At 61.3% G+C, this 115,343-nt stretch carries 105 protein-coding genes and 1 pseudogene (1 of these 106 running past the window's edge); 58 read left to right on the top strand and 48 right to left on the bottom strand.

Going from position 1 to position 115,343, the window contains the following annotated elements; translation table 11 throughout:
• Positions 1-106: 106 nt before the first annotated feature.
• The 3 genes from AO692_RS00005 to AO692_RS00015 form a co-directional block, all read right to left on the bottom strand.
• Positions 107-1,120, bottom strand: a complete 1,014-nt coding sequence (locus tag AO692_RS00005) for an aldose epimerase family protein (protein ID WP_054307983.1) — start codon at positions 1,118-1,120, stop codon at positions 107-109.
• Positions 1,121-1,165: 45 nt separating this feature from the next.
• Positions 1,166-2,623 (bottom strand): NAD-dependent succinate-semialdehyde dehydrogenase, encoded by a 1,458-nt coding sequence (locus AO692_RS00010; protein WP_054307984.1) that lies wholly within the window; start codon positions 2,621-2,623, stop codon positions 1,166-1,168.
• Positions 2,624-2,783: 160 nt separating this feature from the next.
• Entirely contained in the window at positions 2,784-3,734 is a 951-nt protein-coding gene (locus tag AO692_RS00015; protein WP_054307985.1) for an AEC family transporter, read from the bottom strand.
• A 168-nt stretch (positions 3,735-3,902) separates the two neighbouring features.
• Between AO692_RS00015 and AO692_RS00020 the strand changes: the two genes are divergently transcribed.
• The 7 genes from AO692_RS00020 to AO692_RS33060 all read left to right on the top strand — a co-directional run bounded on the left by AO692_RS00020 (position 3,903) and on the right by AO692_RS33060 (position 10,082).
• Complete coding sequence (locus AO692_RS00020; protein ID WP_054308418.1) at positions 3,903-4,454, top strand: histidine phosphatase family protein; 552 nt, start codon at positions 3,903-3,905, stop codon at positions 4,452-4,454.
• A gap of 278 nt (positions 4,455-4,732) precedes the next feature.
• Positions 4,733-5,017 carry an acyl carrier protein gene (locus AO692_RS00025; protein WP_054307986.1) on the top strand — a complete coding sequence of 95 codons (285 nt, stop codon included), beginning with the start codon at positions 4,733-4,735 and terminating at the stop codon, positions 5,015-5,017.
• A 64-nt stretch (positions 5,018-5,081) separates the two neighbouring features.
• A complete protein-coding gene (locus tag AO692_RS00030; protein WP_054307987.1) occupies positions 5,082-6,269 on the top strand; it encodes a beta-ketoacyl-ACP synthase in 1,188 nt (395 codons plus the stop codon).
• A 170-nt stretch (positions 6,270-6,439) separates the two neighbouring features.
• A complete protein-coding gene (locus AO692_RS00035) occupies positions 6,440-7,711 on the top strand; it encodes a beta-ketoacyl-ACP synthase (protein ID WP_054307988.1) in 1,272 nt (423 codons plus the stop codon).
• 84 nt (positions 7,712-7,795) lie between these two features.
• Complete coding sequence (locus AO692_RS00040) at positions 7,796-8,824, top strand: zinc-binding dehydrogenase (RefSeq protein ID WP_054307989.1); 1,029 nt, start codon at positions 7,796-7,798, stop codon at positions 8,822-8,824.
• 20 nt (positions 8,825-8,844) lie between these two features.
• Positions 8,845-9,780, top strand: coding sequence for a lipid A biosynthesis lauroyl acyltransferase (locus tag AO692_RS00045; protein WP_082407177.1), 936 nt, complete (start codon positions 8,845-8,847; stop codon positions 9,778-9,780).
• 134 nt (positions 9,781-9,914) lie between these two features.
• Entirely contained in the window at positions 9,915-10,082 is a 168-nt protein-coding gene (locus tag AO692_RS33060; RefSeq protein WP_161808024.1) for a hypothetical protein, read from the top strand.
• Positions 10,083-10,137: 55 nt separating this feature from the next.
• Here AO692_RS33060 and AO692_RS00055 read toward each other — a convergent pair whose 3' ends face one another.
• The 3 genes from AO692_RS00055 to AO692_RS00065 are packed head-to-tail and all read right to left on the bottom strand — an operon-like array spanning position 10,138 to position 14,690.
• Positions 10,138-11,073, bottom strand: a complete 936-nt coding sequence (locus AO692_RS00055) for a DmsC/YnfH family molybdoenzyme membrane anchor subunit (RefSeq protein WP_054307992.1) — start codon at positions 11,071-11,073, stop codon at positions 10,138-10,140.
• Positions 11,074-11,076: 3 nt separating this feature from the next.
• Positions 11,077-11,844 (bottom strand): 4Fe-4S dicluster domain-containing protein, encoded by a 768-nt coding sequence (locus AO692_RS00060; RefSeq protein WP_054307993.1) that lies wholly within the window; start codon positions 11,842-11,844, stop codon positions 11,077-11,079.
• On the bottom strand, positions 11,841-14,690 hold the full coding sequence (locus AO692_RS00065; protein WP_054307994.1) for a molybdopterin oxidoreductase family protein: 2,850 nt from the start codon (positions 14,688-14,690) through the stop codon (positions 11,841-11,843). The genes AO692_RS00060 and AO692_RS00065 overlap by 4 nt, the downstream gene beginning before the upstream one ends.
• A gap of 385 nt (positions 14,691-15,075) precedes the next feature.
• Between AO692_RS00065 and AO692_RS00070 the strand changes: the two genes are divergently transcribed.
• From AO692_RS00070 to AO692_RS00080, 3 genes are all read left to right on the top strand, one after another.
• Positions 15,076-16,617 (top strand): flavin monoamine oxidase family protein, encoded by a 1,542-nt coding sequence (locus AO692_RS00070; protein ID WP_054308419.1) that lies wholly within the window; start codon positions 15,076-15,078, stop codon positions 16,615-16,617.
• A gap of 50 nt (positions 16,618-16,667) precedes the next feature.
• A complete protein-coding gene (locus AO692_RS00075; RefSeq protein WP_054307995.1) occupies positions 16,668-17,081 on the top strand; it encodes a cytochrome c in 414 nt (137 codons plus the stop codon).
• Between the two features lie 69 nt (positions 17,082-17,150).
• Positions 17,151-17,648, top strand: coding sequence for a RidA family protein (locus AO692_RS00080; RefSeq protein ID WP_054307996.1), 498 nt, complete (start codon positions 17,151-17,153; stop codon positions 17,646-17,648).
• A 105-nt stretch (positions 17,649-17,753) separates the two neighbouring features.
• Here the strand turns inward: AO692_RS00080 and AO692_RS00085 are convergent.
• Both AO692_RS00085 and AO692_RS00090 read right to left on the bottom strand, forming a co-directional pair.
• Positions 17,754-18,354: pseudogene (locus tag AO692_RS00085) on the bottom strand (demethoxyubiquinone hydroxylase family protein).
• Positions 18,355-18,512: 158 nt separating this feature from the next.
• Complete coding sequence (locus AO692_RS00090) at positions 18,513-18,944, bottom strand: L,D-transpeptidase (protein WP_054307997.1); 432 nt, start codon at positions 18,942-18,944, stop codon at positions 18,513-18,515.
• Between the two features lie 216 nt (positions 18,945-19,160).
• Between AO692_RS00090 and AO692_RS00095 the strand changes: the two genes are divergently transcribed.
• On the top strand, positions 19,161-20,438 hold the full coding sequence (locus AO692_RS00095; protein ID WP_054307998.1) for an acetylornithine deacetylase/succinyl-diaminopimelate desuccinylase family protein: 1,278 nt from the start codon (positions 19,161-19,163) through the stop codon (positions 20,436-20,438).
• On the opposite strand, the gene AO692_RS00100 is transcribed toward AO692_RS00095, so the two are convergent.
• Positions 20,435-20,944, bottom strand: coding sequence for an OsmC family protein (locus AO692_RS00100; RefSeq protein ID WP_054308420.1), 510 nt, complete (start codon positions 20,942-20,944; stop codon positions 20,435-20,437). The two genes, AO692_RS00095 and AO692_RS00100, sit on opposite strands and share 4 nt — an antisense overlap.
• Positions 20,945-21,124: 180 nt before the next feature.
• On the opposite strand from AO692_RS00100, the gene AO692_RS00105 reads away from it, so the two are divergent.
• Genes AO692_RS00105 through AO692_RS00120 form a run of 4 tightly spaced genes read left to right on the top strand, consistent with a single transcriptional unit; the run spans position 21,125 to position 26,125 of the window.
• Positions 21,125-22,606, top strand: coding sequence for an ABC transporter substrate-binding protein (locus AO692_RS00105; protein WP_054307999.1), 1,482 nt, complete (start codon positions 21,125-21,127; stop codon positions 22,604-22,606).
• Between the two features lie 26 nt (positions 22,607-22,632).
• A complete protein-coding gene (locus tag AO692_RS00110; protein ID WP_054308000.1) occupies positions 22,633-23,580 on the top strand; it encodes an ABC transporter permease in 948 nt (315 codons plus the stop codon).
• Positions 23,577-24,446 carry an ABC transporter permease gene (locus AO692_RS00115; RefSeq protein ID WP_054308001.1) on the top strand — a complete coding sequence of 290 codons (870 nt, stop codon included), beginning with the start codon at positions 23,577-23,579 and terminating at the stop codon, positions 24,444-24,446. The genes AO692_RS00110 and AO692_RS00115 overlap by 4 nt, the downstream gene beginning before the upstream one ends.
• Positions 24,443-26,125, top strand: coding sequence for a dipeptide ABC transporter ATP-binding protein (locus tag AO692_RS00120; protein WP_054308002.1), 1,683 nt, complete (start codon positions 24,443-24,445; stop codon positions 26,123-26,125). The genes AO692_RS00115 and AO692_RS00120 overlap by 4 nt, the downstream gene beginning before the upstream one ends.
• Positions 26,126-26,150: 25 nt before the next feature.
• On the opposite strand, the gene AO692_RS00125 is transcribed toward AO692_RS00120, so the two are convergent.
• Both AO692_RS00125 and AO692_RS00130 read right to left on the bottom strand, forming a co-directional pair.
• Positions 26,151-26,636: an NUDIX domain-containing protein gene (locus AO692_RS00125; RefSeq protein ID WP_161808025.1), complete on the bottom strand. Its 486-nt coding sequence runs from the start codon at positions 26,634-26,636 to the stop codon at positions 26,151-26,153.
• A gap of 34 nt (positions 26,637-26,670) precedes the next feature.
• The gene (locus tag AO692_RS00130; protein ID WP_054308004.1) at positions 26,671-27,096 is read right to left on the bottom strand and encodes a TerB family tellurite resistance protein; all 426 of its coding nucleotides are present in this window, start codon (positions 27,094-27,096) and stop codon (positions 26,671-26,673) included.
• A gap of 113 nt (positions 27,097-27,209) precedes the next feature.
• Between AO692_RS00130 and AO692_RS00135 the strand changes: the two genes are divergently transcribed.
• The 4 genes from AO692_RS00135 to AO692_RS00145 all read left to right on the top strand — a co-directional run bounded on the left by AO692_RS00135 (position 27,210) and on the right by AO692_RS00145 (position 29,827).
• Positions 27,210-27,995 (top strand): TSUP family transporter, encoded by a 786-nt coding sequence (locus AO692_RS00135; RefSeq protein ID WP_054308421.1) that lies wholly within the window; start codon positions 27,210-27,212, stop codon positions 27,993-27,995.
• 52 nt (positions 27,996-28,047) lie between these two features.
• Entirely contained in the window at positions 28,048-28,218 is a 171-nt protein-coding gene (locus AO692_RS33345; RefSeq protein WP_162839650.1) for a hypothetical protein, read from the top strand.
• Positions 28,219-28,388: 170 nt separating this feature from the next.
• Positions 28,389-29,210, top strand: a complete 822-nt coding sequence (locus AO692_RS00140) for an AraC family transcriptional regulator (RefSeq protein WP_054308422.1) — start codon at positions 28,389-28,391, stop codon at positions 29,208-29,210.
• Between the two features lie 203 nt (positions 29,211-29,413).
• The gene (locus tag AO692_RS00145; RefSeq protein WP_054308005.1) at positions 29,414-29,827 is read left to right on the top strand and encodes a VOC family protein; all 414 of its coding nucleotides are present in this window, start codon (positions 29,414-29,416) and stop codon (positions 29,825-29,827) included.
• 141 nt (positions 29,828-29,968) lie between these two features.
• On the opposite strand, the gene AO692_RS00150 is transcribed toward AO692_RS00145, so the two are convergent.
• Both AO692_RS00150 and AO692_RS00155 read right to left on the bottom strand, forming a co-directional pair.
• Positions 29,969-31,438: a cobyric acid synthase gene (locus AO692_RS00150; RefSeq protein WP_054308006.1), complete on the bottom strand. Its 1,470-nt coding sequence runs from the start codon at positions 31,436-31,438 to the stop codon at positions 29,969-29,971.
• 3 nt (positions 31,439-31,441) lie between these two features.
• The gene (locus AO692_RS00155; protein ID WP_054308007.1) at positions 31,442-32,044 is read right to left on the bottom strand and encodes a dimethylsulfonioproprionate lyase family protein; all 603 of its coding nucleotides are present in this window, start codon (positions 32,042-32,044) and stop codon (positions 31,442-31,444) included.
• A 145-nt stretch (positions 32,045-32,189) separates the two neighbouring features.
• Here AO692_RS00155 and AO692_RS00160 point away from each other — a divergent pair, with 145 nt between their 5' ends.
• Positions 32,190-33,368, top strand: a complete 1,179-nt coding sequence (locus tag AO692_RS00160) for an isobutyryl-CoA dehydrogenase (protein ID WP_054308008.1) — start codon at positions 32,190-32,192, stop codon at positions 33,366-33,368.
• A gap of 117 nt (positions 33,369-33,485) precedes the next feature.
• Positions 33,486-34,370: a 3-hydroxyisobutyrate dehydrogenase gene (mmsB, locus tag AO692_RS00165; RefSeq protein WP_054308009.1), complete on the top strand. Its 885-nt coding sequence runs from the start codon at positions 33,486-33,488 to the stop codon at positions 34,368-34,370.
• 297 nt (positions 34,371-34,667) lie between these two features.
• Here mmsB and AO692_RS00170 read toward each other — a convergent pair whose 3' ends face one another.
• The 5 genes from AO692_RS00170 to AO692_RS00185 form a co-directional block, all read right to left on the bottom strand.
• On the bottom strand, positions 34,668-35,027 hold the full coding sequence (locus AO692_RS00170) for a hypothetical protein (RefSeq protein WP_054308010.1): 360 nt from the start codon (positions 35,025-35,027) through the stop codon (positions 34,668-34,670).
• Between the two features lie 96 nt (positions 35,028-35,123).
• Positions 35,124-36,503: an aspartate aminotransferase family protein gene (locus tag AO692_RS00175; protein WP_054308011.1), complete on the bottom strand. Its 1,380-nt coding sequence runs from the start codon at positions 36,501-36,503 to the stop codon at positions 35,124-35,126.
• 51 nt (positions 36,504-36,554) lie between these two features.
• Entirely contained in the window at positions 36,555-36,680 is a 126-nt protein-coding gene (locus AO692_RS33480; protein ID WP_200911687.1) for a capsid protein, read from the bottom strand.
• Between the two features lie 9 nt (positions 36,681-36,689).
• Complete coding sequence (locus AO692_RS00180; RefSeq protein ID WP_054308012.1) at positions 36,690-37,877, bottom strand: MFS transporter; 1,188 nt, start codon at positions 37,875-37,877, stop codon at positions 36,690-36,692.
• Between the two features lie 139 nt (positions 37,878-38,016).
• The gene (locus AO692_RS00185; RefSeq protein WP_054308013.1) at positions 38,017-39,921 is read right to left on the bottom strand and encodes a phospholipase D-like domain-containing protein; all 1,905 of its coding nucleotides are present in this window, start codon (positions 39,919-39,921) and stop codon (positions 38,017-38,019) included.
• A 222-nt stretch (positions 39,922-40,143) separates the two neighbouring features.
• On the opposite strand from AO692_RS00185, the gene AO692_RS00190 reads away from it, so the two are divergent.
• The 4 genes from AO692_RS00190 (at position 40,144) to AO692_RS00205 (ending at position 46,905) form a co-directional block, all read left to right on the top strand.
• Positions 40,144-41,721, top strand: a complete 1,578-nt coding sequence (locus AO692_RS00190) for a trimethylamine methyltransferase family protein (RefSeq protein WP_054308014.1) — start codon at positions 40,144-40,146, stop codon at positions 41,719-41,721.
• Positions 41,722-41,802: 81 nt separating this feature from the next.
• Positions 41,803-44,388, top strand: a complete 2,586-nt coding sequence (locus tag AO692_RS00195) for an FAD-dependent oxidoreductase (protein ID WP_054308015.1) — start codon at positions 41,803-41,805, stop codon at positions 44,386-44,388.
• 3 nt (positions 44,389-44,391) lie between these two features.
• Positions 44,392-45,771, top strand: coding sequence for a Xaa-Pro peptidase family protein (locus AO692_RS00200; RefSeq protein ID WP_054308016.1), 1,380 nt, complete (start codon positions 44,392-44,394; stop codon positions 45,769-45,771).
• Positions 45,772-45,873: 102 nt separating this feature from the next.
• Positions 45,874-46,905, top strand: coding sequence for a purine nucleoside permease (locus AO692_RS00205; protein WP_054308017.1), 1,032 nt, complete (start codon positions 45,874-45,876; stop codon positions 46,903-46,905).
• Positions 46,906-46,956: 51 nt separating this feature from the next.
• Here the strand turns inward: AO692_RS00205 and AO692_RS00210 are convergent, their stop codons facing one another.
• Together AO692_RS00210 and AO692_RS00215 are read right to left on the bottom strand one after the other, a co-directional pair.
• Positions 46,957-47,769 carry a PhnD/SsuA/transferrin family substrate-binding protein gene (locus AO692_RS00210; RefSeq protein ID WP_054308018.1) on the bottom strand — a complete coding sequence of 271 codons (813 nt, stop codon included), beginning with the start codon at positions 47,767-47,769 and terminating at the stop codon, positions 46,957-46,959.
• 63 nt (positions 47,770-47,832) lie between these two features.
• Positions 47,833-48,843, bottom strand: coding sequence for a fatty acid desaturase (locus AO692_RS00215; protein ID WP_054308423.1), 1,011 nt, complete (start codon positions 48,841-48,843; stop codon positions 47,833-47,835).
• Positions 48,844-49,073: 230 nt separating this feature from the next.
• Between AO692_RS00215 and AO692_RS00220 the strand changes: the two genes are divergently transcribed.
• The 3 genes from AO692_RS00220 (at position 49,074) to bmt (ending at position 51,733) form a co-directional block, all read left to right on the top strand.
• Positions 49,074-49,931 carry a helix-turn-helix transcriptional regulator gene (locus tag AO692_RS00220; protein WP_054308019.1) on the top strand — a complete coding sequence of 286 codons (858 nt, stop codon included), beginning with the start codon at positions 49,074-49,076 and terminating at the stop codon, positions 49,929-49,931.
• Between the two features lie 38 nt (positions 49,932-49,969).
• Positions 49,970-50,566 (top strand): urea carboxylase-associated family protein, encoded by a 597-nt coding sequence (locus AO692_RS00225; RefSeq protein ID WP_244483213.1) that lies wholly within the window; start codon positions 49,970-49,972, stop codon positions 50,564-50,566.
• A gap of 144 nt (positions 50,567-50,710) precedes the next feature.
• On the top strand, positions 50,711-51,733 hold the full coding sequence (bmt, locus tag AO692_RS00230; RefSeq protein WP_054308020.1) for a betaine--homocysteine S-methyltransferase: 1,023 nt from the start codon (positions 50,711-50,713) through the stop codon (positions 51,731-51,733).
• 18 nt (positions 51,734-51,751) lie between these two features.
• On the opposite strand, the gene AO692_RS00235 is transcribed toward bmt, so the two are convergent.
• The 8 genes from AO692_RS00235 to AO692_RS00270 form a co-directional block, all read right to left on the bottom strand.
• Positions 51,752-51,943, bottom strand: a complete 192-nt coding sequence (locus AO692_RS00235; protein WP_054308021.1) for a hypothetical protein — start codon at positions 51,941-51,943, stop codon at positions 51,752-51,754.
• A gap of 258 nt (positions 51,944-52,201) precedes the next feature.
• Positions 52,202-54,259: a VWA domain-containing protein gene (locus tag AO692_RS00240; protein WP_054308022.1), complete on the bottom strand. Its 2,058-nt coding sequence runs from the start codon at positions 54,257-54,259 to the stop codon at positions 52,202-52,204.
• Positions 54,260-54,261: 2 nt separating this feature from the next.
• Positions 54,262-54,822 (bottom strand): RNA polymerase sigma factor, encoded by a 561-nt coding sequence (locus tag AO692_RS00245; protein ID WP_054308023.1) that lies wholly within the window; start codon positions 54,820-54,822, stop codon positions 54,262-54,264.
• Positions 54,823-54,928: 106 nt separating this feature from the next.
• Positions 54,929-55,669, bottom strand: a complete 741-nt coding sequence (locus AO692_RS00250; RefSeq protein ID WP_054308024.1) for a dienelactone hydrolase family protein — start codon at positions 55,667-55,669, stop codon at positions 54,929-54,931.
• Between the two features lie 68 nt (positions 55,670-55,737).
• Complete coding sequence (locus tag AO692_RS00255; RefSeq protein ID WP_082407154.1) at positions 55,738-57,051, bottom strand: MFS transporter; 1,314 nt, start codon at positions 57,049-57,051, stop codon at positions 55,738-55,740.
• Positions 57,048-57,725: a FadR/GntR family transcriptional regulator gene (locus AO692_RS00260; RefSeq protein ID WP_054308025.1), complete on the bottom strand. Its 678-nt coding sequence runs from the start codon at positions 57,723-57,725 to the stop codon at positions 57,048-57,050. Before AO692_RS00260 ends, AO692_RS00255 begins: the two co-directional genes overlap by 4 nt.
• A gap of 147 nt (positions 57,726-57,872) precedes the next feature.
• The gene (locus tag AO692_RS00265; RefSeq protein ID WP_244483214.1) at positions 57,873-58,574 is read right to left on the bottom strand and encodes a 4Fe-4S dicluster domain-containing protein; all 702 of its coding nucleotides are present in this window, start codon (positions 58,572-58,574) and stop codon (positions 57,873-57,875) included.
• A gap of 123 nt (positions 58,575-58,697) precedes the next feature.
• A complete protein-coding gene (locus AO692_RS00270) occupies positions 58,698-60,275 on the bottom strand; it encodes a trimethylamine methyltransferase family protein (protein ID WP_054308026.1) in 1,578 nt (525 codons plus the stop codon).
• Positions 60,276-60,534: 259 nt separating this feature from the next.
• Here AO692_RS00270 and AO692_RS00275 point away from each other — a divergent pair, with 259 nt between their 5' ends.
• The gene (locus AO692_RS00275) at positions 60,535-61,233 is read left to right on the top strand and encodes a B12-binding domain-containing protein (protein ID WP_054308027.1); all 699 of its coding nucleotides are present in this window, start codon (positions 60,535-60,537) and stop codon (positions 61,231-61,233) included.
• A 57-nt stretch (positions 61,234-61,290) separates the two neighbouring features.
• On the opposite strand, the gene AO692_RS32095 is transcribed toward AO692_RS00275, so the two are convergent.
• Positions 61,291-61,428, bottom strand: a complete 138-nt coding sequence (locus tag AO692_RS32095; RefSeq protein ID WP_082407155.1) for an entericidin A/B family lipoprotein — start codon at positions 61,426-61,428, stop codon at positions 61,291-61,293.
• Between the two features lie 154 nt (positions 61,429-61,582).
• Here AO692_RS32095 and AO692_RS00280 point away from each other — a divergent pair, with 154 nt between their 5' ends.
• The 8 genes from AO692_RS00280 (at position 61,583) to AO692_RS00315 (ending at position 68,037) form a co-directional block, all read left to right on the top strand.
• Positions 61,583-62,212, top strand: a complete 630-nt coding sequence (locus AO692_RS00280) for a DUF1638 domain-containing protein (protein ID WP_054308427.1) — start codon at positions 61,583-61,585, stop codon at positions 62,210-62,212.
• A gap of 119 nt (positions 62,213-62,331) precedes the next feature.
• A complete protein-coding gene (locus AO692_RS00285; RefSeq protein ID WP_054308028.1) occupies positions 62,332-62,907 on the top strand; it encodes a DUF4893 domain-containing protein in 576 nt (191 codons plus the stop codon).
• Between the two features lie 133 nt (positions 62,908-63,040).
• Positions 63,041-63,820 (top strand): formyl transferase, encoded by a 780-nt coding sequence (locus AO692_RS00290; protein ID WP_054308029.1) that lies wholly within the window; start codon positions 63,041-63,043, stop codon positions 63,818-63,820.
• 53 nt (positions 63,821-63,873) lie between these two features.
• Entirely contained in the window at positions 63,874-64,782 is a 909-nt protein-coding gene (locus AO692_RS00295) for a fatty acid desaturase (RefSeq protein ID WP_244483215.1), read from the top strand.
• A 162-nt stretch (positions 64,783-64,944) separates the two neighbouring features.
• Positions 64,945-65,247 (top strand): virulence factor, encoded by a 303-nt coding sequence (locus AO692_RS00300; RefSeq protein ID WP_054308030.1) that lies wholly within the window; start codon positions 64,945-64,947, stop codon positions 65,245-65,247.
• Positions 65,240-65,890, top strand: a complete 651-nt coding sequence (locus tag AO692_RS00305; protein WP_054308031.1) for a methylenetetrahydrofolate reductase C-terminal domain-containing protein — start codon at positions 65,240-65,242, stop codon at positions 65,888-65,890. The genes AO692_RS00300 and AO692_RS00305 overlap by 8 nt, the downstream gene beginning before the upstream one ends.
• Positions 65,887-66,987: a methylenetetrahydrofolate reductase gene (locus tag AO692_RS00310; RefSeq protein ID WP_054308032.1), complete on the top strand. Its 1,101-nt coding sequence runs from the start codon at positions 65,887-65,889 to the stop codon at positions 66,985-66,987. The genes AO692_RS00305 and AO692_RS00310 overlap by 4 nt, the downstream gene beginning before the upstream one ends.
• A gap of 78 nt (positions 66,988-67,065) precedes the next feature.
• Positions 67,066-68,037, top strand: coding sequence for a methyltetrahydrofolate cobalamin methyltransferase (locus AO692_RS00315; protein ID WP_054308033.1), 972 nt, complete (start codon positions 67,066-67,068; stop codon positions 68,035-68,037).
• Between the two features lie 33 nt (positions 68,038-68,070).
• On the opposite strand, the gene AO692_RS00320 is transcribed toward AO692_RS00315, so the two are convergent.
• The gene (locus tag AO692_RS00320; RefSeq protein WP_054308034.1) at positions 68,071-68,352 is read right to left on the bottom strand and encodes a hypothetical protein; all 282 of its coding nucleotides are present in this window, start codon (positions 68,350-68,352) and stop codon (positions 68,071-68,073) included.
• A 79-nt stretch (positions 68,353-68,431) separates the two neighbouring features.
• On the opposite strand from AO692_RS00320, the gene AO692_RS00325 reads away from it, so the two are divergent.
• From AO692_RS00325 to AO692_RS00340, 4 genes are all read left to right on the top strand, one after another.
• Complete coding sequence (locus tag AO692_RS00325; protein ID WP_054308035.1) at positions 68,432-70,510, top strand: ASKHA domain-containing protein; 2,079 nt, start codon at positions 68,432-68,434, stop codon at positions 70,508-70,510.
• Positions 70,511-70,519: 9 nt separating this feature from the next.
• On the top strand, positions 70,520-71,236 hold the full coding sequence (locus AO692_RS00330; protein ID WP_054308036.1) for a haloacid dehalogenase type II: 717 nt from the start codon (positions 70,520-70,522) through the stop codon (positions 71,234-71,236).
• Positions 71,237-71,498: 262 nt separating this feature from the next.
• Positions 71,499-72,179 (top strand): L,D-transpeptidase, encoded by a 681-nt coding sequence (locus AO692_RS00335; RefSeq protein WP_054308037.1) that lies wholly within the window; start codon positions 71,499-71,501, stop codon positions 72,177-72,179.
• Positions 72,180-72,340: 161 nt separating this feature from the next.
• Positions 72,341-73,264: an alpha/beta hydrolase gene (locus AO692_RS00340; RefSeq protein WP_054308038.1), complete on the top strand. Its 924-nt coding sequence runs from the start codon at positions 72,341-72,343 to the stop codon at positions 73,262-73,264.
• A gap of 11 nt (positions 73,265-73,275) precedes the next feature.
• On the opposite strand, the gene AO692_RS00345 is transcribed toward AO692_RS00340, so the two are convergent.
• Complete coding sequence (locus AO692_RS00345; protein WP_054308429.1) at positions 73,276-74,175, bottom strand: LysR substrate-binding domain-containing protein; 900 nt, start codon at positions 74,173-74,175, stop codon at positions 73,276-73,278.
• Positions 74,176-74,361: 186 nt separating this feature from the next.
• On the opposite strand from AO692_RS00345, the gene AO692_RS00350 reads away from it, so the two are divergent.
• Both AO692_RS00350 and AO692_RS33845 read left to right on the top strand, forming a co-directional pair.
• Positions 74,362-74,544, top strand: coding sequence for a hypothetical protein (locus AO692_RS00350; protein ID WP_054308039.1), 183 nt, complete (start codon positions 74,362-74,364; stop codon positions 74,542-74,544).
• 432 nt (positions 74,545-74,976) lie between these two features.
• Positions 74,977-75,111 carry a hypothetical protein gene (locus tag AO692_RS33845; protein WP_152979659.1) on the top strand — a complete coding sequence of 45 codons (135 nt, stop codon included), beginning with the start codon at positions 74,977-74,979 and terminating at the stop codon, positions 75,109-75,111.
• A 130-nt stretch (positions 75,112-75,241) separates the two neighbouring features.
• On the opposite strand, the gene AO692_RS00355 is transcribed toward AO692_RS33845, so the two are convergent.
• On the bottom strand, positions 75,242-76,174 hold the full coding sequence (locus AO692_RS00355) for a murein L,D-transpeptidase family protein (RefSeq protein ID WP_244483226.1): 933 nt from the start codon (positions 76,172-76,174) through the stop codon (positions 75,242-75,244).
• Positions 76,175-76,684: 510 nt separating this feature from the next.
• Here AO692_RS00355 and AO692_RS00360 point away from each other — a divergent pair.
• On the top strand, positions 76,685-77,623 hold the full coding sequence (locus AO692_RS00360; RefSeq protein ID WP_348271439.1) for a GlxA family transcriptional regulator: 939 nt from the start codon (positions 76,685-76,687) through the stop codon (positions 77,621-77,623).
• 35 nt (positions 77,624-77,658) lie between these two features.
• Here the strand turns inward: AO692_RS00360 and AO692_RS00365 are convergent, their stop codons facing one another.
• Both AO692_RS00365 and AO692_RS00370 read right to left on the bottom strand, forming a co-directional pair.
• Positions 77,659-78,501, bottom strand: a complete 843-nt coding sequence (locus AO692_RS00365) for a DUF1194 domain-containing protein (protein ID WP_054308042.1) — start codon at positions 78,499-78,501, stop codon at positions 77,659-77,661.
• A 106-nt stretch (positions 78,502-78,607) separates the two neighbouring features.
• A complete protein-coding gene (locus AO692_RS00370; RefSeq protein WP_054308043.1) occupies positions 78,608-81,169 on the bottom strand; it encodes an FAD-dependent oxidoreductase in 2,562 nt (853 codons plus the stop codon).
• A gap of 216 nt (positions 81,170-81,385) precedes the next feature.
• Here AO692_RS00370 and AO692_RS00375 point away from each other — a divergent pair, with 216 nt between their 5' ends.
• Positions 81,386-83,125 carry a hypothetical protein gene (locus tag AO692_RS00375; RefSeq protein WP_054308044.1) on the top strand — a complete coding sequence of 580 codons (1,740 nt, stop codon included), beginning with the start codon at positions 81,386-81,388 and terminating at the stop codon, positions 83,123-83,125.
• A 79-nt stretch (positions 83,126-83,204) separates the two neighbouring features.
• On the opposite strand, the gene AO692_RS00380 is transcribed toward AO692_RS00375, so the two are convergent.
• From AO692_RS00380 to AO692_RS00410, 7 genes are all read right to left on the bottom strand, one after another.
• On the bottom strand, positions 83,205-84,650 hold the full coding sequence (locus tag AO692_RS00380) for an aspartate aminotransferase family protein (protein WP_054308045.1): 1,446 nt from the start codon (positions 84,648-84,650) through the stop codon (positions 83,205-83,207).
• A 63-nt stretch (positions 84,651-84,713) separates the two neighbouring features.
• A complete protein-coding gene (locus AO692_RS00385; RefSeq protein ID WP_054308046.1) occupies positions 84,714-85,721 on the bottom strand; it encodes an NAD(P)-dependent oxidoreductase in 1,008 nt (335 codons plus the stop codon).
• Positions 85,718-86,167 (bottom strand): EamA family transporter, encoded by a 450-nt coding sequence (locus tag AO692_RS00390; RefSeq protein ID WP_054308047.1) that lies wholly within the window; start codon positions 86,165-86,167, stop codon positions 85,718-85,720. The genes AO692_RS00385 and AO692_RS00390 overlap by 4 nt, the downstream gene beginning before the upstream one ends.
• 119 nt (positions 86,168-86,286) lie before the next feature.
• Positions 86,287-87,642: an FAD-binding oxidoreductase gene (locus AO692_RS00395; RefSeq protein WP_054308430.1), complete on the bottom strand. Its 1,356-nt coding sequence runs from the start codon at positions 87,640-87,642 to the stop codon at positions 86,287-86,289.
• The gene (locus AO692_RS00400; RefSeq protein WP_054308048.1) at positions 87,639-89,078 is read right to left on the bottom strand and encodes a UbiA family prenyltransferase; all 1,440 of its coding nucleotides are present in this window, start codon (positions 89,076-89,078) and stop codon (positions 87,639-87,641) included. Before AO692_RS00400 ends, AO692_RS00395 begins: the two co-directional genes overlap by 4 nt.
• A 207-nt stretch (positions 89,079-89,285) precedes the next feature.
• A complete protein-coding gene (locus AO692_RS00405; RefSeq protein ID WP_054308049.1) occupies positions 89,286-89,549 on the bottom strand; it encodes a hypothetical protein in 264 nt (87 codons plus the stop codon).
• Between the two features lie 139 nt (positions 89,550-89,688).
• Positions 89,689-92,307 carry a mechanosensitive ion channel family protein gene (locus AO692_RS00410; RefSeq protein ID WP_244483216.1) on the bottom strand — a complete coding sequence of 873 codons (2,619 nt, stop codon included), beginning with the start codon at positions 92,305-92,307 and terminating at the stop codon, positions 89,689-89,691.
• Positions 92,308-92,521: 214 nt separating this feature from the next.
• On the opposite strand from AO692_RS00410, the gene AO692_RS00415 reads away from it, so the two are divergent.
• The 6 genes from AO692_RS00415 (at position 92,522) to AO692_RS00440 (ending at position 99,668) form a co-directional block, all read left to right on the top strand.
• On the top strand, positions 92,522-93,781 hold the full coding sequence (locus AO692_RS00415) for a sarcosine oxidase subunit beta family protein (protein ID WP_054308050.1): 1,260 nt from the start codon (positions 92,522-92,524) through the stop codon (positions 93,779-93,781).
• An 8-nt stretch (positions 93,782-93,789) separates the two neighbouring features.
• Entirely contained in the window at positions 93,790-94,092 is a 303-nt protein-coding gene (locus tag AO692_RS00420; RefSeq protein ID WP_054308051.1) for a sarcosine oxidase subunit delta family protein, read from the top strand.
• The gene (locus AO692_RS00425; RefSeq protein WP_054308052.1) at positions 94,089-97,082 is read left to right on the top strand and encodes a sarcosine oxidase subunit alpha family protein; all 2,994 of its coding nucleotides are present in this window, start codon (positions 94,089-94,091) and stop codon (positions 97,080-97,082) included. The genes AO692_RS00420 and AO692_RS00425 overlap by 4 nt, the downstream gene beginning before the upstream one ends.
• Positions 97,075-97,662, top strand: a complete 588-nt coding sequence (gene soxG / locus AO692_RS00430) for a sarcosine oxidase subunit gamma family protein (protein WP_054308053.1) — start codon at positions 97,075-97,077, stop codon at positions 97,660-97,662. The genes AO692_RS00425 and soxG overlap by 8 nt, the downstream gene beginning before the upstream one ends.
• 22 nt (positions 97,663-97,684) lie before the next feature.
• Positions 97,685-98,071 carry a Rid family hydrolase gene (locus tag AO692_RS00435; RefSeq protein ID WP_054308054.1) on the top strand — a complete coding sequence of 129 codons (387 nt, stop codon included), beginning with the start codon at positions 97,685-97,687 and terminating at the stop codon, positions 98,069-98,071.
• Between the two features lie 154 nt (positions 98,072-98,225).
• Entirely contained in the window at positions 98,226-99,668 is a 1,443-nt protein-coding gene (locus AO692_RS00440; RefSeq protein WP_054308055.1) for an MFS transporter, read from the top strand.
• A gap of 68 nt (positions 99,669-99,736) precedes the next feature.
• Here the strand turns inward: AO692_RS00440 and AO692_RS00445 are convergent, their stop codons facing one another.
• Positions 99,737-100,447 carry a nitroreductase gene (locus AO692_RS00445; protein ID WP_054308056.1) on the bottom strand — a complete coding sequence of 237 codons (711 nt, stop codon included), beginning with the start codon at positions 100,445-100,447 and terminating at the stop codon, positions 99,737-99,739.
• A gap of 181 nt (positions 100,448-100,628) precedes the next feature.
• Here AO692_RS00445 and AO692_RS00450 point away from each other — a divergent pair, with 181 nt between their 5' ends.
• The 5 genes from AO692_RS00450 to AO692_RS00470 all read left to right on the top strand — a co-directional run bounded on the left by AO692_RS00450 (position 100,629) and on the right by AO692_RS00470 (position 108,215).
• Positions 100,629-101,216 (top strand): XRE family transcriptional regulator, encoded by a 588-nt coding sequence (locus tag AO692_RS00450; protein WP_054308057.1) that lies wholly within the window; start codon positions 100,629-100,631, stop codon positions 101,214-101,216.
• Positions 101,217-101,445: 229 nt separating this feature from the next.
• Complete coding sequence (locus AO692_RS00455; RefSeq protein WP_054308058.1) at positions 101,446-103,899, top strand: FAD-dependent oxidoreductase; 2,454 nt, start codon at positions 101,446-101,448, stop codon at positions 103,897-103,899.
• Positions 103,899-104,591, top strand: a complete 693-nt coding sequence (locus tag AO692_RS00460) for an HAD family hydrolase (protein WP_054308059.1) — start codon at positions 103,899-103,901, stop codon at positions 104,589-104,591. The genes AO692_RS00455 and AO692_RS00460 overlap by 1 nt, the downstream gene beginning before the upstream one ends.
• A gap of 1 nt (position 104,592) precedes the next feature.
• Positions 104,593-105,774 (top strand): pyridoxal phosphate-dependent aminotransferase, encoded by a 1,182-nt coding sequence (locus tag AO692_RS00465; RefSeq protein WP_054308060.1) that lies wholly within the window; start codon positions 104,593-104,595, stop codon positions 105,772-105,774.
• Positions 105,771-108,215 carry an FAD-dependent oxidoreductase gene (locus AO692_RS00470; protein WP_054308061.1) on the top strand — a complete coding sequence of 815 codons (2,445 nt, stop codon included), beginning with the start codon at positions 105,771-105,773 and terminating at the stop codon, positions 108,213-108,215. The genes AO692_RS00465 and AO692_RS00470 overlap by 4 nt, the downstream gene beginning before the upstream one ends.
• A gap of 139 nt (positions 108,216-108,354) precedes the next feature.
• On the opposite strand, the gene AO692_RS00475 is transcribed toward AO692_RS00470, so the two are convergent.
• From AO692_RS00475 to AO692_RS00500, 6 genes are all read right to left on the bottom strand, one after another.
• Positions 108,355-108,939, bottom strand: a complete 585-nt coding sequence (locus AO692_RS00475) for an NAD(P)H-dependent oxidoreductase (protein ID WP_054308062.1) — start codon at positions 108,937-108,939, stop codon at positions 108,355-108,357.
• A gap of 2 nt (positions 108,940-108,941) precedes the next feature.
• Positions 108,942-110,345: an FAD-binding oxidoreductase gene (locus AO692_RS00480; protein ID WP_054308063.1), complete on the bottom strand. Its 1,404-nt coding sequence runs from the start codon at positions 110,343-110,345 to the stop codon at positions 108,942-108,944.
• Positions 110,345-111,661, bottom strand: coding sequence for a cytosine deaminase (locus tag AO692_RS00485; RefSeq protein ID WP_082407157.1), 1,317 nt, complete (start codon positions 111,659-111,661; stop codon positions 110,345-110,347). The genes AO692_RS00480 and AO692_RS00485 overlap by 1 nt, the downstream gene beginning before the upstream one ends.
• 79 nt (positions 111,662-111,740) lie before the next feature.
• Complete coding sequence (locus AO692_RS00490) at positions 111,741-112,592, bottom strand: ABC transporter permease (RefSeq protein WP_054308064.1); 852 nt, start codon at positions 112,590-112,592, stop codon at positions 111,741-111,743.
• Positions 112,589-113,401 carry an ABC transporter ATP-binding protein gene (locus tag AO692_RS00495; protein WP_152979661.1) on the bottom strand — a complete coding sequence of 271 codons (813 nt, stop codon included), beginning with the start codon at positions 113,399-113,401 and terminating at the stop codon, positions 112,589-112,591. The genes AO692_RS00490 and AO692_RS00495 overlap by 4 nt, the downstream gene beginning before the upstream one ends.
• 95 nt (positions 113,402-113,496) lie before the next feature.
• Positions 113,497-114,447 (bottom strand): ABC transporter substrate-binding protein, encoded by a 951-nt coding sequence (locus AO692_RS00500; protein ID WP_152979680.1) that lies wholly within the window; start codon positions 114,445-114,447, stop codon positions 113,497-113,499.
• A gap of 323 nt (positions 114,448-114,770) precedes the next feature.
• Here AO692_RS00500 and AO692_RS00505 point away from each other — a divergent pair, with 323 nt between their 5' ends.
• Together AO692_RS00505 and AO692_RS00510 are read left to right on the top strand one after the other, a co-directional pair.
• Positions 114,771-115,154, top strand: coding sequence for a RidA family protein (locus AO692_RS00505; protein ID WP_054308067.1), 384 nt, complete (start codon positions 114,771-114,773; stop codon positions 115,152-115,154).
• A gap of 65 nt (positions 115,155-115,219) precedes the next feature.
• Positions 115,220-115,343: the 5' end (the start) of a creatininase family protein gene (locus AO692_RS00510; RefSeq protein WP_054308068.1), read on the top strand. Its footprint extends 677 nt past the window's final position; 124 of the gene's 801 nt are visible here — the first part of the coding sequence; it begins with the start codon at positions 115,220-115,222; the stop codon falls past the right edge of the window.

Raw genomic sequence — 115,343 nt, forward strand, 5'->3', positions numbered from 1 at the left:
GCCCACCGTGTCGCCTCCACCGTCGTGCAGGTGCGAGGCGCGCTCGCTCCGTTCGAAATGCTGCGGAAAGCGTTCGGCGAATAAGCCCCGGGGCCAGAAAGAACTTCTAGCCCAACCGGAACCGGTATTCCGTCACATGATGATAGGTTTCGCCCGGCAACAGGGTCGCAGACGGAAAATAGGAACGGTTGGGAGCATCGGGCCAGACTTGTGTTTCAAGGCATAGGCCCGAAAAGCGCCGGTAGTCCAACCCGCCAAGGCCCGCTGTCGATGGCGCGATATAACCACCGCCGTAGAGCTGGACGCCTGGTTCCGATGTCCACACCTCCATCTCGACACCGGAGGTAGCACCCTGCACCCAGGCTGCCTGCCGCATGGGTCCACGTACCGAAGCCAGACAGAAATTGTGGTCGTAGACGAACTGCTCGCCCTCGCTGCGCAGTTCACGCGCCTGACGGAAATCGAGCGGCGTACCGTCAACCGGCTGCACGACGCCGGTCGGGATCATTTCGGCATCGACCGGCAGATAAGCGCCTGCCGGGATCATCACGCGGTGATCCAGCACATCACCAGCGCCGCCATCGTCGAGGTTGAAATAGGAATGCTGGGTGATATTGCACACGGTGGCCTCATCAGCCGTGGCTGTGAACTCCACGCTGAGCGTGCCAGGAATTTTCAGCCGGTAGGTGCAGGTCACGTCGAGCGCGCCGGGAAAGCCCATCGATCCGCCGGGATCGTGCAGGCTGAGCGTCACGAAATCGCGCCCATGCAGGGAAACCTCCCAGGCACGACCAGCATAGCCGCCTGTGCCGCCATGCAACGCATGCTTGCCCAGGAAATTGCGATCGATCTGGTGGCGCTGGCCAGCCAGTGTGAATCGGCCGTCACGGATGCGGTTGGCGAAACGCCCCACGACCGCGCCGAAATAGAGGCTGTCGTTTTCATAGGCTTCGAACCGGTCGAAACCCAGCACCAGCGGCGCATCATGGCCAATGAGGCGCAAGTCCTGGATGACCCCGCCCCAATTGAGGATGTTGGCCGAGAGCCCGCCGCCACGAATTGTGAAGCGGCGGATCGCCTCGCCCGCTTGCGTCGTCCCGAAGAGTTCGCCGTCTTTCATGCAGCTAGCGCGGGTCGGCTTGTCACCAAGCGACCCGCATACCGATCAGAGGCCGAGACCGCCGATGCAGACATATTTGGTATCGAGATAGTCCTCGATGCCCTGATGCCCGCCTTCCTTGCCGAGGCCGGATTCCTTGACGCCACCGAACGGTGCTTCCGGCGTCGTGATCAGGCCTTCGTTCACGCCGACCATGCCGTATTTCAGCCCTTCCATGACGCGGAAGGCACGACCGAGATCACCCGTATAGAAGTAGCAGGCCAGACCGAACTCGGTGTCATTGGCCAGCGCAACCGCCTCTTCTTCGGTCTTGAACTTGAAGACCGGCGCGACAGGCCCGAAAATCTCTTCCTTCATGAACATCATGTCGGGAGTAGCACCGCTGATCACAGTCGGCTCGAAGAACGAGCCGCCGAGCGCATGAGGCTTGCCGCCGGTTTCGACCTTGCCGCCCTTGGCCTTGGCATCAGCCACGAATTCCGCAGTCTTCAACGCTGCCTTTTCATCGATCAGCGGTCCCTGCTGCACGCCCTCCTCGAGGCCTGAACCAACCTTCAGCTTGGCAGTCGCCGCGGTGAGCCTTTCGACGAACTTGTCGTAGATGCCTGCCTGGACGAAGAAGCGGTTGGTGCAGACGCAGGTCTGACCGGAATTACGGAACTTCGCGGTGATCGCGCCTTCGACCGCACGGTCGAGATCGGCGTCGTCGAAGACGATGAACGGCGCATTGCCGCCGAGTTCCATCGAGACCTTCTTGACCGTCTTGGCCGACTTCTCGATCAGCATCTTGCCGACCGGGGTCGAGCCGGTGAAGGTGATCTTCTTGACCAGCGGGTTGAAGCAGAGCTCGTCGCCGATCTCGCCCGCGGCACCGGTTACGATATTGACCACGCCCTTCGGGAAGCCGACTTCCTCTGCCAGCGCGCCCCAGGCCAGCGCCGAGTAAGGTGTCTGCGTGGCAGGCTTGACGACGGCCGTGCAGCCGGCGGCCAGTGCCGGGCCGAGCTTGCGAGCCAGCATGGAAGACGGGAAGTTCCAGGGCGTGATGGCTGCGACAACGCCGACCGCCTCCTTGGTCACCATGATGCGGCGGTCGGCCCAGGGCGACGGCACGACATCGCCGTAGGTACGGCGGCCTTCCTCGGCGAACCACAGCACATAGGCGGCCGAAGAACCGACCTCACCGCGCGCCTCGAACAGCGATTTGCCCTGCTCGGTGGTCAGCAGCTCGGCCAGTGCATCCTGATTATCCATGATGGCATCATGCAGCTTGCGCAGAAGCTTCGAGCGCTCGAGCGCCGAGGTCTTGCGCCAAGTGAGGAAAGCGGCATGCGCGGCCTCGATAGCACGGCGGGTCTCGGCGGCACCTGCCTTCGGCACCGTGCCGATCTTCAGGCCATTGGCCGGATTGGTGACGTCGATGGTTTGACCGGAATCGGCCTGCACCCATTCGCCATTGATGAGATTGGCCTGCCGCATGAAATGGCTGGTTTTCTGAAGCATGATCTAGCCTCCCTTCGGCCGCTTGTGGACCGGTGATGAACAGGTCGATGGGTGTTTTCGGCGCCGCCGACGCAACTGGACCACCGCTCTTACTCCAGGGCCGGCCCAACGATCAATCGCCATAGCTGAAACTAAGCACTGGGCCAGCGTAAATCCAGCCCTAACCAAATACTTGAGCGGTGACCGCCAACCAGAACGAGGTGGTGACGACTGCGCTGGCGGTGGCGAGCGTCATCTGGTTGGAAGCGAGCCCCTGCCCCGTGTCGAACTGCACCGCGATCAAATAGGAATTGATACCGGAGGGAAGCGCCGCCACCAGCACGGCAACTTGAGCGGTCAATGGTGGCAGACCGGCGAGCCACACCAAGACAAGCGTGATCGCCGGCATCACGAACAGCTTTAGCATCGAAAGAGCGACCGCTGGGCCGATATGGCCGGTAATGCCGAAACGATTGAGCCCGAGCCCCATGGCAAACAGGGCCACAGGGGCCGCGGTTCCGCCCAGCGCCTCGGCCAGCCGCGACACCAGTCCGGGCAGCGGAACGCCGGTCAGTCGCCAGGCAAGGCCAGCAAGGATGCCGACGATGAGCGGATTGATTAGCAGCTTCTGCAAGAAACGGCGCAGCATACGCAAAGGATGCACGCCCTTGCCACCGCTTTGGCCGAACAGCTCAAAAAGCACGATCGAGGCCATCATCATGATGGGAAGGTGCACCGACACCAGCAGCGACAGCACCTCGAACCCTCGCTGGCCATAGATGCCGAGGATGAACGGCACGCCGAGCAGCACGACATTCGAATAGGCTGCGGAGATACCGCCAACGATGCCTGTGCGGCTATCGCGGCCGAACAGGCGCGTCGTGACCAGATGGCCGGCTACCCAGGTCAGCGCCACGGCACAAAAGTAGGTCGCCCACAAAAGCCAGGGCGCGGAACCGTGGAAATCGGATTTTACCATGGTCTGAAAGAGCAGAAGCGGCATGGCGATACCGATGGCGAATTCAGCCACACCTTCCGCACTTTGCGCCTTGAGATAGCCGGAGAGCCCAGCCAGATAGCCCAGCGCCACAAGGCCGAAGACGAACAGAACAGTTTCGGTAAGCGGCGACATTGGATTCCTCGATGGCCGACTGATAGGAGAGCCGCGCCGGCCGCGCAACCGCAAGATCCTCGCCTTCGATGCTGGCAGCCAGCAAACCATGCCGGCTTGCCTTCCTGAAAACTTTGCGGTCCCTATATGACCCATACCGGCGTCGATGGGACGACGGAAAGGTCCGTCATGCTTCGCGTCGCCCTTGTCCTTTTGCTGTGCTTGTCGCCGGTCTCAGCCTACGCGACCGACGCCGGCTGGGCGCTGCTCAGGGCCGGTGGTCATGTCGTCCTGCTGCGTCACGCTATGGTGACCGGCAATGGCGACCCGGCAGGTTTCGACGTCGGCAAATGCGCGACACAACAGAAGCTGTCGGATCGCGGCAAGCAGCAGGCGCGCAAGATCGGCGCGCTGTTCGCTGCGCGCGCCGCCCCTATCGACCGGGTGCTGTCCAGCCGCTATTGCCGCGCGCTCGACACCGCCGGCATCGCCTTCGAGGACAACAAGGCCGAGCAATTCGAGCCGCTCGATCTTTTGTCGAAGGATCCGGCGGCGGCTGCGGTGCAGAACGCCGCTGTGATCAAGGAAGTGGAGAGCTTCACCGGCGACGGAAACCTCGTCCTGGTCACCCATCTTGAAAACATCCAGGCGCTGACCGGCGCCGGTGCCCGCGAGGGGGAGGCGGTGATCGTTGGCCTCGACAACGAGAAGCTGCGCGTGCTCGGCCGCATCATCTTTTGATGATCGCCAAATCCTGAACCTCTGCCACCACCACGGCAAGAAGCACGATTTAGCTACCGCCCCCTTCGCCCGGGAGAAAGACTACCGAAGTACTCCGGCGGCCTTTTATTAGCCTGGAACCTGCTTGCCTTCCCTTACGACACTCGTCGCCGATATACTTGTGCAAATGCGTTTCTTGACATCTGCGTGGCACATTCGCCCTTTTCCTGCCATGCAAAACGGATTAGAGAGCGCGACAACCTCCAATACTGAATCCGCTTCGCTCGAAGGAATTGCCCGTGTCCACGACATTTGAAAAAGTTGCCAAAATCATTGCCGACACGAGCGAAATCGACATCGACACCATTACGCCTGAGAGCCACACGATCGACGATCTCGGCATCGACAGCCTCGACTTTCTCGATATCGTGTTCGCCATCGACAAGGAATTCGGCATCAAGGTTCCGCTTGAGAAGTGGACCCAGGAAGTCAATGACGGCAAGGCTTCGACCGACGAATATTTCGTCATGAAGAACCTTTGCGCGAAGATCGACGCGCTGGTCGCCGCCAAGAGCGCAGCCTGATAATCGGCAGGCCGGCGCACCGGCTGCCCTTGACGGGCGACGCGCGCTGACCCACAAACCGCCCATGACATCCCACGACGTCGTCATCACCGGCATCGGCCTCGTCTCCTCCCTGGGAGAAGGCCCTGACGCACACTGGCAGAAATTGACGGCCACGGGCACCAAGCCCGTGCTCGATGCAGAGCGCTTCGCTCCATACACCGTCCATCCCTTGCCCGAGATCGACTGGAACCTGCAGATCGCCAAGCGTGGCGATCAGCGCCAGATGGAAACATGGCAGCGGCTCGGGACCTATACGGCTGGCCTTGCTCTGGATGACGCCGGGATCAAAACCGATGAGGCTTTGTGCTCCACCATGGACATGGTGGTGGCCGCCGGCGGCGGCGAGCGCGATGTGGCGGTGGACAACACGATCCTCGCCGCATCTGAAAGCCGACCGGACTTCGACGTCCTGCTCAACGAGAAGCTGACCACCGAACTCAGGCCAACGCTGTTTCTGGCGCAGCTTTCCAATCTGCTCGCCGGCAACATCTCGATCGTGCACAAGGTCACCGGTTCCTCGCGTACCTTTATGGGCGAGGAAGGCGCAGGTGTCGCCGCCGTCGAGACGGCCGCCGCCCGCGTCCGCTCCGGCCAGTCGACGCACATGCTGGTGGGCGGTGCCTTCCAGACTGAACATCCCGACATGCTGCTCGGTTATGAACTTGGCGCCTATCTGCACAGGGGAGCCTGGAAGCCGGTCTGGCAACGTGCCGGTTCGGAAGGTGGCGGCGTCGTTTCCGGCTCCGGCGGCGCGTTCCTAGTTCTGGAAAGCCGCGAGCACGCCGAAAAGCGCAACGCCCGCGTCTATGCTGAGCTCGGTCCGGTCCGCTCCGGACGCGCGCGGCGCAAGCGCGGCGAATTGGGCTCGACCATCGAAACATTGCTCAAGGCGGCGAACCTGCCGCAAAGCCAAGTCCTCGCGCTTTCGGGCGCTTCCGGTGGCCATGCCGCCACGTCGGCCGAGAAGGCGGCGATCGATGCGCATGCCGGCCTGACCGCGCGCGGCTTCGGTACGCTGACCGGCCATATGAAGGAAGCGCAGTTCCCCTTCGCGGTGGCGCTCGCCGCACTGGCCGTCCACAACAAGGCGCCCTATCCCGTATTCGATGCGGCATCGGAGCGCAATTTCGACGGAATTCCTGAACAGGTACTGGCAACGGCGGTCGGCTATCACCAATTCGAGGGCCTGGCGCTGGTCAGCGCCGCTTGAGCGGAGCCCACCGGTCGCACGACCAGGTGGATCGCGCCGCCGCGAGGCAACTAGGGCGTTTCCGTTCTTAACGGAAACGCGGAAACGCTCTATCTTTTTGTTTTACGCAATCCCGGACGCAAAATCGCAACGCACTTTTGCTGGATTGCTCTAGGGTCAAGGATTGACGCATGGCAAAGCTGAAGGATCATCTGGGCAGGCCAGTGGTTGCAGTGACCGGTATCGGCGTTGTCACATCGCTGGGCGTCGGCAAGGCTGACAACTGGGCGGCACTGACAGCCGGCAAGTCGGGCATTCATCCGATCACCCGCTTCCCCATCGACCAGTTGAACACCCGCATCTCCGGCATGGTCGATTTCCTGCCGTCAAGCAGCAAGGGCGCCAGTGCCCTCACCTATGAACTGGCCGAGACTGCCGCACGCGAAGCTGTCACGGAGGCCGGAATTGACCTCGATGATTTTGGCGGTCCGCTCTTCCTCGCCTCGCCGCCCGTCGAGCTCGACTGGCATGATCGGCTGGCTCTCTATAAGGGCGGCGACCAGCCAGACGCCTCCGAACGCATTCTGGACGTAGCCCGCGGACTGAATTCATCGGAGATGTTTGATTCCGCGCAATTCGGCACTATTGCGGACCGCCTTTCCGACGCTTTCGGCACCACCGGCCTGCCGATCACGCTCTCCACCGCCTGCGCATCGGGCGCCACCGCCATCCAGCTTGGCGTCGAAGCGATCCGTCGTGGCGAATGCGAACGTGCGCTGTCGGTCGGCGCTGATGGTTCGGCCACGGCCGAGGCGCTGATCCGCTTCTCGTTGCTTTCGGCGCTGTCCACGTCCAACGACCCGCCGGAAAAGGCCTCGAAGCCTTTCTCCAAGGACCGCGACGGCTTCGTCCTGGCCGAAGGTTCGGCCGCCCTTGTGCTGGAATCGCTGGAAAGTGCGCTGGCGCGCGGTGCCACCGTGCTCGGCATCCTGCGCGGCTGCGGCGAAAAGGCCGACGATTTCCACCGCACCCGGTCCAAGCCGGACGGTTCGCCGGCGATCGCTGCGGTCAAGGCAGCCCTTGCCGATGCCGGTCTTTCCGAAGACGAGATCGACTACATCAATGCGCATGGCACCTCGACGCCGGAAAACGACAAGATGGAGCACCTGTCGCTCTCGACGGTCTTCGGTGAACGCATCAGCCAGATCCCGATTTCGTCCAACAAGTCGATGATCGGCCACACCCTGTCTGCCGCTGGTGCAATCGAGGCCGCCTTCTCGCTGATGACCATGCGCGAAGGCGTCATCCCGCCGACCATCAACTACGACAATCCCGATCCGGCGATCGCGCTGGATGTCGTGCCGAACAAGAAGCGCGAGGCCAAGGTCGGCACGGTTCTGTCCAATTCCTTCGGCTTCGGCGGCCAGAACACCTGCCTTGTCATGGCACGGGAACCCGTTTAAGGCGCAGCCTGCGCAATTAATTGCACAAAACGGGTCCAGGTTACCCTCCTGGCGTGTGAATTCTGCTGAAGGGAGCGCTGCCTGATGCGCGCACTGCAACTTATTGAGGACCGTCGGCTCGAAATCGTCGACATCGCCCCTCCTCCGCCACCTGCTGTCGGCGAGGTGACCTTGCGCATCAAGGCTGTGGCGTTGAACCACATCGATGTCTGGGGCTGGCGCGGCATGGCCTTCGCCAAGCGCAAGCTGCCACTCACCGTCGGCGCGGAAGCCTCGGGCGAGGTCGAGGCCATTGGTCCCGGCGTGTCCAATCTGGTTCCTGGCCAGCTCGTCTCGATCTACGGCGCCCGCACCTGCGGACTGTGCCGCGCCTGCCGCGAGAAGCGCGACAATCTCTGCGAACATGTCGGTGGCGTGCACGGCTTCCACCTCGACGGCTTCGCGCAGGAGAAAATCAACCTGCCTGCCCGCCTGCTGGTTCCAGCTCCTCCCGGCGTTGATGCCATTGGCGCGGCTGTCGCACCGGTCACTTTCGGCACGGTCGAGCACATGTTGTTCGACAACGCCAGGCTCGAGCCCGGCGAAACGATCCTGATCCATGCCGGTGGCTCCGGCATCGGCTCGGCAGCGATCCAGCTTGCCAAGAAGATCGGCTGCACCGTCATCACCACCGTCGGCTCCAACGACAAGATCGAGAAGGCCAAGGCGCTCGGCGCCGATCATGTCATCAACTACCGCGAAGACCGCTTCGAGGGCGTGGTTCGCAAGATCACCAGGAAAAAGGGCGTTGACGTCGTCTTCGAACATGTCGGCAAGGACACCTGGGCCGGCTCGATGTTTTCCCTGAAGCGTGGTGGCCGCCTCGTCACCTGCGGTTCGACTTCCGGCGTCACGACCGAGGTGAATCTGATGATGCTGTTCCAGCAGCAGCTGAAGCTGCTGGGTTCGTTCGGCTGCCGCATGGAAAACATGGCGGATGCCATGCAGAAGATGGCAGCCGGCCTCGTCGCACCTGTCATCGATACTAAGGTCGATTTCAACGGCATCGATGCAGCGCTGAAGCGTATGGAAGGCCGCGACGTCTTCGGCAAGATCATCCTGCGCGTGGGCTGATGTCTGCGAACCGCGAACCAATGCTGCGCCCCCTCGTTTACAAGGCGTTGCGCGGCCTGAAGGTTGCGGAATACTGGCTCACCGCGCGTGTGGCGATGACGATACTAGCCGTCCTGCGGATATTGCCGCCGGATCGCGCCCTCAACTTCATCGACCGTGCCACTCGCAGGATCGGCCCGATGGTCGGACGCCATCGCGTCGCCATTGCCAATCTCAAGCAGGCCTATCCCGACAAGAGTGACGCCGAGATCGAAAAGATCGCGTCCGACATGTGGGGGAATATGGGGCGGTTGGCAGGCGAGTACGTCTTCCTCGATCGGCTTTTCGACTACGATCCTGATGCCGAGACACCCGGTCGCGTCGAGGTGATCGGCAAGGAACTCTTCCTGAAAATCCGAGATGAGAAGAAGCCGCACATCTTCTTCACCGCCCATATGGGCAATTTCGAGCTGCTGCCGGTGGCGGCTGCCACCTTTGACCTGTCGGTATCAGCGCTTTTCCGTGCTCCGAACAACCCCTATCTGGCCGAATACATCTTCAGGACGCGCGCAGCGACGATGGGGGAACTGCTCGCCTCCAAGAACGGCGTCTCCTTCGCCATGGCGCAGGTGCTGGAACGCGGCGGCAATGTCGGCGCTCTCGTCGACCAGAAATTCACCAATGGCGTGCTGTCCACCTTCTTCGGCCAACAATGCCAGACCAGTCCCCTGGTGCCGAAACTGGCACGCCAGTTCGACTGCGACGTCTATCCTGTCTTTTCCGTGCGCCTGCCGGGCAACCGCTTTCGGCTGACGCTGTGCGACAAGCTTGAGCTGCCGCGCAACGCTGCCGGCCAGTTGGATGTGGCCGCGATGGTGCAACTGATGAACGACACCGTCGAAGGCTGGGTTCGGCAGGATCCTGGTCAGTGGATGTGGTTCCATAAGCGCTGGCAGATCCGGGGCCGTACTCGGTAGAACGCCGCGCATGCGATTTCTCGCGCGAATGTGACCCATGTCGCGGACGTGAATCGCTTAAACTCGCAACTTCTGTCACACTCGATCGTTAACTTTTTTAATCGACAGTGCGGTCATAGCAGGGCGGCAGGGCGATGACGGACGAACAGACAAGGAAGAAGGACACGGCGCTGTGGACGCCCTGGGGCAGCCAGCAACCGGCAAAGCCAGGCGAGAAATTCGCAGCTTTGCGACGACTGGCGAAGCGACTGCGCAGTGTCCGAAAGAAAAAGATGGCAAAACCTGCCGTCGCCGGCAACTAGGCCTGCCAAGGGCCACCGCAATCAACCGCTACTGCATGGTGAATGCGCGCCCGGCCTAGCCGCCGTAATAATTCATCACGGCGTGACGCGCTTCCGCGAAAAACAGCCAACGCTCAGTCAACATCCCAACGACGTGGCTGAGCACTGCAGCCACCAGGGCCAGGATCGCCACGGCTCCAGTTTCGGCTCCCGCCAGCAACGCGGCCATCACCAGGAAAACCAATGCTCCCGGCAGCAATCCGCCCAATAGCAGTGCGAGCTTGCGTAACTTGGCGGCATGTTTGCGCGCGACACGGAAGCCCATCTCATTGGTCAGGTAGTTCTCGGTGACATGCGGCCGCTCGAACAACCGAACACGGCCGATGGTGCCAAGGCCGGTTGCGCTTTCCGGTGTCGACAATGGCTGAAGGCTGTCGAGATTGCGCAACCAGGTGATCTTCACTGCCCAGGCTGCGATCAACAGAACCAGCACGAAGAACAACAACAGACTCGCGGATCCGCCACCTGCAACACCAAAGGCACTGCCCAGCAATGCCCCTCCAGCCAGTGCGAACAACAAATAGCAGAATGTCGTCAGTCGCGAGTGCCAGGCCTGCACTGACTTCAGCGAAGCGTAGATCATCGAGGTGCAGAAGACCGTCGCAAGCGACAGCACGGACCCGACAAGGCCAATCGGCGCCCAGTAGCGTCCTTCGATGACGCAGAGCCACGCCGACACGGTCAGCGGCACAAAAGCCAGAACCGACAGCACGCCCTCGCGCGACAGCCAGCTCGAGCGCCATTGCGAGAATGCGCGCCAAGCGCGCTGCGGATTGCCGAGATGCAGCGTCGACGACAGCAGCCCGCCGGCGATCAAGCCCAATGCTGCAATGTGAGCAACCTTGGTGGCAACTGCTGCCGGGTCGAGCAGTCCGAGTCCCAGAATCGCAGCCAGACCGTAGCCGAGGCCTGACAGCACGGTGAAGGCGATGATGGAGGCAGCCGGATGCATGGATCAAATTCGGTCCAACATGCCGTCGAGCCAGGCAAAGAAGCCGGTGGCGCCGCTCGTGTCCTCGCCCTTTGCCATCTGGCTGGCGCATGCCGCCAGCGACGTCCTTGGCCGGGGTGGCAGATATTTGTTCACCGGGCGCGTTCCCTGCTCCGGCATCAGGTCGATGCCGCCACGCTCGGCAACCATGACGGAGACGACCGACGACGGGTCGCCCAGGTCCCCGAAGTGGCGGGCATTGGCCGGGCAGGTACGCACGCAGGCCGGCTGCCGGTCCACCTCCTCGATGGTCTCGTTGTAGATGCGGTCGATGCAGAGCGTGCACTTCTTCATCACGCCGGCAGCCAGATCCATCTCGCGCGCGCCATAGGGACACGACCAGGCGCAAAGACCGCAGCCGATGCATTTCTCCTCGTCGACCAGCACGATACCGTCCTCGGCGCGCTTGTAGGAAGCGCCGGTCGGACACACGGTCACGCAAGGCGCGTCTTCGCAATGCAGGCAGGATTTCGGAAAGTGGACGATACGTGCCTCGCCCGCCTCACCGACCACCTCACCGCCTTCCGGCACCACCTCGAAGGAATGCACGCGGTTGAGCCACGCGCCCGAAACATCGGCCCCATAGGGCTTCTGGTCCGACAAAGCCGCGCCATAACCGCCGGTGTTCCATTCCTTGCAGTTCACCACACAGGCATGACAGCCGACACAGACGTCGAGGTCGATGACGAGGCCGAGTTTCTTCGCTGTGGGCAATGCTGGGAGCGAGGTCATTGCGCCCACTCCTGCCCATAGCGCAGTTCCGTTGGGCTCGGCTGCTCACCGTCCGGCTCGGCGATGCCCGGGAAATGCGGTTCACTCACCGCGCCCTTGTCGGCTTTCTCGATGCGAACCCTGAGATCATACCAGGCGGCCTGGCCGGTGATCGGATCGGAATTCGACCAACGAAACCCGCCCTCCTTTGCCGGTAGAAGTTCGTGGATCAAATGATTCATCAGGAAGGATTTTTGCGCTTCCGGAACGTTGCGGTCCAAGCCCCACGCCCCTTCCCGCTTGCCGATTGCGTTCCAGGTCCACACGGTCGAGGAGTTCACGGCCTCCATCCGCGCCACCGGCACCTTGATGCGGCTGTGATGCGAGATCAGCCACACCCAGTCGCCATCGACAAGGTTCAGCTCGTCACAGACCGAGCCCGGCACATAAAGCGCGTTGGACGTATGGATCTGTCTCAACCACGCGTTCATCGAGCCCCAGGAATGGTACATCGCCGCCGGACGCTGGGTGATGGCGTGATAAGGAAACTCCTGACCGTCGACCATCGCCTCGCCGAATGGCCGGTACCAGTCAGGCAGCGGATCGAAAGCATGAAGGATGCGTTGCCGGTGGGTTTCCGGTGCTAAGGGCTCCCGCACGCCTTCTGCAGACAGCCGGAATTTCTGCAGCGATTCCTGGTAGAGCTGGAACGTCACCGGTTGAGGCGTATCGAAGAAGCCCATGCGCACGGCGAAATCCTGATAGGCTTGGTTGGCGTGCTTGAAGAACTGCGCTTCCAGCGGGACATGCGCCGAGAAGAACGAGCCGTTTTCGATATAGCGTTGTAATTGCTCGGGATTGGTCGCACCGCGCCCGGCACGGTCGCCCTTCAGGCCCCGGAAACCCGCCAGAGGACCAATACCCGGCCGGCGTTCATGACGCACGATGTAATCGGCATAGTCCTTGTAAAGCGCTTTGCCGTGATTGTCGGCAAAGCCCGGTAATCGCAACCGCGCGCCGAGGTCGATCAGCACGCTCTGGAAACCGCGCACGTCGCGATCCGGCTCGATCACTGGCCAGCGGATGGCGTCCTGTACAGCGTCCGGTTCCGAAATCGGCCGGTCGAGCAGAGAGATGCAGTCGTGGCGCTCGAGATAGGTCGTGTCGGGCAGGACGACATCGGCATAGGCGACCATCTCCGAAGCGTAGGCGTCGGAATAGATGATTTTGGGGATTTTGTACTCGCCGGTCGTCTCGTCCTTGTCCTCGAGCATGCGGATGACGCCCGCCGTATTCATCGAGGAATTCCAGGCCATGTTGGCCATGTAGAGGAACAGCACATCGACGGGGTACGGATCGCCCGCGTGGGCGTTGGCGATCACCATGTGCATCAGCCCGTGCACGGATAACGGCGCATCCCAAGAGAACGCCTTGTCGATGCGGGTCGGCCGGCCTTGTGGATCGACCAGCAGGTCTTCCGGTCCGCGCGGGAAGCCGAGATGTGGCCCCGACAGCGGCTTGTTCGAACCGAAATGCTCGGCCCTGCCATGCGGTGTCGGATGCGCGGATACAGGCTTGGGATAAGGCGGCTCGAAACGAAAGCCGCCAGGACAGTCGACGGCGCCGATCAGCACCTGCAGCATGTGCAGCGCCCGCGCCGTCTGGAAGCCGTTGGAATGGGCAGACAGCCCGCGCATGGCATGGAAAGACACCGGCCGTCCGACAAAGCTCTGGTGGCGTTGCCCGTGTACGTCAGTCCACGGCTGTTCGATGGTTATCGCCTCATCGAAGGCTACCCGCGCGATTTCCGCTGCAAGCCCGCGGATCGTATCCGCTGCAACGCCCGTCTCTGCGGATACGGCTTCCGGCGCGTATTTCGGGTCGAGGTATTTTTCCACCAACAATTGAAAGGATGGCACCGCGAAACGACCGTCCGCGAGTTGTACGCGCCCGGAGAGTGCGGGCCTCGCTCCTTTGCTGCCAGCCGCGACAACCTGCTCCGTCACAGTCTCGAAGACAAGCGGCCTGCCCTCCCCGTCGCGCGCGAACAAGCCGTGCTCAGCCGTGCCGGCAGCATCGATGACCAGCCATGTGGCATTGGAGTAGCGCACCAGATAGTCGACATCGACGCGACGTGCTTTGAGCAGTTCGTGAACGATGGCGAGGATCAGCAGCCCGTCCGTGCCCGGCCGAATGCCGATCCAGTTGTCGGCAACCGCTGAATAGCCGGTGCGCACCGGATTGACTGAAACGAAGCGGGCGCCGTTCTGCTTCAGCTTCGCGATGCCCATCTTGATCGGATTGGAATCGTGATCCTCGGCCACGCCGAACAGCACGAACAGCTTGGTGCGGTCCCAGTCTGGCGCACCGAACTCCCAGAAGGCGCCGCCGATCGTCATGATGCCCGCGGCCGCCATGTTGACCGAGCAGAAGCCGCCATGCGCGGCGTAATTCGGTGTGCCGAACTGCTGGGCCCAGAAACCGGTCAGGGATTGCGACTGGTCCCGTCCGGTGAAGAAGGCAAGCTTCTTCGGATCGTCCTGGCGCACGTCGTCCAGCCAGCCGGTTGCGATCTCCAGCGCCTCATCCCAGCTGATCTCCTGGAACTTGCCCGAGCCGCGCGGCCCTACCCGCTTCAATGGCGCACGCAGCCTGGCCGGCGCGTAGTGCTGCATGATGCCGGCGGACCCCTTGGCGCAAAGCACACCCTTATTGACCGGATGGTCGCGGTTGCCTTCGATGTAACGGACCTTGCCGTCCTTGATGTGCACGTTGATGCCGCAACGGCAGGCGCACATGTAGCAGGTCGTCTTGCGAACCTCGTCGGCCACGGGTTCGGACAGTGCCACCCTCTCGGTGCGATTCATCAATCGAGTTCCTCCGCTCCGGAACGTACCGGGCCAAAACCGGAAAGGAAATGCGCGAACGAGGTTCCCGACAGCAATTTCGTTCCAACATGGATCACGCCGGAGCATGATCTCCCATCAACTTGATAAATTGCGAAAACACGCGACGGCACGCTGAACCGATCATATGGCCGTTTGCGCCAGCTCTCTTGCATTCATTGAACCATCCCTCTTGGCCGCGTTGACTTGCCGCAACATCGTCCTAGCTTCGATCGCGCAGCTGGATGGAACGGGGGTGCTTCCGGCTGGGGCGGACGCCGCTAATGGCGGCCAGAAAGGAATAAAAGTGCAACAGAATCACTCAATTAACGGATTGAGCCGGCGCAAGCTGCTGACGCTCATTGGCATGACAGCGGGGTCCGCTGCCATGTACCAGGCAATGACCACGATGGGCCTTGCGGCCGAGTCCGGCTACAAAGGGCGTATCAAGCTGGAAGGCGATCCGAAAGGCGCCACCGTGCTGATCCTCGGGGCTGGTCTCGCCGGCATGACGGCCGCGCTGGAACTGCGCCAGGCCGGCTACAAGGTGAAGATTCTGGAGTACAACAACCGTGCCGGCGGCCGTAATTGGACTGTGCGCGGCGGCGACACGTTCAGCGAGCTCGGCGGCGGCAAGCAGACCTGCGAATTCGAAGAAGGTCTCTACGTCAATCTCGGCCCGTGGCGCATCCCGTACCACCACAACGGCCTGCTCGATTATTGCAAGCGTCTGGGTGTTCAGCTGGAGCCGTTCCAGCAGATCAACCACAATGCTTTCCTGCATTCCTCGACCGCCTTCGGTGGCAAGCCACAGCGCGTTCGTGACATCAAGACCGACTTCCAGGGTCATACCTCCGAGCTGCTGGCCAAGGTCGCCCAGAAGGGCAAACTCGAAGGCGACGTCACCAAGGAAGACCAGGAGATGTTGCTGGAGGCGCTCAAATCCTGGGGCGCGCTCGACAAGGACTATGCCTATGCCAAGGGCCTGACGTCTGCCGAATATCGCGGTTACGAGAAGGACCCCGGTGGCGGCCTGGGGGCCGCACCCGTTCCCGGCGATCCGATCGGACTTTCCGACATCCTGAAGTCCAAGCTCTGGGGCGGCCTAGCCAACTTCGCGCTTTATGAATTCCAGACGACGATGTTCCAGCCTGTCGGCGGCATGGGCAAGGTCGGCGAGGCCTTCGCCAAGGAGGTCGGCGACCTGATCACCTTCAATGCAAAGGTGACCAAGATCGACCAGAACGAGAAAGGTGTCACCGTCACCTATGAGGACACGACCAAGCCTGGCGCTACACAGGAAGCCAGCGCCGACTGGTGCATCTGTACCATCCCGCTGACGATCCTGAGCCAGATCGACGTCAAGGTCAGCGGCGCCATGCAGGCGGCGATCGCGGCTGTGCCCTATGCCTCTTCCGTCAAGGTCGGTTTGCAGTTCAAGCGGCGTTTCTGGGAAGAGGACGACCTGATTTTCGGCGGCGTCTCCTACACCGATCTGCCGATCACGCAGATCTCCTATCCCAGCACCGGTTTCAACACGACCGGTAAGGGCGTGCTGCTCGGCTGCTATACCTGGAACGGTCCGAATTCCTACGAGTTCACGGCGCTGTCGCCGCAGGACCGGGTCAAGCGCGCGGTTGAATATGGCAGCCAGATCCATCCGCAATACAAGGATGAGTTCGAAAACGGCGTCTCCTGGGCCTGGCACCGCTCGCCCTATACGCTGGGCTGCGCCGGTGACTGGACCGAGGAAGCCCGCAAGGAGCACTACGACAACCTCTGCCAGCTCGACGGACGCATCATGCTGGCAGGCGAACATGCCTCCTATATTCCTGCCTGGCAGGAAGGAGCGATCCTGTCGGCCCTCAATGCGATCGAGCGCCTGCATAAACGCGTTCTGCAGGGGTGACGGCCGCACGGCCCATCCCTCTTTCCCCCAATTTTGCAAGGCACGTCATCATGACTACCAAGACAAACAGGTCACTCGGCCTCGTCGCAGCAGCGGCAATCCTTACTGCCCTCTCCACCCCTGCCGCCTTCGCCGACTCGGCTGGCGCCACCTTCTCGACCGGCGACAAGTTTTCGCAGAAAACGGGAGACGCGCTCTACGCCAACCTCTGCCAGGCCTGCCACATGGAAAAAGGTGAAGGCGCAGTCGGCGCCGGCAAATATCCAGCGCTCGCCAAGAATGCCAATCTGGAATCGGCTGGCTATCCGATCTATGTCATCCTGCACGGTCAAAAGGGCATGCCGCCCGTCGGCCAGATGCTCGACGACGAACAGGTCGCTGCTGTCGTCAACTACGTCCGCACGCATTTCGGCAACGACTACAAGGATGCCGCAACCGCGCAGGACGTAAAGGACGCCCGCTAACCAACGACAGGGGGCGGGCCTCAGGGCCCGCTTCGTCCGACATTTTCAGCAAGAAGGAGAACACCGGCTATGAAAGCACGGACCGGCGCCGCTTTGGTCGCGGCATTGATGACCATGACCGGCAGCGCAATGGCGCAAGACGTCGTGCGCCACAAGATCCCGAATTCGGACTTCCCGATCTCCCAGGCGGTCGAAGTTCCAGCGGGCAAGACCACCGTCTATGTCAGTGGCGCGGTACCTACCGTCGCGGACGAAAAGGCCGAAAAAGGCTCGCTCGCGGCTTATGGCGACACCAAGACTCAGACCGAATCGGTACTGAAGTCGATCGAGAAAACGCTTGCCGGCCTCGACCTCAAGATGGGCGATGTCGTCAAGATGCAGGTCTTCCTGGTCGGCGATCCGGCCAAGGGTGGCAAAATGGACTTCGGCGGCTTCATGGAGGGTTACACGCAGTTCTTCGGTACCAAGGAACAGCCGAACCTGCCGACACGCTCGGTCTTCCAGGTCGCCGGTCTCGCGGCGCCCGGCTTCCTCGTCGAGATCGAGGTCACCGCGGTCAGGCCGTAAGTTTTGTTTCGATCGGATTTCATGGATGGGCTGCCTCATGGCAGCCCATTTTCATCGACTTTGAGGCTGGTGAAACACCGGGAAAAAGAGCGTGGACGCCTTCGCCTAGTCACTCTCTTTGGCCCTAGCCATCTCCACGCGCATCCAGGTTGAATCACCCCACGTCGAAAGCCAGATCATGAGGGTCGGTAAGGCCGCCTATGACGGGCAGCAGCACCGCGTGGCTCGGCCCCTGTCTTTTCTGGTTGTGCTCTGCCTCTCGCAGGTGCGCCAATTCCTGTTCCTGTATCGAAGCAATAAGGGCATGAAGGTCTGGATCGCGTGAGGCAAGAAAGGTCAGTTGATCTTCCAGATGTCGATGAACCGTACGTTCCACAGCTTCGGTGCAAATCCAGACCATGTTGCGACCGCCAAGCGCAGTCAGAAAGCCGAGTACGCAACCGCCGAAGCTCCAAAGCGACATGACGCGGCAGGGTTTGGCGTATCTTGGAGGCATCGCCTCGCGAAACAGGCGGCAATGATCGATTTCGTCGTCGCGCATTTCTTTAAGCGACGGCACGATATCAGCGAACAGCCGCTGAGCCACCGCAATCTGAGCGCCATAAATCCGAATTGCGCCAAACTCACCTGCGTGATTGACCTTGAGTATGCGACGGATGGTGATCGCCGGATCACGGTTGCCGGACTTGCGCGACGGGTTGAGCATCATCAATGCTACTCACGGTTCGTCTTCTGCAAACACTGCCGCCGCGAGCGTGACTCCATCGAGCGTTTTTTTCAAACTCAAGGACTTCCGCCGCGTCGCAATCCGACATGATAGGCTTGCCATAGCGCGGCTTTGACGCCGCGCTATGGGGCTACAGCCTAATATGTGACGACGATGCGTGTGTCCTTCATGCCGACTTCCCGGACCAGCGAATAGAAGGTCGCAGCATTGGCGGTGGCAAGGCGCACGCAACCATGAGAGGCCGGGCGCCCAAGTTGCCGCACGGCATTGGTGCCATGGACAGCATAGCCGCCATGGTAAAAGACGGACCAGGGCATCGGCGAATTGTCGTATTTCTTGGAATACCACATCTTGTGCAGACGCTTTGGCTTCCAGCTCCCGCTCGGGGTCACGTAACCCTTTCGGGCCGTTGACACATTCCAGCGATACAGCACTTCGCCGTAGCGGCTGACTGTCATCGTCTGCGTCGAAATGTTGACCCTCGCGATCAGGCCGTCGGCGCGGCTCTCCGCAACGTTCGTTAACAACAACGCCCCCAGAATCCCTCCCATGAAAACAGACTTCTTCATGAGACCAGTCCCTCTCCTTGTATTGCTTCCCCAGAATTTCGATCGCTCACACTATCTTTCAAAGGTTAAAAGAACAGTGATCAGCTTTACACAAAAGACCTTGTGACAAGCCTGTTGACGCAGATTTGAACGGACTGCCGACGCAACTGGCGCCTGGCGGCTGGATCAACGCGCAGGCTCTTGCAAGGCATGGCCGTTCCCTGCTCAACTTCGCGTATGACCGACCGACTCCTGCAAGGCATCGAGGCCCGCACCGACGAGCTTGTCGCGCTGACCGCCGACCTGATCCGCTTTCCGACCGTGAACCCGCCCGGCGAGGCGTATCGCCCTTGTGCGGAATTCATCGCCGAACGTCTGAAGAAGCGCGGCTTCGGCGTTGAACTGATCCGCGGCGAAGGCACGCCGGGCGACAACGACCGCTATCCGCGTATCAATGTGGTCGCGCGTTTCGACGGTCGTTCGCCCGGCCCCACCGTGCATTTCAACTCGCATATCGATGTGGTCGAAGCCGGCGAAGGCTGGACGGTCGACCCCTTTGCCGGTGTGGTGAAGGATGGCCGTGTCTACGGCCGTGGCGCCTGTGACATGAAAGGTGGGCTTGCCGCCTCCATCATCGCAGTCGAAGCCTTCATGGATGCCTATCCCGATTTTCCCGGCGCCATCGAGATATCGGGCACGGTGGACGAGGAATCCGGCGGGTTCGGTGGTGTCGCCTACCTGGCTGGCAAAGGCTACTTCTCGAAACCCAAGGTCGACCACGTCATCATCCCTGAACCCCTCAACAAGGACCGCATCTGCCTTGGCCATCGCGGTGTCTGGTGGGCCGAGATCGAGACGTTGGGCGAGATCGCACATGGCTCGATGCCCTTCCTCGGCGACAATGCCGTGCGCCATATGGGCGCCGTGCTGGCGGCGTTCGAGGCAGACCTCTTCCCGGCGCTCGACAGAAAACAGACCTCGATGCCGGTGGTGCCGGAAGGAGCGCGACGCTCGACCATGAACATCAATTCGATCCATGGCGGCCAGACTGAGGACTTCAAGCCGGGCCTGCCCTCGCCCAACGTGCCGGACTCATGCCGGCTCACCATCGATCGCCGCTTCCTGCTCGAAGAAAAGCTGGACGATGTGAAGCGCGAGGTGATCGACATACTCGATCGGTTGAAGTGTGAGCGGATGAAATTCGACTACCGCATCCGCGATGTCATGGAAGTGCAACCGACGATGACCGAGCGCGACGCGCCAGTAGTCAAGGCGGTGGCCGAAGGCATCATGCAGGTGTTCGAGCGCGAACCGGACTATGTGATTTCACCTGGCACCTACGACCAGAAACACGTTGCCCGTATCGGCCATATCTTCGATTGCATCGCCTATGGCCCAGGCATACTCGACCTTGCCCACCGACCGGACGAATGGGTCGGCATTGAGGACATGGTGCAGTCGGCCAAGGTGATGGCGATCGGGCTGAACGTGCTGTTGCGGGGTGGACGAAACTAGAGCCGCTGTGCCGTCACAGATAGCTCCGGCCGCTGATTGATCGTCTGGAACACCACGCAATAACGTTCGGTGAGTTTCACAAGCGAATCAATTCGTTCCTGCGGTTCGTCCGTCTGAAGCTGGATACCCAGCCTTATTGCCCTGAACCCGACCGGCGTATCCTTGGCGACGCCCAGCGTGCCGCGAAAATCGAGATCTCCCTCGGCGGTTACCGTGGCGCCGTCCAGCTGGAATTCGAGCGCAGTTGCGACGGCCTTGAGCGTTACCCCGGCGCAGGCAACCAGCGCCTCGAGCAGCATGTCGCCGGAGCACAATTCCAACCCGCTGCCGCCGGTTGCCGGGTGAAGGCCCGCCGTTGCCAAGGCGCGGCCGGTTTCCACCTTGCAAGCGATCGACTGATCATCGATCGAGCCTTTGGCGCGCAAGGTGACGAGTGCTTTTTCAGGTGTCTCGCGATAGGTTCCCTTGAGAGGAGCCTGCAGCGTCTTGAGTGTTGCGGCATCCATCGTCACATCCTCCCGCCCGTTGCGCGTCACCACTGCCGTGGCGCACCAGATATCGCCGATATATTGGCACAAGATTTCCCCATCGACATCATCGAGGAAAACAAACGTGATTTACTCCGTTGGAATTTCACGCTTCTATCCCGCCCGAGCTAAACAAGCGGAATAACGAGGGGAATTGCGATGAGGCTCTGGAAGACGGTTTTGGCTGCTACCGCCGTGGCACTTGGCTCCAGCACGGCAGCGTTCGCCGCGCGCACCGATCTGGTGCTCGGCATGGTGCTGGAGCCGCCGCATCTCGACCCGACAGCCGGTGCAGCCGCCGCCATCCGCGAGGTCACCTATGCCAACATCTTCGAAGGCCTCACCCGTATCGGCCCCAACGGCGAAGTACTGCCGGATCTCGCCGAAAGCTGGACGATTTCCGAGGACGGCAAAGTCTATACGTTCAAGCTGCACACCGGCGTGAAGTTCCATGACGGCAGCGATTTCGACGCGTCTGACGTCAAGTTCTCGCTCGATCGTGCCCGTGCTGAAAACTCCCAGAACGCCCAGAAACAGCTCTTCGCGGCCATCGACACCGTCGACGTCGTCGATCCGACGACCGTGAAGGTCACTTTGAAGCAACCGCAAGGCTCTTTCCTTTACAATATGGGCTGGGGCGACGCGGTGATCGTGGCGCCTGAAAGCGCTGAAACCAACAAGGAAAAACCGATCGGCACTGGTCCCTTCAAGTTCCAGAACTGGGCGAAGGGCTCTTCCGTAACGCTTGTGAAGTCTGACAATTATTGGGGCGACCCGGTCTATCTCGACAAGGCCGAATTCCGATTCATTCCCGATGCCTCTGCCGCTGTTCCGGCCATGCTGTCCGGCGACGTGCAGGCCTTCCCCAACATGCCGACAAGCGACAGCCTCTCCCAGTTCCAGTCGGATCCGCGCTTCAAGGTCGTGGTCGGCTCGACCGAAGGCGAGACCATCCTTGCCATGAACAACGGCAAACCGCCATTCGACCAGCTCAAGGTCCGCCAGGCGGTCTCCTATGCGCTCGACCGCAAGGCAATCATCGATGGCGCTTCGGAGGGCCTCGGCCAGCCGATCGGGTCGCACATGTCCCCGTCCAGCAAGGACTACATCGACCTGACCGGCACCTATCCCCACGATCCCGCCAAGGCGAAGGAGCTTCTCAAGGAAGCCGGCCTGGAGGGCGGAACCAAGGTAACGCTGAAGCTGCCGCCGCCACCTTATGCCCGCCTCGGCGGCGAGATCATCGCCTCGCAACTGCGCGACGTCGGCATCGAGGCCGAGATCGTCCCGGTGGAATGGGCACAGTGGCTGGATCAGGTCTTCACCAAGAAGGACTACGACCTCACCATCGTCTCCCATGTCGAGCCCAACGATATCGGCATCTATGCGCGCAAGGACTACTACTTCAATTATCAGAACCCGGAGTTCAACGAGGTCATCCAGGAGCTTGATGTCACCGCCGACGAAGGCAAGCGCAAGGAGCTGCTCGGCAAGGCGCAGAAGATCCTCGCAGACGATGCCGTGGTGGGTTTCCTGTTCGAACTGCCGAAGGTCGGCGTCTGGGACGCCAAGATCGAAGGCCTGTGGCAGAACCAGCCGGTGCCGGCCAATGACCTCACCAAGGTTAAGTGGAACGATTGACCAGGGTGGCGTGACGACGTCATCCGATGACCGCCTATCTCCTCAAGCGCGTCGCCATCGCCTTCGCCACTCTGGTGCTGGCTTCGGTCGTCGTGTTTGCCGTGCTGGAGATCCTGCCCGGCGATCCGGCACGCCTGATGCTCGGCATGAATGCCAGTGCCGAGCAGGTCGAGCAGGTACGCACGCAGATGGGGCTGAATGACCCGCTGCTGCTGCGCTACTTTCACTGGATCGGCAACCTCGCCGTGCTCGATTTCGGCCGCTCCTATACCTATTCGGTACCGGTGATCGACCTGGTCCGCGAGCGTGTCGCCGTCTCGCTGCCGCTGGCGCTGATTGCGCTCGCTTTGTCGACCATGATTGCCATTCCCGTTGGCCTTTATGCGGCCTCGCGCCAGGGGCGCCTCGGCGACACCGTCTCGATGGGCGCTTCGCAGGTCGGCGTTGCAGTGCCCAATTTCTGGTTCGCGCTGCTTCTGATCTATCTCTTCGCGGTATGGCTGAAGTGGGTGCCGGCTGGCGGCTTTCCCGGCTGGAGCGCGGGCATCTGGCCAGCGCTGAAAGCACTGATCTTGCCCGCTATTGCCCTGGCGCTTCCGCAGGCGGCGATCCTCGCCCGCGTCACCCGCCAGGCCCTGATCGAAGTGCTGTCGGAAGACTATATCCGCACCGCCCGCGCCAAGGGCATGCCTTATCGTACCGTGCTTTGGCGACATGCGTTGCGCAACGCCATGATCCCGGTGCTGACGATTCTCGGCCTGCAATTCGCTTTCCTGCTTGCCGGCACCATCATCATCGAAAACGTCTTTTACCTGCCGGGCCTCGGCCGGCTGATCTTTCAGGCCATCACCCAACGCGACCTGATCGTGGTGGAAAGCGTCGTCATGCTGCTGGTCGCAACCGTGATCCTCGTCAATCTCCTGGTTGACTTCTCCTACGCCGTGGTCGACCCGCGCCTGCGGGGGCGCTCGTGACACTGCAGACTGAAATCCCGCGTGAGAAGCTGGCTTCGCTGGCCACCAGGGCCTTGCATCACAAATCCTTCATCGCTGGCTTCCTCGTCGCCATGCTGGTTGCGGGAATGGCCGCCCTCTCCTTTCTGTGGACGCCTTATGATGTCACCAGACTGGTGATCTCCGACAAATTACTTGCCCCATCTGCCGCGCACTGGTTCGGCACCGATCATTTCGGCAGAGACGTGCTGTCGATGATCATGGTCGGCGCGCGCAATTCCATTGCCGTTGCCCTGGTCGCCGTCGGCATCGGCATGGGCATCGGCGTGCCGCTGGGCTGCTGGGCAGCAGCGCGTGGCGGTCTTGTCGATGAAGTGCTGATGCGACTGAACGACCTCGTCTTCGCCTTTCCGGCACTGTTGTCGGCCATCATGATCACCGCGATCTTCGGCCCTGGCGCCATCAACGCCATCATCGCAATCGGCATTTTCAACATTCCGGTCTTTGCCCGCGTCGCCCGCGCCGGCGCACTTGCCATCTGGCCGCGCGAATACATTCTTGCCGCCCGCGCCGCCGGCAAGGGCAAAGCTCTGATCACGCTGGAGCATGTCCTGCCCAATATCGCGACCTTGCTTCTGGTGCAGGGCACCATCCAGTTCGCGCTGGGCATCCTGGCCGAAGCCAGCCTGTCCTATGTCGGCCTGGGCGCCCAGCCGCCAATGCCGAGCTGGGGTCGCATGCTGTTCGAGGCGCAGACGCGCATGGCACAAGCGCCCTGGATGGCGGTCTTCCCAGGCATGGCCATCGTCATCACGGTCCTGGCGCTCAACCTGCTGGGTGACGGCGTCGCCGATATCCTCGATCCCAAATCACGGCGGCGGCGATGAGTCTGCTCGAGATCGAAAACCTGTCGCTCACCATCGGCAACCGGTCGATCCTGAAGGATGTGGATCTTTCAGTCGCCCCCGGCGAGGTCGTAGGCCTTGTCGGTGAATCCGGCTCCGGCAAATCGATGACGGCGATGACGGTGATGCAGCTCCTGCCCTTCACCGCCGAGGCGGCCGGCAGCGTGCGCTTCGACGGCATCGATATCCTTGCCGCCACCGAAGATCAGATGTGCGCTCTGCGCGGCGATGACATCGGCATGGTGTTCCAGGAACCGATGACCGCACTCAACCCGGTCAAGACCATCGGCGAGCAGGTCGCCGAAGGCATTCGCTGGCATACCAGGGCCGGCCGTGCCGAGGCGGAAGAGCGCGCCCGGAAAATCCTCGACCGGGTCGGGCTGCCGGAAGCCAAATTCCCGCTGACGCGCTACCCGCATGAACTCTCCGGCGGCCAGCGCCAGCGCGTCGTCATCGCGATCGCCTGCGCGCTGAAACCGAAGCTGCTCATCGCGGATGAGCCGACCACAGCGCTCGACGTCGTGCTGCAGGCGCAGATCCTCGACCTGCTGCGCGATCTCGTACACGAGAACAATATGGGCCTGCTGCTCATTTCGCACGACCTTGCCGTCGTCACCGAAATGTCGGACCGCATCACCATCATGCGCCATGGCGAGGTGATGGAAGCCGGCGAGACCGCACAAACCCTGTCCGGACAGGTACATCCCTACACCCGGCAATTGGCCCTGGCCTCGATGCACGTGCCGAAACGCCGGCCATTCTCCCCCCTTGCGGGGGAGATGTCGTCGAACGCGACAGAGGGGGTTGCCTCAGAAAGGAACGTCGACACACCAAATAAAACACCCCTCGTTTCGGTCGAAAATGTCTCGCGCCTTTATCCGGGCCGCCGCACCTCCTTCTTCGGTCGGGGCACTCCCATCCATGCCGTCGATGATGTTTCGCTTGATATAGCGCCCGCTCAATCGGTCGCGCTGGTCGGCCGCTCGGGCTGTGGGAAATCCACGCTGGCGCGCATGATCCTGGCGCTCGACAAGCCGAGCGCCGGCGCAATCCGTTTCCGCGGTGAGACGATCTCACATCGCGACGAAGCGGAGTTGAAACCGGCCCGGCGCAACATGCAGGTGGTGTTCCAGGACCCTTACGGCTCCTTCGATCCACGCCAGAAGGTGGAGAAGCTTGTCGCCGAGCCCCTGCATCTGCTGGAAAAAAAGCCAACGCCGGCCGAACGCCGTGAAATGGCGGCACACGCATTGCACGAAGTCGGGCTCGGCTCCGCGGATCTCGACAAATATCCGCACGAATTCTCAGGTGGCCAGCGGCAGCGCCTGTCGATTGCCCGCGCCATCATCACGCGACCGAGGTTGATCGTCGCCGACGAACCGGTTTCCGCCCTCGATGTCTCGATCCGTGCCCAGATCCTCGACCTCTTCGCCGACCTGAACGCCCGGCTGGGCGTTGCCTATCTCTTCATCACGCACGACCTTACCGTCGCTCGCGCGATCACCGACGAGGTGCTGGTCATGCATGAGGGGCGCATCGTCGAGCGCGGCGCGACAAAGGAAATTCTCGACCGTCCGCAATCGGAAGCCGCGAAGGCACTCGTTGCAGCTGCCCCGGACCTCCATCGCGCACTCGCAAGGAAAATGCAGGAGCAGGGATAAGCGGCCCGCGTCAGCAGGCCACGGCCTAAATCATCTGGAATTCGCCGGTCTTCCTGAACCGGACATAGGCCTCGATGCTGCGCGCCATGTTGGGCAGCATATCGGGCAACGCATCGGGAGCGAACCATCCAACGGCGCTGCTTTCATCATCCGTGACAGCGGCTTCGCCCGTGAATGAACGCGTATAGAAAATCAGCGCGAAGAACTGGGTCCGGTCGCCATTTGGAAACTCAAAGGTTTCGTAGCGAGGATCGCTGCCGTAGGCGAAAGGTTTGACATTGCTGACGACCAGCCCCGTCTCCTCGGCAACCTCCCGGATGATGATCGTTTCGATGTTCTCGCCTTCCTCGGCGCTGCCGCCCGGCAAGCCCCACATATTGAAGTCTGTCCGCTTGTGCAGAAGGATACAGCCGTCCTCGCGCTCGACGACGATACGTGCGCCGGGCACCAGTATGAGGCGGTTTCCGACCAATTGCCTCAGCCGCCCCAGATAGCTGTCAGCGAAGCTCAAATCACCGCCCTCTATTGGCCGATCACAGCATCAGCTAAGGCTTCACCACGTCCACAGGGCTGATGCCGAGCAGTTCGAGCGTGCGGCGTAAAAGCTTCACCTCATTCTCGGCAAGATGGCGGTCGGCCTTGGCGATCTCGGCCATGTGCTGCGCCAGCAATCGTTTCCGCTCCGTGTCGAGATCACGGAACATAGCCACGGCCTGCGAGCCGTTGGTCTCGTAGCCGTATTCGTTGAGATATTCGATCACCGCATCGATGCTGTCTTCCGGGATACCGAAAGAGCCGGAACAGATGCGTCGGAATGCCTCCATCTCGCTTTCCGAAACCGAGCCGTCGGCGAGGATCATGCGAAACAGCATCAGGAGCTCGGCCGACAGGACCGGGTCATCCGCGACCTTGCGCACGCCGGGATCACCTTCGAAGATTGAACGAATCTTGTCCAGCAGCACAATCGCCATCGCGTCCTCCCGAATCGATGTTCATTCGTAGCGTGGTTTGGCCCTTGCGCAAACGTGCCTGCTGTGATCGAACGCCGCTGTCCCTCCAATTGTTCCCCGGCGCCTTCCGCCCGATGATCGACCTCACCGTTCAAACCATCGCCATGCTCGGCCTTGCCGCTTTCGTGGCCGGCATCATCGATTCCATCGCCGGCGGTGGTGGGCTGATCACCATCCCGGCATTGCTTCTGGCCGGGTTCTCGCCGATCGAGGCGCTCGGCACCAATAAATTGCAGGGGCTGTTCGGCTCGGGATCGGCGACACTCGCCTACGCCGCCAAGGGCCAGGTCGACCCGCTTAAGCAATGGCCTTCGGCCCTGATGTCACTGGCAGGCAGTGTGCTCGGCGCGCTCGCCGCAACGATCGTTCCGGGCGACATACTGCGCGCCGCATTGCCTCTCATCCTGATCGCCATAGCGCTTTATTTCGCGCTGAAGCCCAACATGAACGACGTCGACCGTACCGAGCGGCTATCGCCATTCCTGCTCGGCTTCACTGTTATCCCGGCCATCGGCTTCTACGACGGGCTGTTCGGCCCAGGCGCCGGCTCTTTCTTCATGCTGGCCTTCGTTGCGCTCGCCGGCTACGGCGTGCTCAAAGCCACCGCCCACACCAAGTTGCTCAATTTCGCCTCCAACATCGGTGCCTTCGCGGTTTTCGCCATGGTTGGTGTGATCGCCTGGAAGGTCGGCATCGTCATGGGCATAGCGCAGTTCCTGGGAGCCAGGCTCGGAGCGAGCCTTGCCGTTCGCGTCGGCTCGAAGCTGATCAAGCCACTGCTGGTGCTGACCTGTGTCGCGCTTGCCGCCAAGCTTCTGGTCGACCCAAGCAACCCCCTGCGCGTCCTGATTGGGGTCTAGTCCGACAACTGGTAGGATTGCTGTGCACGAATCATGTGGAGAGGGTCCAAACATGAATCTCAGCGCACCTACCCAAATCGTCTTCATCATCACGGTCGTCATTGCCGTCATCGCTCTGCTGATGGGGCTTGGCGTGTTCAGCCTCGGCGCGATCTCGGCCTTCTGGGTCATGACGCTCGCCTACGTCATCCTTGCGGTCGCCTGCCTGTTGCGCGGCGCCTGACGGGAACGATAGGGCGATCCTTTCGGCTTCGGCGGGCAACCGCTATGCTTCAGCCATTAGAGCGTTTCCGTTTTCACGGAAACGCGGAAACGCTCTAACTCTTTGTTTTTAAGCAATTCCGGGTGGAAAACCGTTATACACTTGTCCTGGAATTGCTCTGGGAGATGGCGATGCCCGCCGAATACAAGGATAGAGACGAGGAAACCTCGCCGCAGCAGTTTGTCGTGCTGCGCCGGGCTCCGGCGCCGAGGTTGCGGTCTTTCGTCACCGATATTTGTGGCTATCGCGAAACGACTGGCGGCCACTACCGCCAGGTCGAATATGCGCCTTTAGCTGTGCCGCTGGTCATCAATTTCGAAGCGCCCTTCGCGATCGCTCTCGGCCGCGCGCCAAGCAAGGACGACCGCTATCACAGTTTCGCTGCCGGCCTTTATGCCGGACCGGTGCTGATCGATTCCTTCGGCCAATCCTGCTGTCTGCAGGTGAATTTCACGCTCGCCGGCGCACGGCGCTTCTTCGGCATGTCGCTCAGCGAACTGACCGACCGCATGGTACCGTTGGACGATGTCTTGGGGGCGGGAGGTCATGCCTTGCGCGAAGTGCTTGGCAACGAACCTGACTGGGACCGTCGCTTCGACACAGTGGAAGCCTTTATCACCCGCAGATTGGCCGCAACGCCTGCGCAGGGACCGCAGGTCGCCTGGGCAGTGGAGCGGGTGCTGGAAAGCGGCGGCAAGGCCCGCATCGGCACGATAGCCACTGAACTTGCCTGGAGTCGCAAGCATCTGGTCGAGCGCTTTCGCGACGCCACCGGCATGGCGCCCAAGACGGTGGCGCGCATGGTGCGCTTCAACCGCGCGCTCGCGCTGTCACGCCGCGGCGATGACAACTGGGCCGGCATCGCCGCCGACTGCGGCTACGCCGACCAGGCACATCTGGCGCGTGAATTTCGGGACTTTGCTGGCGCCACGCCAAGCACGCTTTCGGGCTGAGTGGTCACCGTTCGCGCCTGAAGCCTAGAGCAATTCCAGGAAAAGTGCGTAGCGGTTTTCCGTCCGGAATTGCGTAAAATAAAGGGTTAGAGCGTTTCCGCGTTTCCGAGAAAATCGGAAACGCTCTAAGGTAACATTTGTTCAAGACGCTCCTATGGCGTCCTGCCAGGATGGCGCATCGACCAACCTGACAGGAGACCACCATGTCCGTCGAACCACCCCGCCTCTACCCCGTCATGCGCTTTCGCGATGCGCCCGCAATGATCGATTGGCTCGACAAGGCCTTCGGTTTCACCGTGCATGCCAGTTACGGCGAAGGCGACGTCATCCAGCATGCCGAACTCGCCCTAGGTTCAGCCATGATCATGCTTGGCTCCTCGCGCTGCGACCGCTTCGGCGAAATCGTCGGCGAACCCGGTCCTAACGGGCGTTCCATCTACATTGCGGTCGATGACGCGGACGCGGCTTTCACGCGCGCGCAAGCGGCTGGTGCCGAAATCCTCGAGGGCCTGACTGACCGAGGCTACGGAAGCCGTGAATTCATCTGCCGCGACCCGGAGGGCAATGTCTGGTCGCTCGGCACCTACTGGCCGAAAACCGGCGACAAGCCAAACTGAGACACCGGCATCCGTTCCCCGAAAAGGGCGTGGCGCGCCCGGATTTCGCGCTGGGCAGCCCCAGCGCGAAATCCGCCACGCAGTCCCGAAGCTAGAGTATTTCCGCTCGGAAACGCTCCAGCACTTTGTTTTTACGCAATTCTACCGCGCCAGAGAAAAAAGCGCGTCGCAGTCGAGATGCGTCTCCAAAGCTGCCGCGATATCATCCAGCGCGGTCTCGACACTCACCCGGTAATCGATGCCGCCACCAGCGATACCAAGGCTTTCCAGAAAGCGGGCGCGAAAGGCATCCGCTCCGAACAGTCCATGCAGGTAGGTACCGAACACCTTGCCGTCAGCGGAGAGTGCGCCGTCCGGGACATTGTTGATGATCGTTGCCGGGCGTCGGCAATCCGGCCCCGTGGTGCGGCCGAGATGGATCTCGTAGCCATCCAGCGGCAGGTCGAACATGGCGGAACGTGCATTGCTGGTGCGCACGGTCTTTTCGGGTTCCATCACGGTTTCGATATCGAGCAGGCCCAACCCTTCGGTTTCGCGTATACTGCCCTCGATACCTTGAGGGTCGCGCACAACGCGCCCCAGCATCTGGAAGCCCCCGCAGATGCCGACGACGTGACCACCACGCCGAACGTGGGCAGCAAGGTCGCGATCCCAACCCTGCTCACGCAGATGCAGAAGATCACCGATGGTCGACTTCGAACCGGGGATGACGACAAGCCCGGCATCGGCCGGCAACGGCTTTCCGGGTGGCACGAACACCACTTCCACCTGCGGTTCGGCCTTCAGTGGGTCGAGGTCGTCGAAATTGGCGATGCGTGACAGCATCGGTACGGCAACCTTCAACGCTCGCTTCTCACCCGCTGCCAGTCGTTCCAGCACCACTGAATCTTCCGACGGCAACCGCGACGCCGCCTTCAGCCAGGGCACCACGCCGAAGCAACGCCAGCCGGTGAAACTTTCGATCGCCTTGATGCCGTCGTCGAACAGCGTAACGTCACCGCGGAACTTGTTGATGAGGTAACCGGCGATCATGCGCCGGTCTTCCTCCGGCAGGATCAGGTGCGTGCCTGCCACCGAGGCGATCACCCCACCGCGATCGATGTCGCCGACCAGTACCACCGGCACGCCGGCGCGCGTGGCAAAGCCCATATTGGCGATGTCGCGAGGCCTCAGATTGATTTCCGCAGGCGAACCGGCGCCTTCGACGATGACGAGATCCGCGCCCTCACCCACTTTTCCCCAGGAATCCAGCACCGCCTCCAGCAGTCGGCCCTTCATGGTCTGGTAATCTCTTGCCCGCGCCTCGCCGAACATCTTGCCCTGCACGATCACCTGCGAGCCGATATCCGTCTGCGGTTTCAGCAGCACAGGGTTCATGTGCACCGTGGGCGGGACGCCGCAGGCAAGTGCTTGCAACCATTGCCCTCGCCCGATTTCGCCACCCCCGGTTTCACCGGGAATTTCGGCCACGGCGGCATTGTTCGACATGTTCTGCGGCTTGAAGGGTCTCACCTTCAGCCCGCGCTTACGTGCCGCCCGGCAAAGCCCCGCGACCAGCACCGTCTTGCCGACATCCGAGCCCGTGCCCTGGAGCATGACCGCCCGCGCCATGGTTCACGCCTCTCCGCCGGCTAAGGTCGACTTCGCTGCCAGTGGACCGCCGCGCCAGAGATAAAGCGCAAGCAGTGGTTCGACGCCGGTCTTCATGGCGTGGTTGACGTTGGAAGGATGATGGATCACCTCACCGGCGCCGCGCACCTGGAAGGCGCCTTCGCCCTTGCGCCAGCCGGTGCCGTCGGTCAGCGGAATGTAGATCTCCTCAGCCTCATGATGATGATCCGGGTAGACGACCTCCGGGCCCAGGATCAGGAAACCGCCGGCCACCTTGTCATTGGCAAAATGGCCACGCGTGCCGAACACTTCCACCCAGCCGTAATTGTCGAGAAAATCGTGACCGAAATCCTTTTCCGTATAGGTTTGCCCCCAGCGCAGGACCTCCCGGTTGCCGGCAAGCAAACGAACGAGTGGCTGAGCCGCGGCCGGTGCGATTTCGCGAATACGGTCGAGATGGCGCATACATGAAATTGCCTTCGGCTCCAGTCGACGGGCGGGCATCCCCCAGTCGATGTCCGCTGCTGCATCGTGCGCCAGGGAAGCTTCCTCGAACCGCAGAAAGGCATGGAACGCCTCCAGCAGCTCATCAAAATTCGTCGTCACCACACGCTCCGCTCTCGCATTCCTGCACAGCCGCTTTGCCTCGATCCTTCGCTGGATTGATCCCTAAGGTCGGGTTGCGCGGGCGCATCATTGGTCTAGATTGCTGTCCACGCATAGCCAAAAACGACATATTCGGGAGGACGCCATGGATACCGTCACGACGGCGGCCAGCGGCCAGTTCGAACTCAACGAAGACCAGCGCGCCATCCAGACCATGGCGGAGGCTTTTGCCGACGAGCGGGTCGCGCCGAATGCGCTCGAATGGGACAGGGCCAAGCATTTCCCAGCCGATGTAATCCGCGAAACCGGGCCGCTCGGACTTGGCGGCATCTATGTACGCGACGATGTCGGCGGCTCCGCGCTTGGCCGGCTTGACGCGGTGCTGATCTTCGAGGCACTGGCGCGTGCCTGCCCGGCCTTCTCCTCCTTCATTTCGATCCACAACATGGCGGCGTCCATGATCGATCGCTTCGGCAACGACGAACAGCGCCAGCGCTTTCTGCCGAGGCTGACCTCCATGGAATGGCTGGCCAGCTACTGCCTGACCGAACCGGGCTCGGGTTCCGACGCAGCCGCGCTGAAGACCAAGGCGACCCGCTCGGGTGGCAATGGTTCCGACTACGTCGTCAACGGCGCCAAGCAATTCATTTCAGGCGCCGGCGATTCCGACGTCTATGTCGCCATGGTGCGCACCGGCGAGGACGGCCCGAAGGGCATTTCCACTCTGGTGGTGCCCAAGGACGCGCCCGGTCTTTCCTTCGGCGCCAACGAACACAAGATGGGCTGGCACATGCAGTCCACCCGCACCGTCATTTTCGAAGATTGCAAGGTGCCGGCCGAGAACCTTCTGTCCGACGAGGGCATGGGATTCAAGATTGCAATGGCCGGTCTCGACGGCGGACGGCTGAACATCGCTGCCTGTTCGCTCGGCGGCGCACAGTCGGCGCTCGACAAGGCGCTGGCCTATACCGGCGAACGCAAAGCCTTTGGCTCCACCATCAACCAGTTCCAGGCGTTGCAGTTCAGGCTGGCCGACATGGAGACGGAGTTGCAGGCCGCACGTATCTTTCTCTATGCGGCGGCTTCGAAACTGGACGCCAAGGCGCACGACGCCTCGAAATGGTCGGCGATGGCCAAGCGTTTCGTCACTGACACCGGCTTCGAAGTGGCCAACCAGGCGCTGCAACTGTTCGGCGGCTACGGCTATCTTCAGGACTACGGCGTCGAGAAGCTGGTTCGCGACCTGCGGGTCCACCAGATCCTCGAAGGCACCAATGAGATCATGCGCGTGATCGTGGCACGGCATTTGATTGGTAGGCAGTAGGCAATCGGCAGTAGGCAGTCGAAACGGATTGTCGCCATCCAGCTGACTCTGCCTCTGCTTAATGACTGCCGATTGCCTACTCCCGACTGCCCAATTCCAATTCCGGAGGACCCACCAATGACCACCATCGCCTTCATCGGCCTCGGCAACATGGGCAACCCCATGGCCGCCAATCTCGTCAAGGCTGGCCACAAGGTCATTGGCGTCGACCTCATCCCGGAAAATCTTGCGCTGGCCAAGGAACATGGCCTGGCGATCGCCGAGGATGGCCAGAGCGCGGTCAAGGAAGCCGAAATCGTCATCACCATGCTGCCGGCCGGTAAGCATGTGCTCTCGGTCTACGCCGAAATCGCTCCCTGGGCACCGAAGGGTGCCCTATTCATCGATTCCTCCACCATCGATGTCGAGTCGGCGCGCAAGGCGCATGCGATCGCTGGCGAAAATGGTCTTCTCTCCATCGATGCGCCTGTTTCCGGAGGCACCGGCGGTGCTGCCGCGGGCACGCTTACCTTCATGGCCGGCGGGTCGAAGGAGGCTTTCGCCCGCGCAGAGCCGGTGCTGCAGCCGATGGCTGGTCGTATCGTCCATTGTGGCGGAGACGGTGCCGGCCAGGCTGCCAAGATCTGCAACAACATGATCCTCGGCATCTCGATGATCGGCGTGGCCGAAGCTTTCGTGCTGGGCGAGAAACTCGGGCTGTCGCATCAGGCGCTGTTCGATGTCGCCTCGACCTCGTCCGGCCAATGCTGGTCGCTGACGTCCTATTGCCCCGTGCCTGGCCCGGTTCCCGCCTCCCCTGCAAATCGCGACTACAAGCCGGGCTTCGCGGCGGCGCTGATGCTGAAAGACCTGAAACTCAGCCAGGAAGCCGCCCAGGCTGCCGGTGCCGCCACACCGCTGGGTGCCGAGGCCGCACAGCTCTATGCGCTCTTCAACGCGCAGGGCGGTGGCGCTGCCGATTTTTCCGGGATCATCAATTTCCTGCGGGGATCGAACGGATAAGCTGTTCTATCTGTTCAATTTTCCTAAAATGCAGTTCAAAAAATCGGCAAATTTAGATTTGCTTAAGGTCTCGCTAACCACGCGGTAACGATGTGCCTGTAGAACGGAACCAAGGCGGACGAAACGCTCTGCCCCGCGCTCCGGATCAGGTCTCGCGTACCGGAGCCGTTAGTTTCGCAGGTTTTCGAGTAGCGAAACGCCATGCGTATCTGGCAAAGCCGCGTTCCCCGAGAGCGCGGTTTTTGCCATTGAACCGCCGCGCTTGCCGAAGTCGAATCTGGGTCGATGTGCCAGGGATCACCCCGCCAACCGCTTGAAATTCGCTTTCACACGCCGGCTCGCCGGCTTGAGCGCAGCGTGCACTGACCGTTCAAGAGCCACACCATTGAGCAACGAGGGTGTTTTCCCCGTCATGATCTCAGGCCAGAAGCGACTGAACGAATCCACCAGCGAAAGCTGAGCCGCCGCAACCCCTTCGGTCACTGCCGCCACCTTCTCCGAAATCGCCCGCATGCTCTCGCCGCGCCGAGCGAGCCCGCCGGCTTCCGCTGCCATCACCGGCAGGCGCAGCATCACGACCGCCGGCGCGAGCATCAGATCGGCAACGGCCTTGGCACCCGCCGGCTGGCGGGATCTCTTTCGAGAACTGCTTTTCACGGGACCATCCAGGTTGAAAGGAATTTGCCTGAAATAACGAATGCGAAAGCCGGCGGAACGTTCCGCCGGCTCCCTGTGACAAACTGTCAGCTCTCGCTACGCTCGGCGCAGGTCTTCCTTGGCGAGGTCGAGCGCCTTGCCGATGCGCTCGCAACCCATGTCGATCGTGTCGCGGGTCCAGATCAGCGGCGGCGAAAGGATCATCGTATCACCGGTGGCCCGCAGCATCATACCATTGGCGATGGCGTGATCGCGTACGGTCACGGCAGCGCTCCCAGCAGGCGAGAAGCGCTCCTTCGTCGCCTTGTCCTTGATGATCTCGATGGCACCCATCAGTCCGATCGAGCGGACTTCGCCGACCAGGTCGTGCCCAGCAATGCGCTCCTGCAACGCCTTGGCGAAATAAGGCCCGGTCTCATTCTTGACCCGCTCGACCAGCCCTTCCTTGGCGATGATGTCCAGATTGGCGATCGCCACCGCACAGGCCACCGGATGACCGGAATAGGTGTAGCCGTGGTAGAATTCGCCGCCCTTTTCGACCAGTGTCGTGGCTATACGGTCGCCGACCAGCAGTGCCGACAGCGGCTGGTAGCCGGAGGTCAGCGCCTTGGCGGTGGTGATGGTGTCCGGCTGGATGCCGTAATAGTCGGCAGCAAACCACTCGCCGGTGCGACCATAGCCGGTGATCACCTCATCCAGCATCAGAAGCACATCGTGCTTGCGGCAAATGCGCTGCACTTCCGGCCAGTAGCTGGCGGGCGGGATCTTGACTCCACCGGCACCCATGATTGGCTCGCCGATGAAGGCGGCCACGTTCTCCGCCCCAGCCTCAATGATCGCATCCTCGACCGCCTTGGCGGCACGCAGGCCGAAATCATGGTCGCTCTCGCCGGGCAGCGCCAGCTCGTAGGCGTAAGGCATCATCACATGGACGATATTTGGCACCGGCCCACCGAGCTGGTTGTGCATGCCTTCCATGCCGCCGAGCGAGGTGCCTGCCACCGTCGAGCCGTGATAAGCGTTCTTGCGCGAGATGATGCGGTTCTTCTCCGGCTTGCCTTCCAGCGTCCAGAAGTGACGCACCAGCCGAAGCGCGGTGTCGTTGGCTTCCGAGCCTGACGAGCCATAAAAGACCTGGCTCACGCCCTTAGGCGCGATCTCGGCCAGCCGCTTGGACAACAGCACCGGCGTCGGTGTCGAACACTTGAAGAAGGAGTTGTAATAAGGCAGCTCCTTCATCTGGGCGTAGGCGGCATCGGCCAATTCATCGCGGCCATAGCCCACATTCACACACCAAAGGCCCGCCATGCCGTCGAGGATCTCCGCGCCTTCGGAATCGTAGATGAACGGTCCCTTGGCGTGGGTGATGATACGCGAACCGGCGCCACGCAGTTCCTTGTGATCGGTGAAGGGGTGTAGATGATGCGCGGCATCGATCTGCTGAAGCTGCTTCAGCGAAAAATTCTGATAAGTCATTGGATTAGCCTTTCCTTTTGAATCAATCCGGCAACAGCCGGAGACGGATTCTCAAAGAGCGGAAGGCGGCGAATAACCGATGCGGGCGCACAGCCGCAAAAGCTCGGTATGGCGCGTACGCAGCGAAGGCGTCACGGCGATATCGAGCCTGCGGGGATGGGCCACTACAGCACGCATGGGCACACTCTAGCCGACCCTGCGACGGCTGTTCAACCCACCGCGCAATGCCATGACGCTGGCAACGACGAGAACAAGGCAGATTGCCCCCAATGTCACGGGCAGCCCGGGCGCGCCGAACAAGGTCATGGCGGCGCCGGCAAGCGGCGGCAGGGCGATACCGCCGACGCCCCACATCAGCGAAAAGGCGGCGTTACCGGCGACGAGGGCCTGGCCGGTGAAACGCTCGCCGAGTTCGATGATGGTCATGGTATAGATGCCATAGGAGACGGCACCCAGCACGAACAGGAACGCCCACACCAGTGGCGTGGTGATCACCAGCGGCAGCAACGCACAACCGGCGGCCGTGGCGATAACGCAGCCCAGCCGCACAACCTGTGCCGAAAGCCGTTCCGCCAGCAGCCCAAGCGGCACCTGCATGGCGATATTGCCGGCGATCATGACGGTCAGCAGTGCTGACATACGTGTCTCGGCAATACCGAAATTTGTGCCGTAGACCGGCAGAAGCGCCAGCACCGCCTGCTCAAAACCCGCAGCGACCACCACCGCCGTGAGCAGCAGCAAAGCCAACGGCATGAAGCCCAGCACGGAGACGTGATGACCGGTTTGGTCGACTTTCGGCAGCCTGGGCAATACGACCGCGAGACACGCACCGCAGACGACAAAGGCGACGATGCCAACCAGGAAGGGCGGCCAGCCCTCGGTGCCGACGAAGAGCAGGCAAAGCGGTCCTGCGGCAAAGCCGGCCGAGATCAGCGTGGAATACACACCCATGATGCGCCCGCGTTTGCCCGGTGGCGCCAGCGCGATCATCCAGACTTCACTCAGCACATAAAGCGGGTTGGTGACGACGCCGATCATGAAGCGCAGTGGAAACCATGCATAGACATTGTAGGTCAGGCCGACGAGGGCCAGCGTCAGCGCGGAAAGCGCGGCGCAGGTCAGCGCCGTGCGCCCTGCCCCAAAGCGCCTGGCCAGCGACGGGATCAGCGGCGACGACACGATGAAGCCGATCGGCGTCATCGCCGCCGAAAGGCCGATCATCGCCGGCGACACGCCTTGCCGCTGCAGGACGAAAGACAAAAGCGGATAGGTCAGACCTTGCGCGATAGCGTAGACCGAAACGGTCGCGATCACACCTGCGATCGCAGCCCAATTGGTCATCGCTTCGTTCTTGCTGCTCTCTGCGGCGGCCATGTCTCCTCCCACCGCACCCATCTTCGATGGTCAACGGTTTTCGGGTGCTAGCCGTTCATTGCGATGGACGAAAGAGCTGGATACGCAGGATCGCTTGCTCCACGAGAGCATGATCCCGAACCGAAGGGCGCGGGCGTGTTCAGGGGAAGTACCGCGCCAGCGCTCCCTTCCTGCCCTGCGCATAAGGCTTCAGCCATTTGTCGTCGATCCGCAGACCATCGTCGGCGGACGGTCCCTTGCCCAAAGTGCGCCGCCAGGCCCGGAATTTGTAGTGATCGAACACGTCAAGGAAATGCACGGCATAGGCGGCGGCGAAAGTCTTGTCGCCCTCGATGATCACGAGGTTTTCATCGTTCTCGTAGGACGCCTTGTAACCGAGGTTGTGGCTGCCGGTGATCACGGTGGCGTTGTCTTCCATCGGATCGATGATGACGATCTTATCGTGCACAATGGCATGGCCGATGGTCAGCACTTCGGCTTGGAAATCCGTCGCGATCGAGGCGCCGGTCAGATTTGCGGCCCGTACGATCGAAACATTCGGCATCTCCCAGACCTTCTCCGGGAAGACAAAGGGCGCCTTCCCGTCCTTGTTGGACTTGCGCGTGACTGGGTCGCGCGTCGAGGGCACGTAGTTCGGCATCGCAACCGGATCGCTGATCGCGCCCTGCACGATGAGCCCCCTGTCCGCCCCCGCGGCAGCGACCGCTTCGGCAACGATCGAATTGTCGCCACGCCGCGACGGGTTGAACACCAGGAACAGCACGGCCTTCTTGGCAGCCCTGATGCGGGAAAAAACGTCCTCCAGGTCGACCGGCCGCACCGAAAGCGTCTTCTTGTTACGCTCGGGGTCGTTCGGCGAGAACCACACGGTCATATCATCGAGTGGCGCGCTTTGACCGTTTAGCGGATTGGCAATGTGGTTGTTCTTGCGAAACGCCACGCCTTGGGTCTGCACGGCATGGCCCGGCGCGTCCTCGCGTTGCGGCGGCGGAAACACATCGCCCTTCATGCGCTCCCAGTAGTCGTTGAAGATCTTCGCCATTTCGGGATCGTCGCGGATGAAGGCATTGTTGGACTGACCACAGATACCGGTGGTCGTCCAGTTGGTCGACCCGGTCATCACCGCCTGCGGCGCGCCGTGTTTGTCGCGATAGACCGCGAACTTGTTATGGCCGATATGGTTGTTGTTGAAGAGCCGATCGGTCACCGTCACCCCGGCATCGCGCAGCGCCTGGCGGTAAGGAGCGTTGCCGAAATCCCATTTCTTGGTCTGCTCGTCCTTGCCGGAGTTGGAAAGGATCACCTCCACAACACCCTTCGCGGCGATGATGGCGTCACGCAGCGCGTCATCGCCGAGTTCATAGAGCGCGAGCCGCACCGAACCGCCTTCCGCCTTGGCCCGCGTCAGCAGGCTGATCAGCACGTCGGGCACATCGCCATGCAGATAGGCGCGGATCTTGCTGTTACGATCCTGCAGCTCTTCCCGGATCTTGTCGCGCTGGCCGACCTTGATGCCGGCCTCGGCGAGCGCGCGCGACATCCATTGTGTCGACAGCACGCCGTTGGTGAAGGCCACGCGCGCCTTGCCGAACATCGAACCCAGGAAGATCGTCGGGCTCACGGCGCCCTGCCCCAGATAGCCGAGCGGTCGTGGCGAGCCAGTATAGGTCCGCTTGCCGTCAATTTCGGGCGGCCGAACCGGAACCGGTTCCAGCCCCGCCTTCATGGCGCCGACTGGACGCACGCGATAGGCGATCATTTCGCCATCGGGCCGCATGGTCAGGCTGTCGCGGCGGCGGCGCACCGTGAGATCGCGCCAGAAGGTCTTCTGTACCGGCCACACGCCGGTATCCTGTGGGATCCACTCCTTGTTGCGCTGTCCCTTGAACGGCACCCAGGAAGCCAGGCAACGCTCTTCGCCGGTATTGGGGTAAAGCCGCACGATCTCGAAACCGAGACAGCCTGGAATCATGCCGTCGACATCCCAGGCAATGAAGGCGACTTCGTTGTTGGTCGCCGCCCGCACCCTTACCACATCGGCCATGACATCCTCCCTCGAAGCCTCTGGCGCGCGCAATCTACCTTGCTCGCATGGCGCGACTGTAACGGTGTTCACACTAACCCGCGCGGCTTTCTGCTGGGTTCGCCAATGCTGCCGACACGGCACGCGTCATGTCGCTTTGCTCGCTCTAATGGTCGCCGCCTCCGCAATGGCGGACCGGTCGGCGGTCCATTATGCGGCGACAAAAATTGCATGAGGATTATCATGACCGCCGCGCTGCAACCCGCCGAACCGGCCCTGGCCACCGATCGCGCCCGTCGCGGCGGGCGCGCCGGAAAGCGTGCCGTAGGCTCCGTCGCCTTTGACCAGCCGGCCTTCCGACAGCTCAAGATCCCGTTCGCGCCGACCAAACTGCTCTCCGATGACGAGCTGGAATCGATCCACTTGGCCTCGCTGCGTGTGCTCAAGGAAATCGGCGTCGACGTACTGCACGACGAAGCCCGCCGCATCATGAAGGCGCACGGCGCCGATGTGCGCGAAGGCGAGGTTCGTGTCCGTTTCGACGCAGACATGATCCTCGACCTGATCTCCCATGCGCCCAGCGAATTCACCATTCATGCCCGCAATCCTGCGCACAATCTGCGCTTCGGCGGCAACAACACGATCTTCGCGCAGATGGCTTCAGCCCCCAATTGCTCCGATATCGATAGCGGCCGCCGGCCCGGCAACCAGCGCGATTATCGCAATTTCCTCAAGCTCGCGCAGATGCACAACATCCTTCAGATAACGGGGGGCTACCCGGTTGAGCCGATCGACGTCCACCCGTCGGTCCGCCATCTCGAATGCATCCGCGACCTCGCCATCCTGACCGACAAGGCCTTCCACGCCTATTCTCTCGGCAAGGAACGCAATCTCGACGGCATCGAGATCGCCCGTATCGCGCGCGGCATTTCGCGCGAGCAGATGATGGAGGAGCCGTCGCTCTACACCATCATCAACACCAACTCGCCCTTGAAGCTCGATGTCCCGATGATGGAAGGCATCATTCAGATGTCGTCCATGGGCCAGATTGTCTTCGTAACACCCTTCACGCTATCGGGCGCGATGGCACCGGTGACGATCGCCGGCGCCCTGGTGCTGCAAAATGCCGAGGCGCTTGCCGGCATTGCCTTTACGCAGATGGTTCGGAAGGGTGCGCCCGTCGGCTATGGCGGTTTCACCTCCAACGTCGACATGAAGTCCGGCGCACCGGCCTTCGGCACGCCGGAATATATGAAGGCGCAGTTGGTCGGCGGCCAGTTGGCCCGCCGCTACAACCTGCCCTACCGCACCTCCAACACCTGTGCCGCCAATACGGTGGATGCCCAGGCTGCCTATGAAAGCGTATTTTCGCTGTGGGGCGTCATTCAGGGCGGCGGCAACTTCATGATGCATGGCGCCGGCTGGCTGGAAGGCGGCCTGCGCTGCTCCTACGAAAAGATGATCCTCGACATCGATCTTCTGCAGATGGTGGCGGAATTCCTCACGCCGCTCGACCTCTCGGAGGACGCGCTTGCCGTCGACGCCATCCGCGATGTCGGCCCTGGCGGCCATTTCTTCGGCACGCCGCATACCCAGTCGCGCTACAAGACCGCCTTCTATGCGCCGATCCTATCCGACTGGCGCAATTTCGAGACCTGGGCCGAAGCAGGCTCGCCGACAGCGATGGAGAAAGCCAACCGCGTCTGGAAAGAGCGTCTGGCGAGCTACGAAGAGCCCTACATGGACCCCGCCATCCGTGAAGAACTCAATGCCTTCGTCGACCGGCGCATCGCCGAGGGCGGCGCTCCCACGGATTTTTGAGCGGCGAGCAGCTGACTCTTAATCAGCGGGTCAGGCTGCCCCACAACCTGAGTCAAACCATCCAAACCGAGAAATAACTCTATGAAATCCCACGTTAAAGCGGTTGTGATCGGCGGCGGCGTCGTCGGATGTTCGGTCCTCTACCATCTGGCAAAAGCCGGCTGGAGCGATGTCATGCTGATCGAGCGTTCGGAACTCACCTCCGGCTCGTCCTGGCATGCTGCCGGCGGCTTCCATACGCTGAACGGCGATCCGAATGTCGCCAAGCTGCAGGCCTACACCGTGCAGCTCTACAAGGAACTGGAGGAGCTTTCCGGCCAGTCCTGCTCGCTGCACCTGACCGGCGGCATCATGATGGCCGATACGCCGGAGCGCATGGACTTCCTGCGGCTCGCCCACGCCAAGGGTCGCTATCTTGGCATGGACACCGAACTGATCACGCCTTCGGAAGCCAAGGCGATGTTCCCGCTGATGGACGAGACGAACTTCGTCGGCGCCATGTGGGATCCCGTCGAAGGCCATCTCGATCCGTCCGGCACCACGCATGCCTATGCCAAGGCAGCCAAGAAGCTGGGCGCCGAAATCGTACTGCGCAACCGCGTCATCGAATTGACCCAAGAGGTCGACGGCACCTGGAACGTTGTCACCGAACAGGGCACGGTCAAGGCCGAGCACGTCGTTAACTGTGGCGGCCTGTGGGCGCGCGAGGTCGGCCGCATGGTCGGCGTCGAGCTGCCCCTGCTCGCCATGGAGCATATGTATCTGCTCACCGAGCCGATGAAGGAGGTCGAGGAATTCAACAAGGCGACCGGCCGCGAAATGGTCGGCGTGCTCGACTTCAAGGGCGAGATCTACACGCGCCAGGAGCGCAACGGCATCCTGCTCGGCACCTATGAGAAAGCCTGCAAGCCATGGTCGCCGGTGAACACGCCCTGGGATTTCGGCCACGAACTCCTCCAACCCGACCTCGACCGCATCGCGCCCTCGCTGGAGATCGGATTCAAACATTTCCCGGGCATCGCCAATGCCGGCATCAAGCAGGTCATCAACGGCCCCTTCACCTTTGCGCCCGACGGCAACCCGCTGGTCGGTCCGGTACAGGGCCTGACGAATTTCTGGTGCGCCTGCGCTGTCATGGCCGGCTTCAGCCAGGGTGGTGGTGTCGGTCTCGCCCTGTCCAACTGGATGGTGAATGGCGATCCCGGCTTCGACGTCTGGGGCATGGATGTCGCCCGTTTCGGCGAGTGGGCGAGCCTGCGCTACACCAACGCCAAGGTGCGCGAAAACTATTCGCGCCGCTTCTCCATCCGCTTCCCGAACGAAGAGTTGCCCGCTGCCCGTCCGGCGCAGACCACGCCGCTCTACGACACGATGGTGGCCAACAATGCCGTCATGGGCGACAGCTGGGGCCTGGAGACCCCGCTCTGGTTCGCGCCAAAGGGTTCGGAACCGAAGGACGTCGTCTCCTTCCACCGCTCCAACGACTTCGAACATATCGGCAATGAAGTGCGTGCGGTACGTGAGCGCGTTGGCATCACCGAGATCGCCAATTTCGCGAAATATGAAGTCAGTGGAACGGGTTCGGAAGATTTCCTGAATCGTTTGATGACCAACCGGATGCCCAAGAAGGGCCGCATCGTGCTGACCCCGATGCTGAACGAATTCGGCAAGCTGATCGGCGACTTCACCATCGCCAAGACGGGCGACGACAAGTTCATGATCTGGGGCTCATCCGCGGCACAGAAATACCACATGCGCTGGTTCGAGAAGCACCTGCCTAAGGACGGCTCCGTTCGCATTCACCGCTTCGACCAGACCCTTGTCGGCCTCTCCATTGCCGGGCCGAAGAGCCAGCAACTGCTGCAGAAGCTCACCGACATTGACGTTTCGTCCAAAGCTTTCCGCTTTATGGACTTCCGCGAGATGGCCATCGGCGGCGCACCGTGCCTCGTCAACCGCATCACCTATACCGGCGATCTGGGCTATGAAATCTGGATGCCGCCTGCCTATCAGCGGCTTGTCTATGCCGCCATCAAGGAAGCGGGCGCAGAGTTCGGCATCGTCGATTTCGGCATGCGCGCGCTGCTTGCCATGCGCCTGGAGAAGAACTTCCCGACATGGTTCCGTGAGCTGAGGCCGATCTACGGCCCGTTCGAGGGTTCGATGGATCGCTTCATCAAGATGGAGAAGAACGACTTCATCGGCCGTGAAGCAGCCGCAAGCGAACAGGCCGAACTGGCCGACGGCAAGGCCTCGAAACTGCGCCGCGTCTCTTTCGTGGTGGACGCAGCCGATGCAGATGTGATGGGCGATGAGCCGATCTGGGCCAAGGTTTCGACCGACTACGGAACGGTCGAGAAGCCGCATGGTTACGGTGCACCGCGCTTCGACGAGACAGGCAAGGAAGTGCGCGGCTCGGAGGCTGCACAAGGCGCTTCTGGCGTGCGTGGGATCGTCGATGGAGAATGGCGTGTCGTCGGCTGGATCACGTCGGGTGGTTACGCACACTATGTCCAGAAGTCGATGGCGCAGGGCTACGTACCGGCGGCATTGGCTGAAAATGAAAGCGCCGGCATGTTCGAGATCGAGATCCTCGGGCACCGCCGCCCTGCCCGCATCAACATTGAACCGCCCTTCGACCCGAGCGGCGAAAAGATGCGGGGTTGAATCATGTCGACGGCTGGCCGGACTTCAGGGAGTTTCGGCCGCCATCGCAAGATCATGCCTTTCGAGCCGGGCAGTACTTCGCAGCCCGGCTCGACTGAAGAGCTACGCGCCGCATCGCGTGAAAAGGCAGCTTCGCTCAACCAGCATGTGTTGGGCTACGGCGAGATCGCCGAACGTGAATGGGCAGTAGCCGGCATAGCCGCACCCGATCTTCGCAAGATGCGCAAGTACCGACTCGAGCGCATTCGCGCCGAAATGAGGCGCCGCGGCTATGCAGGCGCGCTGCTTTATGATCCGGTCAACATCCGCTACGCGACCGACAGCACAAACATGCAACTCTGGGTCGCGCACAATCCGACCCGCCACTGTTTCGTGGCGACGGAGGGGCCGGTCGTTCTCTTCGATTATTTCTCCTGCGAGCACCTGTCCGACCACTCCGGTGTGGTCGACGAGGTGCGACCGGCCGTGTCCTGGATGTATCTCTATGGCGGCGAGATCACGGAAATGAAGGTTCGCCGTTGGGCAGCCGGGATCGCCGATCTGATGCGCGAACATGGCGGCGGCAACAATCGCATTGCCGTCGATCATCTCGACCACGAAGGGGTCGAAGAGCTTGCACGCCTCGGCATCACCATAGGCAATGGCGAAGCCGTGATGGAGAATGCTCGCCTCATCAAATCGCCCGATGAAATCCTCGCCATGCGCCGCGCCATCGTCGCCTGCGAGGCGGCCATGGGCGAAATGCAGGCAGCCCTGAAGCCAGGCATTTCCGAGAACGAATTGTGGGCGGAACTGCATCGCGGCAACATCGCGCGCGGCGGCGAGTGGATCGAGACACGACTGCTCTCCTCGGGCCCGCGCACCAATCCCTGGTTCCAGGAATGCTCGTCGCGCATCATCGAGGCCGGGGATCTCGTTGCGTTCGACACCGATCTCATCGGCCCCTACGGGTTCTGTGCCGACCTTTCGCGCAGCTGGCTGTGCGGCGACGGTCGTCCCGGCAACGAACAGCGTGATCTCTATCGCATTGCCGCCGACCAGATCATCTACAACATCGAGTTGATGCGGCCGGGGATCTCGTTCAAAGAACTTGTCGAACGCTCCGCCGTGCCGCCGCCGGATTGTTTCCCGACCCGCTATGGCGTGCTTTATCACGGCGTCGGCCTTGCCGACGAATACCCAACCCTGCCGCACATCTCCGATTGGACAGAAGATACGCCAGATGGCCTGATTGAACCCGGCATGGTGCTGTGCGTGGAAAGCTACATCGGCCGTCTGGGTGGGCATGAAGGGGTCAAGCTCGAGGAGCAGATTCTGATCACCGAGACAGGTCACCAGAAACTCTCGGCCTATCCTCTCGACGAACGCCTGTTGGCTGAGTGAGCTCTGGCCCTTCATTTTGGTGTGGAAAGCGCAAATGCCGGCATGGCTGCGGGTCACGCTGGCGGAGATAGTGGCTCGTCCTTCCTAATCTCGGATCAAGCCATGCCAATTTCCTATCGCTTCGGCCTCGCCAGTGCAGCGCTTGCTGCGGCTCTCGTTACAACCGCAACCATGGCCCAGGCAGAGCAGCCGATCGCGCCGAAAGTCCTCGTCGTCACCATGTTCGGAGGCGAAGCGAAACCATGGCTGGAAGGGCGAAAGTTCGACACCAAGCTGAAAGTCCCGGGGCTGTCGAAAGAATATCCGGAGGTCGCCTGCGATGCCACCGGCCTGTGCGTGATGACAACCGCCATGGGCTACGCCAATGCGGCCAGCTCGGTCTCGGCAGTAATCTATAGCGGCCTGTTCGACCTCAGACAAAGCTACATCCTCATCGCGGGCATCGCCGGCGTGGATCCAAGCGACGGCACGCTTGGTTCGGCGCACTGGGCGCGTTTTGCCGTCGACGCCGGTCTTCGCCACGAGATCGATCCGCGCCAGATCCCTGCTGACTGGCCGGACGGCGTCGTGGCACTTGGCGCCCAAAAACCAGGAGAGAAGCCCAAATGGGGTTCGGGAACGGAGGTCTACAAGCTGAACGAGAAGCTGGCGGAGAAGGCACTGGCCCTGACCAGCAGCGTCGAGCTTGCAGACAGCGACAAGGCCAAGGCCTACCGGGCGGCATACAAATCCTCGCCAGGCAACGCAGCACCCGCTGTCAGCATCTGCGACACGCTCTCGACCGACACCTACTGGCACGGCACCAAAACGGCCGAAAGCATGGGCAAATGGGTGTCGCTGCTGACCGATGGTGCCGGCAACTACTGCACCACGCAGATGGAGGACAATGCTTCGCTGACCGCTCTCCAGCGCGGCGCCGATGCAGGCCTGCTGCAATTCGATCGTATCGCGCTTTTGCGTACCGCTTCGAACTTCGACCGAGAGCCGGACGGCAAGACAGCGATCGAATCGCTCAGCGCCGACTCTGGCGGGTTCGGACCGGCAACCGCCAATGCCTATCGGGTCGGTTCGAAATTCGCCGATACCGTCATCAACGAATGGGCTGAATGGCAGAAAACCGTGGCCGCGAAATAGGCGGAAACGCTCTCAAATACCCGGGGAAGCTGCCGCCGGCTGACGACCAACTCAGCCGGCAATCAGCTCGGCTTCCGCCACAAGAGCTGCGCGCAATTTTGCCAGCAGCGCCGGTGGCGTGGTTCGCGCCGTGATGAAAGGCAGTCCCTTGCGCCGCGCTGTCCAGCCAACGACCGCGACATCCTTCGCCCGTGGTTCGAAACGCTGCGCCAGGGCCCAGCTTTGGCAATCGATCGCTGCCACATCGGCCCGTCCCTCGGCGACCTCCACAACGGAATTGCGGTGGCCGCCGCTTTCCAGCCGTTCGGCGAAGACATCGAGACTTTCGCCAATCGCCTGGAGGTCACGGGTGATGGCAATGATGCCCGACATGGAATCGAGACTGTTGAAGGCGAAACGCTTGCCCCTGATCAGGTCGAGCGGAATGAGCGCCTGTCCCTTGTCGGGTGCGGCAACGTCTTTGCCCGGTTTCCGCATCACGATGGCGCTGGAGTAGAAACCACCCTGCCCGCCTTCGATACCGTCATAGCTCGGCTGGCCGACCACCTGCACATGGTGCTGAAGACCGAGTTCCATCGGCCCCCAGCAGGTCTGCGCGAACAGCAGCGCCGGATGCAGCCAGATGGCGTGGAAATCAAGTTCGTCCGGCGACAGTCTTGCAGGATCAGATACGACGACCTTGCCTGATGCGTCACGGATCCCGCCCGGAACGGCAGGCAGGTCTGCATTGCGCCGCACCAACGCTTCGGGTGCATCGACACCGGCGTACTGCAAGGCATGGCGAATCTTTGCCCATTGAGCATCGACCTGCGCGCGGGCTTCCGGCCAGTCATACATAGAAAGGGCGGCGATGAATTTGCTCATGCCAGGATATGATCGTCGCAGGGTTGAGGTTTCAAGATGGCGTAAGAAACGGAGTACCGACAATCACTCCTTCGGGGGTTCGGCAGGAACCGGCGCGGTTCCGAGGCCGCTGACGTTGCGAGCCCGCACGCGCGGCGCAAACGCCCTGCCCTTTTCCGGCACACGCCGCAGCGCGGGATGCACGACCGGCTCCTTGGCCTTGAAGGCATAGGCTTTCAACAGCGCGAAATAATTCGGGTATGTATAGCCGTTGTTGGCCTTCAACCACTTTTCGCGGTCATCCCGGAAGAGCTTCGGCAACTTGTACCAGGCCACCGTCGGCTTGCTGTGGTGCACGAAATGCAGGTTGTTGTTGAGGAACAGGAAGGACAGCGGCGAGCGTTCCACGATCACGGTTCGGCCCTCGGGACGCTCCGACCACTGGTGTTCGGCATAGGTGCGGATCGCAATCAGCGACTGGCCGAACCACATCGGGACAAGGATGTAGAGCCACAGCGGCATGCCGAAGCCGAATTGGATCACCAGCAGCACTGCGGCAAGTCCGATGGCGTGCAACAGCCAAGCCTGCCGGATCGACTTGTCTCCAGCCAGCATCTGCTTGGCGTCGTCGATGTAAAAGCCGATCATCGACATCCACGGACCGAGGAAAAAGCGGCCGACCATGGTGTTGTTGATCCTGAGCAGGAACTTCATCGCCTCCGGAAGCTCGTCATGGTGCCACAGCGCCTTGTAGTAGCTCTCCGGATCGTCGAGCGGATCCGTGAGGCGCTCATCGGCGTGGTGGCGCAGATGCAGCGTCTTGAAGCGGCGGAATGGCCAAATAAGCCCGATCGGCAGGAAGACGACAGCCTCGTTGACCAGCGCGTTGCGGGTCGGATGGCCATGCAGCACTTCGTGGATCAGCGACGACTGCAACGCGACAGTCAGAGTGAGCACGACAAGGGCAACTAGCGGATAGGAGGGCCAGATCAACAGGCCGGCGATGAGCCAGGTCCCGTAACAGCCTATGGCGAGAAAAACGGTCGGCCATTCCACCGCCGGTTTGCTGCTCACCTTCTTGCGCTTGTTTGCCATGCGATCGACCACTGCCTTTCAGTCGCCGGAACCGGTTTGTGATTCCTGACAACATTGTGTCAGCAGTCATACGCTGTCTCAACGCGACAAAGCGCACAAAGTGTTGCGATTGCGCACCTTTGCAAGCATATGATGTGCTTGGTAAACAAATCGGGAGATTCATTTACGCCCATTTGCGCGAATGAAGCCTATGTGTAGAACTTTTTGCTAGCTTTTGGAGGAACAACGCAATGGACAAGCGCGACCTCTCCACCGTGTTCCGAGAGCGACTGAAAATGCTCTTGACACGCTCCGATCTCAACCAGTCGGCCTTCGCGTCCGCCGTCGGCATCGACCGTTCAGCGCTGTCGCAACTGCTTTCCGGCGCGTCCGTGCGCCTGCCGCGCGCGGAGACGCTTCTCAACATCGCCGCCGAGTTCAAGGTCTCGCTCGACTGGCTGCTTGGCCTCTCGCAGGACGAGGGCGTGACCGGCGAAATCCGCGAAAGCCTGGAAATCGAAGAAGCCTCCGGCGGCTTCGAGCGCACGCTGATCGCCAAATGGCATGCCGAAGCGGTCGGCACCAAGATCCGCTACGTACCGGCGGGCATCCCTGACCTTCTGCGCACAGAGGCGCTGGTCGACTATGAGGCGGGCATTTCCAACAAAAGCCGACAGGCACAGGCCGGCGAAACGCAGTACCGCATAGACTACAGCAGGCGGCCGGAGACCGACATGGAGGTCTGCATGCCACGCCATACGCTGGAGATCTTCGCGCGCGGCCTGGGTGTCTGGGATGCCTTTCCGGCCGAAGAGCGCCGCGAGCAACTGATGCATATGGCTGCCCTGCTCGACGACCTCTATCCGACCTTCCGCCTCTATCTCTATGACGGGCGCATGCGCTATTCGATCCCCTATACGATCTTCGGACCTTATCGCGCCGCGATCTATGTCGGCGACATGTATATCGTGCTCAACGCCACCCAACCGATCCGTACGCTGACGGGCCATTTCGACAATCTGATCCGCGCGGCCGAGATCAACGCACATGAGGCGGCTGCCTTCGCCCAGCGTCTGGCCGACCTGCCCCTTGCGGTTTCGCGCCCCTGACGGCACCCTCCCGCAGTCATCAATGCAGGGAGCTATCCTTGGATCGCCATATCGTCGTGCCTCCGCAGTCCGGCCGCGCCTTCCGTATAAAAAAGGGCGAACGCATCCGCATCATCGACCCCAAGGGCCAACAAGTCGCCGATCTGTGGGCTTTCGTGACCGGAGAAACGCTGGATTGGCTGAGCACGTCGAACACCCGCGACATCATCGAGCGATTGTTCCCACAGATCGGCGAACATTTTTACGGCACCACAGGTGAGCCGCTGCTGACACTGGTGGCGAACGATTCCCCCGGTCCGCACGACATGCTCTTTCCGGCCTGCAACGCGGCGCTATACCGCCGCGCCGGTTTCGACGAGCATCCGAGTTGCCAGGACAATCTGCATAAGGCACTCGCCGCCGAGGGCATTGCGCTTCCCTTCACGCCGGACCCGGTCGACTTCTTCCAGAACTCGCTGCCGACCGCTGACGGAACATTGCTGGTTGACGCCTCCATCAACCCGCCGGGCGGTTCGGTGACGCTGCGAGCCGAACGCGATCTCCTGGTCGTCGTCACAGCCTGTTCGGTCGATCATCATCCGACCAATGGCGACGTCTGCACCGAAATCGAAGTCGAGCTGACGCCGGCCGCGTAGTTCGACCCGTGAAACGCATTTTCGTCTTCTGCAAGAGATCGTGTTTTTTCGTCTTAGGCAGGAGATCGTGAAGCGCGCTTCCATTGACTGGACATAAAGACTTCTTTATATCCTTATCCAAACTCGAGTTTGAAAGCCCGCGCCATGACCACCATCAATCCGATCGATGCCCTGATCGCCGAAAAGGGCGTGCTTCTGGCCGATGGCGCCACCGGCACCAATCTGTTCGCAATGGGCCTGCCGGCTGGCGAAGCGCCGGAAATCCTCAACGAGACCGCGCCCGAGACCATTACCAAGCTGCATCAGGGCTTTGTCGATGCTGGCGCCGACATCATCCTGACCAACTCCTTCGGCGGCACCCGTCACCGTCTGAAGCTGCACCATGCGCAGGACCGCGTCTTCGAATTGAACAAGACGGCTGCGGAAATCGCGCGTTCCGTTGCCGACAAGGCTGGCCGCAAAGTCATCGTCGCCGGCTCCGTCGGCCCAACCGGCGAGCTGCTCATTCCGCTCGGCGCGCTAAGCTACGAGGATGCCGTCGAGGCCTTTGCCGAACAGATCGAGGGCTTGAAGGCCGGTGGCGCCGAAGTCGCCTGGATCGAGACCATGTCGGCACCTGACGAGATCCGCGCTGCCGCCGAGGCTGCAATCCGCGTCGGCCTGCCCTATACCTATACGGGTTCCTTCGACACCGCCGGCCGCACCATGATGGGTCTGCTGCCGAAGGATATCCACGCCGTCGCTGATGGCCTGGCCGAAGCCCCGCTCGGCGTCGGCGCCAACTGCGGCGTCGGCGCGTCCGATATCCTGGCTTCCCTGCTCGACATGACCGAGGCAAAGCCGGAGGCCACTGTCATCGTCAAGGGCAATTGCGGCATCCCGGAATTCCGCGGCTCGGAAATCCATTACTCCGGCACGCCGGAACTGATGTCCGACTATGTGCGTCTGGCCGTCGATGCCGGCGCAAAGATCGTTGGTGGCTGCTGTGGCACCTCCTTCGCCCACCTGGCCGCCATGCGCAAGGCGCTGGATGTGCACAAGAAGGACGTGCGCCCAACGGTTGAAACCATCGTCGAGCGCATCGGGCCGCTGCGCAACAAGGCTGCCAGCGCCAATGCCAATGAGACCGGCGAAGGTCGTCGCGAGCGTCGCCGCTCGCGCGCCTGATCCGGCGGTACTCTTTTTTTAATCGTTGCTGTTGTCGGCGTAGCGAGCCTGCACTGAGCCGAGATCGGTCGACGGTCCGCCACTGCGCATCAACGCGACCGTTTCCGATGCGCGCGGGTCGCTGAGCTTTTCCAGCGCCGCACGAAAACGCTCATTGGTGAGCGCCGACAATGCCGTCTTGCGTGCAGTCTCAACGTCCCGGCTGAGCATTGCCTGTGATGTCCTTGCCGGTTCGGTGACCTGTGTTGCGGTCACCTGAACCGAAGTCGAAATTCCGTCTATGCGCACGTCCAAACCCTTAAAGAGCGTCCCTCGAAGGTCCTTACGTGACGTTACGTTGCACCGCGGTAGCGAAATTATTCGGCATTTTAGCAATCAGAAGAAAAGGCAGCGATCAGGCATCCTCGCGATCGTTCCGAAGCCTTCTGAAATGCCCTCTCTCCGCTGAGACGGAGAGAGGGCAGCCTGCTAGTTCATCGCTGCCGCCAGCCGCACCAAAGACAGGAATTCCGCCCGATAACCGAATGGATCGGCGCCGCGCGCGGCGCTGGCGATCTCCTGGATGCGGTCATAGCCGAATTTGGCGGTCGCATCCTCGTTGCGCAGCTTCTGCCCGAAAGCCGCGACCGCGACCGAGAAGCGCTGGTCGGCGCCGGCAGCATCGAAGGACGACACTTCGTTGGCACCGGTCACCGGCGTGGTGATCAGCTTGGACGTATCCGCATCCGGCAGTTTGTAGCGGATCTTCACGAACGCAAATTCGTCCGCATTGGAAACACCGCCATTGCTGGTCGTCGCCTCACCGTAGCGCAGATCGTCGACCTGTTGCGTGCCCCCTTTCGGCGTCAGCTCATAGATCGCCGTCACGGAATGGCCCGAACCGATTTCGCCCGCATCCACACGGTCATTGTTGAAGTCTTCTCGATTCAACGCCCGCGTCTCGTAGCCGATCAGCCGGTATTCCGCGACCTTGGCGGGATTGAACTCGACCTGGATCTTCACGTCCTTGGCAATCGGGAACAATGTCGAGGAAGCGCCTTCGACCAGCACTTTCTCCGCTTCGGCCAATGTGTCGATATAGGCGGCGGTGCCATTGCCGTTCTGGGCAATGGTCTGCATCATCTGGTCGTTGAGATTGCCGCGCCCGAAGCCGAAAACCGAAAGGAACACGCCCGTCTCGCGCTGCTTCTCGATCAGTCGCTTGAGATCGTCATCGTCGGTCTGGCCGACGTTGAAATCGCCATCGGTGGCAAGCATCACCCGGTTGATGCCACTTTTGACGAAGGATTTCTGCGCCAGCCGGTAGGCCTCGCGGATGCCTGCCTCCCCGGCTGTCGAACCACCCGGCGCAAGGCCATCGATGGCCCGCAGGATCTTGTCCTTCTCCGACGCTTTGGTCGGCTCCAGCACTGTACCGGCATCGCCCGCATAGGTGACGATAGAGACAGTATCGTCAGCTTTGAGCTTGTTGATCAGCAGGCGGAAAGCGGATTTCAGCAATGGCAGCTTATCCGGCTCGTCCATCGAGCCGGACACATCGATCAGAAAAACCAGATTGGCCTTTGGCTGTACCGTGGGCTGCATATCGTAGCCTTTGATGGCGACATGCATGAGCTTGTGTTCGGCATTCCACGGCGCCGGCATGACGCTGACCGTCGTGTTGAATGGGGTCGCAGCGTCGGTCGGTCCCTTCCAGTCGTAAGGGAAGTAATTGACCATCTCCTCGACGCGGACGGTATCTGCCTGCGGCAAAAGCCCATCCTTCAGCGAGCGACGAACAAAGGAATAGGACGCGGTATCGACATCGATGGAAAAGGTCGAGACCGGATCTTCTTTTGCCGAGCGGACCGGATTGGTCTTGAAATCCTGGACGCGGTCGCGGTTTTCCTCGCGCGGCTGCACGGTATCGGCAGGCATCGGCGCCGGCGCGATCGAGGGCTCAGCCATCAATGTTGTACTCGCCGGGCTGCCCGTCAAGGAATCGGCGGATTCGCTCTCGGCCAAAGGCGCGGCCGATTTCATCTCGGCGCTTTTCATCCGCGCGAACTCTTTGCGCGGAGCAGCCTGCACGTTGCCGGCAGGCGTGGCAGCCTCGGGTTTCGCGGCAGACGCCACAGGAGCGATCTTTTGCTTGATTTCATCTGTCGAGGGAGCCGCAGCCACTGGTGGCTGCGTGTCCGGTTTTGCCGACGCCGGCTTGTCCGCAAGCGTCTCGGCGACGCTATCGCTTGCGTCGACCGCTGATCTCTGTTCCTGCATAAGGTGGAAAGCCGTGTAGCCGGCAATCGGCAGTGCGACGAGACCGGCGATGGCCGGTGTGGCGATGAGCTTCTTCTGCATGATCTCTCTCCAGAGCGTGAGTGCTCGGGAAGTGAGACGCGGCGTCGCCGCCGTTCCTTGGGGGGCTGCTTCATCTTTTTCATCGAAGGCCGTCATGGCGGCGGCGAGCGCGCGCGCGCGTGCCTCGGCACCCGGGCCTGGCACTGCCGCATCGCGCAGCTTTTTCAGTTCGTTGTCATCGACCATGGTCAAACTTCCCCGACTGAACGCATCAGAACTTTCAGCCGTTTCTTCGCTTCATGGATGTGCCACGAAACCGTCGCCTCCGAGATTGCCATCGTTTCGGCCGCAGCCGCGTGATTGAGTCCCTCCCCATAGACCAGCAGAACTGCCTCGCGCTGCTTGTCGGGAAGCAGTCGCACCGCCGCCCAGAGCGCATCCACCGGATCATTTTCTTCAGCGGCCCGCGCCTGCCCGACGATCAGTGTATGGCTACCATACGCCTCCGTCTTTGCACTCTCCCGGGCGCTCTTGCGTGCAAGGTCGCGGGCGGCATTCAAGGTCATGGCATAAAGCCAGCTGGTGAAGGCACCACCGCCGCGATAATCACGGATCGCCCGGCCGAGCCGTACACACACGTCCTGGGCGACATCCTCGGCATCGGCCTTACGGCCGCACCAGCGATAGGCGACGCGGTAGACAAAATCGTAGTGACGCCCGACCAGTTGGCCGAACGCGTCCCTATCTCCTTCTCTGGCCCGCCCGATCAACTCGGTGTCGGATGCCTCGTCGTCCAGCATCATCGCCATCATTTGCCTGTTGGACGACGCCTATTGGCCAATCCTTGGGCGGATGGGAAGATTTTTCCTCAAAGCAGTTGAAAAGGCATCGGGGCTGGCGGACTCGTCGAAGAGATTAGCCCAGGGTTTCGCCAAAGAAGTCTATCAAACGCTTCCAATGGCGTTCGGCGCCGGCAATGTCGAAAACGCTGTGATCCGACACGCACCAGCCATGCTGCATGCCGACATAGTTCTCGATGACGTGGTCGACTTCCGCTTCCCGCAATGCCCGCGCCAGCCGGGCGGACTGCTCCGGTGGGAAGCTGCCGTCGACGCCGGCCGAGCCGACATAGACGCGCGCCTTGATCTTGGCCGCATTCGAAGTCGGGCTGTCGGGTGCATCCGTTCCCAGCCGGCCGCCATGGAAGCTCGCGGCGGCCGCGATCTTGTCAGGGTACGCCGCCGCGGCGTTGAGCGCGCGACCGCCACCCATGCAATAGCCGACAACGCCGATCGCCCCCCGCACACCTTCTGTCTCGAGTGCCGTAATGAAAGCGCCGCTGTCGCGGGCGGTCATGTCTTGCGTCGTGCCACTGATCAGGGCCGTGAGCGCCGCCTTGCTCTTTTCCTCGGCAAAGGCGGTCTTGGCGTCGAACGGCCCGTAGGGCGTGTTGCGATAGAACAGATCCGGCACCAGTACCGCGTAGCCGTGACCGGAGAGCCTGGCTGCCATGTCATAAAGCGCGGGACGTGGTCCAAAGGCATCCATGTATAGGACGACCCCGGCTTTCACCTGTCCGGTGCGGAACATGGAAGCCCGCGCCACACCGTCCGGGGTTCTGATCGTGATGTCGCGCTTGCTGGCTGAAGGCACCATCCGTCTCCATGTTGGGGGAAATGGGAACGGATAGATAGCGCGAGCCTCGCGGCAGGCAAGCCGGGTCGTCAGCCGTGCTTTTCGAGACGCACCGTGCGTGCACCGACCAGCTGCGTTCGGCCGGCTCCGAACCCCATCACCGCGACCCCGAGACCGAGAGCCGTAAAAAGGATTGCGCAGGCAGCGAAGCTTCCGGTCCAGCCATGGATCAAACCGACCAGCAGCGGGCCGATCGCAGCCAGCACATAGCCAACGCCCTGCGCCATGCCGGAAAGATGCGACGCCACATGCGGGTCGGGCGAGCGCAAGACGATCACTGTCATCGCAGCAGCGATCAAACCACCCTGTCCCAACCCCTGGACGATGGCCAGAGGCAGCGTCATGGAGGTTGGCGCGAACAGCATACCCAGCAGCGCAACGACCGCGACAGCGACCAGGGCGACATTGACGATGCTCTGATTACGGCAGCGAACCGCGATTGGCGGCACTGCCAGGCAAGCAACGACCTGGGCCATCACGGATACCGAGACGATCGCGCCGGCGGCGGTCGCGTCGAAGCCACGCTCGCGCAGGATCGGGGCCAGCCAACCGAAGATGCTGTAGGCCAGTGCCGACTGCAGGCCCATGAACAGCGTGACCTGCCATGCCAGCGGGTCTCGCCACAGTCCGGTGACACGGAAACCGCTATGGCTTGTCCGGTGGCGGGTGGCGAATGCCTGCGGCGTCCACAGCAGCAGAACGGCAAAAGCCGGTACCGCCCAGGCGGCGAGTGCGACGGCCCAGGAGCCCGTGATGTAATGTTCGACCGGTAGCGTCAGCCCGGAAGCGGCGGCCGCTCCCGCGCACAACGCCATCGTATAAAGGCCGGTCATCAGCGCCATGCTGTCGGGAAAGTCGCGCTTGACCAAACCGGGCAACAGCACGTTGCCGACCGCGATGGCGGCGCCCGCGATGAAGGTGGCGGCAAACAGGATCGGCACCGATCCAAATCCGCGTAGCGCCGTGCCCAGCGTGACCAGTGCCATGACGCCAAGCAGCGTGCGCTCGGCGCCGTAGCGCTGCGCCAGCCTGGGCGCAAAGGGCGCAAAGATGCCGAGACACAGCACCGGCAGCGTCGTCAGCAGCGAAGCACCGGTGCTGGACAGGCCCGTTGCCTGCATCATCTCCGGCAACAGCACCGAGAGGCTGGAAAATATCGGCCGCAGGTTGAAGGCGATCAGCACGAGGCTGGCGCCAAGCAGGATGCGTGCGGCCGGGCTTGCAAGCACGGGCGCTTGCGGCGGTGGCAGGCTGTCGGCTTCGGCGTCGATGAGCTGGTCGTCGATAGCGTCCATGGCCGATTGTCCGGCCTGAGGCCGGTTCTGACGGAAAGTCTGGTTCATTGTGCGAGATGCCGGTCGAGTTGCAGGAGAACGGGTGTCATGAAAGCACGGACGGCATCACCGGCGCGGTCCGGATCGCCAGAGGCGATGGCCTCGATGATCTGCGCGTGCATCGGAACATCCGGTTCCGGCAGGTCGCCGCCCAGCGTCGCCTGGATGGTCTCGGCAATCGCCGCGGTGAAGAAGTCGTAGAGCTCCACCATGGCGCGATTGCCCGACATCGCCACGATCGCCTTGTGGAAAGCGAGGTCGCGGCAGACGAAATTGTGCTGTCCGTCATCGGCGACCGTGCCGCGCTCGGCGAGCAGGCGACTGAGCCTTTCGATGTCCGCCGGTGTGTGTCGAAGCGCCGCCAGCCGCGCCGCCTCCACATCGAGCGCCGTGCGCGCTTCCCACTGGTCGCGCAGGCAGGCCCGCCTGACCCGCACCAGCGCCGCTGTAGGGTCGACAGCCGAGCGTACATAGGTCCCGGACCCCTGGCGTGTCTCGAGCAGGCCTTGCGAAACCAGCGCCCGCACGGCTTCCCGCACTGTGCCGCGGCTGACAAGAAGCTGGTCGGACAAGGCGGCTTCATTGGGAATGCGGCCGCCGACCAGCCAGCGGCCGCTGAGAATTTCGGTGCGCAGGCTTTCTGTGGCGCTGTCGGTGAGATTCGTGCGATTGGCTGGTTGCATCGTAACATATTCATCAAGTCATCGGATGACTTGATGAATATGTTCATGTGTGTTTGAGGTCAACCACGAGGCAAGGACGATCCGAACGAAACGATTGGGCCAGACACCTCTGGAGAGTGGCAGCCATTAGGTGCCCGAAGCAAACAGCTACAGGCCGGCATAGCTCGCCATGTGAAAGGCCTGCACGTCGGCGGGATAGCGATAACCCGTCCCATAGGGACAAGCATTACGATCCAGACAACCGCCAGCCCGGCATGGCTCACCATCCGTGCCTCGGACATGCGCGAGACAAGACTGATAGGCAAAACCGTCGCCAGAATAAGCATCCACCGGACAGGATTTCAGGCAGGGTTTTCCGACACATTGGTCGCAAAGATGAATCGGATCGTGAATGTCTGGAATCGGAATCTCGTCGGCAAACAGCAGTGCCCCACGATATGCGTGCCACAAGCCATATTCGGGATGCATAAGGATGCCGAGCGGTGACGGTTTCAATCCCTCCGCCCGCATCGCCCATTGCTGGAACGGCTGATAAGGTTTGTCGGAGGGATAAACAGTCCACGCGCTGAAATGCGCCGCGACCATGTCGATCACCTCCCGCGACCATGTGTCGAGCGGGTTTTGAAGATCCCGCGGCTGCTGCTCCCGCCATCCTAGGAAGTACGGCCAGGGTGCCGCGCCCGCCTGTCCGACCAGAAGAACAGACTTCGCCGGTCTCGCCTCCGAGGGCTCGAGCGCCGCTTCGCCATCCCCGAACACAAAACCGCCGCGCAGGATAAGGCCATGCGCGGCGAGTTGGCTCGAAATCTTCTGCAGGCGCGGATCTTTGGCCTGACGATGGTTGCTCACGGCGACCCGACCTTCATTGGCGATCGACCGACATCACCTTTTGTCCGGGTCGGAAAACGCACTCCGCCAGACTTCCTTGTGAATGATGTTGGCCACTTTAGCCCGGCCTGAATCGGGCTCCTTTCACGTGAAGGCGTCGGGCATCGACTCCTTCTTCTTGGTGATGAAGGCTTGCAGCGCCTCATCGATGCCCTGGTCGAGATCCGGTGCCTCGTAGCTCTCCAGCCAGCGCCGGGCCAGCTCGTTGGCGCGCTGCGGTGCCGTCTTCTCACCTTCTGCCAACCACTGCTCATAGGAGTTGTTGTCGGCGATGGCGGAACGGTAGAAGGCCGTCTGGAAGTTGGCCTGGGTGTGGTCGCAGCCGAGATAGTGGCTGCCCGGGCCAACCTGGCGGATGGCGTCCATCGCCTGGCCGTTCTCCGACAGATCGACGCCCTCGGCAAACTTCTGCTGCATGCCGAGCTGGTCGACGTCCATCATGAACTTCTCATAGCAGGAGGCCAGTCCGCCCTCGAGCCAGCCAGCCGAATGCAACACGAAATTGGTGCCGGCAAGAATGGTCGAATTCAGCGTGTTGGCACTTTCATAGGCTGCCTGCGCGTCCGGGATCTTGGAGGCGCACAGCGAACCGCCGGTACGGAACGGCAGGCCGAGCCGACGCGCCAGTTGCGCAGCACCGTAGGATACCAGCGACGGCTCCGGTGTGCCGAAGGTCGGCGCACCCGACTGCATCGAGATTGACGAAGCGAAGGTGCCGAACAGCACTGGCGCACCGGGCCGGATGAGCTGGGTGAAGGAAGCGCCGGCCAGAACCTCTGCCAGGACCTGCGTCAGCGTGCCGGCTACCGTCACCGGGCTCATCGCACCGGCTAGGATGAACGGGGTGACGATGCAGGCCTGGTTGTGGCGTGCATAGACCTTCAGTGCACCCAGCATCGTCTCGTCGAAAACCATTGGCGAGTTGGCGTTGATCAGCGAAGTCAGCACCGTGTTGTTTTCGACAAAGTCGTCGCCGAACACCAGCTTGGCCATCGCGACGGTGTCTTCCGCGCGTTCCGGCGCCGTGACAGAGCCCATGAACGGCTTATCCGAATATTTGATGTGCGAATAGATCATGTCGAGATGGCGCTTGTTGACCGGCACATCGACCGGTTCGCACACCGTTCCACCCGAATGGTGGATCGACGGCGCCATATAGGCGAGCTTCACGAAATTGCGGAAATCCTCGATCGTCGCATAGCGGCGGTTGCCGTCGAGGTCGCGCACGAAGGGCGGTCCGTAGACGGGTGCGAAGACCGTGGCATTGCCGCCGATCTGTACCGAACGCTCCGAGTTGCGCGCATGCTGGGTATACTGCTTCGGCGCGGTCTTGAGCAGGGAGCGGCAGAGCCCTCGCGGAAAGCGAACGCGCTCGCCCTTCACATCGGCTCCGGCCTGCTTCCACAATTGAAGCGCTTCGGCATCGTCGCGGAATTCGATCCCGGTCTCTTCGAGAACCGTGTCGGCGTTCTTCTCGATCAGTGCCAGGCCTTCCTCGTCCAGCACTTCATAGACCTTGATCTGGCGCCGGATATAGGTGAGCTGCTGGCCGGGTCCACCGCCGGTGCGCGCGGCGCGTCTGGCGGCGGCGCCACCCCGGTCTCCACGCCCTCGCCTGCCGCCCGCCGCCGCTTCGTGATCGACTGCCGCGTTCTCACTCATGATCGCTCTTCCTTGAAATCCGTTCGACCGCCTCACGGCGGCTGCTTCCCCGGATCGTAGTCATGCACCCTATCCGAAACGGCCAGCGAGCGCCAACGCCTGTCGCAAAATCGACAAGAAGAACAACAGATTCCCGGTCGCTTTCCTTTTGCGGAAAGTCGCAAATCAGCTATGGATGCGCGTCGTCGCACGGTAGGTATTGACGCGACGATTGGTGCCTTGCGACAAGGTCGCGCGGCCGCAGGGAGATAGATCAAACATGTCCGACGACGAGATCATCCTTTCCGAACTCTCCGACGAGGAACTCGTGCAGCAGATGCACGACGATCTTTATGACGGCCTCAAGGAAGAAATCGAGGAAGGCACGAACATCCTCCTGGAGCGTGGCTGGGCACCTTACACGGTCCTCACCGAGGCGCTGGTCGAAGGCATGCGCATTGTCGGCGAGGATTTCCGCGACGGCATCCTGTTCGTGCCGGAAGTGCTGCTTTCCGCAAATGCGATGAAGGCAGGCATGTTCATCCTGCGCCCGCTGCTCGCAGCCACTGGCGCTCCCAAGCAGGGCAAGATGGTGATCGGCACCGTCAAGGGCGACATTCACGACATCGGCAAGAACCTTGTCGGCATGATGATGGAAGGCGCGGGCTTCGACGTCATCGACCTCGGCATCAACAACCCGGTCGAGAAATATCTCGACGCGATCGAGCAGCATCAGCCGGACATCATCGGCATGTCGGCGCTGCTCACCACCACCATGCCTTACATGAAGGTCGTCATCGACACGATGAAGGAAAAGGGCATTCGCGACGACTATGTCGTTCTGGTCGGCGGCGCCCCGCTCAATGAGGAATTCGGCAAAGCCGTCGGCGCCGATGCTTATTGCCGCGACGCTGCGGTGGCGGTGGAAACCGCCAAGGACTTCATGAAACGCAAGCACAACGTGCGCGCTTCAGCCTGATCGCGAAAGGCCGCGTCTTGCGACGCGGCCTTGTCGTAACCAATTGTGGGGAGCTGGTCAGTTTTTGACCGTGTCCTCGACGGCGCGGGCTGTGCCCTTGACGTCCTTGCCGACGCCACGAACCGTATTGGCACAGCCGGAGAGTACGAGCGCCACGGCAATGACGGCGAGCGGTGCGATGCGTGACAGTTTCATGGACGGTGTCTCCCTTATGGCGATGTAACAATCATCAACGCCAAAGAGATAACACAGTTCCAACGTTGTGCAGAACGCGAATGGCGATGTTGGAGTGATCCGCATGGCAACACAACAGAACCTCGATCCGGCAGCCATCGCCGACGCTGTGGTGATGGTTGATGGGGAGATTCCCTCGGCCGCTCCGCTCATAGAGCGCGTTCGGGTCATTGCTTGCGGCGCGATCGCGCGTGAGGTGCTGGCGGTCTGCAAAGCCAACCATCTCGACCATGTCGACCTGATCTGTCTGCCGGCAATCTGGCATGTCTATCCCGACAAGATCGCGCCCGCGATGCGTGAGGCGATCGCCAAGGCACGAACGGAAGGCTACAGTCGCATCTTCATCGGTTATGCCGAATGCGGCACGCGCGGCGAGCTCGACAAGATCTGCGAGGAAGAGGGCATCGAGCGTATCGGCGGACCACACTGCTATGCCTTCTTCAGCGGCAATGAGGCCTTTGCAAAGGTAGCTGAGGACGAATTCACGGCCTTCTACCTGACCGACCTGATCACGCGCCAGTTCGAGGCTTTTGTCATCGAACCGCTCAAGCTCGACAAACATCCCGAACTCAAGGAAATGGTCTTCGGCAATTACACCAAGATCGTCTATCTGGCGCAGACCGATGACAAGGTCCTGCAGGAGAAAGCGAAGTGGGCAGCCGACTATCTGGGCCTCGACTATGAATATCGCTTCACCGGCTATGGCGATCTCGCGCCCGCGATCCTTTCGGCGGCCGAACGCTGATCATCTGCAGCGTCGCAATCGCTCGCCCGCTCCGTCGATATAGACTCCCCGATAGTTGGACTGGTTTTCCGTCACTCGTGCGAGCTATAACGCCGTCGTCGACGCACTGGGGACACGACATGCATCTGCGCGCCTATGTAATCACCGTTGCCACCCTCCTGTTCGCCGGAAATGCTCTGGCGGACGGCGTGGTGCAAAAATTGATCACGCCGGCGGACAAGGCGCGGCTGACCAAATATGACGAGACCCGCAAGGCAGCACTTGCCGAAGCCAGGGCCGGTCAACCACGCGAGGTAAAAGAACTCGACACGCTGCTCGCCCGCCCCCTGGTCACTTTCTCGGACAAGGATCTCACCGGCAACTGGCAATGCCGCACCATCAAGGCCGGCGGACTCGGCCCGCTTGTCATCTACGGCTGGTTCAAGTGCCGCGTCACCGACGACGGCTCCGGCTGGGCGCTGGAAAAGACCACCGGCTCCCAGCGCACCAAGGGTCGTTTCTATGACGACGGCGAGAAGCGCGCGATCTATCTGGGCTCTGGTTTCGTCGCAGGCGAGAAGGCGCAACGCTATGGCACTGGCCCCAAGACCGACCAGGTCGGTTATGCCTTCCGCACCGGACCGAACGCCTGGCGTGTCGAATTTCCGGCGCCCTACTATGAATCCAAACTCGACATCATCGAATTCAAACGCTGATCGATCTTGGTTCTTGAACAACGCTGACATAAAGGATTAACCGGCTCGGCCGAGGGTATTTTGACTGGGGACTGAACTTGCGACCGCTGCAACTGCGCACGCGGCCAAGCTCTAAGAGGCTGGACTTCCAAGGATGAACGAGGCTGCAGACACGGCACCCGTCGTCGTCGTCACCGAAGGCGGCGACCATATCTGGGCGATCGTCAATGCCATTGCCGACCGTTTCACAAACGTCACCGTCATCCTTGAGACGCCTATCTCCAAATGGTCGCTGCTTAAGCGCCGCGCCGTGCGGCAAGGTTGGGTCTCCGTTTTCGGTCAGATCGGCACCATGCTGCTGGTGCGACTCGGCAAGCGTTTCGGTACTGCGCATGCCGAAGAGATCGCGACCGAATACAATCTCAAGACTCAGCCAAAGCCGGGCCAGGACATCGTGCACGTGCCCTCCGCCAACGCGCCGGAGGCGATCAAGGCTATAACCGACATCAAGCCAGGCGTCGTATTGCTTGCCGGATGCCGTGTGCTGACGAGCGAGACATTGGCTTCCATCCCCTGCCCCGTCATCAACTATCACGCGGGCATCAATCCAAAATACCGCGGCATGAACGGCGCTTACTGGGCGCTGGTGAACAATGACGTCGAGAATTTTGGTACAACCGTTCACCTCGTCGATGCCGGTGTCGACACCGGCGCAGTGCTGCGCCACACGCGCGGCAAGCCTGGTCGCGGCGATACCATCTCGTCCTATCCACTGCGCCAGGCTGCGATTTCGCGCGACGCCTGCGTCGATGTGGTCGAGAAGGTTCTGGCCGGCCGCATCGACCCCTTCGATCCCGGCCTGCCCTCTCAAATCTGGTTTCATCCGACGGTCTGGTCCTATGTGTGGACCGGCATACGCCGCGGCATCTGGTAGGCCAGAGGCCTCCTTCCGTTTACGCTGCGGCACGACGGCATTACACTTCACCTATGGCTGAGATCGACCACAGGCAGATCATTGCATCCCTCTCGGTCGAGGATCGACGCGATCTGACCGAAAAACAGGACGCGCCCGGTGTGCTGCGGCTCGTGCTCCATGGCGGACTGATCGTGCTGCTTGCCGCCCTCATACTGTTCCAGGTTCCATTCTGGCCTGTGCTGATGCCGCCGCTCGGCATCTTCATCGTCTTCCTGTTCACGCTGCTTCACGAGACGATCCACGAGACGGCATTTCGCACCGAACGCCTGAACCGCATGGCCGCCGCCGTTTCCGGCTTCCTCATCCTGCTGCCGCCAGCCTGGTTCCGCTATTTCCATTTCGCCCATCATCGCTACACGCACGATCCGGACAACGATCCGGAACTGATGAGCCCGAAGCCCGAGACAATCGCGCAGTATCTGCGCTACCTGTCCGGCTGGCCTTATTGGAGTGGCATGGTCAAGGTCATCGCCATCAATGCTTCCGGCCGCAACGATGATTCCTTCGTGCCGGAAAAAGGTCGTGCCAAGGTTATCTCGGAGGCACGATGGTTTCTGGGCCTTTACGCCCTGTTGTTGGCCGGCTCTCTGCTCTTGCAATCGACGGCGCTGCTGTGGGTATGGATCGTGCCGGTGCTTATCGGTCAGCCCTTCCTGCGGGCTTACCTCCTGGCCGAGCACACACGCTGCCCGCATGTTGCCAACATGCTCGAAAACACGCGCACCACTTTCACCACGGCCATCGTACGTTTCGTGGCGTGGAACATGCCCTACCACGCCGAGCATCACTCCTATCCGGCAGTGCCCTTCCACCGCCTGCCGCGTTTTCACGAAATCATCGCCGAGCATTTGCGCTCGACGGAACGTGGCTATGTGCGTTTCCATCGCAAGCTCGTGAGCGATTTCAGCAAGCACGACTAGGCAGCTATTTTCAGGGCCGCTGCAGGGTGCCTCGAACCCGCAGGCGCTCTATCGTTTTGCGACATTCGAGCGCGTCGTTTTTGAAGGCGCGCGCGTCGTCTGATGAGAAGCGGGGTATTCCCGCTTCCGGCAATGCTTCAACCATAGAAGGAATACTGACAAATGGCCGATCTGATCGTCGTTTACTGGCGCGACATTCCCGCCCAGGTCATCGTCAAGAAGGGCCGGCAGAACGCCAAGCGCGAACTGCCGCTGCGCTTCACCGAAGCGATAGACATGGCCGCGATGCGTTCCGGCGCTGCCGAGACCGACGCCTATCTTGCTGAATGGCGCAAGGCGGACCCCGTTCCGGTTGGCGACGACCTCGAGGCGGAAGCGGAAAAGGCCACGGCAGCTATCGATGCGGACTATAGCCGGGAGCGGCTGGTCGCTCTCGCCAAGGCAGGCGGCAAGGAAAATGTCTGACACCCAGCCGACACCGAACGCAGGATCAAACAACAGCGCTGCGGGAGCACCCGCCGGTAGTTCTGGCGTTACCCAGGCGACGCTGGTGCGCAAGGCGGCACCGAAAAGCGACTACAAGCCCGCCGACGTGTCGCCACAACGGCGCGTGCAGCGATCTTATTCGGTACGGCTCTGGGCGATCCGCCATTCGAAGTTGCTGGAATGGTTCTACAGCCGCTTTGCCGATGCCTTCCTGCTGCTACACCCGCTTTGGAAAGGCATCGGCTATGGCCGCGTCGAGGCGCCGGTTAAATTCGTCGAAAAACACGTGAAAGGCTTCATGTTCGACTGCCGCATGTGCGGCCAATGCATCCTCTCCTCCACCGGCATGTCCTGCCCGATGAACTGTCCCAAGCAGCTGCGCAACGGCCCCTGCGGGGGTGTGCGTGCCAACGGCAATTGCGAAGTCGAACCGGATATGCCCTGCGTCTGGGTCAAGGCTTGGGAAGGCTCACGCAACATGAACAATGGCGACGCCATCCTCAACGTACAGAAGCCGGTCGACCAGTCGCTGCGGGAAACCTCCGCCTGGCTGCGCGTCACAGCACAGGCGGCTGCCACGCGCGATGCCGCCAAGAGCGCCAACACTGGAGCCTCCGCATGACACCGCCGCGTCCGCCTCAGCGCGACGAAAACCCCGCTGGCATCCATCTTCCGCTGGAGCCCCAGCCCGGCCACTCCTCACGCGGCCGCCTGGAACGCGTGCTGCGCCGCGGCGAATTTGCGGTGACAACCGAGCTCAATCCGCCCGACAGCGCCGACCCGGAAGACGTCTACAACCGTGCCAAGGTGTTTGACGGCTGGGTCGACGCGATCAATGCCGTCGATGCCTCGGGCGCCAACTGCCACATGTCGTCCGTCGGCATCTGCGCGCTGTTGACCCGCATGGGTTACGCCCCGGTCATGCAGATCGCCTGCCGCGACAAGAACCGCATCGCCATCCAGGGCGACGTTCTGGGCGGTGCCGCCATGGGCGTCGCCAACATTCTGTGCCTCACCGGCGACGGCGTGCAGGCGGGTGATCAACCGGGCGCCAAGCCGGTGTTCGATCTCGATTCCATGTCACTCCTCGAAACCGTCCGCATCATGCGCGACAATGGAAAATTCCTTTCGGGCCGCAAGCTGACGACGCCGCCGCAGGTCTTCCTCGGCGCAGCGATCAACCCCTTCGCACCGCCTTATGACTTCCGCCCGATCCATCTCGGCAAGAAAATCGCCGCCGGTGCGCAGTTCGTGCAGAGCCAGTACTGCTTCGACGTGCCGATGTTCAAAACCTTCATGCAGAAAGCGCGCGATCTCGGCCTGACCGAAAAGGTCTTCATCCTCGTCGGCGTCGGGCCGCTGGCCTCGGCCAAGACGGCGAAATGGATCCGTTCCAACGTACCGGGCATCCATATCCCCGATTCCATCATCAAGCGCCTCGAAGGCGCCGAGGACCAGAAAGCCGAAGGCAAGAAGATCTGCATCGATATCATCAATGAAGTGAAGGAAATCCCAGGCGTTTCCGGCGTCCATGTGATGGCCTATCGCCAGGAGGAGTATGTCGCCGAGATCGTCGACGAATCGGGCGTGCTCAAAGGCCGCCAGCCCTGGAAACGCGAGACCCGGGCCGACGATGCGCTGGTTGCCGAGCGCCTCGGCCACATCCTGCAAGACGACGTCACCGAAACACAGGTCGACATGGTGAAGACCGCGCATTGAACATGCACGACGACATCATTGGCTTGATCCACATCAGAAACGATATAAAGAAGTCTTTATATCCGGAGGGAGTTTGAAATGACCCGCACCATCGTCGCTTCGGCGACCCGCGAAATCGTCATCGGTTTCGACCAGCCCTTCTGCGTCATCGGCGAACGCATCAACCCGACCGGCCGCAAGAAGCTGGCCGCGGAGATGCAGGCCGGCAATTTCGAGACGGTCATCAAGGACGCGCTGGAGCAGGCTGCCTGCGGCGCCACCATGCTGGATGTCAATGCGGGCGTGACCGCCGTCGATCCCAATGCCACGGAGCCAGCACTTCTGGTTCAGACCCTGGAAATCGTGCAGGGCCTCGTCGACTTGCCACTCTCGATCGACTCCTCCGTCACCGCTGCGATCGAAGCCGGCCTTAAAGTCGCCAAGGGTCGCCCGCTGGTGAATTCCGTCACCGGCGAGGAAGAGAAGCTGGAAGCCATCCTGCCGCTGGTGAAGAAATATGACGTGCCGGTGGTGGCCATTTCAAACGATGAAACGGGCATTTCGATGGATCCGGATGTGCGCTTCGCCGTGGCCAAGAAGATCGTCGAACGCGCCATGGATTACGGCATCAAGCCGCAGGATGTCGTCGTCGATCCGCTGGTCATGCCGATCGGCGCGCTGGGTGATGCCGGCCGTCAGGTCTTTGCGCTGCTGCGCCGCCTGCGCGAGGAGCTGAAAGTGAATACGACCTGCGGCCTTTCCAACATCTCCTTCGGCCTGCCGCACCGCCATGGCATCAACGCCGGCTTCATCCCGATGGTGATCGGCGCAGGCATGACCTCTGCGATCATGAATCCGGTCCGTCCTCAGGAAATGGAGGCGGTTCGCGCCGCCAATGTGCTGAACGGCACCGACAAGGACTGCATGACCTGGATCAAGACCTACAAGGACTACAAGCCGGGTGAACATGCCGCCCCCGCGCCGGTGGCAGTCAATGCCCCTGGCGATGCCGGCGCGGCTGCAGGCGGACGCCGCCGCGGTGGACGCGAGGCAAGAAGAGCAGCCGGATAAGTCGTGATCGTCTTGGCCAACCCCGTCCGGCGTTCAATCTTCGGCCCTGGTGCTCCCGAGCACCAGATTGAAGACGAACACGCCGACACAGCCCCCTACGATGCCGGAGAGCAACATCCAGGCAACGCTTGCAGCATCATTGGGACGCGACGGGAACAGGTAAACAATGGTGGCTGTCGAAGCGATGATCGCGGCCGCAAGATAATGCGGATACCGGGTCCAGCTCCCTTTGGTGATGCGGACCGCAAGCATGCCTGTGGAGATCGCCGACAGAGCGGACGGAAGCAGGGCAAGCAGCGAAAAGTCCGGCTTCATCGGCAAATGCGCCTTTTGGTCAGACCCTGCCTCTACCCGATTTTCGCCAATGCTGCGTTAACATGATGGTGTCTGAGCGATGAATGCCCCTCTCAACTCCACCGATCCTCTCGTCCTGTTCATGCCGTCCGGCAAGCGCGGGCGGTTCCCGCTCGGCACGCCGGTGCTCGATGCCGCGCGCCAGCTCGGCGTCTATGTGGAATCGGTGTGTGGTGGGCGCGCCACCTGCGGGCGCTGCCAGATCGAAGTGCAGAAAGGCAATTTCGCCAAGCACAAGATCGTCTCCTCGCTCGACCACATTTCGCCGAAAGGTCCGAAGGAAGAGCGCTACGAGCGCGTGCGCGGTCTGCCCGAAGGCAGGCGTCTGTCCTGCTCGGCCACCATCCAGGGCGATCTCGTCATCGATGTACCGCAGGATACGGTGATCAACGCTCAGGTGGTGCGCAAGGCCGCAACCGACCGCGTCATCGAGCGCAATTCGGCGGTTCAGATGTGTTACGTCGAGGTCGAGCAGCCTGACATGCACAAACCTACCGGCGATCTGGAGCGCCTCAAGGCCGTGCTGCAGAACGACTGGGGCTGGAAGGATCTACGCGTCGCGCCACACCTCATCCCCGAGGTCCAGAAGATCCTGCGCAAGGAGAACTGGGCCGTTACGGCGGCGATCCACAAGGACATGGAGTTCTCCCGCGCTACGGTGATCGCGCTTTACCCGGGTCTCAAGAACGAAGCTTATGGCATCGCCTGCGACATCGGATCCACGACGATCGCCATGCATCTGGTGTCGTTGCTATCTGGCCGTGTCGTTGCCTCGTCAGGCACGTCGAACCCGCAAATCCGGTTTGGCGAAGATCTGATGAGTCGCGTCTCCTATGTCATGATGAATCCGGACGGGCGCGAGGCCATGACCAAGGCCGTGCGCGAGGCCGTGAACACGCTCATCGGCAAGGTCTGCGAGGAAGGTGGCGTCGATCGTCACGACATCTTCGATTGCGTCTTTGTTGCCAACCCGATCATGCACCATCTGTTCCTGGGCATTGATCCGACCGAGCTTGGGCAGGCGCCTTTTGCACTGGCCGTATCCGGCGCCGTACAAGGCTGGACCAACGAGATCGGCATCGACGTCAATCGCGGAGCGCGCTTCTACACACTGCCTTGCATTGCCGGTCATGTCGGCGCGGATGCGGCCGGCGCAACTCTGTCGGAAGGTCCGTATCGGCAGGACAGCATGATGTTGCTGGTCGATGTCGGCACCAACGCCGAAATCGTGCTCGGCAACAAGGATCGTGTCGTTGCCGCCTCCTCCCCAACAGGTCCGGCCTTCGAAGGCGCGGAAATCTCGTCCGGCCAGCGCGCCGCGCCCGGCGCCATCGAACGCGTGCGCATCGATCCCGAAACGCTGGAGCCGCGCTATCGCGTCATCGGCACCGATAAATGGTCCGACGAGGAAGGTTTCGAGGAAGCATCCTGGGCCACTGGCGTCACCGGTATCTGCGGCTCGGCCATCATCGAAGTGGTGGCGGAGATGTATCTTTCCGGCATCATTTCGGAAGACGGCGTCGTCGACGGCTCGCTTGCCGAGAAAAGCCCACGCATTATCCAGAACGGCCGCACCTTCTCCTATCTGCTGCGCGAAGGGCGCCAGGGTGAGCCGCGCATTACAGTCACCCAGAACGACATACGCGCCATCCAACTCGCCAAGGCGGCCCTTTATGCCGGCGTGAAGCTTTTGATGGAAAAGCAGGGGGTGGAGACTGTCGACACCATCCGCTTCGCCGGCGCATTCGGTTCCTTCATCGATCCGAAATACGCCATGGTTTTGGGCCTCATCCCCGATTGCGACTTGGCGGAAGTGAAAGCTGTTGGCAACGCCGCAGGCACTGGTGCGCTGATGGCTCTGCTCAACCGCGACCATCGCCGCGAGATCGAGCAACAGGTGGCGAAGATCGAAAAGATCGAAACCGCGCTGGAGCCACATTTCCAGCAGCTGTTCATTGACGCCATGGCGCTGCCGAACAAGGTCGACCCCTTCCCTAAGCTGGCCGAACAGGTCAAACTGCCCCCGCGCAAGGCGGCAAGCGATGAAGGCGCGACTGGCGAGGCAACACCCCGCCGTCGTTCACGCGAGGAACGCGCCGCCCGGCGCAACCGGGAATAGGGAGCCCTGATGCAGGTCGAAGCCCTTATCTTCGATGTCTTCGGTACCTGCGTCGACTGGCGTACCGGCGTCGCCCGCGAAGTGGCGGCGGCGACAGGCGCAAAAGGGCTGGAGATCGACAGCGTCGCCTTTGCGGATGCCTGGCGCGGTCTCTACGAGCCGGCGATGCAGGAAATCCGCTCCGGCCGTCCCTACACCGATCTCGATGCGCTGCATCGCGAGAACCTTGACACGACGCTCGGCAGGTTCGGGATTGCCACACATTTCAATGACGAAGAGCGCGCGGCACTCAATCATGCCTGGGAAAAGCTGCCACCCTGGCCGGATGTCGTTCCCGGTCTGATACGGCTGAAGGCAAGCCGGATCATTGCGCCGTGCTCCAATGGTTCGATAGCACTGATGACGCGGCTGGCCAGATATGGCGCCCTGCCCTGGGACTGCATTCTCGGCGCGGGCATCGCCCGCGCCTATAAGCCCGACCCGCGTACCTATCTTGCGGCGTGCGACGCGTTGAGGCTCGAACCCGCGCATGTGATGATGGTTGCCGCGCACAACGACGATCTGGTCGCCGCAAGGGATTGCGGACTGAAGACGGCCTTCGTGGCACGCCCGCTAGAGCACGGCACCGGTCAAGTGACCGACCTCAAGGCCACGAGCCATTGGGATATCGTCGCGGCGGATTTTCCTGCGCTTTCAGCACATCTGGATCTTCGGTCGCACGACTAGCGGCTTGCAAGACCCAGTGTTGCCTTCGTGACACAGTGGGATGTCAAAGCTCCCGTCATACGGGCTTGCTTCGCTCCCGGCGCCTTTTTCTCGCCCCCTTCGGCACCGAGGTCATCGGCACCGGTGCAGTTCGACACGTGTTCGAGCCGCCGAAATCCAACCGTCCGCGTCTTTCACCAAAGCGTGATTTTGGGTGATTGGAAGCGTTTAGACTTTTCTGCGACGAACCGCTCCAAAGACGCCAACAAGCTCAGGTTTCCCTATGCCCGTTTCGATCACCCGCCGTATGTTCGTCCTCGCCGTCCCATTCATAGCGGCCGGCTGCACCACGACGCAGAAGGTCGCTTCGATCAAGCCGGGCAAACGGGAAGTCCCGCAATACTATCGCGACATGTACGCGGCAGTCGCCGACGATGCTTTTCCCATTCCCGCACCGGACCTGAGCAAGATCGATCCGAAATATTACCGTCAGGAAGTTGCCTACCAGGGGCCCGAACCGTCGGGCACCATCGTCATCGATACGCCGAACCGCTTTCTGTATCTGGTGCTCGGTGAAGGGCGCGCGCTGCGCTATGGCGTCGGTGTCGGCAAGGCTGGCCTCGCCTTCGAAGGCAGTGGCGTGATCCAATACAAGCGCGAATGGCCGCGCTGGACGCCGACATCGGATATGGTCGCGCGTGAACCTGAGCGTTATGGCCCACTCGCCGCTGGCATGGAGCCGGGCCCGACCAACCCGCTCGGCGCCCGTGCGCTCTATCTCTTCAAGAATGGTGTCGACACGCTCTACCGCATCCACGGCACCAACGAGGATTGGTCCATTGGTCGCTCAATCTCGTCTGGCTGCATTCGACTGCTGAACCAGGACATCATCGATCTGCACCGCCGCGTCCTGAACGGAACGCGCGTGGTCGTGCTGCAGCAGGACAACGTGCCCGCAGCCTGATATCGGATCGTATTGCCCGCAGCTGCGGGCTAACGCGATAGGCTGCTGGCATAATCGGTCACAAGACTTCATCCTTGACTTTCGCCTCCGCAGACCAAAATTTCGGTCATTGGGGCAGTCAAGAGCCGGCCAGCCGGCGCAGCATCAGTCCGTCGTGTTCCATGGCCAGCATCCGTAGCCGTCTCGTTTCGTTTGTTCTGAAACATACCCGCAAGAAGGCGTTCTCCACCCCGGAGAACATGCATCGCTGGATCCAGCACGCCCGCAGGAAACAAAGCCACCTGCCGCCGCCGGCCATCGCCCAGCGTTTCGACATCACAACACGCAGCGTCGCCGGCTTCCCCGTCTACGACATCGCACCGAAAAGCGGCAGCGGCAGGCGGATTCTTTACCTACACGGCGGCGCCTATGTCTTTGAAATTACAACCTATCACTGGGCGCTTATTGCCGAGATGGCAGAACGCCTGGGCTTCGGCGTGACCGTACCGATCTATCCGATCGCCCCCGAACATGACTTCCATGACATGTTCGGCATGGTGGGCGCGGTCTACCGCGAAATGCTCGAAGAGACGGCCGCCGAAGACATCATATTCATGGGCGATTCAGCCGGTGGCAACATGGCGGTGGTGCTGACCATGATGATGGCCGAGGAAGGTCTGCCTACGCCCGGTAGCCATGTGCTGATCTCGCCGGGCCTCGACATGTCGCTGGCCAATCCGGAAGTATTCGAAGCCGAGCAGCACGACCCTTGGCTCGGCATTCCTGGCGGATTGGAAGCGGTACGCCTCTACGGAGCCGGCATGGACCGCAGCGACTGGCATATCAGCCCGATTTACGGTGACCTCACCGTGCTGCCTCCAACACTGCTCCTCACTGGCTCGCACGATCTTCTGACGCCCGACAATCTGATCTTCGCCGACAAGGCGCGTGCCGCAGGCGTCGAGATTGAACTCGTCCACGAGGAAGGCATGTTTCACGTCTGGCCGCTAATCAACATGCCGGAGGCGCGCCGCGCGCGCGACCGCATGGTGGCGTTCCTGAACAGCCGGGTGCGCCAGGCCGACATGCCGCTGGCGGCGGAATAAGGAAGCAACTTTTAGAAACGTCCCGTTTCCCGGAACACATCGAAGGTCGCGCGGATATGATCAGCCACCGCCTTGACCGGCGCACTGGCGTCCGGCGTGACGATCATCGCCAGATTGTAGCTGCCGATATGCGGCATGCCGTCCTTCGGCCCCAGCTCGACCATGTCATTGCCCAGGAAGGATTTCGGCAGCGGTGCCACCGCGAGATCGGCCTGGATCGCCGCGCGCTGGCCTGCCGTGTGCGCACTCATATAAGCAACGCGATAATTGCGGCCCTCACGACCGAGCGCTTCCAGGGCACCGGCTCGCCACACGCAGCCTTCCTCCCAGATCGAAACCGGCAGCGGCTCACGCAGATGCGCGCAACCGCCCTTTGCACCTGCCCAGACGATCGGCTCGGTTAGAAGCACCTCGGCGCCGATGGCGCTGGTCTTGTAGGAATTGGTGAGCAGTGTGAGGTCGAGCGCACGATCATCCATGCGTCGACGCAGGTTGATCGACTGGTCGATGGTGACATCGACGGCAATCGAAGGATGCGATTTCGCAAAACGCTTCAACACATGCGGCAGGACGCGTTCGCCATAATCGTCCGGCGAGCCCAGCCGCACGACGCCGACGATATCGGGTACGATGAACTTGGAAACTGCCTCGCGATTGATGGCGAGTAGCCGTCGTGCATAGCCAAGCAACATCTCGCCATCCGTGGTCAGCGCCACCGAGCGTGCATCACGCGCGAAGACCGAGCGGCCAAGCACGTCCTCAAGTTTCTTGATCTGCATGGACACGGCGGACGGCGTACGGAAGACCGCAGTTGCCGCCGTGGTGAAGCTGCCTGTTTCGGCGATTGCAACGAAAGTACGCAACACATCCAGATCCAGCAGGGGAAGCGGATGATTGAGTGGCGCGTTCATGGCATCACCTTCAAATTTTCTGATGCAAAGCATCATCCCATTTCGTTTGATTGAATATCACGGAAAGTTCATAGTCAACAGCGTCGAGAAGGCCCGATCGATCACTGCTGACAACAGCTGGCGCAGCAGTCGCATTGACGTGCCCAGCAGCAGAATTTGCCAGCCAACCGTGGAAGGAGAAAGTGCATGTACATTCTGTCAACCATCGGTCGGATCGCGACCGAACTCGGCGCCGCTCGCAGCCGCTATCTCACCGAGCGCGCCATCAGCTCCCTCCCGGCTGAGGTGCAGAAGGACATCGGCTGGCCCGATGTGACGTCGAGGGCGGTTCACACCCCCGGCGTCGGAAGCTGGGCCGGAGCAAAATGACCGAGTTCTATTCCCTTTGAAGCCCGCCGCGACCCTTCCGGCGGGCTTTTTCGCGTTTGTGGCGAACGGTTAACCGGCCATGCAATGGCTGCATGACGCATATGAACAAGCCGCATAGCAGCTAAAAAAGAGACCAACCGATTGTAAAAACTATAAAATATCATTCTTTTGCTGAAACCGCGTCGAAGCCCATGTCGCTTTTTCATGCGAAACGCTTCGCTTTTACGATTTTGTTTTCGCTTGGACAGGCATATATGCACTGCAGCAAACGAGCTGCCCCACTCCATCACGCGAAGGCGACCCGGCCGCACATCGGCCCGAAAATCGGAATCGGTTTTCGGCAAGCACGATGTGCAATTCAAAAGTGTTAGAGCGCCCTTTGCGCGTCCAAATAGACGCGCGGCGCTCTAAGGCAACCGATTGGAGATAACGATGAAGCTCTTTACCCGCCTGTTCGCCCGTCGCGAAATCAACCTGACCACAGCTTTGGAACGTCAGCGCCTGGCCAAGACCATGCCCGGCCAGACCGGTGCGGTTGCCGCCGCTCGCCTCGGCTTTATCGCCTGAGTTCAAGTATCACGCGGCAGACATCTGTCGCTTGTCCGATTGACAACGCCGCTTCGGTCTCGCCGAGGCGGCGTTTTCGTTGCGAGCGTCGTCTTGCCGGCTCCCGCCGATCACCAACCGACCAAAGGCGCTATTCCGAAGCGCTGTAAGGATCCGCCAGTGCTGCTTCGGGCCGGCTGATCGGGACCTTCGTCAGTGATGTCCTTTTCGACAAAGCTTTGTCGCCACCGGCCGCGAGCAGTTTGCGGAAGGTCGGGTGCATGCCGCCGTCAGTGTAGGCGTGAACCGCGGTGCCAGTCATAGTCGACGCCATCGTCTCGGCGCTGGAAAGATCGCGCTCGGTCCGTGCCGCTACCAGCGGGTCGGCGCCGGATATGGTTGGCGGGCATGCCGCGAGCGGGTCTAACGGATCGCCGCCCGCAAATTCAGCATCGAAGACATAGCGCTTGTCGCAATACGCAACCTTGGGCTGACGTCGCGTCACCTCAAAGCTGTCGTAGCCTTTCTTCAAGTCCGTCCAGAAGCCATAGTTCGGATTGTTGCGGTTGCGGGCCATCTTTTGAGCGGTCATGCGAAACGGAAAGGCCTGCACCTGGAAGGAAGTCTGGCCGCCCTTCAAAGCCTCGCGCGCCACCGCATAGATCTCGGCCACCCCTTCATCCGTCAATGCGTAGCAACCGGAGGACGAACAGGCACCGTGTACCATCAAGGCTTCGCCCGAATAGCCGAGTGCTGACTCCAGCTTGTTGGGGTAACCCAGATTGAAGGAGAGATAGTATTGGGAGTTCGGATTCAGCCTGTCCGCACTGACATGGTAGAACCCCTCCGGCGCCTGGCGATCACCTATCCTCTTCTTGGGGCCGAGTTGCCCCGACCAGCGACACATCGGGTAGGTCTTCAGCAACGCATATTTGCCATTGCCGTTCCGTTTCCAGATTTCGAGCTCGCTCTCTTCCTTGAAAATGCGCACCAGAATGGGCGACGAAGGCGTCATCCCTTTGCTCTTCATCTGCGCCACCAGCTTGGCCGGAATGGGTTGGATGCCTTTCGTATCGACGTCCAGGGCGGACGAAACACATCCGGCCGCAAGCGCGGCCAGTAGAATTGCTGAACTGAGTTTGGCGAGTTTTGCGAACACGGGCTTGTTAGCGATAGCTGCGGATCAAAGACGCAGTATGTCGGTCAACACGGTTAACGCTTCGTTCCATTCACGAGAATGTCAAGTCAAGTCTTCAAAAGACCGCCTTCCGTCACGAACTTCGTCGTAATTTTCCGTACCTCCGATCACGACGCGATCAGACATTGACCTCGAAAGACTGGCATTTTTGCGGCATCGCCCGAGGGAGCTGGACGGCGCCGACGGATCCAAAGCGCTTGCGGTAGTCGATTTGCGACCCATGTCGCAAATTTAGTCGCGTCGGGCCGCCACAGCCAATTGACAGAAAATAATTTTCCTGATGACGCTGTGCTGATCGCGACATTCTGTTCGCGTCATGGGAGGAAGATTTTCGTGAACGCCGTTAAGCATCCGATCAAACGATCGCTGGTCTTTTTCCTGGTTCCCGATTTCACCATGGTCGCATTTGCGACAGCGCTCGAACCGCTGCGCATTGCCAACCGTATGCTGGGTTACGAAGCCTATCGCTGGCGCCTCGCCAGCACCGACGGCAAGCCGGTGCAGGCCTCCAACGGCGTGCTGTGCGCGGTAAACACCTCGCTCGATGAGGAGCGCCGCAAGATGGCCGGGCCGGACCGCCCATCGATGGCCATCATATGCACCGGCATGGATGTCGAAAGGTATCACAACAAATCGGTCTTTGCCTGGCTGCGCGAGGAGTATAACCGCGGCGTTGCCGTGGGCGGCCTGTGTACCGGCGCCTATGTGCTGGCTGCGGCCGGCCTCCTGTCCAACAAACGCTGCGCCATCCACTGGGAAAACCTTCCGGGCTTCCAGGAAGCCTTCCCGAAAGCAAATGTCTTTGCGGACCTCTTTGAGGTCGACCAGAACATCTACACATGCGCTGGCGGCACCGCCGCACTCGACATGATGCTGAAGCTGATCGGCGACGATTTCGACGAAAACCTTGTCAACCGTGTCTGCGAGCAAGTGCTGACCGATCGCGTCAGAAGCCCGACCGACCGCCAGCGCCTGCCTTTGCGTGCACGCCTCGGCGTGCAGAACTCGAAAGTGCTGACCATCATCGAACTGATGGAAGCCAATCTTGCGGAGCCGTTGTCGCTGATCGAGATCGCCGACCATGTCGACCTGTCGCGCCGTCAGATCGAGCGTCTGTTCCGCACCGAGATGGGCCGCTCTCCTGCCCGCTACTATCTGGAGATCAGGCTCGACCGCGCCCGCCACCTGTTGATTCAATCGTCTCTGCCGGTGGTCGAGGTCGCCGTGGCCTGCGGTTTCGTTTCGGCCTCGCACTTCTCGAAATGCTATCGCGAACTCTACGCGCGCTCGCCGCAGCAGGAGCGTGTCGACCGCAAGCAGTTGCTGGCGGCTTGAATCCAAAACCTCCCCGCGAAACGGGGAGGTCCGCCTCACCGGCTATCGAACATCAGGCCGCGGTCGCGCCATTTCTTCTCGCCCGCCAGGCAATCGATCGTTGAACTGGCCTGCGCCAGCACGATGGGTGGATGCGCTGCCTCCTCAACCGCCCATTGCGGTGAAGCAGCGTCCGCCAATTCCAGCACCAACTTGCGGCGGACCGCTTCGGGGAACTGCTCCCAGCCGTTGACCGGAATCATGAAAGAGCCCGGCCCGCCGATCACGCAATCTCGGTAATAGCGGTCAAGATCCCGGATATCGTAGGAAGTCTCGAAGCCGCCATTGGTCATCAGCGGCAAACCGTTGATGATGATGCCCTGTTTCAGCACTGCGTCGCGCACAAGCGGCACGGGTGCGCCTTGATTGTTCGGTCCGTCGCCGGAAATGTCGATGACACGCTTGGCCCCCTCGAACCCGCTCTCGGCGAACAGATCGGCTCCGAACTCCAGCGCCGCCGAGATCGATGTGCGGCGCGCGCTGTTGGGCGGACGCGCAGTCAACTGCGCCACCACACGCTCTGCGTCGGTTCGGTTGGCGACCATCGTCCAAGGCACCACCACCACCTGCGACATGGTACCGGCCCATTCAACATAGGTGATCGCGATCTTGCCATGAACACCGTCCGCGATGGCACGCAATACCGCCTCGTCGGTCAGCGCGGCGGCGTAGCCATGACGCTGTATCTCAAGCTCCTCGGGAGACATGGAAAGCGAAACATCGACCGCGAGCACCAACTCGACATCGACCTGCTCGGCGGCTTGAGCTGCGGGCATCAATCCAGCTGTCAGCGCCGAAATGGCGCCGGCAAGAAGGACACTGGCTGCGGATGCCGACATGTATGGAGGGTAAGCGAGATTCGGCTTCCCACAAAGATAAAGCCCGGCTGCAGCCGGGCTTTATTCCTCACGATTTCGCGAGGTTTGTGACAACGCGCTGATGTGATCAGCTGCGCGGCTTCAGGCTCTCGGGATCGTAGAGCGGCTTATAGCCGACGCCGACCACTTCGACAGGATAGGTTTCGCCGAAATACTCGACCTGCAGCTTCTGTCCTTCCCGGGCGAAAGTCCAGGGCAGATAAGCCAACGCGATGTTCTTGCCGAGCGTCGGACCATAGGCCACCGAGGTGGTGAACGAGCGCCTTCCGAGCTCATCGACCAGCGTCTCGCCGGTTGCCGGGTCCATAACCGGCATGGCGCCAACCGGATAGCGGGCGACACCGTTGGAATCGACGTTGCCTGTCATCACCAGCGTGCACAGCATCGCCGGTTGATGATCGCGCGCGCGATGTTCCAGATGTTTCGCCTTGCCGCGGAAATCCGCTTCCTTGACCTTTGGACGCTGGAGATCGCTTTCCAGGAGATTGTATTCGGTCAGCAGATCGGCGTTCTGCAGGCGCAGGCTCTTTTCCATGCGGCGCGAATTGGCGTAGGTCTCGACACCGAAGGCCATGACGCCGGTGGCGCGCAGCGCATCCCAGACGGCCAGCCCGTCCTCGTAGCGCATGTGCAGCTCCCAGCCCTGTTCGCCGACATAGGAGATGCGGAATGCCGTCACATCCTTGCCTGCAATCCTGATCGACTTGATCGCCGCAAACGGGAAATTCTCCTGTGCAAGCCCGGCCGGATCCTCGACCACCTTCTGCAGGGTCGTTCGGGCATTGGGGCCCCAGATGCCGATGGTCACGAACTTCTCGGTCACGTCGGTGACAGTGACATTGAAGCCTTTGTCCTCAGCCATCCGCTTCACATAGTGGAAGTCGCGCGGGCCGGCATCAGCCCCGTCGATGACGCGGCAACGGTCGGCCATGCGAATGACGGTGAGATCGGCGCGCACCATGCCTTCATCGTCGAGGAAGTGGGTGTAGATGCCTTTGCCGATGTTGTTGTCGCCACCGATCTTGGCTGCACACAACCATTCCATCAGTTCGACATGGTCGGGCCCCTCGACATCGAACATATAGAAATGAGACAGGTTGACGATGCCGCAATCTTCGCTCATCGCGAGATGCTCGGCATTCGACACGCGCCAGAAATGGCGGTTGTCCCACTCGTTCTCACGCTTCGGTACGCGGTTGCCATACTTTTCAAGCAGGTGCTCGTTGGCGGCGTAACCATGCGCGCGCTCCCAGCCGCCGAGCTCCATGAAATAGCCGCCGAGTTCCTTCTCACGCTCATAGAATGGCGAACGGCGGATGTTTCGACCCGTGGCGTAGGGCTCACGCGGATGGACAGCCGGCGTGTAGATCTTTTGCGCCGCCTCGCCACAACGGCCTTCGATGAAGTTCTCTTCGAGCTGATGCGGATAGAACCGGCTATAGTCGATGGAAGCATGGTCGACATGGGTCCGCCCGTCCGTCATCCAGTCGGCGATCAGCTTGCCATAACCGGGGCCGTCCTTGACCCAGATGGCGACGGCGTACCACAGCCCCCTCACCTTTTGGCTCTCGCCGCAGGATGCACCGCCTGCAGCCGAGACTTGCAGCAGACCGTTGAAGGAATGGCTTTCGTTGTAGCCGAGTTCGCCGAGGATCGGTGTCAACTCGATGGCGCGTTCCAGCGGCTCGAGGATCTGGTCCATTTCGAGATCGCGCTGCGACGGCGACAGGCGTGCTTCGTGCTTTTCGAGCAAGTCACGCGGATGGCAGAGGCGCGGGTTCTTCTCTTCGTAATAGCCCCATTCGATTTGGCCGCCTTCGGTGGTCTTCGGATCGCCGGTGTCGCGCATATAGGCGGAATTGCCCTGATCGCGCAGCAGCGGCCAGCCGATTTCCTTGCCGGTTCCGGCAAATTCGTTGTACGGGCCAAAGAAGGTGAGCGGATGGTCGACAGGCATGACCGGCAGGTCCTCACCCGCCATTTCAGCGATCAATCTGCCCCACAAGCCGGCGCAGACCACGACATGGTCGGCCTCGATCGTTCCGCGATCGGTCACCACGCCCTTGATGCGGCCATTCTCGATGACCAGGGATTTCGCCGATGTGTTGGCGAAGGCCTGCAGTTTGCCGGCCGCCACGCCCTGGTCGACCAGTTTGCCCGCCACTGTCTGAGAGCGCGGGACGACGAGGCCGGCGTCAGGATCCCACAGGCCGCCCTGCACCAGGCTTTCTTCGATGAGAGGGAATTTCTCCTTGATCTCGGCTGGTTCGATCAGTCGGGCGCGCGTGCCGAAGGCCTTGGCGGAAGCAACCTTGCGCTTGATCTCATCCATGCGGCTGTCATCGCCCACCCGTGCCACTTCGAGACCGCCGATGCGAGCGTAGTGGCCCATCTTCTCGTAGAATTCGAGGGAATAGAGCGAAGTCCAGCAGGATAGGAAATCGTGGCTGGTCATGTAGCAGAAGTCGGAGGCATGCGCGGTCGAGCCGACGTCTGTCGGGATGCCGGATTTGTCGATGCCGACGATGTCTTCCCAGCCGCGTTCGATCAGATGATGCGCGACGGATGCGCCGACGATCCCGCCCAGCCCGATGATGACGACCTTCGCCTTTTTCGGGAACCCTGCCATTGCGTGCCACTCCGAGAATGATGCTCGCGCGCACACTATAGGGCGCCGTCATACGATTGCAGCCTGTTTGCGACATTGCAAAAAAGCGGCGCGACGCGGCCACGGCAGCCATTTGCACTTTGGCCGATCTGTTCAATTTAACGCTTACTTGCAGATTTTCTGATAGGCGGAGAATATGATCCGTTATTCTTTCTTGGAGCGCCGCGGAAACCGGAGATGAGCGTGGCTCTCGACCAAACCTCCAAGGTCAGCAGCCGACGGGCACAGTCCGTGCTGACTAGCCCCTTGGCGCTGCTGGCGGCGGCGGTCGTTATTGTTTTCCTGTTGCTGATTGTTCCACTACGGCTTCCGGTCGGACCGATGTATTGGGACGTCTTCATCTATTATGACGCCGCCAACCGCATCTTCGACGGCCAGGTCCCGATCAACGACTTCTTTGTGCCGGTCGGACCGCTCGGCTATTATCTCTTCGCCGGCTGGGTAGCGCTCTTCCCCAACGGCCATCCAGTACTGCTGGCGCACTGGTCCCTGCTTGCCATTACTGCCCCCGCGATGGCCGCCATCGTCTGGCATGTCGACCAGAGGTCGCGCTTCACGGCTTTCGCCCTGCTCATTCCATTCCTGATCTTCGCGCTTCTGCCGTTCAACACGCGCGAGATGTATACCTATCCCGGCTCCGACGGCTTCGGCATCTATAACCGCCAGGCCTGCCAGATGCTCTACGTGCTGGTCGCGGCCTTCACCTTTGTTCGCGACAGACGACTGCTGGTGGGCCTGATCGCCATCTGTATGGGCTCGCTGTTTTTCCTGAAGATTACCGGCTTCCTGGCCGCAGGCATGATCTGCGCCTATGCGTTGATCGCGGGACGCGTCACGTTGCGCGACGCATTGATTGTCGCGGTGGTCTTCATGGCGATCATTGCCGGCATGGAAGTATCGTCGGGAATGGTCGACCGCTACGTCGACGACATCCTCATGCTGATCAGTCTGAACAGCGGTTCCTTACTGCCGCGCATCCTGCAAGCCTCCTCACTCAGCTTCGGCATCGTCGGATCCGCGGGAACATTGGTTCTGGTACTTCTATGGTCCGACTGGCGCAGACTGGGCATGCAACCGGTCGAAAAGAGCTCCGTGCTGACTTGCGACAGCCTCTGGCTGGCTGTTGTCCTGACCGCCGGCATCCTTTACGAAACGCAGAATACCGGTAGCCAAGCCTTCATCTTCCTGTGGCCGGTATTGCTTGCCATTCTCCTGAAGACCAGCAGGATCGCCAACAAACCGGCCTTGGTGCTGATCATCTCGGCTCTTGTCGCAGCCGCGGCCCTGCCGCCCGCCATACGCATCATCGAGCGCACCGCACGCACCTATCTCGGCGCGATCAAGAATGTCGCGATGGACCAGCGCAACTTGAAGACGCTCGGCGTTCTCAACATGCGCCCTGATGTCGAAGCCCGCACCGATCATATGATGCGCTTCTATCCCGAGCATGGGAAGCTCTACGAAGAACTCGCCGACATCAACGAGCTGCCGACGCCTCTGCTCTACTCCGATTTCGACTTCCAGATCGGCTACCTGCGTGGTGTCGACACTGCGATCGATTCCATTCGGGAGATCGAGACAAAGGCCGACATCCGTTTCGACACCATCATGTCGCTGAATTTCGTCAATCCGTTCCCCTGGCTGATGGAGCGTTCCGCTCCGCTGCACGTCGCGATCGGTGCGGATCCTGGTCGCGCTGTCCCTCCTCCAGGACCACAGGAAGAACAAGCCGTCGCGGACACCGATCTCGTGCTGCTGCCGACCTGCCCCCCCACGGCAAACAACAAGATACTCTACACACTCTACGAGCCGGCACTGACCAAACACCGGCGCATCAAGCTCGACGCCTGTTATGATGCTTTCATTCACCCGAAGTTCGACACCGTACTTGGTCCCGACATCATCCCAACCAATTGACTGGGAAACAGGTCCAAAAACACAGAAGGCCGGGATCGCCACCCGGCCTTCTTTATTTCAATTCGCAAAGTTACGGGGGTCAGCGCACCTGGCTCTTCACGAAATCCTTGACGATCGAAACGATGCCGCGCGACAGCAGGCTGTCGAACGCTTCGATGAAGCGATCGACATGCTCGCGCTGGCAGATCAGCGGCGGTTCCAGCCGGATGACGTTGCGGTTGTATTCGGTGAACGCAACCAGCACATCGTAGTCGCGCAGCAGCAGCGAACCGACGAAACCGGAGAGTGATCCCTTCAGCTTGTCGTCCAGCACGCTGACCACCGGACGGAGCACCATCGGCAAGGTCTGTGAGAAGTCGTGGAATTCGAGGCCAATCATGAAGCCTTTGCCGCGAACGTCCTTGATGATCTTCGGATACTTGTCCTTGAGTGCCGCGAGACGCTCCAGGAGATAGGCACCAGTGTCGGCAGCATTGTCGATCAGCCCTTCATCGTACAGCACGTTGAGCCCCTCGATGGCAGTCACGCAGGCTTCGCCCATGCCGCCAAAGGTAGCCATAGCGTGGATCATCGCCGTCTTCGGCGTGCCATAAGCCTTCATATAGACGTCACGCCTGGCGATCATCGCACCGACCGCGGCCTTGCCGGCGCCGAGTGACTTCGCCAGCGCCGTCACATCCGGCACCACGCCATAGTGCTCGAATGCGTAGAAGCGCCCCGAGCGGCCATAACCGCATTGGACCTCGTCAGCCACCCACAACACGCCATGCTGGTCGCACAAGGCGCGCAGTTTCTGCCAGTATGCGGCGGGTGCCTGGATGATACCGCCACCGCCCTGGATGGTCTCCAGGACGATGACGCCGATCTCCGGATCGGCGCGGAACAGCCGCTCGACGGCATCGATGTCACCGAATGGCACGCGCACGGTGTTGTCCACGACCTTGAAATCAGCGCGGTAGAGCGAGCCATCGGTAATGGCGAGAACGCCCTTGGTCTTGCCGTGAAAGGAATTCTCCGCATAGACGACCTTCGGCCGCTTCGGGCCGGCGGCACGCTCGGCGAGCTTCACCGCTGCCTCCATCGCCTCCGAACCGGACGAGCCGAGGAAGACCATATCCAGGTCGCCCGGCGAGCAGGCAGCGATATTGTGCGCGAGGGCGCCCGCATATTGCGACATGAAGGCAATCGCGATCTCCTGCCGCTTCTCCTCCTGGAATTTCTTGCGCGCTTCCAGGATGCGCGGATGATTGTGGCCGAAGGCCAATGATCCGAAGCCGCCGAAGAAATCCAGGATCTTGCGACCGTTCTGGTCGATGTAGAACATGCCCTCGGCACGCTCGATCTTCACCTTGTGAAATCCGAGCAGCTTCATGAAATGCAGTTGCCCCGGATTGAGATGCGCCTTGAACAGATCGGTGATACGAGCGACGTCCAGCGCCTTTGCCTGCTCGACGGTGATCAGGTTCGGCTTGCGAATGGCTGCGACAGGCGCCGTGGCCTGTTCCGGTTTGGTCATGACGGTCATCTCGAAATCTCTCCTGACGGCGGAGCTGGTTCCGCCTGGAAGCAAAGCCAGCGCCTGTTGGATCTATTCGGCAGGCGCGTGCTCGGTTGCACCAGCAGTCCCGTTTTTCTTGGCGCGATACTCGCTGTAGGCTGCGATCAGCATGTCCTCATCGCGATATTGCGGCACCCAGCCGAGCTGGCGCTCGCCCTTGGACACGTCGAGCACGCAATCCTCGTCTGCAATCAAATACTGCTCGGGATCCATGATGGGCATATTCATGAGATCGAGCAGATCGAGCGTGCGCTTCACGGCCCAGCCAGGTGTCGGCAACAGGATCGACTTCGAGCCTGCGTGACGGACCAGGTCGCCGAGCAGCTTGCGCACGGGCGGCGGATTGATCGAGCCGAGATTGTAGGCCTCGTTGGGCACCCCGGCCTTCCAGGCAAGTCTGGCGGCCTCCGCGCAATCGAATACGGAGATGAATTGATACGGGTTGCGGCCCGAACCGATCATCGGCACCGGCAGGTTCCAGTCGATCAGCTTGAACAGTTTTTCGAGGATACCGAGACGGCCCGGGCCGATGATCAGGCGCGGCCGAAATAGAGAAATCGACATGCCGCGCTTGCGCCACTCGGCGGCAAGCTGTTCGGTCTCCCATTTCGACATGCCATATTCGCCGAGCGGCGAAACCGGATGTTCTTCGGTCATCGGATGGGTGACCGTATGGCCGTAGATCATGTCGGTGGTGAAATGGACAAGCCTCGGTGCACCGGCTTTGTCCATTGCCTCGATGATGTTGATCGTACCGTGATAGTTCACGGGATAGAAGAAGTCGCGGCGCTTGGCGCGAACCTGGATCGGCGACAGCATCTTGGCCGACAGGTTGTAGACCATGTCTTCGGCCTTGATGCCCAATTTCGCAAGCGATGCCGGATCGGTCACATCGCAATGAACATGGCGTGCCGAGCGATAGTGTTTCAGATCGCTCTTGACGATGTCGGCGACAACGACCTCCTCGCCGTCAGCAACGAGCTTGGGGGCAAGATGGCGGCCGACGAAGCCATCGCCACCAATAATCACATGTCTCATCGAACCGTCCCGTTTTCGCTGGAAAGGGATGCCGTCTGTGCTGCTTCGTTTTTCTCAGCCTCGTGCCCACGGTCGGTCCCGCCGCTTTGGGCAATGAGCACAGTGCCAACGCAGATGAAGGCGATACCGGCTATCCGCCAGGCATTCAGGTCCTCCTTGAAAACGAAATAAGCGAAGACCGCCACGGCGACATAGGCAAGACTGAGAAAGGGATAGGCAAAGGACAACTCAACCTTGGACAGGACGTAGAGATGCGATGCCATCGAGATGACGAAGGTGCAAAGGCCAAGGAACACCCACGGGCTGAAGACGATCTGTAAAAGCCTGATGATCGGGTTGACACCATCGAACGAAATCGGCCCGAGCGACATCATGCCTTGTTTCAGCATGAGCTGTGCGGCGGCGTTGGTCATCACCGTGAACAATATGAAGGCTATATATTTCATGTCGTCCCCAGAGCCCATCTCTCGTCTATTGCAAAGCTGAAAATAATCCGTGAAACGGAATCTATATTTTCAGATCGTCCTGGTTGTATTCTGTTTACCTGCGTCGGAATGAGGCCCTGTCATTCAGCCGCTTCGGACAGGCCGCTGCGCTGCGGGCCCAGCCGTTGAGCGGTGCGCGCCCAGAAACTCGACAGAAAGGCCGGATCACGGACCGCTTCCAGCCGCCGCCAATCGGGAAACGAGGCTGCGAAGGTTTCCGCGCTCATGCGCGCATCCTTGTAGGGATTGACCGCCCCGCCTGCCGTGACTGCTATGCGATCAAGTTCGGCAAGCAATGCCAGGGTCTTTTGACCTCGGTTTGGAAAATCGAGCGTCAACGTGTAGCCGGGACGAGGGAAAGACAGCATCCCGGGTGAGCGGACGGTGCCGAAGCGCTTCAGCACGGTCAGGAACGAACCCTGCCCGGCGCGCTTTGCGGCCGCCAGCAACGCTGGCACGGCTTCACGTGCCGCCTCGCCGGGAACGACGCTTTGATGTTGATAAAGACCAGTTGGTCCATAAAGCCGGTTCCAGTCACGCACGCCGTCGAGCGGAAAGAAGAACCCCTGATATCCAACCCTGTGCGGATCGCTTGCTCTACCCTTTTTCCACCGATAGGCGGTGTTGAACATCTTCAGGAACGGCCGGTTGAGAACCGTGACCGGCGGCTGGAAGGGCACCGAGAAACGCCGGCCCGGCTTTGGCGCCCCATGCGAACCGTGGTCGGCATGATTGCCTGTGAACAGCAGGCCACGGCCCAGGCGACGGCCACTGGCCAACTGGTCGATCCACGCCACCGCATATTCGTTGGCCTGGTCTGCGGCTTCGGCAAGATCGAAATATTCCGCAAGATTGCCAAACCGGGTCACCGTTTCCAGAACATCCAGCGACGGCACCCGCATCAGACGGATTGTGGCGGACAGGATCAAGCCCGTGAGCCCCATACCCCCGATTGTTGCCCAGAACAGGCGAGTATTCTGGGTTTCTGAGCAGGTAAGAACATGACCGTCCGAACGCAGCAGCGTGAAGGCTTCTACGTGGCAGCCGAAGGTGCCGCGCCGATGATGGTTCTTGCCGTGCACGTCGTTCGCGATGGCACCGCCAAGCGTCACGAACTGGGTGCCGGGCACAACGGGTGGGAAAAATCCGAACGGTGCGGCATAAGCGATGATGTCTGCGAGCAGCACGCCGGCATCTGCCTCGAGCAAGCCTGTTTCGTCGTTGAAGGAGTGTACTCTGGTCAATGACCGCATATCGACAAGCGTGCCCGAGACGTTCTGGCACGTATCGCCATAGGAACGGCCGTTGCCATATGCGAGCAGTGAATCCGGGCGCGCGCTGCCACTCTTCAGCAGCGCGACAGCGTCGGCTGCCGAAATGACCTTCGTGGCCGGCGGTGTCGCCCTGCCGAAACTCTGGAAACGACTTGAGTTCAATTCGGCCACGCTCCTGCAACCAACAGCGCCGCGCCGATCAGCACGAAAACCTGGCTGCGCCAGTCACGAATGATAAAGACGACGGGATCATCATGCATCTCGCCGCGGCGGGCGAGGATCCAGATGCGCATCGCCAAATACAAAATGATCGGCGGCAAAGGCCAGATCATCCACGGATGCGGGTAAAGGCCACGCATCTCGGTGCTGTCCATATAGAGCGCCAACACCAGTGCGGAAGAGAATGCCGAAGCCAGGCCGGCTTGCGCGATGACGTCATGATCTTCGGCACGATAGCCACGGCCGGCAATCCGTTCGCCAGGCGCTGGTGTCGAGGTTCGCAACTCGACGAAACGCTTCACCAGCGCCAGGGACAGGAAGAAGAAGATCGAAAATGCAAGCAGCCAGAAGGACACTTCCACGCCCGTGGCGGCGGCACCAGCCAGAACCCTTACCGTATAGAGACCGGCAAGCGTGAGCACATCCACGAGCAGCATGCGTTTCAACGCCAGCGAATAGGCCAGCGTGATCACCGTGTAACCGACGAGCACGGCACCAAAGACAGGCACCAGCGTCAGACTGACAGCGACGCCAATGGCAAGCAGGACGATGATCGATCCGATGCCGAAAGGAATGGAGAGCGTGCCCGCGGCAAAGGGCCGATCACGCTTGGTCGGATGGCGGCGATCCAATGGCAGGTCGAAGAAGTCATTGACGATGTATATGGCTGACGCGACCGCGCTGAAGGCGATAAAGGCCATCAGCGTCTGCCACAGCATCATTGGATTGAAATATTCGGCCGAAAGCACCATCGGTACTGCGATGAGCCCATTCTTGGCCCATTGGTGCACACGAAGCATCCCGAATACGGTCTTCAGAGACCGCTCAGGGCCTGGCACCAGTTCGCCACCGTTCCTGTCTTGCCAACGCTTGGCAGCGCGGTCCGGTGCCACGACGATGGCGTTGCGCGCAGCGTCGAAGACCTTGAGATCGTGGCGGCTATTGCCGGCATAGTCGAAGCCACCGTCGCCATAGAGGGCCACCAGCGCGCTGCGTTTCTTGACCGAGGTCAGGTTGTCGGTGCCGTCTGTGGCGATCACCCTGTCGAAGATGCCGAGATGGGTCGCGATTGCTTCTGCGAATTTGCGTGGTGTGCCAGTGGCAAGCACGAGCTTTCGCCCATCCGCCCACTCAGCGCGGAGTCTGGAAAGCAGCGATTCGCGATAGGGCAAAATTGCGGGATCGATATCGATACGGCTGGCGATTTCCTGCTTCAATCGGGCAGGACCGCCGACCAACCAGACAGGAATGAGAAGGAGATAAAGCGGATTCTTCTTGAGAAGGACGAACAGTCCTTCCCACAGGAGATCGGTCGCAAGCAAGGTGCCGTCCAGATCGACAGCAAGTGGCGTTGCGTTCCTGTCAGAGCGCGCATCCATGGCTTCGTTGTCCCACCCACCCAGGCTACCATAAGCAGCCGTCGGACCGGATATAGTGGCGGGACACATTACCGAGCGCTGAAAAGACCCCACAAAACAGGTGCCCGCCGTCCTGTTTTGCCGGTCGTCGTTAAGTGGAGCTTACCACAAAAGAATAAAGGCCGGACAGATGTCCGGCCTTATCCCTTCAAAGCCCGCGTTTCGCGCCTATTTTACGGTCGCATTGCCACCCGAGATCACGATCGTCTCGGAACCGGTCAGCGCTTCGAGATCGCCATTGGGCAAGGTCACGAAACAGCCGCTCGCGCAGAACTCTACAGTCTCGCCGCCCGCAAGCGTCAACTCGCTCTTGCCGCCGCCTTCGGTCACGATCAGCGTGCGGGTCTCATTGTCCTTGTTGACGGCGCTGGCCGTATGGCCCACCTCGCTCGCGGCTATGAGAGCGACGGCGGCGATGAGGATCTTCCACATTGCAATTCCGGTGTTTCCACCGCCTCTGTTGCGTTCGCGAGGCATTTTCGCCCTTCGCAATCAAGCTTATAGGACAATCAAGCTGAACCGCAACTGAATGCCTCATTCATGCCGCAATCGGTTGAAGCTGGCGTGAAAGCTAGCTCGGATCAGGCCGGCGCGCTCGGCGACGACCCCTCGGTTGACTGCGCTCCTCCTCTTCCTTCGCTGCCTGTTCCTCCGCATGCAGCGCCTCGGTCTTGTCGTCGTCGATCGGCCAAGGCTCCTTGTCCGCATGAGGCATCTGCTGACGCGGCGCCGACGGGATCTCGATGCCTTCCGCGCCAAAAGCATCCATGATGGCAAAACGGATATCGTTCTGCACCGAACCGCCGTTCAGGATGTCGGCGAGGAAGACACGGATTTCGAACTCCAGTGCATTCGTGCCGAAATTGACGAATTGCACGAAAGGTTCCGGATTTTTCAACACCAGTTGGTGCCCGCGTGCGATCTCGAGCAGGACTTCGTGCACACGCCGGACATCCGAACCATAGGCAACACCGACCTTGATCTCGACCCGGCCGAGCTTGTTGCGGTGTGTCCAGTTGCCGACAGCGCTGTTGATCAGATTGGAGTTCGGCAGGATCACCGACTGGCGCTGGAAGGTTTCGATTTCGGTTGCACGAACGCTGATCTTTTTGACGGTTCCGCTGACGTCGCCGGCCACGATCCAGTCGCCAACCTTGAACGGCCGCTCGGCAAGGAGGATCAGGCCGGAGACGAAGTTGGAGACCACGTTCTGGAGACCGAAACCGAGACCGAGGGAAAGACCACCGGCAATCAGGGCAAGGTTGGACAGGTTGATGCCCGCCGATGAGACCCCGACGACCGCCGCCAGGGCAACACCGGCATAGCCGACCACAAGCCGGATCGAGTTGCGCACGCCGGTATCGACCTTGCCGCGCGCCATGACGGAATCGTCGAGCCAGGACTGGAACCAGCGCGTCAGGAAGTAGCCGAGGATGAAGACGATGACGCCCGTCAGGATGCCGAACAGCGAAATGGTCACGGATCCGACCGTGACGCCCATCGCGATCCTGTAGGCCCAGGCCTGGATATCGGCGAACTGGAAGCCCCACATCAAAAGCAGCATTGGCAGGAAAACGACGACGATCAGCAGATTGAGGGCAATGCTTGTTGCCAACCCCAGCTGATCAAGCGTGCCCTCCTCCAAACTTGTTCGACCGGCGATCCAGCGTCCCACCGAGGTTTCCGCGAAACCGCCCTCGGCGCCGATGGCCCGCGCTGACAGGAAGCCGATATAGGCGGTGATGAGGAGCGTGCTGGTCACCACGATCTGACCCGCCAGGAAATTGGCGAAACCGATATAGCCAAGCAGAGCTGCGACGATCGTTATGGTCCCAAGCGCATAGGCAAGGAACCGTAGCCAGGCCGGCCACGGCCGCCATTCGCCCGACTTCGTGCGAAACGGTCGCACCAGACCCATCATGATCAGGATCAGGCCGACGATAACGGTGGCGACAAAGCTGCGCCCAACGGTAAGCGACAGAGGCGAGCCCATCTGCTCGTTCACCACGGCCAGGAAGCCATTGACGCCGAGCACCACCGCCATGGCGGTGGACAATGCCACTAGCCAGCGCGCGGGGCCGGATTCGACTGGAATCAGCCGCCAGTTGGGTACGTTTGGGGAGAGCGCGGCATTGGTGAGGCGATAAACGCAGAACACGATCAGGACGACGCCAATGATCGAGCGCAGGAAGAGGCCGATATCACCTCTCAGCACCGCATAATAATCGTAGAAGAAATAGGCCAACGTCAGGAAGACACCGAGGCCGAACGTCGGCAGCAAGGTTGACCAGAACGCAGCCGACAGGCGGCTGAGATAGGTCGGTTCCTCGACAGTCGGGTCGGGCTCGAAGATACGCCCGAAGATGCGCCGCACCACGATATGCAAGACCAGAGCGGCCGCCAACGCCATGAGCGTTGCCACAAGCGCGGCCTGGTATTTGAATTTCAGGACGAACGAGAACCAAGACGAAACGGCGCTGTACAGATTGGAGAATTCGGCGTTCGCGTCGACGGCAAGCTTGGTGCTCAAAAGATCATTCAGCGCATAACGCTTGGTCAGCGTCTTTCGGAATAACTCGCCACGTAGGGTGGAAATCTTGTCGCCCATCGTCGCGATACGGACAGAAAGCGTCTGAGCACCCGCGACGACGGCATTGATCTCCGCTTTTTCGGTCGTCAGCGCCTTTCGTTCCGTGGCGACGATATCCGGCTCCGCCGGCTGGCCTTGGGCAGGCGGTGCCCCGAGTTGCTCAAGCCTGGCGTTGATTTCCGTCAGCCGCGGGCGGAAGACTGTCGCGGTATCGAGAGCCTGCCGGGAAAGCTCCTCCAACTGCGTTCGGATGTCGACCAACGCGCCATCGTCATCCTGGTTGTCGTCGATCTGTTTGGCGAAGCCGTCAGTCTTGGCCACCAGAGCCTTGAGCGCTTTCTGTTGCTCCGTGATGAGCCCATCTGAGGGTAGCGTCTGTTCCGGTGTGGCTTGCGGCGCCGCAGGTGCAGCCTGAGTCGACGGCTGTCCAGGTTGAGCGGTCCCGTTCGGTGCGGCTTGCGGCGGTGCGGCTTGTTGAGCCGGGGCGGCTGGCTGGGCGGTTTCGCCAAGCAACGGAATGTCGACCTGCGCCAGCACCAGTGCCGGCATCGCCGCGGTGAGAACCAGGGTCAGCAAAAGACGGACAAATCGAAACAGCATAGACCGGCAACTCGCGAAGCAGCCATCAAGGCTGCGAAATCTTGCCCTTGATAGAGACGGCATTGGGGCGGAGCAAGCCGCTTCACGCGTGAGTACGCTGGTCGGTCAGTCGAAAAGCCGTGGCGCAATTCTGGCTTTGGCGGCAGGGCTGGCTCTATAGTCTCCTATTGAAATGGGCTATCCGAGCCGCATGCGGATTCGGGATGGAGTTGGCATGGCGGAATATTCGGCTCTCTCGCTGCTGCGCAATGCGCTGTCCGGCAACAAGGATTGGAAGCCTGCATGGCGCAAACCCGACCCCAAGGCTTCTTATGATGTCGTGATTGTCGGTGGCGGCGGGCACGGTCTTGCGACGGCCTATTATCTCGCCAAGGAGCACGGCATCACCAATGTCGCGGTGGTCGAAAAAGGTTATCTCGGCTCCGGCAATGTCGGCCGCAATACCACGGCTGTGCGTTCCAACTATCTGCTGCCGCCAAATACCCGCTTCTACGAACACTCGATGAAGCTGTGGGAGAACCTTTCCCACGACCTCAACTATAATGTCATGTTCTCGCAACGCGGCGTGCTCAACCTCGCACACACGCCCGCCCAGTTCGACGACTATGCTCGTCGGGGCAACTCCATGCGTCACCAGGGCGTCGATGCCGAGTTGATGTCGGTTGCCGAGATCAAGCGGCTGATGCCGGCGATCGATGTCTCGGCCAGTGCGCGTTTTCCCATTTTCGGCGGCCTGATGCAGCCGCGTGCCGGCACTGCCCGTCACGACGCCGTCGCGTGGGGCTATGCGCGCGGCGCCGACCGACGCGGCGTCGACATCCTGGAAAATTGCGAAGTCACCGGTTTCCTGCGTGATGGTGATCGCGTCACCGGCATTGTCACCACTCGCGGCGAAATCCGCGCCAGAAAAGTAGCTCTGGCTGCCGCCGGCAGCACCGGCCGCGTCATGCAGCTTGCCGGTATCGACCGGCTGCCGATCGAAAGCCACGTGCTGCAGGCCTTCGTCTCGGAATCGCTGAAGCCGTTCCTCGACACCGTCGTCACCTTCGGTATGGGTCATTTCTACATGGGCCAGTCCGACAAGGGAGGCCTGATCTATGGCGGCGATCTCGACGGTTACAATTCCTATGCCCAACGCGGCAACCTGCCGATCGTGGAAGAGGTGATGGCAGAAATGCTGGCGCTGTTCCCGAGCCTTGCCAGCGTGCGTATGCTGCGCTCCTGGGCGGGTGTGTGCGACATGTCTATGGACGGTTCCCCCATCATCACGACGGGGCCCTTGCCCGGCATGTATCTCAATTGTGGCTGGTGCTACGGCGGCTTCAAGGCGACCCCGGCCTCAGGCTTCTGCTTTGCCCACACCATCGCACGCGATGAGCCGCACGACCTCAACGCTGCCTTCACGCTTGACCGCTTCCATCGTGGCGCGGTCATCGACGAGAAGGGCCAGGGCGCCACGCCCCGCCTGCATTAGGACTGATCATGCTGCTCACCTGCCCCTATTGCGGCCCGCGGGACGTGTCCGAATTCACCTATCAGGGCGACGGCAACCGCCAGCGCCCTGCCCCCAATTCGCAGGACCTGCAAGCCTGGAACGAATATGTCTACGATCGGCAGAACCCTGCCGGTGACCACAACGAGATCTGGCAGCACTCCGGCGGCTGCCGCAGCCACATTCGCGTGATCCGCAACACGGTATCTCATGTCACCTCAAGCACCGTGCCGGTGCGCGGCGCCGTCCATCATCGTTCAACCGAGCGGCGTAAGCCGGGAGCCAAGGCATGAGCCCGCGCCGTAACGAGACAGGCGGTCAGATCGATCGGCTGAAGACCATCCGCTTCACCTTCGACGGCGTGCCTTACACCGGACATCCCGGCGACACGCTGGCCTCGGCACTGCTTGCCAGCGGCGTCACGCTGATGGGACGCTCCTTCAAATATCACCGGCCGCGCGGCGTTTTGAGCGCCGGTGTGGAAGAGCCGAACGCGCTGGTCACGATCCTGCGCGGCACCGCGCGCGAGCCGAACATTCCGGCAACAGCCATCGAGATTTATGACGGCTTGCGGGTCGAGAGCCAGAACCGTTTCCCATCGCTGAACTGGGATGTCGGTGCGGTCAACCAGCTCGCGAGCAAGGTGATCGGCGCTGGTTTCTACTACAAGACCTTCATGGGACCGGTGGTCGGCCCTCTCAAAGGCACCCGCTTCTGGATGTTCTGCGAGCATTTCATCCGTCGTGCCGCCGGCCTCGGTCACGCCGGCACGGTAGCCGACGATGCCCGCTACGAGCGCATGAATGCCTTCTGCGACGTGCTGGTGGTCGGTTCCGGCCCTGCGGGGCTTATGGCCGCCAAAACAGCCGCCGATAGTGGCGCGCGCGTTATCCTGGCGGAACTTGACCCACGTTTTGGCGGTTCCGCTAACTGGTCCGGCGAGACCATCGACGGTGCACGAGCAGCAGACTGGGCAAGCGAAATCGTCAACGGCCTCAAGGGCCGCAACAATGTCCGCCTGCTGTCCCGCACCTCGGTCTGGGGCTATTACGACGGAAACACGCTGGCTGCCCTGGAGCGCGTTTCGGACCATAAGGAAACCGCGGCACGCGGCGAACCGCGCCATCGCCACTGGACCATTCGCGCTGGTTCGGTCGTGCTTGCCACCGGCGCTTTGGAACGGCCTCTCGTTTTCCCTGGCAACGATCGCCCCGGCGTGATGCTGGCCAGCGCCGCGCAGCGCTACACCAACCAGTTCGGTGTGCTTCCCGGTGAGAAGATCACACTCTTCACCAACAACGACACCGCATACCAGGCAGCCGCTAGCCTCAAGAAGGCCGGCGCCAATGTTGCGACGATCGTCGATGTCCGCACCGACATTTCCGACCAGGCGCGTGCGCTCGCCGCGTCAGCCGGCGCGGAACTGATTGCAGGTCATGCAGTATCTGCGACGGACGGCGGCAAAACACTGAGCGGTATCAGGATCCAGCGGCTGGACCGCGTAAGCGGAACGCTGACCGGCGAACAGCGCGGCATCCAGACTGATTGCCTGCTGATGTCCGGCGGATGGTCGCCGGTGTTGCATCTGGCCAGCCAGGCTGGCGCGAAACCCGAATGGGACGAGAAGCTGCAGGCCTTTCTGCCGCCGCAGCCGACGCAGAATTGGAGCGGCGCCGGCGCCTTCACCGGACACCTCGCGACCGCCGATGCGATCGTCGAAGGCCACGCTGCAGGGCTTGCCGCAGCAGGAGGCAAGCCACGCGTCGTCGAGCAACCGGCAATCGAGCCGACCTTTGTCAATCCCGAACCGGCGCCGGTGTTCGAGATCAAGGCGGATGGCAAGAGTTTCGTCGACTTCCAGCACGACGTCACCGCGGATGACGTGCGCCTGGCCCATCGCGAAGGTTTCATCTCGGTCGAGCACCTGAAGCGTTACACCACGCTCGGCATGGCGACAGACCAGGGCAAGAGCTCGAATGTTCCGGGCTTGGCCATAATGGCCGAAGCGCTCGGCAAACCCATCCCGGAAGTCGGCACAACGCGTTTCCGCCCGCCCTATACGGCCGTTTCCATCGGTTCGCTGGCGGCAGAACGGTTTGGCGATCTCAAGCCCGAGCGATTGACGCCGATGCACGACTGGCACCTTGCCCGGGGTGCCACGATGTATTCCGCCGGCCTTTGGTTCCGGCCTATGATCTACGGCCATGCCGGCGAAACGGTCGAACAGGCCTATGTGCGCGAAGCCAAGGCCGTGCGCGAGACGGCCGGCATCGTCGATGTCTCAACGCTCGGCAAGATCGCGGTTCAAGGCCCGGATGCAGCAGAATTGCTCGATCGGGTCTATACGAACATCTTCTCGAGCCTGCCTGTCGGCAAGGCGCGTTACGGGCTGATGCTGCGCGAGGATGGCGTCGCGTTCGACGATGGCACCACCTGGCGTCTCGGCCAGGACGATTTCCTGATGACAACCACCACGGCCAATGCTGGCAAGGTGATGCAGCATCTGGAATACTTCCTCGATGTGATCTGGCCGGAATTGAGGGTAACCGTCACCTCCGTCACCGATGAATGGGCGGGCGCCGCGATCGGCGGGCCGAAGGCACGGGAAATCCTCGCCGCCTGCGTCAAGGGCACTGCGGTGGACAATGCCGCTTTGCCTTTCATGGGCATCGTCCACGGCGAAATCGCCGGCGTTCCGGTGATGATCTGTCGCCTGTCCTTCTCCGGAGAGATGGCCTTCGAGGTCTACTGCGGCGCCGGCTACGGCACCCATGTCTGGGAAGCGTTGATCGAAGCAGGCAAACCGTTCGACCTCGTGCCCTACGGGTTGGAAGCACTCGGCACGCTGCGCATCGAGAAGGGCCACGTCACCGGCGCCGAGATCGATGGCCGCACCACTGCGCGCGACCTGCACCTCGACTGGATGCTATCGAAGAAAAAGCCCTTCATCGGTTCGGCCATGATGGACCGCGAAGGTCTGATCGGCGCCGACCGGCTGCAACTCGTCGGCATCGTCGCTCTCGACAACCGGCCCCTCAACGGTGGCGCGCACATCGTCGAGGAACTCGACGAGGAAAACCCGCACGGATCGATCGGTCACATCACGGCCTGTTGCTATGCGCCGGCGCTCGGCAAATATATCGCTCTGGCGCTCGTTCAGGGCGGCAAGAGCCGCCATGGCACGCGCGCCCATATGTCCGACCCGCTACGCAAGCGCTTCGGTCCTGTCGAGATCGTCAGCCACCACTTCTTCGACCCGGAAGGGAGCCGCATGCATGGTTGAGCGCCTTTCGCCGCTTGAGTCCGTCTATCGTGTCGGCTCGCACGGCCGCTTCGAAGACGGCGTTGGTGTGATCCTGTCCGAGACACGCCCGGGTTCAATCACCCAGGTTGCGGCCTGGCCGGGTGAGGAAGCGCGTGCAATCGCTGCCATCCGCAAGGTATCCGGCCTTGCCTTGCCGGATGGCGCCGGTGGCGGTGTCGTTGACGGCGACAAGGCAGCCTTCGGCTTCGCCCCGGGCAAATTCACGGTCGTCGACGAGGCAGAAGGCCTCGCGGTAGCACTCACCAAGGCGATCACGCCGGCGATTGGCACAATGACGGACCTGTCACACGGCCGCACGGCCATCCGCATCGAAGGGCCGGAGGCTGAATGGGTCCTGGCGAAATTCTTCGCAGTCGACTTTGCCCTGCCCGCCTTCCCTGTCGGTGCCGCGCGCTCGACCACGCATCACGACGTTTTCGCTCAGATCCAGAGAACAGGCGGCGACCGTTTCGACATCTATGTCTTCCGCTCCTTTGCCCGCTCCTTCTGGAAGGCACTCGGTCACGCGGCGGAAGAAGTCGGATACGAAGTCGCCTGAAATCGAGTCGAGAGGTCGCGTCATGGAATTCATCAATTCACCGGCGGCCAAGGCAGCGAAGCTCCCTTTCAGCCAGGCGGTGCGCGTCGGCAATATTCTCTATCTGTCGGGCGCGCTCGGCAATGTACCAGGCAAGCTGGAACTGGTATCGGGTGGCATCGAAGCCGAAACGCGCCAGACGATGGAAAACATCGGCTCGGTTCTGAGGGAAAACGGGCTTGGCTTCGCCGATATCTTTAAATGCACGGTCATGCTGGCCGACATGTCGAAATGGGGCGATTTCAACCGGATCTATCTCGAATATTTCGATCCGGACCGGTTGCCGGCGCGTTCTGCATTCGGTGCAAACGGCCTTGCGCTCGGTGCGCAACTCGAGCTCGAATGCATGGCCTACATGCCGGCACGTTAGACAGCGCCCTGCCCGTGCGCCTGGAACTGGCCTTACGAAGAGCTCATCCTGCCGCTAGAGGCGAACCGGCGGCGGCTCGATAGTTGACTGAAAGAATCGACGGTTTCGGCCGCCGCCGATTGATCGAAAAGGCCGGTGCTCGATTTCGTTCACCATGGACGCACAGACTTCCGCGACCGCAACCGGTCGCGTCGATTCACCGGACGGCGTTTCGCTGCTCATTCCGGTCACCGTTGCTTGCGGTGTCTTCATGACCAGCCTCGACCAGAATGTGGTCGTCACCGCCCTTCCCGGCATAGGCGAAACACTCGCCCGCCCGCCAAGCCAGCTCGGCCTGCTGGTCACCGCCTACGTGGCGAGCCTCATCATCATGATGCCCCTGGGCGGCTGGGCTGCGGATCGCTTCGGCCTGCGCAACGCCTACTGCTTCGCGCTGATCGTGTTCGGCATCGCATCGGCGCTGTGCGGCATCGCCAATGACATGTGGACGCTCGTCGGCGCCCGCGCCCTGCAGGGGTTTGGCGGCGCCTTGATGGGCACGCTGGGCCAGATCGTCGTGCTGCAGAGCTTTCCGCGCAATCGCACGCTGAAGATCAACATGTATATCTCGCTGGCCGGCCAGTCGGGGCCTCTGGTTGGCCCGCTCGTCGGCGGCGCGCTTACGACCTACATTTCCTGGCGCTGGATCTTCTTCATCAACGTGCCCCTGGCACTGGCTGCGCTTCTGCTTGCGGCGGCCCTGTTTCCGACAGCCAGGAAATCACTTCGTACTCCATTCGACTTTCCAGGCTTCGCTCTTGTCGGCGTCGGCATGGTGCTTCTGGTGCTCGGCATGGATTCACTCGCCGCCAAAGACATGGCGGGCAGCCTGATCGCCGCGCAGGTCGCGATCGCTGTCGCCCTGCTTGGCTTCGCCGTCTTTTACCTGCTGCGAGCGCGCAATCCTGTCCTGGATCTCAGGCTTTTGCGCATTCGCACCTTCCGCGTCGCTTTCCTGACCGGCGGCGGCCTAGACACGATCGGCCTGAGCTCGGTCGTCTTCATCTTGCCGCTGATGTTCCAGCTCGGCTTCGGCATGAGCGCTGTCCACGCCGGATCGCTGACGTTCATGGCAGCAGTCGGTTCGCTGCTCACCCGGTTTATGATGCCCGCCATGCTGAAGCGCTATGGCTTCCGCCGCGTGCTGGTCACCAACACCCCGATCGTCGCCGCTCTTGTCGCCGGTTTTGCCCTCATCCAGGCGACAACCCCGGTGTGGATCGTGCTGACCTACATCTTCATGTTCGGGGTATTCCGTTCGGTGCAATGGGCCTCGACCGGCAACCTTGCCTATGCCGATATCGAACCTGAACAACTCGCCCGTTTCAGCGCGCTCTATTACATCCTGTGGCAGCTTGCGGTCGCCATCGGCGTCGGCATCGCCGCCGCGGTTCTGTCGTTGCTGGCGGGTGCGGGAGGACATGCTTCTGTTGCGGATTTCCGCGTTCTGTTCGTGATCGAAGCCTTGATCACGCTCTGCGCACTGCTCGCCTATCGCCGGCTGACGCCGCAGGACGGCCAGAATGTCAGTGGGAATGCGGTAGCGAGTAGCGAGTAGCGAGTAGCGACGATCTTACCTCGACAGGTCTCTCAACCCTATTTGCTATTCCCTATTCCCTGCTCACTTCACCCAACAAACCTCACCCACTCCTCCAGCGGCGCACGGTCGGTACGGAAAGCGCTTTCCGGCTTTGACGTGTCTTCATGCCCAAGCGCCATGCCGCACACGACGATCTCTTCCTCGGAAATATCGAGTACAGGGCGGATCTGCCGGTGATAGGGAGCGAAAGCCGCCTGCGGGCAGGTGTGCAACCCTCTCGCCCGCGCGGCGATCATGATATTTTCCAGGAACATGCCATAGTCGATCCACGAGCCCTGGTTCAGCCGGCGGTCGATGGTGAAGATCATACCGACGGGCGCGTCGAAGAAGATGAAGTTGCGGTCGTGCTGTGCACGCATCTTGTCGACTTCGCGCCGGCCGATTCCCAGCGCACCGTAGAGGCCGAAACCGTTAGCACGACGGCGTGTGAGATAGGGCTCGAAGAACTGGTCGGGATAATAGCGGTACTCATCCCATTCCGCCTTTTCGGCGCGGATGCCGGAATTCAGGATGGCATCGCTCAGCTTCTGCTTCACTTCGCCTTTCGCAACATACACTTTCCACGGCTGCATGTTCGTGCCGGACGGTGCGCGCGAGGCGACATTCAGGATGTCGCGGATCGTCGCATCGTCGACCGGATCGGGCAGGAAGGCGCGAACGGATCGGCGCGAGATGATCGCTTCGTCCACGATCGTCGCTTCGTCCAACTTCGGGGTGCTGCTTTCAGGTGCCAGCATGGCAATCTCTTCAACGCAGGATTTCAATGGGCACGTCCCCCAACGCGCGGTCGCGGTGCCTTTGCATGAAGCACCAAAATACCGCAAGCAATTTTGTCTGGACCATTAGATCGCGCTTGATCTTTTCACGCACTTGGCGTCTCATGAAATTATAGCTGATTTTTTCACGAACGGTCGAACAGTGACATCACCTGCTGCCCAACCGGACGCGCAGACCGGCGAACGTTTTCTCGCCGCAGACATTCGCGCGCTACGCAAGACGCGGGGCCTGACCCTGGCCGAAATCGCCCTGAAACTCGGCCGCTCGGTCGGCTGGGTCAGCCAGGTCGAACGTGGCCTTTCCGTGCCGTCGCTTGGCGATCTTCGCGCCATGGCGGACTTGTTCGACGTGCCACTCAGCCTGTTCTTCAGCCATGACGTGCCGGAAGAAAACGAGCGGGGGGTGGTGGTGCGCGGCGGTCGGCGACGGTCGCTGGGTACCAGCGAATCGGGACTGGTGGAAGAGCTGTTGTCACCTGACCTCGGCGGCAGTTTCGAGATGTTGCGCTCGGAATTCGCGCCGGGTGCGGAATTGAAGAAGGCCGCGACAAGGCCAACCGAAGAAGCCGGCTACGTCACGTCCGGCACTTTCGAGATCGAGATTGATGGGGCCTGGCACACACTTGGCGAAGGCGACAGCTTTCGCTTTGCCGGCAAGCCGTTCCGCTGGAGGAACCCGGGAACGGTGCCCGCAGTGGTGATCTGGGTGGTCTCGCCACCGGTCTACTAGAAACATGATCCTGAACCGAGGTCAGCGAAACAAAAACTGCGGACCCTTCGGACAAGGATCGTGTGGCAAAACAAATAGATAGAGCGGAATTCCGATCCATCGATCACTTTCCACTCTAGAGCAATTCCAGGAAAAGTGCGTAGCGGTTTTCCGTCCGGAATTGGGTAGAACAAAGGGTTAGAGCGTTTCCGTAAAAAACGGAAACGCTCCAGGAAATCGGGAGGACAGAATGGCCGGAATTCCGACGACGGCGCGTGTGGTCATCATCGGCGGCGGCGCGGTGGGCGTATCGGCCCTCTATCATCTCGCCAAGGCGGGCTGGACCGATTGCGTTCTGCTCGAAAAGAACGAACTGACCTCCGGCTCGACCTGGCACGCGGCTGGCAACGTGCCGACCTTTTCGTCCTCCTGGTCGCTGATGAACATGCAGCGCTATTCGACCGAGCTCTACCGGGGGCTGGCGGCAGAAGTCGACTATCCGATGAACTACCACGTCACCGGCTCGATCCGGCTGGCGCACAGCCAGGAGCGCATGCAGGAATTCCAGCGCGCCAAGGGCATGGGCCGCTATCAAGGCATGGCGATCGAAGTCATCGGCACCGACGAGGTCAAGGCACGCTACCCTTTCATCGAGACACATGAATTGCAGGGCGCACTCTACGACCCGAATGACGGCGACATCGACCCGGCCCAGCTCACCCAGGCACTCGCGAAGGGCGCACGCGACAAGGGCGCCAGGATCATTCGCTTCTGCCCGGTTATCGCCGTGCGGCGCGAGCGCAGCGAATGGGTGGTGGTGACCGAGAAAGGCGAAATCCGCTGCGAATACGTCGTCAACGCCGCCGGCTATCGTGCCGCCGAAGTGGGCAGGATGTTCGGCCGTGAAGTGCCAATGATGGTGATGAGCCATCAATACATTCTCTTTGACGAAATCCCCGAGCTTGCTGCCTGGTCGAAGGAAGCCGGCCACAAGTTGCCGCTGCTGCGCGACGTCGATTCCTCCTACTACCTGCGCCAGGAAAAGAACGGCATGAATCTCGGCCCCTATGAGCGCAACTGCCATGCGCACTGGGCCACCTCAGGCGACCCGATGCCGGCCGACTTCTCGTTCCAGCTCTTCCCGGACGATCTCGAGCGGCTGGAATGGTACCTGAACGATGCCATCGAACGGGTCCCCATTCTCGGCACCGCCGGCCTTTCCAAGGTCATCAACGGCCCGATCCCTTACGCACCGGACGGCAACCCGCTGCTTGGGCCGATGCCCGGCGTGCCCAACGCTTTTGAGGCCTGTGTCTTCACATTCGGCATCGCCCAGGCCGGCGGCGCCGGCAAGGTGCTCGCCGAATGGGTGACGGAAGGCCAGACCGAATGGGACATGTGGTCATGCGATCCACGCCGCTTCACGGCGTTCGGATCGGCTCAGGACTATGCCGTCGCCAAGGGTATGGAAGTCTATGGCCACGAATACGCCATCCATTTCCCACGCCACGCTTGGCCGGCGGCACGCGACCGCAAGCTTTCGCCGCTGCATGAACGCCTGAAGGCCATGGGAGCACAGTTCGGCGCCTATAATGGCTGGGAACGTGCAACCTGGTACGCCAAGCCGGGCGACGACATTTCGGAGCAATCGACGCAGACCTTCGCCCGCTCAGGGCCGTGGGAGCCACGCATTCGGGAGGAATGCCTGGCCGTGCGCGATGCCGCCGGCATTCTCGACCTGCCTGGATTCAGCCGTTTCCGCCTGAAAGGTCCCGGCGCCCGCGCGTGGCTCTCCACCCTGACAACCGGTGTGGTGCCGAAGCCCGGCCGCATCGGCCTCGGTTATTTCGCCGACGACAAGGGTCGTATCGTCACCGAGATGTCGATCATGGCCTTGGAGGAGGACTTCTTTTTCCTGATCACCGCCGCGGTGGCACAGTTGCATGACTTCGAGTGGCTTTCGAAGCAACTCCCCCAGGGCACGGAAATCACGCTGCAGGATATGACCGAGAGTTTCTCCTGCCAGATTCTGTCCGGACCGAATTCACGGGCCATACTGACCGATGTGACGGACGCTGATCTGACCTTGCCCTGGCTCTCGCATCAATCCTGCCAGATTGCCGGCCGCTGGCTGCAATTGGTGCGCGTCTCCTTTGCCGGCGAACTCGGCTGGGAATTGCACACCAAGGTTGAGGATACTGCCGCCGTCTTCGACGCCGTCTGGACTGCCGGGCAGAAGCACGGCCTGAAACCCTTCGGCATGTTCGCCCTCGACAGCCTGCGTCTCGAAAAAGGTTACCGTGCCTGGAAGGGCGATCTCTCGACCGACTATACTATTTTGCAGGGTGGGCTGGAACGCTTTGTGAAATGGGACAAACCGGATTTCCGTGGCAAGGCGGCGCTGCTGAACGAGAAGCAGCAAGGCGTGCAGAAACGGTTTGCGACGCTGGTCGTGCAGGCCCCTGGGGAATGCGACGCGCCCTACATGTCCACACTTTGGCATGACGGTACGATCGTTGGCGAAACGACGTCGGGAGGTTGGGGTTACAGGGTGGACAAATCCATTGCGCTCGGCATGGTGCGCGCCGATCTGGCCGTGCCGGGCACCGAAATCGAAGTCGAGATTTTCGGCGAACGCTTCAAGGCGACGGTCCAGGAGGACAAACCCTTGTGGGACCCCGAAAATCAAAGGCTGCGCGCATAATGACCCTTCCCTTCCCCGACCACACCTTCGGCGCCTTCCTCTTCGACATGGATGGCACCATCTTGAGCTCGATTGCCGCTGCCGAGCGGGTGTGGGCGACGTGGGCGCAGAAGCATGGACTTGATGTCGAGACGTTCCTGCCGACCATCCATGGCGTGCGCGCTGTGGAAACCATCCGCCGGCTGAACTTGCCCGGCATCGATGTCATGGCGGAAGTCGAAGCGTTGACTGAGGCTGAGTTCCAGGACGTCGAAGGCATCGAAGCCATTTCCGGCGCGGCAGCATTCCTCAATGAGCTGCCGCCGCTGCGCTGGGCGATCGTCACCTCGTCGCCGCGTCGGCTGGCGATCCGTCGGCTGGAAGCCACGGGTCTGCCGATACCGCCGCTGATGATCACGGGAGAAGATGTGGCCAACGGCAAGCCGGAGCCCGACTGCTTCCTGCTTGCCGCCGAAAGGCTTGGCCTGAATCCACAGGATTGCCTGGTCTTCGAGGACGCGCCGGCGGGCATCCAGGCTGCGGAAGCAGCCGGCACCAAAGTCGTGGTCATAACCGCCACGCACAAGCACACCGTCGAAACGACGCATCCAACCATCGCCGGATATGGTTCCCTGACACCCTTGCTCGCCGAGGGTGGCAGGCTGGTGCTCACCAAATCCGGTCCAACGACCTCTGCGATAGCAGGAGCCTGACATGCCAAAACCCTCTTCCCGCATTTCCGGCATCACGCCTTCCGGCAAGGACGGCTGGGAGGTCCATTTCGCTGCCTGGCAGCGCCTGGAAGCCGGCGAAGACATCATCATGCTCTCGGTCGGAGACCATGATTTCCATACGCCGGCCGAGACGGTAGAAGCCGGCGTTGCAGCGCTGCGCGCGGGTCATCATCATTACACCCAGTTGCCCGGCATCCCGGCATTGCGAGAGGCCATGGCGCGGATATCCACGCGATGCGCCGGCGTGAAGACGAGCCCCGAGCAAATAATTGCCACGCCCGGCGGCCAGGCGTCGCTTTATGCCGCCGTACAGGGCGTGCTCGACCCAGGCGACCACGCCATCGTCGTAGCGCCCTATTATGCCACCTACCCTGGCACATTCCGCGCCGCTGGCGCCGATTTCACGGTGGTCGAGACCCGCGCCACGGATGGCTTCCAGCCTGACCCAAAGGCGATCGAGGCAGCGGTACGGCCGAACACGCGGGCCATGCTGATCAACACACCGAACAACCCGACCGGCGCGGTCTATTCCGTGACGTCGCTGGAAGGCATCGCCGATATCTGCCGCCGACACGATCTGTGGCTGCTGAGCGACGAGGTCTATTGGACGCTGGGCGACAGCGAGCATCTGTCGCCCCGCGCCCTGCCCGGCATGGAAGAGCGCACGCTGGTCATCAACTCGATGTCGAAGAGCCACGGCATGACCGGCTGGCGCCTGGGTTGGCTGACCGGCCCGCAGGAACTGATCACGCTGCTGATCAGCCTCAACCTTGTCATCACCTACGGCCTGACCGATTTCGTCAGCCGCGCTGCCATCGAAGCGCTCAACAACGATTACGGTGTGGAACAGATCGCCGCGCTCTATGCCGGGCGGCGTAAGCTCTTCCTCGACGCGGTGCGCGGCATGAACAACGTGACCGTTCGCGGCTCTGAAGGTGGCATGTATGCCATGCTCGACATCAGTGCGGTCGAGCCGGATGACGAGAAATTCGCCTGGACCTTCCTCGACCGCGAGAATGTCGGTGTCATGCCGGGTTCCTCCTTCGGCGATGCCGCCGCCGGTCACATCCGCATCAGCCTGTGCCAGCCAGAGCCCATCCTTCTCGAGGCAGCCGACAGGTTGCGCCGTTTCGTTTCCACCTATCGACGCGAGGCCGCATGACCGCCCTGCCCTCCAAAGCCCGCGCCGTCATCATCGGCGGCGGCGTGTCCGGCTGCTCGGTGGCCTACCATCTGGCCAAGCTCGGCTGGACCGATATCGTGCTTCTGGAACGAAAGCAGCTGACGTCGGGCACCACATGGCATGCTGCCGGCCTGATCGGCCAGTTGCGCGCTTCGCAGAATATGACGCGGCTGGCGAAGTACTCCGCCGACCTCTACGTCAAGCTTGAGGAAGAAACCGACGTCGGCACCGGCATGCGCCAGGTCGGCTCCATAACCGTCGCCCTGACCGAGGAACGCAAGCACGAAATCTACAGGCAGGCATCGCTTGCCCGCGCATTTGACGTCGACGTGCGCGAGATTTCTCCCAGCGAAGTCAAGGAGATGTATCCGCATCTCAACGTGTCCGACGTGGTGGGCGCGGTGCATCTGCCGCTCGACGGCCAGTGCGACCCGGCCAATATCGCCATGGCTTTGGCGAAAGGCGCGCGCCAGCGCGGCGCCAGGATCGTCGAGAACGTCAAGGTCACCAGGGTTCACACCAGAAGCGGGCGCGTATCCGGCGTATCGTGGGCACAGGGAAAGGACCAGGGCACGACCGAGACCGATGTGGTCATCAATTGTGCCGGCATGTGGGCCCGCGAATTGGGCGCGCAGAATGGCATCACTATTCCGCTCCACGCCTGCGAGCATTTCTATCTTGTCACTGAACCGATCGCCGGGCTCACTCGCCTCCCGGTCCTGCGCGTGCCGGACGAGTGCGCCTACTACAAGGAGGATGCCGGCAAGATGATGCTCGGCGCCTTCGAACCCAAGGCCAAGCCCTGGGGCATGGAGGGCATCCGCGAAGACTTCTGCTTCGACCAGTTGCCCGAAGATTTCGAGCATTTCGAGCCCATCCTCGAAATGGGGGTGAATCGCATGCCGATGCTGGGCACGGCCGGTATCCACACCTTCTTCAACGGCCCTGAAAGCTTCACGCCGGATGACCGCTATTATCTCGGCGAAGCGCCGGAACTCGGCGGTTATTGGGTCGCAGCCGGCTATAATTCCATCGGTATCGTTTCCTCGGGCGGCGCAGGCATGGCGCTGGCGCAGTGGATCAACGATGGCGAGGCGCCGTTCGATCTCTGGGAAGTCGACATCCGCCGCGCCCAGCCGTTCCAGAAGAACCGCGCCTATCTGAAGGAGCGCGTCTCCGAAACGCTTGGACTGCTTTATGCCGATCACTTCCCCTACCGCCAGGTCGTGACGTCCCGCGGCGTGCGTCGTTCGCCCATCCACGAACATCTGAAGGCGCGCGGCGCGGTGTTCGGCGAAGTCGCCGGCTGGGAACGCGCGAACTGGTTCGCCAGGGACGACCAGGAACGCGAATACCGCTATTCCTGGAAACGCCAGAACTGGTTCGACAACCAGCGCGAGGAACATCTGGCCGTGCGCAACAATGTCGGCCTGTTCGACATGACCTCCTTCGGCAAGATCAGGATCGAGGGCCGCGATGCGCTTGCCTTCCTGCAGCGGCTGTGCGCCAACGACCTCGACGTTGCGCCGGGCCGGATCGTCTACACGCAGATGCTCAATCGACGCGGCGGCATCGAAAGCGACCTGACCGTCTCGCGCCTTTCCGAAACGGCCTTCTTCGCGGTTGTTCCAGGCGCCACGCTGCAGCGCGATCTCGCCTGGATGCGCAGGCACGTGAATGACGAGTTTGTCGTCATCACGGACGTGACAGCCGCCGAATCCGTGCTCTGCCTCATGGGACCACGCTCACGTGACTTGATTCAAAAGGTGAGTCCAAACGATTTCTCGAACGAAACCAACCCGTTCGGTACATTTCAGGAAGTCGAGATCGGCATGGGTCTCGCCCGTGCTCATCGCGTTACCTATGTCGGCGAACTCGGTTGGGAACTTTATGTCCCGACCGACCAGACCGCACACGTCTTCGAAACGATCGAGGAAGCCGGCAAAGACCTTGGCCTGAAACTATGCGGCCTGCACACGCTGGATTCCTGCCGCATCGAAAAAGCCTTTCGCCATTTCGGCCATGACATCACCGACGAGGATCATGTGCTGGAAGCCGGCCTCGGCTTTGCGGTGAAAACAGCAAAGGGCGATTTCATCGGCCGCGACGCGGTGCTGGCAAAGAAGGATGCCGGGCTGGAGCGCCGCCTGGTGCAATTCCGCCTGACCGACCCGGAACCGCTGCTGTTCCACAACGAAGCGATCGTGCGCGACGGCAAGATCGTCGGCACCGTTACATCAGGCAATTACGGCCATCATCTCGGCGGCGCCATCGGCATGGGCTACGTGCCGGCCAGCAGCGAGAGCGAAGCCGATATCCTCGGATCCCGTTATGAGATCGAGATCGCCGGCGAACGCTTCGCCGCAGAAGCCTCGCTGAAGCCGATGTATGATCAGAAATCTGAGAGGGTGCGGATGTAGTATCTTCCTTCTCTCCGTTCACGGGGAGAAGGTGGTCCGAGGGACCGGATGAGGGGCAGAGCCTGCCTTGCAAGGTTCATGCCGCCCCTCACCTGCCTGCCGGCATCCTCTCCCCGTAAACGGGAGAGGAGAACCATCCTCAAAACGCCTTCAACTTATGCCGTACCTGCCCGAGGAAAGCCGCCCGGCTTTGCGGCGTCGAGGCATCCATCAGATAGTGCGCCAGGAACAAGGTCTTGCAGCGCTTGGCGCACAAGGCACGAATGCCACGCAGAATCGTCTTTCGGCCCGGATGGCCGACGACATGCGACCACCAGCGCGGCGCGCCGCAGGTCGTCACCACCGCGATCTTGTGGATGTGCCCCATCAGCGGTGTGATCCGTCCGGCGGAGTCGAGCGCAAACGCGACGTCCTTGGCCCAGACACGGTCCAGCCATCCCTTCAGCATTGCCGGCAGTCCGTACCACCAGGTCGGATAGACAAAAACGATCGCCTCCGCCCATTTCAGATGAGCGATGTGTTCCACCAGCGCCGGGTCGGCCGGCGCGCGTTCGTTGTATTCGCGCCGTTCGCCGTCTCGCATCACCGGGTCGAAATTCTCGGCATAGAGATCAACCAGCCGTGCCTCGCAACCCTTGGCAGCGATAGCTTCGAGCGCGGCATCGCGCAGAGCCGCGCAGAAGCTTTCCGGTACAGGATGGCAATAGACGACCAGCACCCGCATGCTTAACCAGCCTTCGCCAAGCCTTTGAAAAGGAACGTCCTTCCAGAGCGGTAATCGTAGTCGGGATTTTCCCACGCGATCATCTTGCCGGGATTGAGCAGCCCTTGCGGGTCGGCCTCGCGCTTGAAGGCGAGCTGGACGGAATCCGTCTGCTTCATGCCACCCTCCTCCAGCGTATAGCGGTGCGGATTGAAGATCGGGCAGCCATTCTCCTCAAACAGCTGCACGATTTCGTCCAGCCGCTCTTCCGTGGTGAAGCGCACCAGGTTCAGACCGAAACAGGTGATGTTGCCGTCCAACCGCACGAACTCCAGATGCGAGAACACCTCGCCGGGAAACATCGCGTCGATCTTCTCGACCAAGGCCAGATGATTGGGAAACGGATAGAGCGATTGCAGGTAGGTGATCGACGGATCGACGCGCAGCGCCCGCAGCGTCGTGTGGTTCCACGCCAGTTCGAAGGCCGGCGGCAGGCCCTTCTTCTCCTCCTCACTCAACGTGGCAGCGTTGAAGATAACCTCACCGCCTTCGCGTCGCGTGAAGGCAAGGAATGCGTCGAGCGAATGCGAGGCGACCATGATCGCGCAGATGCTTTGCCCCTCGCGCAGGAACTTCTGGTGCCTCTTGAAATAAAGTTGCGGAACCGGTGCGGCGATCGGCGTGATCAATTTGGTCAGCAGCCCATCCTGGCAGGCCAGTGCGTTGGCGTAACGCGCAGTGCCCATGAAGCTGTCGAAACCGACCAGTACGTCCACCCAGTCATAGGATGCCGTCAACGGCATCTCGACTTCAGTGATGATGCCATTGGTGCCATAGGCATGGGTGACCTTGTGCAGATCCTCGCCGGTCAATTCCAGTATCCTTGGCTCGGCCTCCATGGTTACGACGCGTAGCCGGACGATGTTGCCGAAGTCACGCAGACCGCCGAAATTGATCGAGCCGACACCACCAGAGCCGCCGGCGATGAACCCACCGATGGAAGCCGTATTGTAGGTGGAAGGGTGCAGGCGCAGTTCCTGCGCAGAATGTGCACGCGTCGCGCGATCGATATCGGCGATGATCGCACCCGGCTGGCACGCCACGCGGCCGGGAGAAATCGCAACGATTTCGTTCATTTCAGCCAGATTGAGCACCACGCCGCCGGAAAGCGGCATCGCCTGCCCGTAATTGCCGGTGCCCGTGCCACGCGGCGTCACCGGCACGCGATGCGAAAAGCAGGCCGCGAGTATGCGGACCACTTCCGCCTCGGATTTCGGCGATATGACGAGATCGCCGGTGACATGTTCGAGCTGGCGCTTGAGCACAGGGCTGTACCAGTAGAAGTCGCGGCTCTTCTGCTGGACGATCTTTTCGTTATCCTCGACCTTGAGCCCCTCGAGGTCTCGTTTCAGCGCCGCGATATCCATCATGCCCTCATCAGATCATCGAGCTCGGCATAGTCCGGCAGGCTGGTGTCGATCGGCTTGCCGTCGCGGATGACAATGCGATCGGCTTCCGGGCGCGACAACAGCTCGGTCCAGTTCCGCCCTTTGAAAACAACCAGATCTGCCGGTCCGCCTGGCTGCAACACACCCGTATTGTCGAGTTGCATCGTCTTGGCCGGCGTCTGCGCGACCGCGCGTGGCCAATCGCCGACCGGGTGGTCGAGATGCAGGATACGCGTCGCCATGCGGTAGACTTCGAGCATGTCGAGATCGCCATAGGCGTAGAATGGATCACGCGTGTTGTCGGAAGCCACCGCGACCGGAATACCGCGTGCCTTCATTTCATGCAGCAGTGTCACGCCGCGCCAGCGCGGCGTGGTTTGGTCATGCCGGCGATCCTGCAGGTAGAGATTGCACATCGGCAGCGAAACGACGGCTATTTTAGCCCGTGCCACCTTGTCCAAAGTATCGAGCACCTCGCCGTCAGGCTGACGCGCCAGGGAACAACAGTGGCCGACGAGGATCTTGCGTTCAAAGCGATGACGTAACGCCGCTTCCGCTATTTTTTTCAGGGAGATCGCATCGATGGCGTCGGTCTCGTCGGCATGGAAATCAAGGTCGAGGCCATGTTCGACGGCGAGCGCGAACATCCGGTCGAGCAAGGCATCGAGATCGGGAACCATATAGGTAACTGCGCCGAGAACGCCCCTTGCCCCGGCCACGCGCCGCGCCAATCCTGCAAACCAGGCTTGGTCACGGGTTTCCTCGATACCGACGAGGCAAGCCGCTTGCAGGTCGATGCGCCCATGCCACTTTTCGCGGATGTCCTCGAATACCGGCCAGGAAATGGCGTCCTGGGGCGCCGCGCTGTCGAGATGTGTGCGGATGGCCTTGGTTCCATGCGCGAATGCCGTGCGCAATGCAAAATCCATGCGCCGCGAAACGTCCTTTGCGCTCCAGCGCGCCGCCCGGTCAGCATGTGCAGCATACAATGCACCGGCAAACGAACCATCCGGATTGGGGCTACGCTGCCAGATATGACCCTTGTCGAGATGGGTGTGGCAGTCGACAAAACAGGGCAGGACGATGCGGCCCTTGAGATCGACCGCCCCCGGAGAAGCCGGCGTTCCCAAACGGTGAGGAGCAATGGAGACAATGCGACCGCCATTGATGGCGACATCGGCACTCACAAAGCCGTCTGCGTCGGCAAGGCCGTCGAACCCGACAGTCAGCGAGGCATGAAGGCGAGCATTTTCAAATGTATAGATTCCAGATGGCGGGATCGGCAGCTTGTTCAATACACCTCCGCGTCCGCCACGGCCCGGTCACTCGACGTGAACGGGATGCAGCCTCGGCAATTGTATGAAGCGTCCGCCATCATGCCTCCTGCTTTAGCGCACTCTCGTGCCAGCGGCGCAGAATGAGATGCGACAGCAATGACAGTGCGAGAAAGATGACGATGCCGGTCAGTGAAATCAGAATGAGGGCAGCGAACAGCCGTGGCGCGTTCAGCCGATAACCCGCCTCGATGATGCGCGAAGCGAGACCCGAAGCCTGGCCGGACGTGCCGGCAACGAATTCAGCCACCACGGCACCGATCAGCGAGAGGCCGCCGGCGATTTTCAGCCCCCCGAGGAAATAGGGCATGGCCGCCGGCAGACGCAGGTGCCACAGCTCCTGCCAACGCGTGGCGCCGTTCAGCTGAAACAGATCGCGAAGATTGCGGTCGACCGAATTCAGCCCCAGCGTCGTGTTGGAGAGGATCGGAAAGAAGGCGACGATCCAGGCGCACAGCAAAAGCTTGGCGGTCTGGTTGTCGACATAGATGTTGATCAGCGGAAAGATCGCCACGATCGGCGTCACCTGCAGGATGACGGCGAAGGGAAAGAACGACATCTCCACCCATTTCGACTGGGCAAACAGCACAGCCAGCCCCACCCCGCCGAGAATGGCGAGCACAAGGCTGAGGAATGTGATCTTGAGCGTGACCAGCAACGAAGAGAACAGCAGCGGCGCGTCGTCCTGCAAGGTCTGCACCACCACGCCCGGCCTCGGCAGGATGTATTTAGGAATGTCGTTCCATACGCAGATGCGGTCCCAGAACCAGACCGCCAGTACCATGATGGCAAGCGGCAGTACCCAGGAGCCTATCTTTTCCAGTCGCTGCTGGCGAACACGCCGCGCCTCTTCAGGGTCGAGCACGACCGACCGGTTGTCGATGGCGGTCATGGCCGTGCCTCCACCTGGGCATCCATGGCCGCGCTCAGCTCGTCAGACGTTCGCCGGCACAGCTCCGCATAGGTTGATGACGTGCGGAACGCCTCGTCGCGCGGATAAGGCGCATCGACCGTCATGTCGCGGAACACACGTCCCGGCTTGGCGGCCATCACGACAATACGGCTGGACAGGAAGACGCTTTCAAACACGCTGTGGGTGACGAAGACGGCGGTGAAACGCTCCTGTTGCCACAGTTCCAGCAGGTCGTTGTTGAGCTTGAAGCGTGTGATCTCGTCCAAGGCCGCAAACGGCTCGTCCATCAGCAGCACGCGCGGCTTGGTGACCATGGCGCGCGCGATGGAAACGCGCATCTTCATGCCGCCGGAAAGTTCCCTCGGCACCGCGTCGGCGAAGTTTTCCAGGTGCACGCGCGCCAGCATCTCCATCACCGCCGACGTGGCTTTGAGGCGCGACACACCACGCAGGCGCAGCGGCAGCCAGACATTGTCGAAGACACTCGCCCAGGGCAGCAGGGTCGGTTCCTGGAAAACGTAACCGACGCAATCGTCCCCCAGCGCCTTGCGCCATTCCAGGTGACCAGAGGTCGGGGTGGAAAGCCTTGCGATCAGCCTGAGCGCCGTTGACTTGCCGCAGCCCGAAGGACCGAGCAGGCTGACGAAATCGCCTTCGCGGACAGCAAGATTGACGTTGTCCAACGCGGTCACGCCATTGGAGAACACCTTGCCCACGCCCTTGAAGGAAAGCAGCGGCGCGGCTCCGCGCTGCCAGCTGTCGTCCCTGTCGGCCACCTTCTGCAACATCAGTGCCTTTCCGCGGATAAGCGCCCGTTTCCCCTTCTCCCCCTACGGGAGAAGGACGGGGCCTGCGCCTGCCACGCGATTTGCCGGGATACCACTCACTTCTTCAGATCGAGACCGACACCCTTGTTCACGAACTGCAGCGTGTAGCCCTTCTTGATGTCGATGCCGGCCGGCAGCACCTTTGCCTTGACCATCTTGTCGTAGAAGCTCTGCATGCGCTCATCCGTCATGGCACCGATGCCGAGCTTTTCGGTGTCACCGGAATCGACGATGCCGTACTTCTTCATCATCTCGATGGAGAAAGCGATCTGTTCATCGTTGATGTCGGGATTGTCCTTCTTGATCGCTTCGTTGGCGGCCTTGTTGTCGCCGTAGAGGTAATTGTACCAGCCCTTGGCCGAACCATCGACGAAGCACTGAACAACCTCAGGCCGCTTGTCGATCGTGGTCTGCATCGCCTCGATGGTGGTGGCGTAGGTGTTGAAGCCATTGTCGGCGAGCAGGAACAGATTGGGCTGGAAGCCACCTTCCTTGGCAACCGCATGCGGCTCGGAGGTCACATAACCCTGTTGGATCGACTTCTTGTTGGCAATGAAGGCAGCGGGGTTGAAGGTGTAAGGCACGCGCTTGGCCGCGTCGAAGCCGAACTCCGACACCATCCACAGGAAGAAGCTCTGCGCGCCCTCGTCGCCGATGATGTATTGTTCAGCTTTCGGCAGATCCTCCCACTTGTCCAGGCCCTCGCCCGGATGCGCCATGATGACCTGCGGTTCCTTCTGGAAAGTCGCAGCGACGACGCGCAGCGGAATGCCCTGATGCACCGCATCGAAAGCCTGCAGCATGTTGCCGCCCATGTAGAAATCGATCTTGCCGGCCATCAGCAGCGGCCGTCCGCTGCCCTGCGGGCCACCCTGCTGGATGGTGACATCGAGGCCGCAGGCGGCATAGGAACCGTCGGCGACGGCCTGATAGTAGCCGCCATGCTCGGCCTGGGCGAGCCAGTTGGTCGCAAACGTCACCTTCTCGTTAGCCGTCGCGGCGGACATCCAACCGCCGAACAACACCGCGGCCGCCACAGTGGCCTTGGCCAAGATCTTCGTCATCGATTTCCTCTCCCCTTCGCTCACCCGGAGCACAGCATCACTATCGACCGACAAAGCAAAGGCCGTGCCACAACGCCCGCCGCGCATTTCCGGAAGAACATTGCGATGAGTATTCCCTGCCCTGCAGCTTCGTTCGTCATCGTGCCCACTTTCCAGGCAGCTGTCCATGAGTAGTTCACGATCAAAGTAATGTTGGCACCACGCAAGCGGTGCTTGAATCGCAACCTCAAGCGGGCCTAGTTTCGCAGCCTCGAATGGAGACCGCGATGTTCCGCTATCTGATGCCCAAATCGATCAAGCCGCCTTTCGCCCGCTATAGCCATGGCGTCGAAGTCCCTGCCGGCAAGCGGCTCATCCTGTGCGCCGGCCAGGTCGCAATCACCGCCGATGACAACATCCCCGAAGGGGTCGAAGAACAGACCGAGCTCTGCTTCAAGAACATCGCTGCCGTATTGGCTGAGGCCGGCCTCAGCCTGAAGGATGTCGTGCGCATCAACGCCTATGTCACCGATCGCGCTTATCTCAGGCCTTATATGGCCGTGCGCGACCGCACCTTTGCGGACCCGGCACCGGCGTCCACGCTGATGATCGTCGGCGGTTTCGCGCGACCGGAATTCAAGGTCGAGGTCGAGGTGATTGCGGCAGGGTGAGCAGCCCGCGCCCTTTCCTTGTGATAGACAAGCCCGAATGGGCTGCCCACAATCCGGAGACTGATGTGACGACGAAAAGACGCGTGTGGTGGGGCGATTTCCGCACCACGGAATATGCTTCCATAGATCCCGAAACGACGATCGCGGTGTTGCCGGTGGCGGCGATCGAGCAGCACGGCCCGCATTTGC

The sequence above is a fragment of the Mesorhizobium sp. 1M-11 genome, assembly GCF_001303895.1.
Classification (GTDB): domain Bacteria; phylum Pseudomonadota; class Alphaproteobacteria; order Rhizobiales; family Rhizobiaceae; genus Mesorhizobium.

Bases quoted from the DNA above. Each gene is read 5' to 3' on its own strand.
- AO692_RS00335 (WP_054308037.1), top strand. From the start codon at position 71,499: ATGCCCGTTTCGATCACCCGCCGTATGTTCGTCCTCGCCGTCCCATTC.
- AO692_RS00235 (WP_054308021.1), bottom strand. From the start codon at position 51,943: ATGCTCAGCCGGGACGTTGAGACTGCACGCAAGACGGCATTGTCGGCG.
- AO692_RS00255 (WP_082407154.1), bottom strand. From the start codon at position 57,051: ATGAACCAGACTTTCCGTCAGAACCGGCCTCAGGCCGGACAATCGGCC.
- AO692_RS00120 (WP_054308002.1), top strand. From the start codon at position 24,443: ATGAGTCTGCTCGAGATCGAAAACCTGTCGCTCACCATCGGCAACCGG.
- AO692_RS00490 (WP_054308064.1), bottom strand. From the start codon at position 112,592: ATGACCGCCATCGACAACCGGTCGGTCGTGCTCGACCCTGAAGAGGCG.
- mmsB (WP_054308009.1), top strand. From the start codon at position 33,486: ATGACCACCATCGCCTTCATCGGCCTCGGCAACATGGGCAACCCCATG.
- AO692_RS00100 (WP_054308420.1), bottom strand. From the start codon at position 20,944: ATGGATGCCGCAACACTCAAGACGCTGCAGGCTCCTCTCAAGGGAACC.
- AO692_RS00295 (WP_244483215.1), top strand. From the start codon at position 63,874: ATGGCTGAGATCGACCACAGGCAGATCATTGCATCCCTCTCGGTCGAG.
- AO692_RS00240 (WP_054308022.1), bottom strand. From the start codon at position 54,259: ATGGTCGATGACAACGAACTGAAAAAGCTGCGCGATGCGGCAGTGCCA.
- AO692_RS00035 (WP_054307988.1), top strand. From the start codon at position 6,440: ATGGCAAAGCTGAAGGATCATCTGGGCAGGCCAGTGGTTGCAGTGACC.
- AO692_RS00210 (WP_054308018.1), bottom strand. From the start codon at position 47,769: ATGAGCAAATTCATCGCCGCCCTTTCTATGTATGACTGGCCGGAAGCC.
- AO692_RS00215 (WP_054308423.1), bottom strand. From the start codon at position 48,843: ATGGCAAACAAGCGCAAGAAGGTGAGCAGCAAACCGGCGGTGGAATGG.
- AO692_RS00340 (WP_054308038.1), top strand. From the start codon at position 72,341: ATGGCCAGCATCCGTAGCCGTCTCGTTTCGTTTGTTCTGAAACATACC.
- AO692_RS00055 (WP_054307992.1), bottom strand. From the start codon at position 11,073: ATGCATCCGGCTGCCTCCATCATCGCCTTCACCGTGCTGTCAGGCCTC.
- AO692_RS00320 (WP_054308034.1), bottom strand. From the start codon at position 68,352: ATGAAGCCGGACTTTTCGCTGCTTGCCCTGCTTCCGTCCGCTCTGTCG.
- AO692_RS00415 (WP_054308050.1), top strand. From the start codon at position 92,522: ATGGCGGAATATTCGGCTCTCTCGCTGCTGCGCAATGCGCTGTCCGGC.
- AO692_RS00435 (WP_054308054.1), top strand. From the start codon at position 97,685: ATGGAATTCATCAATTCACCGGCGGCCAAGGCAGCGAAGCTCCCTTTC.
- AO692_RS00110 (WP_054308000.1), top strand. From the start codon at position 22,633: ATGACCGCCTATCTCCTCAAGCGCGTCGCCATCGCCTTCGCCACTCTG.
- AO692_RS00045 (WP_082407177.1), top strand. From the start codon at position 8,845: ATGCTGCGCCCCCTCGTTTACAAGGCGTTGCGCGGCCTGAAGGTTGCG.
- AO692_RS00180 (WP_054308012.1), bottom strand. From the start codon at position 37,877: ATGGCCGCCGCAGAGAGCAGCAAGAACGAAGCGATGACCAATTGGGCT.
- AO692_RS00175 (WP_054308011.1), bottom strand. From the start codon at position 36,503: ATGACTTATCAGAATTTTTCGCTGAAGCAGCTTCAGCAGATCGATGCC.
- AO692_RS00065 (WP_054307994.1), bottom strand. From the start codon at position 14,690: ATGAATCGCACCGAGAGGGTGGCACTGTCCGAACCCGTGGCCGACGAG.
- AO692_RS00270 (WP_054308026.1), bottom strand. From the start codon at position 60,275: ATGAGTGAGAACGCGGCAGTCGATCACGAAGCGGCGGCGGGCGGCAGG.
- AO692_RS00495 (WP_152979661.1), bottom strand. From the start codon at position 113,401: ATGTTGCAGAAGGTGGCCGACAGGGACGACAGCTGGCAGCGCGGAGCC.
- AO692_RS00375 (WP_054308044.1), top strand. From the start codon at position 81,386: ATGAGCGTGGCTCTCGACCAAACCTCCAAGGTCAGCAGCCGACGGGCA.
- AO692_RS00285 (WP_054308028.1), top strand. From the start codon at position 62,332: ATGCATCTGCGCGCCTATGTAATCACCGTTGCCACCCTCCTGTTCGCC.
- AO692_RS00015 (WP_054307985.1), bottom strand. From the start codon at position 3,734: ATGTCGCCGCTTACCGAAACTGTTCTGTTCGTCTTCGGCCTTGTGGCG.
- AO692_RS00140 (WP_054308422.1), top strand. From the start codon at position 28,389: ATGCCCGCCGAATACAAGGATAGAGACGAGGAAACCTCGCCGCAGCAG.
- AO692_RS00080 (WP_054307996.1), top strand. From the start codon at position 17,151: ATGAAAGCACGGACCGGCGCCGCTTTGGTCGCGGCATTGATGACCATG.
- AO692_RS00205 (WP_054308017.1), top strand. From the start codon at position 45,874: ATGCCAATTTCCTATCGCTTCGGCCTCGCCAGTGCAGCGCTTGCTGCG.
- AO692_RS00005 (WP_054307983.1), bottom strand. From the start codon at position 1,120: ATGAAAGACGGCGAACTCTTCGGGACGACGCAAGCGGGCGAGGCGATC.
- AO692_RS00020 (WP_054308418.1), top strand. From the start codon at position 3,903: ATGCTTCGCGTCGCCCTTGTCCTTTTGCTGTGCTTGTCGCCGGTCTCA.
- AO692_RS33845 (WP_152979659.1), top strand. From the start codon at position 74,977: ATGAAGCTCTTTACCCGCCTGTTCGCCCGTCGCGAAATCAACCTGACC.
- AO692_RS00200 (WP_054308016.1), top strand. From the start codon at position 44,392: ATGTCGACGGCTGGCCGGACTTCAGGGAGTTTCGGCCGCCATCGCAAG.
- AO692_RS00245 (WP_054308023.1), bottom strand. From the start codon at position 54,822: ATGGCGATGATGCTGGACGACGAGGCATCCGACACCGAGTTGATCGGG.
- AO692_RS00470 (WP_054308061.1), top strand. From the start codon at position 105,771: ATGACCGCCCTGCCCTCCAAAGCCCGCGCCGTCATCATCGGCGGCGGC.
- AO692_RS00405 (WP_054308049.1), bottom strand. From the start codon at position 89,549: ATGTGGAAGATCCTCATCGCCGCCGTCGCTCTCATAGCCGCGAGCGAG.
- AO692_RS00380 (WP_054308045.1), bottom strand. From the start codon at position 84,650: ATGACCGTCATGACCAAACCGGAACAGGCCACGGCGCCTGTCGCAGCC.
- AO692_RS32095 (WP_082407155.1), bottom strand. From the start codon at position 61,428: ATGAAACTGTCACGCATCGCACCGCTCGCCGTCATTGCCGTGGCGCTC.
- AO692_RS00310 (WP_054308032.1), top strand. From the start codon at position 65,887: ATGACACCGCCGCGTCCGCCTCAGCGCGACGAAAACCCCGCTGGCATC.
- AO692_RS00350 (WP_054308039.1), top strand. From the start codon at position 74,362: ATGTACATTCTGTCAACCATCGGTCGGATCGCGACCGAACTCGGCGCC.
- AO692_RS00400 (WP_054308048.1), bottom strand. From the start codon at position 89,078: ATGGATGCGCGCTCTGACAGGAACGCAACGCCACTTGCTGTCGATCTG.
- AO692_RS00300 (WP_054308030.1), top strand. From the start codon at position 64,945: ATGGCCGATCTGATCGTCGTTTACTGGCGCGACATTCCCGCCCAGGTC.
- AO692_RS33345 (WP_162839650.1), top strand. From the start codon at position 28,048: ATGAATCTCAGCGCACCTACCCAAATCGTCTTCATCATCACGGTCGTC.
- bmt (WP_054308020.1), top strand. From the start codon at position 50,711: ATGACCACCATCAATCCGATCGATGCCCTGATCGCCGAAAAGGGCGTG.
- AO692_RS33060 (WP_161808024.1), top strand. From the start codon at position 9,915: ATGACGGACGAACAGACAAGGAAGAAGGACACGGCGCTGTGGACGCCC.
- AO692_RS00275 (WP_054308027.1), top strand. From the start codon at position 60,535: ATGTCCGACGACGAGATCATCCTTTCCGAACTCTCCGACGAGGAACTC.
- AO692_RS00465 (WP_054308060.1), top strand. From the start codon at position 104,593: ATGCCAAAACCCTCTTCCCGCATTTCCGGCATCACGCCTTCCGGCAAG.
- AO692_RS00390 (WP_054308047.1), bottom strand. From the start codon at position 86,167: ATGAAATATATAGCCTTCATATTGTTCACGGTGATGACCAACGCCGCC.
- AO692_RS00250 (WP_054308024.1), bottom strand. From the start codon at position 55,669: ATGGTGCCTTCAGCCAGCAAGCGCGACATCACGATCAGAACCCCGGAC.
- AO692_RS00090 (WP_054307997.1), bottom strand. From the start codon at position 18,944: ATGAAGAAGTCTGTTTTCATGGGAGGGATTCTGGGGGCGTTGTTGTTA.
- AO692_RS00425 (WP_054308052.1), top strand. From the start codon at position 94,089: ATGAGCCCGCGCCGTAACGAGACAGGCGGTCAGATCGATCGGCTGAAG.
- AO692_RS00190 (WP_054308014.1), top strand. From the start codon at position 40,144: ATGACCGCCGCGCTGCAACCCGCCGAACCGGCCCTGGCCACCGATCGC.
- AO692_RS33480 (WP_200911687.1), bottom strand. From the start codon at position 36,680: ATGCGTGCTGTAGTGGCCCATCCCCGCAGGCTCGATATCGCCGTGACG.
- AO692_RS00145 (WP_054308005.1), top strand. From the start codon at position 29,414: ATGTCCGTCGAACCACCCCGCCTCTACCCCGTCATGCGCTTTCGCGAT.
- AO692_RS00260 (WP_054308025.1), bottom strand. From the start codon at position 57,725: ATGCAACCAGCCAATCGCACGAATCTCACCGACAGCGCCACAGAAAGC.
- AO692_RS00420 (WP_054308051.1), top strand. From the start codon at position 93,790: ATGCTGCTCACCTGCCCCTATTGCGGCCCGCGGGACGTGTCCGAATTC.
- AO692_RS00325 (WP_054308035.1), top strand. From the start codon at position 68,432: ATGAATGCCCCTCTCAACTCCACCGATCCTCTCGTCCTGTTCATGCCG.
- AO692_RS00030 (WP_054307987.1), top strand. From the start codon at position 5,082: ATGACATCCCACGACGTCGTCATCACCGGCATCGGCCTCGTCTCCTCC.
- AO692_RS00385 (WP_054308046.1), bottom strand. From the start codon at position 85,721: ATGAGACATGTGATTATTGGTGGCGATGGCTTCGTCGGCCGCCATCTT.
- soxG (WP_054308053.1), top strand. From the start codon at position 97,075: ATGGTTGAGCGCCTTTCGCCGCTTGAGTCCGTCTATCGTGTCGGCTCG.
- AO692_RS00130 (WP_054308004.1), bottom strand. From the start codon at position 27,096: ATGGCGATTGTGCTGCTGGACAAGATTCGTTCAATCTTCGAAGGTGAT.
- AO692_RS00160 (WP_054308008.1), top strand. From the start codon at position 32,190: ATGGATACCGTCACGACGGCGGCCAGCGGCCAGTTCGAACTCAACGAA.
- AO692_RS00290 (WP_054308029.1), top strand. From the start codon at position 63,041: ATGAACGAGGCTGCAGACACGGCACCCGTCGTCGTCGTCACCGAAGGC.
- AO692_RS00500 (WP_152979680.1), bottom strand. From the start codon at position 114,447: ATGTCCGCCGCGACGGCTAACGAGAAGGTGACGTTTGCGACCAACTGG.
- AO692_RS00410 (WP_244483216.1), bottom strand. From the start codon at position 92,307: ATGCTGTTTCGATTTGTCCGTCTTTTGCTGACCCTGGTTCTCACCGCG.
- AO692_RS00040 (WP_054307989.1), top strand. From the start codon at position 7,796: ATGCGCGCACTGCAACTTATTGAGGACCGTCGGCTCGAAATCGTCGAC.
- AO692_RS00365 (WP_054308042.1), bottom strand. From the start codon at position 78,501: ATGTCGGCATCCGCAGCCAGTGTCCTTCTTGCCGGCGCCATTTCGGCG.
- AO692_RS00445 (WP_054308056.1), bottom strand. From the start codon at position 100,447: ATGCTGGCACCTGAAAGCAGCACCCCGAAGTTGGACGAAGCGACGATC.
- AO692_RS00135 (WP_054308421.1), top strand. From the start codon at position 27,210: ATGATCGACCTCACCGTTCAAACCATCGCCATGCTCGGCCTTGCCGCT.
- AO692_RS00455 (WP_054308058.1), top strand. From the start codon at position 101,446: ATGGCCGGAATTCCGACGACGGCGCGTGTGGTCATCATCGGCGGCGGC.
- AO692_RS00475 (WP_054308062.1), bottom strand. From the start codon at position 108,939: ATGCGGGTGCTGGTCGTCTATTGCCATCCTGTACCGGAAAGCTTCTGC.
- AO692_RS00060 (WP_054307993.1), bottom strand. From the start codon at position 11,844: ATGACCTCGCTCCCAGCATTGCCCACAGCGAAGAAACTCGGCCTCGTC.
- AO692_RS00360 (WP_348271439.1), top strand. From the start codon at position 76,685: ATGGTCGCATTTGCGACAGCGCTCGAACCGCTGCGCATTGCCAACCGT.
- AO692_RS00280 (WP_054308427.1), top strand. From the start codon at position 61,583: ATGGTTGATGGGGAGATTCCCTCGGCCGCTCCGCTCATAGAGCGCGTT.
- AO692_RS00345 (WP_054308429.1), bottom strand. From the start codon at position 74,175: ATGAACGCGCCACTCAATCATCCGCTTCCCCTGCTGGATCTGGATGTG.
- AO692_RS00010 (WP_054307984.1), bottom strand. From the start codon at position 2,623: ATGCTTCAGAAAACCAGCCATTTCATGCGGCAGGCCAATCTCATCAAT.
- AO692_RS00095 (WP_054307998.1), top strand. From the start codon at position 19,161: ATGACCGACCGACTCCTGCAAGGCATCGAGGCCCGCACCGACGAGCTT.
- AO692_RS00480 (WP_054308063.1), bottom strand. From the start codon at position 110,345: ATGGATATCGCGGCGCTGAAACGAGACCTCGAGGGGCTCAAGGTCGAG.
- AO692_RS00105 (WP_054307999.1), top strand. From the start codon at position 21,125: ATGAGGCTCTGGAAGACGGTTTTGGCTGCTACCGCCGTGGCACTTGGC.
- AO692_RS00505 (WP_054308067.1), top strand. From the start codon at position 114,771: ATGTTCCGCTATCTGATGCCCAAATCGATCAAGCCGCCTTTCGCCCGC.
- AO692_RS00315 (WP_054308033.1), top strand. From the start codon at position 67,066: ATGACCCGCACCATCGTCGCTTCGGCGACCCGCGAAATCGTCATCGGT.
- AO692_RS00330 (WP_054308036.1), top strand. From the start codon at position 70,520: ATGCAGGTCGAAGCCCTTATCTTCGATGTCTTCGGTACCTGCGTCGAC.
- AO692_RS00460 (WP_054308059.1), top strand. From the start codon at position 103,899: ATGACCCTTCCCTTCCCCGACCACACCTTCGGCGCCTTCCTCTTCGAC.
- AO692_RS00220 (WP_054308019.1), top strand. From the start codon at position 49,074: ATGGACAAGCGCGACCTCTCCACCGTGTTCCGAGAGCGACTGAAAATG.
- AO692_RS00370 (WP_054308043.1), bottom strand. From the start codon at position 81,169: ATGGCAGGGTTCCCGAAAAAGGCGAAGGTCGTCATCATCGGGCTGGGC.
- AO692_RS00150 (WP_054308006.1), bottom strand. From the start codon at position 31,438: ATGGCGCGGGCGGTCATGCTCCAGGGCACGGGCTCGGATGTCGGCAAG.
- AO692_RS00195 (WP_054308015.1), top strand. From the start codon at position 41,803: ATGAAATCCCACGTTAAAGCGGTTGTGATCGGCGGCGGCGTCGTCGGA.
- AO692_RS00075 (WP_054307995.1), top strand. From the start codon at position 16,668: ATGACTACCAAGACAAACAGGTCACTCGGCCTCGTCGCAGCAGCGGCA.
- AO692_RS00185 (WP_054308013.1), bottom strand. From the start codon at position 39,921: ATGGCCGATGTGGTAAGGGTGCGGGCGGCGACCAACAACGAAGTCGCC.
- AO692_RS00070 (WP_054308419.1), top strand. From the start codon at position 15,076: ATGACAGCGGGGTCCGCTGCCATGTACCAGGCAATGACCACGATGGGC.
- AO692_RS00305 (WP_054308031.1), top strand. From the start codon at position 65,240: ATGTCTGACACCCAGCCGACACCGAACGCAGGATCAAACAACAGCGCT.
- AO692_RS00440 (WP_054308055.1), top strand. From the start codon at position 98,226: ATGGACGCACAGACTTCCGCGACCGCAACCGGTCGCGTCGATTCACCG.